The 95,708-nt window shown below is 54.0% G+C and carries 84 protein-coding genes, 1 other RNA gene and 1 pseudogene (1 of these 86 only partly in view); 57 read left to right on the top strand and 29 right to left on the bottom strand.

What is annotated here, in order from left to right; translation table 11 throughout:
• The 4 genes from gshB to V6U78_RS04595 form a co-directional block, all read right to left on the bottom strand.
• Positions 1-18, bottom strand: partial view of a glutathione synthase gene (gene gshB / locus V6U78_RS04580; RefSeq protein ID WP_405337753.1) — the 5' end (the start) only. It extends 945 nt beyond the left edge of the window; the window shows 18 of its 963 coding nt (coding positions 1-18); the start codon lies at positions 16-18; its stop codon lies beyond the left edge, outside the window.
• 10 nt (positions 19-28) lie between these two features.
• Positions 29-754: a 16S rRNA (uracil(1498)-N(3))-methyltransferase gene (locus tag V6U78_RS04585; protein ID WP_405337756.1), complete on the bottom strand. Its 726-nt coding sequence runs from the start codon at positions 752-754 to the stop codon at positions 29-31.
• Positions 755-831: 77 nt separating this feature from the next.
• A complete protein-coding gene (gene secB / locus V6U78_RS04590) occupies positions 832-1,308 on the bottom strand; it encodes a protein-export chaperone SecB (protein WP_405337759.1) in 477 nt (158 codons plus the stop codon).
• Positions 1,309-1,350: 42 nt separating this feature from the next.
• Positions 1,351-1,743, bottom strand: coding sequence for a rhodanese-like domain-containing protein (locus tag V6U78_RS04595; protein ID WP_405337762.1), 393 nt, complete (start codon positions 1,741-1,743; stop codon positions 1,351-1,353).
• Between the two features lie 321 nt (positions 1,744-2,064).
• Between V6U78_RS04595 and gpmI the strand changes: the two genes are divergently transcribed.
• From gpmI to V6U78_RS04610, 3 genes are read left to right on the top strand one after another with little or no spacing between them, the layout of a single operon-like run.
• The gene (gpmI, locus tag V6U78_RS04600; RefSeq protein ID WP_405337764.1) at positions 2,065-3,618 is read left to right on the top strand and encodes a 2,3-bisphosphoglycerate-independent phosphoglycerate mutase; all 1,554 of its coding nucleotides are present in this window, start codon (positions 2,065-2,067) and stop codon (positions 3,616-3,618) included.
• Between the two features lie 34 nt (positions 3,619-3,652).
• Complete coding sequence (locus V6U78_RS04605) at positions 3,653-4,807, top strand: murein hydrolase activator EnvC family protein (RefSeq protein ID WP_405338015.1); 1,155 nt, start codon at positions 3,653-3,655, stop codon at positions 4,805-4,807.
• Between the two features lie 50 nt (positions 4,808-4,857).
• A complete protein-coding gene (locus V6U78_RS04610) occupies positions 4,858-6,237 on the top strand; it encodes a S41 family peptidase (protein WP_405337768.1) in 1,380 nt (459 codons plus the stop codon).
• Between the two features lie 105 nt (positions 6,238-6,342).
• Here V6U78_RS04610 and V6U78_RS04615 read toward each other — a convergent pair whose 3' ends face one another.
• The 4 genes from V6U78_RS04615 to V6U78_RS04630 form a co-directional block, all read right to left on the bottom strand.
• Positions 6,343-7,566, bottom strand: coding sequence for a UbiH/UbiF/VisC/COQ6 family ubiquinone biosynthesis hydroxylase (locus tag V6U78_RS04615; protein ID WP_405337771.1), 1,224 nt, complete (start codon positions 7,564-7,566; stop codon positions 6,343-6,345).
• Entirely contained in the window at positions 7,566-8,804 is a 1,239-nt protein-coding gene (gene ubiH / locus V6U78_RS04620) for a 2-octaprenyl-6-methoxyphenyl hydroxylase (protein WP_405337774.1), read from the bottom strand. The genes V6U78_RS04615 and ubiH overlap by 1 nt, the downstream gene beginning before the upstream one ends.
• Positions 8,805-8,909: 105 nt before the next feature.
• Complete coding sequence (pepP, locus tag V6U78_RS04625) at positions 8,910-10,262, bottom strand: Xaa-Pro aminopeptidase (RefSeq protein ID WP_405337777.1); 1,353 nt, start codon at positions 10,260-10,262, stop codon at positions 8,910-8,912.
• 113 nt (positions 10,263-10,375) lie between these two features.
• Positions 10,376-10,990, bottom strand: coding sequence for a UPF0149 family protein (locus tag V6U78_RS04630; RefSeq protein WP_405337780.1), 615 nt, complete (start codon positions 10,988-10,990; stop codon positions 10,376-10,378).
• 101 nt (positions 10,991-11,091) lie between these two features.
• Between V6U78_RS04630 and V6U78_RS04635 the strand changes: the two genes are divergently transcribed.
• From V6U78_RS04635 to V6U78_RS04645, 3 genes are all read left to right on the top strand, one after another.
• A complete protein-coding gene (locus V6U78_RS04635; protein ID WP_405337783.1) occupies positions 11,092-11,409 on the top strand; it encodes a cell division protein ZapA in 318 nt (105 codons plus the stop codon).
• 118 nt (positions 11,410-11,527) lie between these two features.
• Positions 11,528-11,708: non-coding RNA, 6S RNA (gene ssrS, locus V6U78_RS04640), on the top strand.
• Positions 11,709-11,768: 60 nt separating this feature from the next.
• Positions 11,769-12,383: a 5-formyltetrahydrofolate cyclo-ligase gene (locus V6U78_RS04645; RefSeq protein ID WP_405337786.1), complete on the top strand. Its 615-nt coding sequence runs from the start codon at positions 11,769-11,771 to the stop codon at positions 12,381-12,383.
• 393 nt (positions 12,384-12,776) lie between these two features.
• Here the strand turns inward: V6U78_RS04645 and ilvA are convergent, their stop codons facing one another.
• Positions 12,777-14,291, bottom strand: a complete 1,515-nt coding sequence (ilvA, locus tag V6U78_RS04650) for a threonine ammonia-lyase, biosynthetic (protein WP_405337789.1) — start codon at positions 14,289-14,291, stop codon at positions 12,777-12,779.
• Between the two features lie 193 nt (positions 14,292-14,484).
• Between ilvA and rpiA the strand changes: the two genes are divergently transcribed.
• On the top strand, positions 14,485-15,159 hold the full coding sequence (gene rpiA / locus V6U78_RS04655; protein WP_405337792.1) for a ribose-5-phosphate isomerase RpiA: 675 nt from the start codon (positions 14,485-14,487) through the stop codon (positions 15,157-15,159).
• A 209-nt stretch (positions 15,160-15,368) separates the two neighbouring features.
• On the opposite strand, the gene V6U78_RS04660 is transcribed toward rpiA, so the two are convergent.
• Positions 15,369-16,259, bottom strand: a complete 891-nt coding sequence (locus tag V6U78_RS04660) for a LysR substrate-binding domain-containing protein (protein ID WP_405337795.1) — start codon at positions 16,257-16,259, stop codon at positions 15,369-15,371.
• Between the two features lie 114 nt (positions 16,260-16,373).
• On the opposite strand from V6U78_RS04660, the gene V6U78_RS04665 reads away from it, so the two are divergent.
• Both V6U78_RS04665 and V6U78_RS04670 read left to right on the top strand, forming a co-directional pair.
• On the top strand, positions 16,374-17,660 hold the full coding sequence (locus V6U78_RS04665; protein ID WP_405337798.1) for a YbfB/YjiJ family MFS transporter: 1,287 nt from the start codon (positions 16,374-16,376) through the stop codon (positions 17,658-17,660).
• 25 nt (positions 17,661-17,685) lie between these two features.
• Positions 17,686-18,306 (top strand): glutathione S-transferase family protein, encoded by a 621-nt coding sequence (locus V6U78_RS04670; protein WP_405337801.1) that lies wholly within the window; start codon positions 17,686-17,688, stop codon positions 18,304-18,306.
• 14 nt (positions 18,307-18,320) lie between these two features.
• On the opposite strand, the gene waaA is transcribed toward V6U78_RS04670, so the two are convergent.
• The gene (gene waaA, locus V6U78_RS04675) at positions 18,321-19,637 is read right to left on the bottom strand and encodes a lipid IV(A) 3-deoxy-D-manno-octulosonic acid transferase (RefSeq protein WP_405337804.1); all 1,317 of its coding nucleotides are present in this window, start codon (positions 19,635-19,637) and stop codon (positions 18,321-18,323) included.
• On the bottom strand, positions 19,637-21,061 hold the full coding sequence (hldE, locus tag V6U78_RS04680) for a bifunctional D-glycero-beta-D-manno-heptose-7-phosphate kinase/D-glycero-beta-D-manno-heptose 1-phosphate adenylyltransferase HldE (protein ID WP_405337807.1): 1,425 nt from the start codon (positions 21,059-21,061) through the stop codon (positions 19,637-19,639). Before hldE ends, waaA begins: the two co-directional genes overlap by 1 nt.
• A 163-nt stretch (positions 21,062-21,224) precedes the next feature.
• Here hldE and V6U78_RS04685 point away from each other — a divergent pair, with 163 nt between their 5' ends.
• Entirely contained in the window at positions 21,225-22,400 is a 1,176-nt protein-coding gene (locus V6U78_RS04685) for a sugar transporter (protein WP_405337810.1), read from the top strand.
• On the opposite strand, the gene V6U78_RS04690 is transcribed toward V6U78_RS04685, so the two are convergent.
• The 9 genes from V6U78_RS04690 to atzF form a co-directional block, all read right to left on the bottom strand.
• On the bottom strand, positions 22,374-23,999 hold the full coding sequence (locus tag V6U78_RS04690; protein ID WP_405337813.1) for a BCCT family transporter: 1,626 nt from the start codon (positions 23,997-23,999) through the stop codon (positions 22,374-22,376). The genes V6U78_RS04685 and V6U78_RS04690 overlap by 27 nt on opposite strands.
• A gap of 296 nt (positions 24,000-24,295) precedes the next feature.
• Positions 24,296-24,994, bottom strand: coding sequence for an urea ABC transporter ATP-binding subunit UrtE (gene urtE / locus V6U78_RS04695; protein ID WP_405337816.1), 699 nt, complete (start codon positions 24,992-24,994; stop codon positions 24,296-24,298).
• Complete coding sequence (urtD, locus tag V6U78_RS04700) at positions 24,994-25,818, bottom strand: urea ABC transporter ATP-binding protein UrtD (protein ID WP_405337819.1); 825 nt, start codon at positions 25,816-25,818, stop codon at positions 24,994-24,996. The genes urtE and urtD overlap by 1 nt, the downstream gene beginning before the upstream one ends.
• Positions 25,815-26,957, bottom strand: a complete 1,143-nt coding sequence (gene urtC, locus V6U78_RS04705; protein ID WP_405337822.1) for an urea ABC transporter permease subunit UrtC — start codon at positions 26,955-26,957, stop codon at positions 25,815-25,817. The genes urtD and urtC overlap by 4 nt, the downstream gene beginning before the upstream one ends.
• Positions 26,958-26,960: 3 nt before the next feature.
• Positions 26,961-28,550 carry an urea ABC transporter permease subunit UrtB gene (gene urtB / locus V6U78_RS04710; RefSeq protein WP_405337825.1) on the bottom strand — a complete coding sequence of 530 codons (1,590 nt, stop codon included), beginning with the start codon at positions 28,548-28,550 and terminating at the stop codon, positions 26,961-26,963.
• Positions 28,551-28,631: 81 nt separating this feature from the next.
• Positions 28,632-29,966, bottom strand: a complete 1,335-nt coding sequence (gene urtA, locus V6U78_RS04715; RefSeq protein WP_405337828.1) for an urea ABC transporter substrate-binding protein — start codon at positions 29,964-29,966, stop codon at positions 28,632-28,634.
• A gap of 84 nt (positions 29,967-30,050) precedes the next feature.
• Positions 30,051-30,764 carry a GntR family transcriptional regulator gene (locus V6U78_RS04720; RefSeq protein WP_405337831.1) on the bottom strand — a complete coding sequence of 238 codons (714 nt, stop codon included), beginning with the start codon at positions 30,762-30,764 and terminating at the stop codon, positions 30,051-30,053.
• The gene (gene uca, locus V6U78_RS04725; RefSeq protein ID WP_405337834.1) at positions 30,761-34,465 is read right to left on the bottom strand and encodes an urea carboxylase; all 3,705 of its coding nucleotides are present in this window, start codon (positions 34,463-34,465) and stop codon (positions 30,761-30,763) included. Before uca ends, V6U78_RS04720 begins: the two co-directional genes overlap by 4 nt.
• Complete coding sequence (gene atzF / locus V6U78_RS04730; RefSeq protein ID WP_405337837.1) at positions 34,462-36,285, bottom strand: allophanate hydrolase; 1,824 nt, start codon at positions 36,283-36,285, stop codon at positions 34,462-34,464. The genes uca and atzF overlap by 4 nt, the downstream gene beginning before the upstream one ends.
• A gap of 270 nt (positions 36,286-36,555) precedes the next feature.
• On the opposite strand from atzF, the gene V6U78_RS04735 reads away from it, so the two are divergent.
• On the top strand, positions 36,556-37,041 hold the full coding sequence (locus V6U78_RS04735) for a pentapeptide repeat-containing protein (RefSeq protein ID WP_405337840.1): 486 nt from the start codon (positions 36,556-36,558) through the stop codon (positions 37,039-37,041).
• Positions 37,042-37,057: 16 nt separating this feature from the next.
• Here the strand turns inward: V6U78_RS04735 and V6U78_RS04740 are convergent, their stop codons facing one another.
• On the bottom strand, positions 37,058-38,140 hold the full coding sequence (locus V6U78_RS04740; protein ID WP_405337843.1) for a glycosyltransferase family 9 protein: 1,083 nt from the start codon (positions 38,138-38,140) through the stop codon (positions 37,058-37,060).
• Here V6U78_RS04740 and V6U78_RS04745 point away from each other — a divergent pair.
• The 4 genes from V6U78_RS04745 (at position 38,139) to gmhB (ending at position 42,761) form a co-directional block, all read left to right on the top strand.
• A complete protein-coding gene (locus V6U78_RS04745) occupies positions 38,139-38,945 on the top strand; it encodes a 3-deoxy-D-manno-octulosonic acid kinase (RefSeq protein ID WP_405337846.1) in 807 nt (268 codons plus the stop codon). The two genes, V6U78_RS04740 and V6U78_RS04745, sit on opposite strands and share 2 nt — an antisense overlap.
• Positions 38,946-39,088: 143 nt before the next feature.
• Positions 39,089-40,078: a glycine--tRNA ligase subunit alpha gene (gene glyQ / locus V6U78_RS04750; protein WP_405337849.1), complete on the top strand. Its 990-nt coding sequence runs from the start codon at positions 39,089-39,091 to the stop codon at positions 40,076-40,078.
• Positions 40,078-42,150 carry a glycine--tRNA ligase subunit beta gene (glyS, locus tag V6U78_RS04755; protein WP_405337852.1) on the top strand — a complete coding sequence of 691 codons (2,073 nt, stop codon included), beginning with the start codon at positions 40,078-40,080 and terminating at the stop codon, positions 42,148-42,150. Before glyQ ends, glyS begins: the two co-directional genes overlap by 1 nt.
• 65 nt (positions 42,151-42,215) lie before the next feature.
• On the top strand, positions 42,216-42,761 hold the full coding sequence (gmhB, locus tag V6U78_RS04760) for a D-glycero-beta-D-manno-heptose 1,7-bisphosphate 7-phosphatase (protein WP_405337855.1): 546 nt from the start codon (positions 42,216-42,218) through the stop codon (positions 42,759-42,761).
• A 110-nt stretch (positions 42,762-42,871) separates the two neighbouring features.
• Here gmhB and gyrB read toward each other — a convergent pair whose 3' ends face one another.
• From gyrB to dnaA, 4 genes are all read right to left on the bottom strand, one after another.
• Positions 42,872-45,292, bottom strand: a complete 2,421-nt coding sequence (gyrB, locus tag V6U78_RS04765; RefSeq protein ID WP_405337858.1) for a DNA topoisomerase (ATP-hydrolyzing) subunit B — start codon at positions 45,290-45,292, stop codon at positions 42,872-42,874.
• A gap of 28 nt (positions 45,293-45,320) precedes the next feature.
• The gene (gene recF / locus V6U78_RS04770) at positions 45,321-46,433 is read right to left on the bottom strand and encodes a DNA replication/repair protein RecF (RefSeq protein ID WP_405337861.1); all 1,113 of its coding nucleotides are present in this window, start codon (positions 46,431-46,433) and stop codon (positions 45,321-45,323) included.
• Between the two features lie 31 nt (positions 46,434-46,464).
• The gene (gene dnaN, locus V6U78_RS04775) at positions 46,465-47,577 is read right to left on the bottom strand and encodes a DNA polymerase III subunit beta (protein WP_405337864.1); all 1,113 of its coding nucleotides are present in this window, start codon (positions 47,575-47,577) and stop codon (positions 46,465-46,467) included.
• 79 nt (positions 47,578-47,656) lie between these two features.
• The gene (gene dnaA / locus V6U78_RS04780) at positions 47,657-49,135 is read right to left on the bottom strand and encodes a chromosomal replication initiator protein DnaA (RefSeq protein ID WP_405337867.1); all 1,479 of its coding nucleotides are present in this window, start codon (positions 49,133-49,135) and stop codon (positions 47,657-47,659) included.
• A 570-nt stretch (positions 49,136-49,705) separates the two neighbouring features.
• Here dnaA and rpmH point away from each other — a divergent pair.
• From rpmH to V6U78_RS04920, 28 genes are all read left to right on the top strand, one after another.
• Entirely contained in the window at positions 49,706-49,840 is a 135-nt protein-coding gene (gene rpmH / locus V6U78_RS04785) for a 50S ribosomal protein L34 (protein ID WP_405337870.1), read from the top strand.
• A gap of 15 nt (positions 49,841-49,855) precedes the next feature.
• On the top strand, positions 49,856-50,254 hold the full coding sequence (gene rnpA / locus V6U78_RS04790) for a ribonuclease P protein component (protein ID WP_405337873.1): 399 nt from the start codon (positions 49,856-49,858) through the stop codon (positions 50,252-50,254).
• A gap of 4 nt (positions 50,255-50,258) precedes the next feature.
• Positions 50,259-51,917: a membrane protein insertase YidC gene (gene yidC, locus V6U78_RS04795; protein WP_405337876.1), complete on the top strand. Its 1,659-nt coding sequence runs from the start codon at positions 50,259-50,261 to the stop codon at positions 51,915-51,917.
• Between the two features lie 81 nt (positions 51,918-51,998).
• Positions 51,999-53,360: a tRNA uridine-5-carboxymethylaminomethyl(34) synthesis GTPase MnmE gene (gene mnmE / locus V6U78_RS04800; RefSeq protein WP_405337879.1), complete on the top strand. Its 1,362-nt coding sequence runs from the start codon at positions 51,999-52,001 to the stop codon at positions 53,358-53,360.
• A gap of 450 nt (positions 53,361-53,810) precedes the next feature.
• Positions 53,811-55,712, top strand: a complete 1,902-nt coding sequence (gene mnmG / locus V6U78_RS04805; RefSeq protein WP_405337882.1) for a tRNA uridine-5-carboxymethylaminomethyl(34) synthesis enzyme MnmG — start codon at positions 53,811-53,813, stop codon at positions 55,710-55,712.
• Complete coding sequence (gene rsmG, locus V6U78_RS04810; RefSeq protein WP_405337885.1) at positions 55,709-56,356, top strand: 16S rRNA (guanine(527)-N(7))-methyltransferase RsmG; 648 nt, start codon at positions 55,709-55,711, stop codon at positions 56,354-56,356. The genes mnmG and rsmG overlap by 4 nt, the downstream gene beginning before the upstream one ends.
• A gap of 12 nt (positions 56,357-56,368) precedes the next feature.
• Positions 56,369-57,154 (top strand): ParA family protein, encoded by a 786-nt coding sequence (locus V6U78_RS04815; protein ID WP_405337888.1) that lies wholly within the window; start codon positions 56,369-56,371, stop codon positions 57,152-57,154.
• A 42-nt stretch (positions 57,155-57,196) separates the two neighbouring features.
• Complete coding sequence (locus V6U78_RS04820) at positions 57,197-58,072, top strand: ParB/RepB/Spo0J family partition protein (protein WP_405337891.1); 876 nt, start codon at positions 57,197-57,199, stop codon at positions 58,070-58,072.
• 149 nt (positions 58,073-58,221) lie between these two features.
• On the top strand, positions 58,222-58,590 hold the full coding sequence (locus V6U78_RS04825; RefSeq protein WP_405337894.1) for an ATP synthase subunit I: 369 nt from the start codon (positions 58,222-58,224) through the stop codon (positions 58,588-58,590).
• 27 nt (positions 58,591-58,617) lie between these two features.
• Positions 58,618-59,454: a F0F1 ATP synthase subunit A gene (gene atpB / locus V6U78_RS04830; RefSeq protein ID WP_405337897.1), complete on the top strand. Its 837-nt coding sequence runs from the start codon at positions 58,618-58,620 to the stop codon at positions 59,452-59,454.
• A 91-nt stretch (positions 59,455-59,545) separates the two neighbouring features.
• Entirely contained in the window at positions 59,546-59,773 is a 228-nt protein-coding gene (gene atpE, locus V6U78_RS04835) for a F0F1 ATP synthase subunit C (RefSeq protein ID WP_405337900.1), read from the top strand.
• 82 nt (positions 59,774-59,855) lie between these two features.
• Complete coding sequence (locus tag V6U78_RS04840; RefSeq protein WP_405337903.1) at positions 59,856-60,326, top strand: F0F1 ATP synthase subunit B; 471 nt, start codon at positions 59,856-59,858, stop codon at positions 60,324-60,326.
• Positions 60,327-60,338: 12 nt separating this feature from the next.
• Positions 60,339-60,875, top strand: a complete 537-nt coding sequence (locus V6U78_RS04845) for a F0F1 ATP synthase subunit delta (RefSeq protein ID WP_405337906.1) — start codon at positions 60,339-60,341, stop codon at positions 60,873-60,875.
• 16 nt (positions 60,876-60,891) lie between these two features.
• Positions 60,892-62,436 carry a F0F1 ATP synthase subunit alpha gene (atpA, locus tag V6U78_RS04850; protein WP_405337908.1) on the top strand — a complete coding sequence of 515 codons (1,545 nt, stop codon included), beginning with the start codon at positions 60,892-60,894 and terminating at the stop codon, positions 62,434-62,436.
• Between the two features lie 60 nt (positions 62,437-62,496).
• A complete protein-coding gene (gene atpG, locus V6U78_RS04855) occupies positions 62,497-63,366 on the top strand; it encodes a F0F1 ATP synthase subunit gamma (RefSeq protein ID WP_405337911.1) in 870 nt (289 codons plus the stop codon).
• Between the two features lie 85 nt (positions 63,367-63,451).
• The gene (gene atpD, locus V6U78_RS04860) at positions 63,452-64,831 is read left to right on the top strand and encodes a F0F1 ATP synthase subunit beta (protein ID WP_405337914.1); all 1,380 of its coding nucleotides are present in this window, start codon (positions 63,452-63,454) and stop codon (positions 64,829-64,831) included.
• Positions 64,832-64,860: 29 nt separating this feature from the next.
• Complete coding sequence (locus V6U78_RS04865; protein ID WP_405337917.1) at positions 64,861-65,286, top strand: F0F1 ATP synthase subunit epsilon; 426 nt, start codon at positions 64,861-64,863, stop codon at positions 65,284-65,286.
• An 81-nt stretch (positions 65,287-65,367) separates the two neighbouring features.
• A complete protein-coding gene (locus tag V6U78_RS04870; protein WP_405337920.1) occupies positions 65,368-66,165 on the top strand; it encodes an undecaprenyl-diphosphate phosphatase in 798 nt (265 codons plus the stop codon).
• An 8-nt stretch (positions 66,166-66,173) separates the two neighbouring features.
• Positions 66,174-67,262, top strand: coding sequence for an FAD:protein FMN transferase (locus tag V6U78_RS04875; protein ID WP_405337923.1), 1,089 nt, complete (start codon positions 66,174-66,176; stop codon positions 67,260-67,262).
• A 15-nt stretch (positions 67,263-67,277) separates the two neighbouring features.
• Entirely contained in the window at positions 67,278-68,630 is a 1,353-nt protein-coding gene (mgtE, locus tag V6U78_RS04880) for a magnesium transporter (RefSeq protein ID WP_405337926.1), read from the top strand.
• A gap of 475 nt (positions 68,631-69,105) precedes the next feature.
• The gene (gene mgtE / locus V6U78_RS04885) at positions 69,106-70,512 is read left to right on the top strand and encodes a magnesium transporter (protein WP_405337929.1); all 1,407 of its coding nucleotides are present in this window, start codon (positions 69,106-69,108) and stop codon (positions 70,510-70,512) included.
• 22 nt (positions 70,513-70,534) lie between these two features.
• Complete coding sequence (locus V6U78_RS04890) at positions 70,535-71,257, top strand: MgtC/SapB family protein (RefSeq protein WP_405337932.1); 723 nt, start codon at positions 70,535-70,537, stop codon at positions 71,255-71,257.
• Between the two features lie 178 nt (positions 71,258-71,435).
• Positions 71,436-72,803: a bifunctional UDP-N-acetylglucosamine diphosphorylase/glucosamine-1-phosphate N-acetyltransferase GlmU gene (gene glmU / locus V6U78_RS04895; RefSeq protein ID WP_405337935.1), complete on the top strand. Its 1,368-nt coding sequence runs from the start codon at positions 71,436-71,438 to the stop codon at positions 72,801-72,803.
• Between the two features lie 2 nt (positions 72,804-72,805).
• Positions 72,806-74,644, top strand: a complete 1,839-nt coding sequence (gene glmS, locus V6U78_RS04900; protein WP_405337937.1) for a glutamine--fructose-6-phosphate transaminase (isomerizing) — start codon at positions 72,806-72,808, stop codon at positions 74,642-74,644.
• A gap of 26 nt (positions 74,645-74,670) precedes the next feature.
• Entirely contained in the window at positions 74,671-75,603 is a 933-nt protein-coding gene (gene hemC / locus V6U78_RS04905; RefSeq protein ID WP_405337940.1) for a hydroxymethylbilane synthase, read from the top strand.
• Positions 75,593-76,363: a uroporphyrinogen-III synthase gene (locus V6U78_RS04910; RefSeq protein ID WP_405337943.1), complete on the top strand. Its 771-nt coding sequence runs from the start codon at positions 75,593-75,595 to the stop codon at positions 76,361-76,363. The genes hemC and V6U78_RS04910 overlap by 11 nt, the downstream gene beginning before the upstream one ends.
• A 3-nt stretch (positions 76,364-76,366) precedes the next feature.
• On the top strand, positions 76,367-77,629 hold the full coding sequence (locus V6U78_RS04915; protein WP_405337946.1) for a uroporphyrinogen-III C-methyltransferase: 1,263 nt from the start codon (positions 76,367-76,369) through the stop codon (positions 77,627-77,629).
• Positions 77,629-78,867: a heme biosynthesis protein HemY gene (locus V6U78_RS04920; protein WP_405337949.1), complete on the top strand. Its 1,239-nt coding sequence runs from the start codon at positions 77,629-77,631 to the stop codon at positions 78,865-78,867. The genes V6U78_RS04915 and V6U78_RS04920 overlap by 1 nt, the downstream gene beginning before the upstream one ends.
• Before the next feature lie 113 nt (positions 78,868-78,980).
• On the opposite strand, the gene V6U78_RS04925 is transcribed toward V6U78_RS04920, so the two are convergent.
• Positions 78,981-80,108 (bottom strand): PilT/PilU family type 4a pilus ATPase, encoded by a 1,128-nt coding sequence (locus tag V6U78_RS04925; RefSeq protein WP_405337952.1) that lies wholly within the window; start codon positions 80,106-80,108, stop codon positions 78,981-78,983.
• 30 nt (positions 80,109-80,138) lie between these two features.
• Positions 80,139-81,173, bottom strand: coding sequence for a type IV pilus twitching motility protein PilT (locus V6U78_RS04930; protein WP_405337955.1), 1,035 nt, complete (start codon positions 81,171-81,173; stop codon positions 80,139-80,141).
• 90 nt (positions 81,174-81,263) lie between these two features.
• Between V6U78_RS04930 and V6U78_RS04935 the strand changes: the two genes are divergently transcribed.
• The 3 genes from V6U78_RS04935 (at position 81,264) to V6U78_RS04945 (ending at position 83,498) form a co-directional block, all read left to right on the top strand.
• Complete coding sequence (locus V6U78_RS04935) at positions 81,264-81,989, top strand: YggS family pyridoxal phosphate-dependent enzyme (RefSeq protein ID WP_405337958.1); 726 nt, start codon at positions 81,264-81,266, stop codon at positions 81,987-81,989.
• Positions 81,990-82,000: 11 nt separating this feature from the next.
• On the top strand, positions 82,001-82,849 hold the full coding sequence (proC, locus tag V6U78_RS04940; protein ID WP_405337961.1) for a pyrroline-5-carboxylate reductase: 849 nt from the start codon (positions 82,001-82,003) through the stop codon (positions 82,847-82,849).
• A 70-nt stretch (positions 82,850-82,919) separates the two neighbouring features.
• Positions 82,920-83,498, top strand: a complete 579-nt coding sequence (locus V6U78_RS04945) for a YggT family protein (protein ID WP_405337964.1) — start codon at positions 82,920-82,922, stop codon at positions 83,496-83,498.
• Positions 83,499-83,537: 39 nt separating this feature from the next.
• Here the strand turns inward: V6U78_RS04945 and V6U78_RS04950 are convergent, their stop codons facing one another.
• Positions 83,538-84,773, bottom strand: a complete 1,236-nt coding sequence (locus V6U78_RS04950; RefSeq protein ID WP_405337967.1) for an RNA-guided endonuclease InsQ/TnpB family protein — start codon at positions 84,771-84,773, stop codon at positions 83,538-83,540.
• 47 nt (positions 84,774-84,820) lie between these two features.
• Between V6U78_RS04950 and V6U78_RS04955 the strand changes: the two are divergent.
• The 11 genes and pseudogenes from V6U78_RS04955 to V6U78_RS05005 all read left to right on the top strand — a co-directional run.
• Positions 84,821-84,913, top strand: a pseudogene (locus tag V6U78_RS04955) (transposase); the annotation flags it as partial.
• Between the two features lie 118 nt (positions 84,914-85,031).
• A complete protein-coding gene (gene xseA, locus V6U78_RS04960; RefSeq protein WP_405337970.1) occupies positions 85,032-86,417 on the top strand; it encodes an exodeoxyribonuclease VII large subunit in 1,386 nt (461 codons plus the stop codon).
• Positions 86,418-86,437: 20 nt separating this feature from the next.
• The gene (locus V6U78_RS04965) at positions 86,438-87,292 is read left to right on the top strand and encodes a peptidoglycan DD-metalloendopeptidase family protein (protein WP_405337973.1); all 855 of its coding nucleotides are present in this window, start codon (positions 86,438-86,440) and stop codon (positions 87,290-87,292) included.
• A gap of 153 nt (positions 87,293-87,445) precedes the next feature.
• Positions 87,446-89,242 carry a Na/Pi cotransporter family protein gene (locus V6U78_RS04970; RefSeq protein WP_405337976.1) on the top strand — a complete coding sequence of 599 codons (1,797 nt, stop codon included), beginning with the start codon at positions 87,446-87,448 and terminating at the stop codon, positions 89,240-89,242.
• An 18-nt stretch (positions 89,243-89,260) separates the two neighbouring features.
• Positions 89,261-89,530 (top strand): hypothetical protein, encoded by a 270-nt coding sequence (locus V6U78_RS04975; protein ID WP_405337979.1) that lies wholly within the window; start codon positions 89,261-89,263, stop codon positions 89,528-89,530.
• 41 nt (positions 89,531-89,571) lie between these two features.
• On the top strand, positions 89,572-90,633 hold the full coding sequence (locus tag V6U78_RS04980) for an AI-2E family transporter (protein WP_405337982.1): 1,062 nt from the start codon (positions 89,572-89,574) through the stop codon (positions 90,631-90,633).
• A 207-nt stretch (positions 90,634-90,840) separates the two neighbouring features.
• Entirely contained in the window at positions 90,841-91,611 is a 771-nt protein-coding gene (locus V6U78_RS04985) for a metal ABC transporter ATP-binding protein (RefSeq protein ID WP_405337985.1), read from the top strand.
• Positions 91,604-92,488: a metal ABC transporter permease gene (locus V6U78_RS04990; protein ID WP_405337988.1), complete on the top strand. Its 885-nt coding sequence runs from the start codon at positions 91,604-91,606 to the stop codon at positions 92,486-92,488. The genes V6U78_RS04985 and V6U78_RS04990 overlap by 8 nt, the downstream gene beginning before the upstream one ends.
• A gap of 17 nt (positions 92,489-92,505) precedes the next feature.
• Positions 92,506-93,627, top strand: a complete 1,122-nt coding sequence (locus tag V6U78_RS04995; protein ID WP_405337991.1) for a metal ABC transporter solute-binding protein, Zn/Mn family — start codon at positions 92,506-92,508, stop codon at positions 93,625-93,627.
• Positions 93,628-93,733: 106 nt separating this feature from the next.
• A complete protein-coding gene (locus tag V6U78_RS05000; protein WP_405337994.1) occupies positions 93,734-94,381 on the top strand; it encodes a DUF1007 family protein in 648 nt (215 codons plus the stop codon).
• Between the two features lie 27 nt (positions 94,382-94,408).
• Positions 94,409-95,497, top strand: a complete 1,089-nt coding sequence (locus tag V6U78_RS05005) for a nickel/cobalt transporter (protein WP_405337997.1) — start codon at positions 94,409-94,411, stop codon at positions 95,495-95,497.
• Positions 95,498-95,708 lie beyond the last annotated feature (211 nt).

A 95,708-nucleotide genomic window follows, 5' to 3' on the forward strand; every position in this document is an offset into this window, starting at 1 on the left:
CGTTCTGATTGCTGTCATCTATCGCGTCCTAGTTGGTCCAGTCGCCCCACAGGTGTTGCACTAGCGCTAAGGCGGCAACGGGGGCTGTTTCTGTGCGCAAGATGCGCGGGCCAAGGCGTAATCCAGACCAGCCAGCGCTCTGTGCCTGTGTCACTTCCTGCTCGGTCAATCCACCTTCAGGGCCAATCAGCAGCGCCACAGAAGCCGGAGCTGGCTGAGCGGGTAGGCCAGCCGGAGTTAAATGTGGATGCAGAACCAGCTTCAGCGCTTCTTCACGCGCCACCAGCCAATCTGCAAGCTTCTGGGGTGGGTGGATCACTGGCAGATCATCGCGGCCACACTGCTCACAAGCACTGAGCGCGATCTGCTGCCACTGCTGCCATTTTTTCAGCTCACGATCTGGCTTAAGACGCACATCCCCCTGCTGAGTATAAAGCGGTGTGATGGCCGTGACACCCAGCTCAACGGCTTTTTGCACCACCCAATCCATCTTATCGCCCTTGGAGATCGCCTGCCCCAAATGAGTCTGCACTGGCGAGGGTGGCAAAACAGGCAGGGCCGCACCGAGGCGCAACTGCGCCTGATCCTTACGTCCACCCAGCAGCTCGGCTGGATAGCTGGATTGACCATCAAACAGCACGCAGGTTTCACCTGGCTGCATTCTCAACACTTGGAGCATATGGCGCGCCACCTGACCTTCAAGCTGGATATCCGTTTGAGGCTGCAAGGGCTGCGTAGAATAGAAACGTCGCATGGTGGGTCTATAACTTGGCAAGAGGGGAGGAGAGACAGGCCAAGGCAGCAGACTAGGCCGCCTCAGCCAGAGAAGCACTACTGGGTGGTCGCACCCTGCTGCGCTTCACGCTTTTTCTTTTCTGCAAACAAAGCATCAAAGTTAAACGGTGCCAACATCAGCGGCGGGAAGCCACCCTTCACGATCAGGTTGTCGATCGCCTCACGCGCATAAGGGAAGAGGCTCGAAGGACAGAAGGCACCCAGCGTGTGCTCTAAAGCCTCACCTTCAATGCCTTCGATATGGAAAGCACCGCTTTGCTGCACTTCAGCCAAATAGGCTGTTTTCTCGCCAGTGGTGACGGTCACGGTGATTTTGACTGTGACTTCATAAATAATTTCATTGACCTGACGATGGCGCGTTCCCAGATCCACGTTCACCCGGGGCTGCTCTTTCATCAGGAAGGCATCTGGGCTATTGGGGGCTTCAAAAGAAGCATCACTCAGATAAATACGCTGCATCGCAAAAACGGGCTTAGGTGCATCCTGTTGGGCAGCGGCTTGTTGATCGCTCATTTTGGGTTCCTTCTTTTCTTATTTGATCGCAGTGATGATGATTTACTTTTTAACCAGCGGCAGGGCTTCTGTTTGCCACTGCATCATACCGCCTTTCAGTTTCACTGCCTGGGCATAGCCAGCTTTATTCAGCTTGGCCACAGCCGCAGCAGCGGTATTCCCCATTTTGCACACCACAATGATGGTCTTCGACTCATGCTTTTTCAGCTCATCAATGCGCTTATCCAAATTGGTCATTGGAATATGGAGAGAGCCAGTAATATGGCCAGCCGCAAAATCCTTACGGTCGCGAATATCCAGCACGATGGCTTCATCTTTATTGAGTAAGCGAATGGCTTCACGCGCTGTCACGCCCTGCGCTGAGCTTTTCGCTTCATTGATGATGACAAGAACCAGCAGGATCACAAAAGCGCCGACCAGCAGGGGATGATTCATAGAAAATTCAATGATCTGCTCAAACATCTTATTTCTCTGTAGCGGGTTGTCAGAAGGCGTGCAGCCAGAGCACGTCAAAAAGAGAGGCCAAGGATACACCAGACTCAAGCTCGACACACCTGTCACAAGGCGTTGATTCACCCCAGTCTGGCGCGCAGGTCCAACCTGATGCAACACAAAACGGCCTATTCAACACAAGATCAACCTTGGCTTGGGATAGCGATTTAGAGCCGCTAAGGCTATTATGTTGGCCCTATATTTCTGGTTTTATCCATCACCTTCTGTTCACCACCTACCTTGATTCGGAGTGAGATCAACACCATGACTGGCCAACGCATTCCTACAGCGCTCATTATTCTGGATGGTTATGGCAACAATCCTTCACCAGAGAATAACGCGATTTATCACGCCGCCACCCCCGTCATGGATCGACTGATGCAAGAACAGCCCACCAGCGAAATCCTGACCGATGGCCTGGCTGTTGGACTGCCTGAGGGCCAGATGGGTAATTCCGAAGTGGGCCATATGAATCTCGGTGCTGGCCGCATTGTCTACCAGGATTTCACCCGCATTACTCAGTCCATTCAAGATGGCAGCTTTGCCGCCAATCCAGTGCTGCTCAACGCCATGGATAGCGCCATAGCCGCTGGGCGTGCGGTGCATCTGATGGGGCTGCTATCTCCTGGTGGTGTACACAGCCATGAAGAACACCTCTTTGCCGCTGCCCGCCTCGCGGCCGCCCGTGGTGCCCAGAAAATCTATTTACACGCCTTTCTTGATGGGCGAGATATGCCACCGCGCAGCGCCGCCGCCTCACTCGAAGCCGCCGATGCCGTCTTTGCAGAACTGGGTGTCGGACGCGTGGCCAGCCTGATAGGACGCTATTACGCGATGGATCGAGACAACCGCTGGGATCGCGTTGAAAAGGCCTACAACCTGCTGACTGGCCATGCTGCCGAATATCAAGCTGAATCAGGTTTGGCTGGTCTGCAAGCTGCCTATGCGCGAGATGAGAATGATGAGTTTGTCGCCCCCACGGCTCTGCTCGATCAACAAGGCCAGATCGCCCAGCTAGAAGATGGCGATGCGTTGATCTTTATGAACTTCCGTGCTGATCGCGCCCGTGAAATCACCCGCTGCTTTGTAGAAGCCGACTTTGCTGGTTTTGCACGCCAGCGTCAGGTGCAGCTCAGCCATTTTGTGATGCTGACCGAATATGCCGCCGATATTCCTGCGCCATCGGCCTTTCCACCTGAGGCACTGACCAACACCCTGGGCGAATATCTGGCTTCACTGGGCAAAACTCAGTTGCGTATCGCCGAAACCGAAAAATATGCGCATGTTACCTTCTTCTTCTCAGGTGGGCGTGAAACCCCCTATGAAGGTGAAACGCGCGAGTTGATTCCCTCACCTCAGGTCAGAACCTATGATTTGCAGCCAGAGATGAGCGCGCCAGAAGTGACCGACAAGCTGGTCGCGGCCATCTTATCGGGCGAATATGATCTGATTGTCTGCAACTATGCCAATGGCGATATGGTTGGTCATACGGGTGATTTTCAGGCCGCGGTCAAGGCAATCGAAACGCTCGATACCTGCGTTGGTCGTGTCGTCAAAGCCCTGCAACAGGTCGGCGGCCAAGGATTGATTACTGCCGATCATGGCAATGCAGAGCAGATGCTGGATCCTCACACCGGGCAGGCGCAAACAGCCCACACCACCTTTCCTGTGCCGCTGATTTACATCACGCCGCAGGCTGGGGATCAACAGCACCGCTTGAAAACCGGCGGCCGCCTGTGTGATATCGCCCCCACTCTGCTGCGTTTAATGGATCTGCCGCAACCAGCTGAAATGACCGGACAGAGCCTGATCGGCTAGTCTTTCCACTACCAAGGAGGGTTGCGACTGAGTGATGGCCTCTGTGAAGCGTAAAATTGGCCTCGGCCTGCTCTGTTTGCTGATGCTGCTGGTGCAAGCCAGCGGCTGGGCCAATGAGCAAGCGACAGAAGCCCAGTTGCGCCAATTGCGCACCGATATCCAGCAACTACAAAGTTGGTTGCAAGAAGCCCGCGGCGAACAATCGCAACTACAAAATGCCTTGCGCCAGACTGAAAGTCAGATCAGTCAATTGGTCACGCGCATTCAAGCCAACACCCAAGAAGCAGAGCAGCTGCAAACCCGGCTGCGCCAACTGCGCGTCGAGCAGCAGGAGCTACGCTTGCAGATGGACCAACAGGCCACCTATTTGCGTCAACAGATTCGCGCCGCCTATGCGATGGGACGACAGGAGTACCTAAAGGTGCTGCTCAACCAGCAGGAGCCGGATCGCGTGGCGCGCCTGCTGCGCTACTATGACTATATCAACCGCGAGCGCACCCAGCGAATTGAAGACTACCTCGCGCTCGGCCGCCAGCTAGATCAAGTGCGCAGTGAAATCGTCTCGCGTAGCCAGAGCCTTGAAGGCGTGCGTCAATCTCTGCAAGCCCGCCGCAGCGAACTGCTCAGCGAGCAGCAACAGCGCCAGTCACTGGTGGAACAGCTCAGCCAGGATATTGCCTTGCGTGGCAGCGAACTGGAGCAGATGCAAGCCGATCAGCGCCGACTCGAAGAGCTGCTCGAAGCCGTTGCGGAGGCCATCGTGCGCCTACCACCACCACGCGATGCGCAACCTTTTCGCCAGATGCGCGGCCAGCTGCCTTGGCCCTTAGAGGGCCGGATTCTGAGCGCCTTTGGCAGTCGGCAGCAGGATAACCGCATTGTGCAACGCGGCTTGCTGATACAAGCTAACGAAGGTGCAGAAGTCAAAGCCATTCATGGTGGGCGGGTGGTTTTTTCTGATTGGATGCGCGGCTTTGGCTTTTTGATGATCATTGATCATGGCGATGGCTATCTCAGCCTCTACGGTCATAACCAGACTCTGGAGCGCCAGGTCGGCGACTGGGTCAATGGCGGCGATGTGATTGCCAGAGCGGGCGCAACTGGCGGCCAAAGACGTCAGGCACTTTATTTTGAAATCCGTCAGCAGGGCCAGCCTGTTGATCCCATTAGCTGGATCGCTCGGCGCTAAGCAAACTGCATCGCGTTTGGTTTCGAGCTCAGTTGCAAAAAGGAACCTCTATGTCTTGCTTCTCGATCACCTCTCAGCATGTCCAAGCTGGTCTCCTCAGTCTGACGCTACTGCTGACACCGGCAGTGGCTTCTGAGTTGCTGGCTGCCACACCTCACCAAGATGAGCCATCGAGCCGCCTCGACCTGCCCAGCGATTACCTGCTGCCACTGGATGAATTACGCACCTTTGCGGAGGTTTTTGAGCGCATTAAGCAGGCCTATGTCCATCCTGTCACTGATGCAGAACTGCTTGAGTATGCCATACGGGGCATGCTGGACGGCCTCGATCCGCATTCCAGCTATATGAGCCCAGATGCCTTTCAACAGCTGCAAGAAAGCACTCAGGGCGAGTTTGGTGGCTTGGGTATCGAGATTACCTTGAATGATGGCTATTTAGAGATCGTCAGCCCGATTGATGACACCCCCGCTGCGGCAGCCGGTTTGCAAGCACAGGATCGCATCCTGCAAATTGATGGCATCGCCGCACGCAATCTTCCGCTGGATGAAGCGATAGAGATGATGCGCGGCCCTGCGGGCACTGAGATTCAATTGACCATTCAACGCCCTGGGCTCACTCAGCCTTTTGATGTGACGCTCACGCGCGCCGTGATTCAGATCGTCAGCGTGCGCCATGAGCTGCTTGAAGAAGATATCGGCTATCTGCGCATCGCCCAGTTTCAGCAGCGCACCGCACAAGAAGCCGAGCGTGCACTGGCTGCGCTGCAGCAAGCGAATCAGGGACGTCCCTTGCAGGGTTTAATTCTTGATCTGCGCAATAATCCTGGCGGCATTTTGCAAGCCGCAGCCGATATCAGCGATCTGTTTCTTGAAAGTGGCTTAATTGTCTATACCGAAGGTCGCCTGCCGGATACCCAGATGCGTTTTGAAGCCTCAGCGGGCGATCGTCTAGCGGGTGTGCCGCTGGTCGTATTGATCAACAGTGGCTCGGCCTCGGCCTCGGAGATCGTCGCTGGTGCCCTTCAGGACCATCGCCGCGCAGTGATTATGGGCAGCGCCAGCTTTGGCAAAGGATCAGTGCAAACCATTCTGCCGTTGAACAACAACTATGGCTTGAAGATGACTACCGCCCTCTATTACACCCCGCTCGGGCGCTCGATTCAAAATCAAGGCATCCAACCGGATATCGAGGTGCAGGCAGCGCAGATCACCCTGTTGCAAGAAGGCCGCAGCACACGCGAGGCAGATTTGCCACGCCATTTAGAAAACCAGCAGCTGCCAGCTTCGGCCCAGCCGCGTCCCTCTCGGGCCACCCAGGGCGACTACCCCCTGCATGAGGCGCTGAACCTGCTGAAAGGTCTTGCTATTTTCCGCGCATCCAGTGCCTTGCCCGCCAGTGAAGCGTCCAGTCTTCCCTCACGCTCGCACTGAGCACAAGCTCAACACGGCATCAACAAGAAACGCGCCTTTGTCATTGAATTTGATCACTCGACAAAAAGGCGCGTTTTTTGATCTCACTGCATCCAGCCGTTGCCCCTAGCTGGGCGAGAAGGGACGATAACCCAATGCCTGCGCGACCAAATGACGTTTCATCCAGTCCTGAGAGTTCACCCACTTCATCCCCAGATTACGCAACAACAAAGTCGGCAGAGAAGAAGTGGCAAAAAGACGCTTAAAGGTTTCCATCAGCGCCATCATGGCCAGGTTATCTGGCTGGCGTTGGCGTTGATAACGCTCCAGCACATGCAGATCTCCCCAGGCTTCTTGCGCGGCCTCGGCCTGCACCAGCACCTGAGTCAGTGCCAGCACATCCAAAAAGCCCAGGTTCACACCCTGCCCAGCCAAGGGATGAATGGTATGCGCGGCATCCCCGATCAGCGCCACCCCCGGCTGAACATAACGCTTGGCATGGCGCTGACGCAAAGGCAACACCGCTCGTGTTTCGCTATGTTCGATCTCGCCTAAACGCCACTCAAAAGCCGCGCCTAAGCGTTGGTGAAAGGTCTTTGTATCCAGTTCAAGCAAAATCTTGGCTTCCTCAGGCGAGGTCGACCAGACGATCGAACACCAATGTCGATCCCCATCCTTGTTCAGCGGCAAGAAAGCTAAAGGGCCAGAGGGTGCAAAACGCTGCCAAGCGGTATCCTGATGCGGCAGGCGCGTACGCACACTGGTGACCAGAGCATGGTGTTGATAAGACCATTCACGGGTCGCAAAGTCAGCCAAGCGGCGCACACTCGAATGGGCTCCATCGGCCCCGACCACCAAGGCCGCACGCAAAACTTGTGGCTCGGCCTGCGCTTCCTGCGTCGATTCCAATGTCAGGCGAGGCTGAGGGCCTGGCTCTAAAGCGGTCAGTTGATAACCGCGATACCAGGTGACATTCTGCTGCTGCTCCACCTGCTCTAACAGACCCAAGTGGGTCACCGAATTTTCCACCAGATAACCCAGATGGGGCACCTCAGCCTGATGGGCGGCAAAGCTGACCTCTCCTGTGCCAGTCTGATCCCAAACATGCATGGCTTGATAGGGATTCACTCGCCGAGCCTGCATCTTCTCCCAAGCGCCTAACTGCTCCAACAGCGCACGACTGGCTTCTGATAAGGCGCTAACGCGATGGTCAAACACCTCATCCTGCCACTGGGGGGCTTCAAGCGCCGTTTCAATAATGGCGATTTTTTTACGGCTGCCTGCCAGACCGGCGACCAGAGCCAAGCCCGTCATCCCACCGCCGACGACCACCAGATCATAATCTTGCATTAGCGTGCTCCCATGGCTTTTTTGGCGAGCCAGCGTCTTGCTGGGCCAAAAAGATTGAGTCCGATCAAGCCCGCCGCACGGGCGTGGGCCATCCAGGCTTGTGGCTGGCCAAAGAGTTGGATCAGGCCATGACTAAAACCGATCACCTCGCGCTGATCGCCTTCACGCGCAGCCGCCCAAGCCTGCAAGGCAGGCAAGCTGCCTGGATCAAAGTCCTGCTGCTGATCCTTGGCGAGCTGTTGTGCGCGCGCCAAATGGTCTGCCAGACTCATCACGCCACGAATGGCCAGGTTATAGCCCTGCCCGGCAACTGGATGGAGGTAATGCGCCGCATTGCCCAGAACCACCAAACGCTGACGCACCTGTTCTTGGGCACGCACTTTTTTCAGTGGATAGGCAAAACGCTCACCAATCTGCTCAATCCGCCCTGCTCGCGCGCCGGTGACCTGTTGCAGCTCAGCCAGCAAGGCTTGATCGTCAAGCTGCATCAAGCGCTCGGCTTCTGCTCTGGGGTGGGTCCAGACTAAAGCCATCTGGCGCTGCTGTAACGGCAACAAGGCCAGTGCTCCCTGCTGGGTAAAGCGCTCATAAGCCCAGCCCTGATGCGGACGCGAAAGGCGCAGATTGGCAATCAACGCCGTCTGCTGATAATCATGGATGCTGTCCTGAATGCCCAGCTGCTGTTTCAGACCTGAGCGGCCACCATCGGCCAACACCACCAGACGCGCACTCAGCGTCATGCGTCCCTCTGGACCTTGGGCTTCTAACTCGGCCTGTTCGGCACAAGGAAAGCGGAGTTGCTGCAGTTCACAAGGGCTATACAGATCCAGATCACTGTCTTGCAAAGCACGCCATAAGTGCTGGCCCAGCCAAGCATTGGGCACCACATAACCCAGCGCCTCGACCTGCTGCTCTGCGGCGGTCAGATGGCTGGTACCCAAGCGGCCGCGCTCTGAAACCTCGATATGGCGAATCGGGTAAGCATGGGGCGCAATGGCCTCCCACAAACCCAGCCGCTGGTAAATCTGACGCGTCCCCCAAGCGAGCGCCGAGGAGCGCGCATCAAAGCTAGGCTGCCAAGAACGATCGAGTGGCTGGTCCTGCTCGGCCTGAGGTTCAGGCGGCTGGGCTTCCAATACCGCGACCTTCAGCTGCAAGGGGCGCAAGGCCAGCGCCAGACTGGCACCGACCAGCCCACCCCCGATCACCACCACATCATAAGTAAGCTTGTTCTGCACAGATTTCTCCTCTAGGAAGCCGCTTGCCACCGCCTAAAGTGGCGTCAACCTCGGTCCGAAACAAGCCGATACAGGCAGACATCAGCAGCCTGTATCAGAGAGGGCCTAGCATGCCTGATGGCAACCCTCTTTGGCCTTGCTCCGTGTCATCATCAAGGCTTCTATGGCCTCTGGATCTTTGGGAACCGCCTCGGTCAGCACTTCACATCCTGTTGCAGTGACCAGCACATCATCTTCAATACGAATCCCGATGCCGCGCCATTGAGGCTCCACCTCAGCCGCATCAGGAGCGATATAAAGACCTGGCTCAATGGTCAGCACCATGCCTGGCTGCAAAGGCACGGGCTGTCCCTGCTGACGATAGGCACCAACATCATGCACATCCAGCCCCAGCCAGTGACTGGTACCATGCATATAAAAAGCCTTATAGGTTTCCTGCTCAATGGCTTGCGCTAATGGCCCAGCCAGCAGACCCAACTCGATCAAACCTTCTGTCAGGCAATGAATCACCCGCTGATGGATGGCTTCCAGATCGGCACCAGGGCGCACTAGGCTGATCGCCAGTTCGTTGGCCTTCAAGACCAAACGGTATAAGGCCAATTGCGGTGCGCTAAACTGACCGCTCACTGGAAAGGTGCGCGTGATATCGCCAGCATAGCCTTGATACTCAGCACCGGCATCAATCAGCACCAGATCACCGGCCTGCAAGGGGGCACTGTTCTCAACATAATGCAAGATACAAGCGTTGGCGCCTGAACCCACAATGCTGCCATAGGCAGGGCCCGCCGCACCTTGCATTTTAAAGCTGTATTCCAGCTCAGCCTGGAGTTGATACTCATAACCGCCAGGCGCACAAGCCTGCATGGCCGCCAAATGGCCTGTTGCAGAGATAGCCGCGGCACGACGCATCAATTGGATTTCTTCTTCGCTCTTGATCTGACGCAGCGCGGCCAGCTCTGGCTGGAGATCAGACAGCTGCGCCACCACCTGCGCATTGCGCCGTCCTCGTTGCAAGGCTTGTTGTCGCCATGCCAGAAGACGTTGAGTCAGGGCAGTATCATTCAGCGTCAAAAAGACCTGCTCGACTTGGCTCAACCAGCCCAGCATCGCGGCATCCAGCTCGTGCAGAGGGGCTGCCTGATCAACCCCCAAGCTGGCAACGGCTCTTTCTGGCCCCAGTCGATAACCCGTCCAGATTTCCTGCGCGGGATCACGCGGCAAACAAAAAAGATGACTCTTGACTGGCCCCTGAACGGGTTTGATCAACACCAGCACGGCTTCTGGTTCAGCAAAGCCGGTGAGATACCAAAAATCGCTATCCTGACGAAAAGGATACTCAGTATCACGGCTCCTGACGGCCAGCTCAGCAGCTGGAACCAGCACCAAACTGGAAGACGGCAAACGTGCAGCAAGCGCAGCACGACGTGCTTGAAAACTGGCTATAGGCAGAGCAGTCACTCTTCTTCTCCTTCACAAAAAAACGCACTGGCCGGCAGATGCAGAACAGACTTGGTGTCACTGGTCTCTGATCGACGACTGGGCAGGGTGATGGCTTCGCTGATCAAAGGGCTTTAGTGCAAACGCCCTTCGCCACCTGGCGCAGCCGAGCCTGTTGGCGTCATCACTTGAGGTGCTTCAGGATGCAGCTCAGTAAACAGCATCAAAGCCAGCAGGCGCACAAATTCGACCAGTTCCATCATGTCTCTTTCATTGTCTTCGCCATCAAAAACCTGCTCACCTGAGGCCGCGAGAATGCGCTGGAGATCTTCAAGACCTTCTTGGGCTTCCTGGCTCAGCTGCTTCATCTCCACCTGCGCGGCCTGAAAAGCCTTGGTAAAACCCTGAATCCACTTGATCAACGCCGTGAAGCGTTCTTCCAACTCATAGAGATCATCCGGCAGCAGCGGTTCAAAATCCAGCTGACTACTACCGAGCTGATCTTGGGTGGCATCCAGCCATTCCAGCGCCAGCTGTTGATCCTGTGCGGATAGCTGAGCTACCTCTGTTCCAAGCAGCTGGCTCAGCAAGGCCACCCAATGGGTGCGCAAGGGGGCTTGTGCGACACAGAGCTGAGCCGTCAACACACCATGAAATAAAGAAGGGGACTGGAAGCAACCATAACGCAGACAAAGATCAGCCAGCTGATCAAAAGTCGGGCCGGAAACTTCAGTAGGAGTGGCTTGCATAACAACTTCTCGCTTATGACAGAAACATTTGGAAGATTGACCCGTGCTTGGCCCCGAACTATAGTTAGCACTTGCTTTTTAGGCGTTGGAGCCACAAGTGCATGAGCAGCGACAAGAATACCACTGAAATCACGATCCTGGATCGAAAATACCTGATCGCCTGCCCAAAAGAGGAGCAGGCTGCTTTGTTGCGCTCAGCCAGCTACTTAAACCAGAAGATGCAGGAAATACGCCGCACTGGCAAGGTGTTGAGCTTGGAACGTCTGGCGATTATGGCGGCACTGAATATCACCCACGAAATGCTCGGTCGCAATGAAAGCGAGCAGAATAACAGTGCACAGCTGCAAAGGCTGGATCGTCAACTCGATCAGGCGCTAGAAAAGTTTGATCATCTGGTTGAAGCCAGAAAACTCCCCTAATCAAAATATTCAAGTGCTGTACGCTTCCACCTTGCTTGATCAAGATCAACCTGATCGAATCTAACCGTCATCCTTCTGTCACGCTTCCCTCGCCATCTAAAAATTTGCTACACTGGTGGCAACCCTGGAGTGTTAGCCAGTTGTCTCAGTCCTCGAGCCTATGATGTACTTTCAGGACGCTGTCTGAGTTGCCCCGTGCGCAAACCCACCTTGAGTGGGGAGCCTTAGGTCTTTCGTCAGCCTCCACCTTGAACCCCAGGGTTCAAGGGCGACGACAGCAGCGGCACTCTGGGGTCTTTTATTGCCTCACTCCTAGCTCGCCCCTCTTTTCATCTGATGCCTCTTTGAGATTGGAGCCAGTGGATCATCTTCTTGAACGCCGCCAGCTACGCGCTCAGCTACGCCAGCAACGGCGCCAATTAACAGCCACCCAGCAGCAGCACGCCAGCCTGGCGATTGCACGCCAGTTGCGCCAACAGCCTTTTTTTATCTATGCACGCCATATAGCCATCTACCTCGCTCAAGATGGTGAGCCCAGCTTGCACGCTTGTCGTCATCCGCAGGCCACCTTTTATCTGCCTCGTCTCGCCCCGCTGGGCAGTGGCCGCCTGCTGTTTCTACGCTATGACCAGCACACCCGCTTAGAGAAAAATCGTTTTGGCATCGATGAACCCCGCTGGCCTAGCACAGATCGACGTGATCAACGGCCTGCCGCGACGCTGGATGTGGTGCTCTTACCCTTGGTGGGTTTTGATCTACATGGAGGCCGTTTAGGCATGGGAGGCGGGTTTTATGATCGGACCTTTGCTTTTCAGCAACGCGCTTATCACTGCCCGCGCTTGATCGGTGTCGCACATGATTGCCAGCAGGTGGCACGCTTGCCAATGGCGAGCTGGGACATTCCCTTAGATGGTGTCATCACACCCAGCGGATTTTATCCCAGCGACAGAGGCACAACAGCCAGCACCTCTTAACCGGGTAGCAAAACACTCTGTGCATAGCTGGTCGCCAATAAGGCCAGCATAAAGAAAATCACAAGCAACATGAGTCCATCCGGCTTTTTCTTCATTGCATTTCACTCCTTTGGCCTTGCTCGGGCCTAGCTTGGGTCTTTAATCAAGATCATGGATAGGGATTGATAAAGTGAGACTCGCTCTCATTCTGAGCGGACTCAAATTTATTCTTTTTTTATACCAAGCGCAATCGGGATTTTGCACCGATAAGATCAAGATCAACTCGGATACACAAGACCGGCTGCCCACCTGACTGGGTGGGCCATCCGCCATACGACGGATCACGCCAACCCAGTCATCTCATTCACTCTTACACTTGGTGCTGCTGCGCTCATGACGTTGATCAAAAGTGATCTAGAGAAACAGCTGATAAGCTGGGTTTTCTGTCTCACGCCAGTAGCGATAGCTGATTTTATTCAAATAGGCCTCGACCTGCTCACGATCCCCTTCGGGCACCTGCAAGCCCACCAAAACACGGCCATAGGCTGCACCATGGTTACGATAGTGAAAGAGTGAGATGTTCCAATCATGACCCAAGTGGTTGAGAAAGTTCAGCAAGGCACCAGGACGCTCAGGAAACTCAAATCGGTAGACTTCTTCGCCAAGCGGGATCAACGAACGCCCACCACCCAGATGGCGGATATGCAGCTTGGCCAGCTCATTATCACTTAAATCAACGACCGGATAATTCGCCTCACGCAGCGCCTGGATCAGTTCTTCGCGATCGCCTCCATCCGGCTTGACCTGAATACCGACATAGATTTGCGCCTGCTGATGATCGGCATAGCGATAGTTGAACTCGGTCACCATACGCTTGCGACCGATCACCTTACAAAACTGCTTAAAGCTGCCGGGTCCTTCTGGAATCGTGACGGCTAGAATCGCTTCGCGCTTTTCGCCTAACTCGGTGCGCTCGGCAATATGCTGTAAACGATCAAAGTTGGTATTCGCACCCGAATTAATGCAGATCAAGGTGCTATCCTGCACCCCTTGCTGCTCGACATACTTCTTCAGGCCCGCCAACGACAGTGCACCCGAAGGCTCGGCTACGCCACGGGTGTCTTCAAAAATATCCTTCACCGCCGCGCAGATTTCATCGGTGGTGACGGTGATCACCTGATCCACATATTCTTTGCAGATTTTAAATGGCTCCTTGCCGATTTGTGCGACCGCCACACCTTCGGCAAAAATACCCACCTGCTCCAATACCACACGCCGGCCCTTCTCTAAAGCCGCCTTGAGGCAAGCTGAATCCTCGGCTTCGACACCAATGATTTTGATATCAGGGCGCAGATACTTCACATAGGCGGCCACACCAGCAATCAAGCCGCCGCCACCAACGGGGACAAAAATAGCGTGAATAGGATCAGGATGCTGGTGCATCAACTCCATCCCCACCGTACCCTGACCAGCAATCACATCAGGATCATCGTAGGGCGGCACATAGGTATATCCCTGCTCTTCCACCAGCTGCAAAGCATGCTCCAGCGCCTCGCCAAAAGCATCTCCCTTTAGGATCACCTTGGCACCTCGGGCTTTCACCGCTTGCACTTTAATATCGGGCGTAATGCGGGGCATCACAATCGTCGCCTTAACACCCAGCTCCTTGGCCGCCATGGCCAGACCCTGCGCATGGTTGCCAGCTGAAGCGGCGATCACACCCCGATCTCGCTCTGCCTGACTCAGCTGCACCATCTTGTTGTAGGCGCCCCGAATCTTGAAGGAGTAAACAGGCTGGAGATCTTCACGCTTGATCAGCACCTTGTTATTCAGGCGCTTGGACATAAACTTCGCTTCAGACAGCGGGGTTTCAAGCGCGACATCATAGACACGCGCTTGCAGGATTTTTTTGACATAACGCTCAAGCATGGTGATTTCAACCTTCGCACAGGGAGCAGAGACAAGGAGGGCAATGAACCATCTATTGTTACAGTTTTGCGCCGCCGCCGTCCAGTCAGCCGCTCGAGTGCAACTCCATCAAGTCGGCAGGATTTCCCTCTGATCCCAAGCGGGCTTTTGCTATACTGAGCTGTCTTCTTTTTCTAGCCAGTGGAATCCGCTCATGAATCAAAATCAACTTAAGCAGCAGGTGGCCTTGGCCGCCCTCGAAGTAATCCGTGATCAGCTTTATAAAGACACGATTATCGGTATCGGTACTGGCTCAACAGCCAACTTTTTTATTGATGCCTTGGCTGAGCTGAAATTTGATTTTGATGGCGCGGTCGCCAGCTCTGAGGCTTCGGCGGAGCGCTTGCGGGCGCATGATATCCCTGTCTATGACTTGAATAGCGTTGGCCAAATTCCGTTTTATATCGATGGCGCGGATGAGGTGAATGCTCGCCTGCAAATGATTAAAGGCGGTGGCGCAGCCCTGACGCGCGAGAAGCTGGTCGCAGCCTGTAGCGATCAATTCATTTGTATTGCGGATGAGAGCAAGCGTGTGAGTGTTCTGGGTGACTTCCCTCTGCCGATTGAGGTGCTACCGATGGCGCGCAGCTATGTTGGGCGTGAGCTGGTCAAGCTGGGCGCAGACCCGCAGTGGCGTGAAGGTGTCAAAACAGACAATGGAAATCTGATTATCGATTGCTACAACTTTATGCTCGATGATCCCCTCGCCTTAGAGCAGCGCATCAATCAAATCACCGGTGTAGTGTGCAATGGTATCTTTGCCCAACGTCCTGCTGATCTGCTGCTGCTGGGTACCGCGCAAGGTGTTGAAACTATCCATAGTCGTTAAAAACTATCCGCGCGCACTGATCTGCCGCGCCGTTGGTTTTGCCCATCTAGGGAGCCTCTGATCAACGTCACGAGCACAGGTCAGGCAAGACGAAATTGATCGAAAAAGCGGAGTTTACACGGAGTAAATGAGCATTTTGCGGCCAATTTCAACGCAGCATCACCAAGCGCAGTAGTTAATCAGAGGCTTCCTAGTGAATCAGTGACTTTCTAGCCGCCTTCGGGGTGGCTTTCTTTGTGTCCCGCCACCTGTTGGCTAAAAAACTGCTGCCAAGCCCTGAGTTGCGGGGAATGTTGTTCATCGGTGTGGGTGACCCAGTAGGTCGTCATCTGTCCCAGTGCGGCGGGCAGAGACAAACGATGAATGCCCTCTAAAGGGCGTTGTGTCAGCACAGCTTGAGGCAAGAGCGCCCAACCCAAGCCAGCGGCAACACAGCCTAAAATGGCATCAATACTGCCCAGCTCGGTAATGCGCGGCGCATAGGCCCCTTGATGGGCAAAAAAGCGATCGATCAGATGACGATAAGTGCATCCCTGACGAAAAGCAAAAAAGCGCGTCTGGCTGAGTTGTGCTGCATCAGGCAGGGATGTCAGGGCGTGATCACTGATCAATTGCAGTTCTTCCTGCCAGACCGGCAGCTGGCTCCAGCCTCCTTGCGGCTGGGCTCCAGCAACAAAGACTCCATCCAGTTGACCTTCCGCCAGCTGCTGCATCAAAAGAGCAGAGGGCGCGCTGCTCAATTGCAGATCCACCTCTGGATAGGCTTGCTGGAAGCGCTGCAGAAGAGGTGGCAAGCGGCACGCCAGCGTGGTTTCCATCGAGCCCAGACGCAACACACCGCCTATCGCCTGATCCGTCACGCTGTATTTTGCCTGCTGATGGGCCTCCACCAAACGATAGGCCGCACCCAGAAACTGCTGGCCTGCCGGTGTCAGCAATAAGCGCGGCTGGCGCTGAAAGAGCTGCACGCCCAATTCCTGCTCCAGTTTTTTAATATGAGCCGTCATATTGGATTGGACTGTCGCAAGCTGCTGGGCCGCCGCCTGCAAGCTGCCTGTTTCGACCGTGGCGATAAAAGCCTGCACAGATTTCAGCTGCATCACTTTTAATGATCCTCTTATCTCAATAATTCATTATTAATGATTCAAAAGCTTAGCTAGAATCACCAGTCAACGCAACGACCTTGCCCCTTGCAAAGGTGATAGGAATCCATCATGTCTTCTTCTTTTCATCCTCAGACGGAAAGGCTTTTTCTTGGCCTCACACGCAGCGAATGTCAGGCGATTCTGCTTGGGCTGATTGCCACGCTGGCGGGAATCGGTCTGGCGCGCTTTTCCTTTACTCCGCTCCTGCCACAGTTGATTCTGGCAGGCTGGTTCAGCAGCGAACAGGCTTTCTTGCTGGGTGCAGCAAACCTCGCCGGGTATTTTACCGGCGCAGTACTCAGCCTGTTTTTTGCACGCTACTTCGCCCTGGTGCGCCTCATTCAGGCCTGCCTGATCTTGATCCTGCTGAGCTTTCTTCTGAGCAGTCAGCCCCACTGGCCTGCCCCTTGGATGAGCTGGATCTCACCCTATTCCTGGTTTGCAGGCTGGCGTTTTATTGCTGGAGCAACCGGAGCCATGCTGGTGGTGCTGGCCCCTGGATATGTGTTGAATCAGCTGCGCTTTGAGCAACGGGCGCTCGGTGGCTCGCTGGTCTTTACTGGCGTGGGGGTCGGCGCGCTGCTGTCTGCGACGCTGATTCCTGCACTGGTCGAAACCAGCCTGAGCCTAACTTGGCAAGCTTTGGCTGGCTTACAAGCCGCCATCACCCTAGTGGCCTTTTGGTTGATACAGGATCTTCAGCGCAGGACAGCACCTCAGCCGCATACGGCGGCATCAACCGCCGCGCAGCCTATCGCACCCAAAACCGGCGTCATGCTGCTCGTCGCGTTGGTGATTGTGGCGTATAGCTTTGATGCGCTGGGTTTTGTGCCGCATACCGTCTTCTGGATGGACTATCTGGTGCGCGATCTGGCCTTCTCGACACAAGCATCAAGCCTGCAATGGATTCTTTTTGGCTGCGGTGCCATGTGCGGACCGTTTATCGCCGGAATACTAGCCAGAAATATCGGCTTTCATTCCGCCTTGATGTGGGGCTTTGCGCTCAAGGGTACCGCCATCGCCTTGCCTTTGCTTTCCAGTCATCCACTCAGCCTCAGCCTGTCTTCTTTTGTGGTCGGCTTGTGGGTGCCGGGGCTGGTTGCCCTGACGTCTGGTCGCGTGGCCGAGCTAATGGGCAGCCTGCAACATCGCCAGTACTGGGCTTATGCCACGGCGGCCTTTGCGCTGGCGCAGGCGGCTTCTGGCTATCTACTAAGTGGGCTTTATCAAGCAACGCAGGATTACACCCTCTTGTTTCAGCTCGGCAGTGGCTGCTTATTCTTTGGTCTGCTGTTGCTGATCATCAGCAGTATCACGCAAAGATCTCAGCAGCATCAGCCGGCCCCGACCCCTTAAACTTCTGTCACACAAGGAATCTCACATGTCATCCATGCAGTTATTTTTGAACGCCACCTCGCCCTATGCCCGCTTTGTTCGCGTGCTGGGTTTAGAGCTTGGATTAGAAGAGCAGATCGAGCTGATCTGGGTCGATCCGTGGCAGAATGATCCAGCTCTGCTGGCCGTCAATCCAGCCGCCAAGATTCCGACCCTGCGCTGCGCGAGTGGTCAATGCCTCAGTGAGAGCCTATTGATTGCACAGTATTTACAACAGCATCCACAGGCCACGGCCTCTGCTGCCGCAGGTTCAGAGCAGGACTTAGCTTGGTTGGGTTTAGGGCAAGCGCTGATGGATGCCGCTTTTCAATCGGTGATTCATAAAAAGTATCATCCAGAGGCGGTGAAGAGTCTGCTCGATCAACGGCGGCAGGCGGCCTTGCAACGCCTCTTAGCAGAGCTAGAGCAGCAGGTTGATCAGGGTAAACTGGCCGCGAGCGCACCGACATCCAGCCTCAGTGCGGGTCAGCTCAGTCTGTTTGTCGGCCTGGATTATCTGGCGTTTCGCTGCCCAGAGTTGGATTGGCCAACCCAAGCGCCCCAGCTGGCTGCTTGGCACCAGTCACTGGCGCAACGAACCAGCTTGAGCAGCACCGCCTTTCACTAGTCTGGAAACAAGCGCTAGCTGCAGGGCGAGAGGGTCTCTCGCTCTGCAGAGGTTTCTGGTGGCAGCAAGTGCGCAAAGGCCTCCAGTTGACGCGCCAAGGCACCCTGGTTGGCCAACACCACTTGACGCGCGGCCTCAGCCTGACGCTGGCAGGCAGCGGGATCAGCCCAGAATCCAGCCAAGACCGCTGGCAGCGCACTGGCGCTGTCAACCTCGACCCGGCCATCCACCTCAGTTAAAGCCGCTGCAATCTCGGCAAAATTGTGCAACACCGGCCCTGAGATCACCGGCGTGCCAACGGCAGCAGGCTCTAGCAGGTTATGGCCGCCAATATCGGCAAAGCTACCCGCCACAACAGCCAGATCCGCCACAGCATAAAAGAAGAGCAGCTCTCCGAGTGTATCCACCAGATACACCTGCGTCTCAGGAGTCACTGGCTGCTGACTACTGCGGCGTAGATAAGAGAGACCTTGCTGCGCGATGAGTTCGGCCACCTGATCAAAGCGCTGCGGATGACGCGGCACCAGCAGGAGCAGACAACTGGGATCTTGTGCCAGCAACTGCTGATGAGCAGCCAGCAAAGGTTGATCCTCACCCTGATGGGTACTGGCGGCAATCCAGACACGCCGCTCGCCCAAGGCCGCTCGCCAAGCACTGGCTTGAGCCGGCAAGTCTTCTGGCAGCTGCAAATCATATTTAATACTGCCCGTCACTTGGAGCCTGTCCTTCTCGGCCCCCAGAGCTAACAAGCGGGCTGCATCTTCTTCCGCCTTGGCGGTGATCAGAGAAAAGGCGCTCAAGGCTTCTTTAACCAGTGGACGGATTTTGCGGTAGCCACGCATGGCCGAAGCCGATAAGCGCGCATTGGCCAGCAAAAGAGGGATACGGCGGCGGCGACAACTGGCGAGCAGGTTCGGCCACAGCTCGGTTTCAAAGACCACGCCGGCCTCCGGCTGGAGGGTGTCAATAAAACGCTCAGCGTACCAAGGCAGATCCAAAGGCAGTAGATAATGGCGCGCATCCGGCAGGCGAGCACGCACCTGCGCCGCCCCTGTTGCGGTCATGGTCGTCACCACCAGCTGATGCCGTGGATAGCGCAGCAAGAGAGCTTTCAAAAAGGGTTCGGCAGCCAACACCTCACCCACTGAGGCACAGTGCGCCCAAATCACTGAGCGCTCACTGGGCGAAACTTCACCCCGCCGCTGATAGGCAGAAAAAGCGTTGACCTTTTCTTTCGCCAGACGTCTTTGCGCCCAAGGCGTTAACAGGCACAGCAGGCCACTATACAACCCGCGCGCCAAGCTCATCCGTGCAGGGGGGCTCTTTTTCATCAGACGCTTTTATCCCGAATCGAATGCACGATGGCCGTAGTCGAAACACCGTCAACAAAACTCAGCACCTTCACCTCACCACCGGCAGCCATGACAGCCTCTGCACCAGCAATCTGGTCGATCTGATAATCACCACCCTTCACCAGTACATCGGGGAGCAGACGTTCGATCAAGCGCGCTGGCGTATCCTCAGCAAAGGGCACCACCCAATCCACGGCCTGCAAACCTGCCAGCACCTTCATCCGCTGATCCACTGGGTTAATCGGGCGCGTTGGGCCTTTTAAGCGGCTCACACTGGCATCACTGTTGACCGCAACAATCAGGCGATCACCTAGCTGGCGGGCTTCTTCTAGATAGGCCACATGGCCTGCATGCAGCAGATCAAAACAGCCATTGGTCATCACCACCTTTTCACCCCGAGCCTGCGCGGCGCGAATGGCCTCGACCAAGGTCTCTTCATTGAGCACGCCGTATTCGATCAACTTATCGCTATGTAGCGCTGCATAGATTTCAGCAATATTGATGGTCGCTGTTCCCGGCTTAGCAACCACCAGCCCTGCGGCCAGATTCGCCAGCATCACCGCCTCATCCTCTTGATGGCCCGAGGCCAAGGCCAGACCCAAGACAGCAATCACCGTATCGCCAGCCCCAGTCACATCAAAAATCTCCTGCGCGCGGGTTGGCAAATGCAGCGCGGGTTGATCAGGACGAATCAGCGACATGCCTTTTTCACTGCGCGTGATCAGCAGCGCTTCGAGTTCTAACTCGGCGATTAAATCCAGCGCTCGCCGCTCAAGTTCGGCATCATCCGCACAAGGGCCAACCACCAACTCAAATTCATGCATGTTCGGTGTCAGGAGCGTGGCACCACGATAGCGACTGAAGTCTTCGCCCTTGGGATCAACCAGCACTTTTTTACCCTGCGCACGCGCCAGCGCTATCAGGGTGCCCACATCCGCCAGCGTGCCTTTGGCATAGTCGGAAAGAATCACCAGATCAGTCTGCGCCAGTGCTTGCTGATAAACCTGTTGCAGACCCGCGCCAGCCTCGATGGGCTGCTCAAAATCTAGGCGAATCAGCTGTTGATTGCGGCTCATAATGCGCAGCTTGGTCAGCGTAGGCTGATCTGGCTGCTGATCAAAACAAGGAGTGACGCCGCGTGCTTCTAAGCTCGAAGTTAAACACGCCCCCGCCTCATCATTACCGATCACCCCCACCAAGGACACGGCAGCACCTAAGCTGGCGAGGTTCAGCGCCACGTTGGCCGCACCACCTGGGCGATCATCCCGCTGCGCGACCTTGACCACAGGCACAGGCGCTTCTGGAGAAATACGCTGCGTCGGACCCTGCCAATAACGGTCTAACATCACATCTCCAGCCACCAGAAGGCGGGCTTGCTCAAAAGCGGCGAAACGTATTTGCATCTTTTTTTCCTCTTCAGCCCATCATGGCCGGTATTGAAGGAGTGATTTTACACAGATTCAGGTCAGGCTGTCCCTGCCGATCCCTGTGCTTTTTCTTCGCTTCTTTGTCCACAGCGGCCTAGAATGGTGCCTCCTTCTTCCTGCCTTCTTGGTCATGGCTTGTATGCACCCAACACGCTCTTCGGATTCTCAAGCTTGGCTGGCCGTAATCAGCTTGGCTTTTGCAGCTTTTGTGTTCAACACCTCGGAATTTGCACCGATCGGGCTGCTCTCTGGCATTGCCGCCTCCTTTGACATGTCGATTGCCGAAACTGGCCTGATGATGACCTACTATGCCTGGGTGGTGGCGCTGGCCTCTTTACCGGCCATTCTTCTGCTCAGTGATGTAGAGCGCCGCCGCCTGCTGTTGGTGGTCTTCGGCCTGTTTATTGGCTGCCATATTGTGTCTGCCGTGGCTTGGAGCTTTAGTGTGCTGATGATTTCACGCATAGGCGTGGCGCTGGCCCATGCGGTTTTCTGGGCGATTACGGCCGCCATTGCCATGCGTATTGCTCCTGAAGGCAAACGACACCAAGCCGTCAGCTTGCTGATTACCGGCGCCACTTTAGCCAGTATTCTTGGCCTGCCGCTGGGTCGTCTGATCAGCGAGTGGATGAGCTGGCGGATGACCTTTGCACTGATCGGCCTGTGCGCCACGCTGCTCTTACTGATCACACTAAAGCTGCTGCCAAGACTACCCAGCGAGAATGCTGGCTCGATCAGCAGTCTTCCTTTGCTCCTCAAACGGCCAGCCCTGGTTGGACTTTATCTATTGATTCTGCTGGTCGTCACCGCGCATTTCACGGCCTACTCCTATATTGAACCCCTGGTACAGCAGGTGTTGGGCTTCAGTGGACATCAAACCACGCTGGTCCTGCTGATCTATGGTTGTGCGGGATTAACCGGGGCGCTGCTTTTTAGTCGCCTTTATCGATTACTCAGAGCGGGCGTGCTGCTGGTGGCGGTCGCTTTGATCGCTACCTCGCTGCTCGTGCTGGTTCCTTGGGTACAGCAGAGCGCACAGCTGGTGCTGATTGCAGCGATCTGGGGGATGGGCGTGACGCTGATGACCTTAACCGCGCAGGTGCTGGTACTGGAACTGGCCGCCGATGCCACTGATATTGCCACCGCGATGTTTTCTGGCCTTTACAATGTCGGCATCGGCGGCGGCGCTCTGATCGGCAGTCAGATTATTGTGCAAGCCGGGCTGGCACACACCAGCAGCGTTGGTGCAGCGCTCGCCTTGATCGCACTGCTGGGGTTGGTGTGTGGGCTAGGCTGGACCCTCCTGCGTCGCTGAAGCAGCCTGTGCATCCTGCGCGTCTTCCACCATCCAAGGCTCAACCGGCGCGGCACTGCGTGCACCATCTCGTGGCGAGAAGCGCTCTTCATGTAAAGCACGCAACAAGCCCCAGATCATCGCCATCACGACCACTGAAAAGGGCACCGCTGCCGCAATCACCGCCGCTTGCAGGGTATGCAGCCCACCCGCCAAGAGCAGCGCGGCGGTGAGCAAAGTCAGGCATACGCCCCAAAGCAGGCGATGGGCCACCGGCGGCTCTGCATCACCACCCGACAAGAGCGTTGTCACCACCAGCGTGCCGGCATTAGCCGAGGTCATCAAATAGGTACTGATCAACAGAATCAGCATTAAAGAGACAAACTGTGCCAGCAGAGGGTGTAATCCCATTCCCTTGACTGTTGCAAACAGCGCCGTTGAAACATCAGCATCCACCGCAGCAATAATCCCGCCGCCCTGAAAAAGCTCCTGATACAGCGCTGTTCCACCAAACAGCCCGATCCAGATCAACGTAATGCCGGTAGGCACCAGCAGCACCCCCATTACAAACTCACGCAGCGTACGACCCCGTGAAATGCGCGCAATAAACATCCCCACAAACGGGGACCAGGCCAACCACCAGCCCCAGAAAAAGACGGTCCACTCGGCCTGCCAATCACTGCCATGCGTCACATTGGTATGAAAAGTCATGCGCAAGAGCTGCTGGATATAATCTCCTGTCGCTTCAATCGTCATCCCAATCAAATACTGGGTTGGCCCAAAGAGCAGCATAAACAGCACCGCCGCAATACTGAGCCAGAAGTTGGCCTCAGACAGTAGACGCACACCCCGCGCGACGCCCGAAACCACCGAAAGGGTCGCCAGCGTCATAATCACGACAATAATCGCCAATTGCAGCTGCACAGAATCTGCCCAGCCCAACACCTCGCGCAGACCCGCATTCATCTGTTGCACACCCAGGCCCAGCGTAGTGGCTATCCCAAACACAGTGCCAAAGACCGCCAGCAGATCCACCGCATCCCCCCAGCGGCCACGCACTCGCTCACCGAGCAGCGGGTAGAGTACCGAGCGTACCGTCAACGGTAGATCATGGCGAAAGGCAAAGTAGGCCATCGCCAGCGCGACAAAAGAAAAGATCGCCCAGCCATTAATACCCCAGTGAAAGAAAGATAAGCGCATCGCGATCACCGCCGCCTCAGCATCCGACACACTGGCATCCATAAAAGGATTGGCTTGAAATTGCAGGATTGGCTGCGCCACCGACCAAAAAAGAATACCCACACCGGTACCGGCCGCAAACAGCATGCTCACCCAAGAAAAGAAGGTAAATTCTGGGCTTTCGCCATCTGCCCCTAGGCGCACATTTTTATAGCGCCCCACGCCCAGCCAGATCATAAAGAATAATAAGAAGGCCACCAGCAGCACGTAGTACCATTCCAGCAGTGGATTCAGCCCTGTCCGCACAGCCTGCATCAGCTGCGCACTGGCCTCACCAAACAGGCTGATCAACACCACCGTGCCCAACACCATGCCCAGCGCGATGCAACTCATCGCCCGATTCATGCCTTTGAAGATGCCCTGCTGGGTCTGGTTGTACATCGCTCTCCCGCCTTTTGAATAAAAATCATGAATAGAAAAGCGGTCATTTTGACAAAATGATTTATAGATGGCCAGCAAAGAGGCTTGAGGGACAGGTTATCAACCATCTGAAGCAACAGCTGTTCGTAAAGACCGAAATCACCTAATTGCAGCGCCAAGGCATCTGGCAGGGTGCTGACTGTTTGATAAGTCTCAAGCTGGTCGAGGAGTTGGTAGGCTGGCATTTTACTGAGATCAGAAAAATAGAAGTGTGTTGCCCAACCAACAATAACCTAGAGCTTTTATATGATCTAACCTCACACCGTCAAATGCTGTTTGATCAGTCCATCACTCAGCGCTGCGATCTCCCCTTCTGCCAGGTTCTGGCCGCGGTCTATGATGACAAAGCGGTCTGCAAATTTCCGGGCAAAGGGGAGTTTCTGTTCCACCAGCAGGACGGTGAGTTGTTCTTCACTAATCAGCTTGCGGATGACCTCGCCGATCTGTTGCACGATATTGGGCTGGATGCCTTCACCGGGTTCGTCGAGGATCAGCAGGCGCGGTTCCAGCACCAAGGCACGACCGATGGCCAGTTGCTGTTGCTGACCACCGGAGAGATCACCACCACGGCGGTGGCGCATGTCCTTGAGTACCGGAAAGAGCTCGTAGATTTTTTCAGGGATCTTCTTCAGGCCATCGCCGCGTGCAGCCAATCCGGTGCGCAGGTTTTCTTCCACCGTTAATAGCGGAAAGATCTGGCGGCCCTGGGGTACAAATCCAATACCCAGGCGGGAGCGGTCTTCCAGCCGTTTACGGGTCAGGTCGATGCCATCATCGTACTGAATGTTGCCATCACGGATCATCACTTCACCCATGATGCTTTTCATCAGGGTGGTTTTGCCCACACCATTGCGGCCCATCACACAGGTGCACTGGCCTTTGGGAACGGTCAGTGACAGGTTGCGCAGGGTGTGGCTCTGGCCGTAATACTGGTTGAGTGCATTGATCGTGAGCATCAGGCTTCTTCTCCAAGGTAAACTTCAATCACACGCGGATCAGACGACACCTGATCCATACTGCCTTCGGCCAGAACACTGCCCTGGTGCAAAACCGTCACCTTGCGGGCAATCGAGCGGACAAAGCCCATATCATGCTCCACCACGACCACCGATTGCTGGCCTGCCAGACCGATCAACAGCTCGGCAGTGCGCTCCATTTCTTGTTCAGTCATACCGGCCACCGGCTCATCCACCAGCAGCAGGCGCGGTTTCTGCATCAGCAGCATGCCGATTTCTAGCCATTGTTTTTGACCATGCGAGAGGATGCCAGCAAGCTGATGCTGCTGCTCAAGCAAGCCAGTCAACGCCAACACCTCTTCGATCGCTTCGCGTATTGTTCCGTTAAGACGTTCAGTCAAGGTTGGCAACAAGCCTTTATCAGTGGCTCGCGCCAGCTCCAAATTGTGAAACACGGTCAGCGCTTCAAACACGGTGGGCTTTTGAAACTTGCGCCCAACGCCAAGGCTAGCGATTTCTGGCTCGCTCATTTGCAGGAGATTATGACGACTGCCAAACCAGACCGACCCTTCATCCGGGCGGGTCTTGCCGGTGATGATATCCATCATGGTGGTTTTGCCTGCGCCATTCGGGCCGATAATGCAGCGCAGCTCACCGTCATCAATCGTCAGGTTCAATTTGTTGATGGCCCGGAAGCCATCAAAGCTGACACTGACATCTTCGAGATACAAGATAGGACCGTGGCTGACATCCACTGGAGAGGGGCGTGGCAACATAAAATCAAAGACACGCTCGCGATCGGCCAATTGTCTCAGCAAACTCATATTGACTGCTCCTGTTGAAGTGAGGTGTCTACCGCTCGGGTTGGCTGCGAAGGCTGACGTACCCAGTGGAGACGATGGAGCAAACCGGCGATGCCCTGCGGCAAAAAGACCGTCACCACAACAAACAACGCCCCTAGCGCGAAGAGCCAAGCATCGGGCATGACACCGGTGAACCAGCTTTTGGCATAGTTGACCAGCAGCGCGCCGATCACCGCACCGTAGAGGGTCGCCCGTCCACCCAGCGCCACCCAGATCACAATTTCAATCGAAAACAACGGTGAGAACTCACCAGGGTTGATAATGCCGACTTGCGGCACATAAAGAGCACCGGCCACACCGGCCAGCATGGCGGAAACCACAAACACCGAGAGCTGTACCCGCTCAACGCGATAGCCCAAAAAGCGGGTGCGTGCCTCTGCATCACGGCTTGCAATACACACCCGCCCTAGCTTGCTGGTAACAATCGCGCGACACAGCAGATAACCCAGCGCCAGCGCCACGCCAGTGACCAGAAATAACACCAAACGCATGCTATCAGTACGAAGATCCCATCCAAGAAGATCCCGAAAATCGGTCAGACCATTATTGCCACCAAAGCCCATTTCATTGCGGAAGAAGGCCAGCATCAGCGCAAAGGTCAGCGCTTGAGTCATAATCGACAGATAAACACCCGTCACCCGTGAGCGAAAAGCCAGATAGCCAAACACAAAGGCCAACAGCCCAGGTACCAGCAGCACCATCAAGGCCGCAAACCAGAAGGAATCAAAGCCTAGCCAATACCAGGGCAGCACATCCCAGTTCAGGAACACCATAAAATCTGGCAGCTCTGGGTGGCCATAGACCCCGCGTTCACCGATCTGGCGCATCAGATACATGCCCATGGCATAGCCCCCCAGCGCAAAAAAGGCACCATGCCCAAGGCTGAGAATCCCCAGATAGCCCCAAACGAGATCCACCGCGACGGCCAGCAAGGCATAACTCAGGTATTTACCCAGCAAATTCACGGTATAGGCAGACACATGCAGTGGATGCCCAGCTGGGACGACAAGATGCAGCAGGGTGACGAGACTCATCGCCACCAGCAGCACACCCAGAAACAGGCGTGTTGAACGTTCATACAGCGGTTGTGTGAGCCACATAAGCTAGTCTCCGGCGGCACGACCCTTTTGCGGAAATAATCCGCGTGGGCGTTTCTGAATAAACAGGATGATAAAAATCAGTACGAGGATTTTGGCCAGTACCGCACCAGCCCAAGGCTCGAGCAGCTGGTTAATCACACCTAAGGAGAGGCCTGCAATCAAGGTGCCCCATAGGTTGCCCACACCGCCAAACACCACCACCATAAAAGAATCGATAATATAGGCTTGCCCCAAGTTGGGGCCGACATTGGTCAGTTGTGACAGGGCGACACCGGCCAGTCCAGCGACGCCAGAGCCCAGACCAAAGGTGAGCATGTCGACACGGGTGGCACGAATGCCCATAGAGCGTGCCATGTTGCGGTTCTGGGTAACGGCGCGCACTTCTAATCCCAATCGAGTGCGGCGCAGGATATAGATCAGAGCAGCAAACACCAGCAGCGCAAAAGCCATGATATAAAGGCGATTCAGTGTCAATGACAGCGCATCATTGACCATAATCGAGCCGCTCATCCATTCCGGTGTCACCACGGTACGGTTCAGAGGAGAAATCACCGTACGCACTAGCTGCTGCAAAATCAGGCTCACACCAAAGGTGGCCAGCAGCGTTTCCAGCGGACGCCCCTTCAAGAACTGGATCACACCGCGTTCGATGGCAATGCCGGTGAGTCCGGCAACCATAAAGCCAGCTGGAATCGATAACAGCAGTGCCAGGCCAGGTTGATCCGGCAACAGCTGTTGCATCGCCCAAGTGGTATAGGCCCCCAGCATGATCAACTCGCCATGTGCCATGTTGATCACCCCCATCACGCCAAAGGTAATCGCCAGACCTATCGCCGCCAACAGCAACACACTGCCCATCGAGACACCAAAATACAGCGTCTCAGCAATACGATTCAGTTTGAGCTTTTGTTCAATACCCAGCAGCGCCTGACGGGCAGCCTCAGCTAAAAGCGCATCTTCACTCTGCTGGGCTCGGTTCAAGGCCACACGGGCACGACTATGTAAACTGCCTGCCAGCCCATCCACTGCGCGGATATCACCCTGCTCAACTTGATAAATCGCCAGGGCCAACGCCAAACGCTGCCCAACTCGGGAATCCGTTTCAGTGATCAGAACATCAGGCAATCGCTGTGCCAGATGAACATCGACCTCACCAATCAAGCGCTCTGCTGCTGCACGGCGCAGACTGATGTCATCCGCATCGAGATCCATTAAAGCCAGAGCACTGCGCAGCTGGTTGCGCAGCGTATTGTTGATGCTGATCCGGTTCAGATCTCGGCGCGTCACTCGACCCAAGGCTTCTTGACTCAAGGCATCCATGATCAATGCGTCGCGACCACTTGTGCTCTCAATCACCACAAAGCGCCCATCGTGAAGGCGTTGCAGATGGCCTTCTAACAAGGCAGAGAGCCACAGGCGTGCCTGAGGCTGCTCACTATCGATAATGCGCTGAATAGCCTGGCCTTTTTCAACAAAAGAGCGGGTATCCAGTGCCTCAAGCAGCGCCTGACGTGGATCAGGTTCGGGAGCTGCCTGAGCCAGACCAAAAGGCAGCCAGCTGAGCAGCACAACAAAGATGAATAACTGGGGCATAGATCACACCTTGGGTTCAGGTCACTGATACGCCATGGACACCAGCAAGGCGCCATGACGCTTCCTTTTACGCGCTAGGTGTTACTCGCCAAGTGCAGAGCGCGCATCGGCGGCAGCTGTACTGCCACCACAGCGCCCTGTGCGCACGTTGTAGTTGCCGCAGCTCATTGGCACGCGCCAATCAGAGACCAGATCACGAGAACCAGGCAGGAAGTTCGACCAGGCATCGCCAGAGACTGTCCCTGGTGTTTGCCAGACCACTTCAAACTGACCATCGGATTGAATTTCGCCAATCAGCACAGGTTTTGTGATGTGGTGATTGGGCAGCATCACGGCATAGCTGCCGGTCAGGTTAGGAACGACAACGCCATAAATCGCATCGCGTACAGCATCAACATCTGTGGTCCCCGCACGATTGACTGCCTCGACCCACATGTTGAAGCCGATATAGTGAGCTTCCATAGGATCATTGGTGACGGCATTGGCATCGCCCTTATAAGCCTGCCAAGCCTCAATAAAGGCATGGTTTTCTTCAGCATCCACGCTCATAAAGTAGTTCCAGGCGGCCAGATGCCCCACCAGCGGACCTGTATCGAGGCCAGAAAGCTCCTGCTCGCCGACAGAAAAGGCAATGACGGGCAGATCGCCAGCATCGATACCTTGGTTCGCCAGTTCACGATAGAAGGGCACATTGGCATCGCCATTAATCGTCGAGATCACTGCCGTGCGCTGCCCTGCCGTACCAAAACGCCGCACTTGCGACACAATGTTCTGCCAGTCGGAATGACCAAAAGGGGTGTAGTTGACCATGATGTCGCTTGCGGCCACACCGTGCACATCCTTCAAGTAGGCTTCCAGAATACGGTTGGTCGTGCGTGGATAAACATAATCTGTTCCCAGCAAAGCAAAGCGCTCGATACCCAATTCATTGATTAAATAATCCACAGCTGGAATTGCCTGTTGATTAGGTGCCGCGCCGGTATAAAACACATTGCGTGAGGATTCTTCGCCCTCATATTGCACTGGATAAAAGAGCAAGCCATTGAGCTCTTCAAAAACGGGCAGAACCGCTTTGCGCGAAACAGAGGTCCAGTTGCCAAAAACGACATCCACCTGATGCTGCGCGAGGAGTTCACGGGCACGCTCGGCAAATAACGGCCAGTTAGAGGCAGGGTCCACCACCACGGCTTCCAGTGGACGACCCAGAACACCGCCTTGTGCATTTTGCTGTTCTATCAGCATTTCGATCGTATCGCGCAGTACCGACTCGCTGATGGCCATCGTGCCGCTCAGTGAATGCAGTACACCAACGCGGATGGGGTCCTGAGCCAAGGCGCTCAGGCTGGTGAAACCTACGAGCGCACTCAAAGAAGTGACCTGGGCGACTTTTTTGACTTGATGCATGATCTTTTTCATCGACAACTCCGTTTCACTAGATTCAGTTCGTTGCAGCCTGTGGGCTGCGATCTTGTCTGCTGGTCTTGAAGGTAAAGAATGGATTTAGGCTTCCTGATGCCTCGCTCTGGCTTCCTGCAACATATGTATTGTTATTTTTCTGACTTCATCCCGGCTGACTGAGATATGACTCGTCATCAACCGTTGGGCATGATCGGTACGACGCTGCTCGATGGCTTCCAAAATGGCAGCGTGTTCTTGATAGGTGGCACTAATGCGATAGTCCTTGGTGAAATCCAGACGGCGAATAATATGAATCCGCTCGCTGATATCCCGATGCACCTGAGCCATCTGCTGATTGCCTGCTGCTGCCACAAGATCAGAATGAAACTCTCGATCTCGCTCGCTGAGACGAATATCGGTGAGCCACTGGGCCTCTGGAACCAGCCAGAAATCGCGCAGCGCTTGCAATTGAGCCGGCCGACTGGTGAGCTGACACAGGCGCTCAATCGCCGCTTTTTCCAGCAGAATGCGAACATCGTAAAGTTCTTCAAACACTTTGAAATCAAAGGGCTTAACCTGCCAGCCACTGCGAAAATGCACATCGACATAGTGTTCGCGCCGCAAACGGTAGAGGGCTTCACGCACGGGTGTTCGGCTGGCTTCAAAACGCTCAGCGATTTCGGCCTCGCTAAAGAAGTCACCTGGCAGCAATTGAAAGTTGAAAATCATCGCCTTGATCTGGCCATAAATCCGCTCCGCTAGGCTTTCACGCCTGGCCGGCTTAGGATGCTTATTGAGGAAGTTGGCTGGACTCATGCCACCTGCTCCTCAGCGATGTGATGGGGCGCCAAGATAGCCAGCAGCTCACCCGCTCGGACGGGCTGACCGGGTGAGCAATGAAAACCCTCCACACGACCAGCGATAGGCGCTTTGATCTCGACTTCCATCTTCATAGCTTCAAGCACCAGCAGGGTGTCACCGGCGGCCACTTCAGTGCCAGGTTCGACCAGCAGCTTCCAGACGTTACCGGCAATTTCCGCCGTCACTGGGGTTTGGCTGGCATCCAACCCTGCACCTGTATTCGGTATTTCTGCCTGAGTGATGGCCGGAGGTGCGATATCCTCGGCACTCCAGCGGCTGATTTCCTCACTGAAAGCCTGCTGCTGACGGCTCTGGAAAGCACTGATGCTGTCAGCCTGATCTTCAAGGAATTGCAGGTACTGTGCGACATCAAATACTTCCTGCTCAATGCGGCACTGAAAACGTCCGTGGCGGAAATCTTCCCGCAGGACATCCAGCTCTTCCTCGGTGACTGGGTAAAAACACACCTGATCAAAAAAGCGCAACAGCCAGGGGGCATCAGGCGCAAACTGGCGATTTTTCAGCCAGGTATTCCAGATCGGCAGGGTGCGCCCCACCAGCTGATAACCCCCAGGGGAGTCCATGCCGTAGATGCACATATACATGCCACCAATACCCACGGTGCCTTCAGCAGTATGAGTACGGGCCGGGTTGTACTTGGAACTCAGCAGACGGTGGCGTGGGTCCAGCGGCACTGCACAGGGCGCACCCAGATACACATCGCCCAACCCGAGCACCAGATAACGGGCGCTGTAGAGGGTGTCCTGCACCTGTTCACGGCTGACACCATTGATGCGGCTGATAAAATCCACATTGTTCGGCAACCAGGGTGCCTGATCGCGCACGGTTTCGCGGTAACGCTGCACGGCATCCAGGGTGGCGGAGTCTTCAAAGGCCATCGGCAGGTGCAGCACCCGAGTCGGCAGCTTCACTGTGGATGGATCAACGAGAGTAGCTTCCAGCTGCGTGAGCAGAGCCAAGAGTTGTTGCTGGTGCAGTTGCTGGCCGTCATAACGAATCTGCAGGGAGCGCACACCCGGTGCCAGTTCCAGCACACCAGGAAGGGCACGGTCTTTCAGCGCTTGCATCAGCAGGTGAACACGAATACGGGTGGTCAGATCGAGCAGGTTTTCGCCGTATTCCATCAGGATGTAACCATCACCGGCCTGACGATAAACCACCTGCGGACGCTCGTCCGTGGCGGGCAGCGTGGCCAGCACACAGGGAGAAGCCGCAGCAGCACTGGCATTAAAAGTGGCTGCATCCGTTTTTTCAGCAATCAGGTTGGCATCCAGTGGCGGTAATGCACGCAAGGCGGATGGCAGGGGTTGTAGGGTGTGGATGGCCTGATCCCAGGCTTGTTCCAGCGCCACTGCCGCATCAAAGGTCATCGGCACAAAACGGATGGTGTCACCGGGTTTCACCTGCCCTACCTTCCAGAGTTCGGCACGGGCAATGGTGACCGGACAGACAAAACCACCCAAGCTGGGGCCATCCTTCATCAAGATTACTGGGCTGTCGCCGGTGAAGTTCACCGCACCGATGGCGTATTCACAATCGTGGACATTGGAAGGGTGCAGACCGGCTTCCCCGCCATCGGTTCTGGCCCATTCCAGCACCGGACCCACCAGACGCACACCCAATCGGTTGGCGTTGTAATGCACTTCCCAGTCGGTAGCAAAAAAGGTTTCAAAAGAGGCCTGAGTGAAAAAGTCAGGTGCACCGTGCGGGCCGACCAGCACACCGATCTGCCACTGCTGACCGTAAGCGGGTACCAGCGCTGCCGGTGCCTGTGCCGGAGCGGCAAGATCAGTGGTTTCCGGCAGCAGCTCCAGCAGATCACCGGCACGCAAAGTGCGGCCGCAGAAACCACCGAACTGACCCAGTGCAAAGGTGGAACGACTGCCCAGATACACTGGTACATCCAGACCACCCCGAATCGCCAGATAGGCCCGGCAGCCGCTTTTGGCCTGCCCTAGACTCAGCACCTGACCAGCCTTCACGGCCACCGCCTGCCAGCTCGGCAAGGGCTGATCATCCAGGGTGGCGGACTCACAGGCACCGGTGACAGCGATCACGGTATCAATATTGAATTTCAGGGTCGGGCCGATCAGGGTGGCTTCAATGCCAGCGGCATCTGCGGGGTTGCCCACCAGGCGGTTGGCCAGTGCAAAGGCCTTGTCATCCATGGGGCCGGATGGTGGCACACCGATATCCCAGTAACCCAGACGACCCGGCAGATCCTGCACACTGGTGTAGGTGCCGGGCATCAGCACTTCTACACTGCGACTGGTGTAGCTGAAATGATCCAGCGCACGGGTGGATACCTGCCCTGCTGCAAAGTCTTGATCCGCCAGCACCGCACGCAGGTATTCCAGATTGGTGGGAATACCATAAAAGCGGGTCGCGGCCAGTGCAGCCCGCAGGCGACTGAGGGCTTCCGCACGATCCTCACCATAAGCAATGATCTTGGCAATCATCGGGTCAAAACCAGAGGAGACTTCACTGCCGTTTTCAACACAGCCATCCACACGGATGCCCGGCAAGTCATCAGGCAGAATGACTTCACTCAGGCTACCGGGGCTAGGCTGAAAGTTCTTCAAGGGGTTTTCGGCATACACCCGCACTTCCATCGCAGCACCCTGCGGGATGATGTTACGCAGGGGTGTTAGATCTGCTTGACCGGCTGCCACCGCTAACATCTGCTCGATCAAATCCAGCCCAGTGACACATTCAGTGACTGGGTGTTCCACCTGCAAACGGGTGTTCACTTCGAGAAAATAAAAAGCATCCTTGGCGGCATCGTAGATGAACTCCACGGTACCGGCACTACGATAGTTCACGCTGCGCCCCAGACTTTCGGCAGCTTCAATCAGCGCCTTGCGGGTGGCCGCAGGCAGATGCGGTGCTGGGGTTTCTTCCACCACCTTCTGATGACGACGCTGCAGGGAGCAATCGCGCTCACCCAGCGCCACTACTTCACCCAGACCGTCCCCCAGCAGTTGCACTTCCACATGGCGGGCATGGTCAATGCAGTGCTCCAGAAACACACTACCATCATTAAAATACTGCTGCCCAAGACGCACCACCCGGTCATAGGCTTCACGCAGTTCATCAGCCGTGTTGCAGCGGGTCATGCCGATGCCGCCCCCGCCTGCAGTGCTTTTTAACATCACCGGATAACTGATGCGCTCGGCCTCTTCCAGCGCCTGATCCAGACTCTGCAACAGGTCACTGCCCGGTGTCAGTGGCACACCAGCGGCTTCAGCCAGAGCACGGGCACGGTGCTTCAGGCCAAAATCTCGAATCTGGCTGGCAGTGGGACCAATGAAGGTGATGCCTTCAATGTCACAGCGCTCGGCAAACTCGGCGCTTTCCGACAGAAAACCATAGCCAGGATAAATGGCCTCGGCACCGGTGTTGTGTGCTGCGGCCAGAATCTTGTCCATGTCCAGATAGGTTTCATCGGCCCGATGACCGGCCAGAGAAACCGCCACATCCGCTTCGCGCACATGGATGGCATTGCGATCATCCTCGGCATACACAGCCACACTGCGAATGCCCAGACGTTTGAGAGTACGAATGGCTCGGCAAGCAATTTCGCCACGATTGGCAATCAGCACAGTAGAGAAGTAACGGTGGCTTGTTGCATTCATACGAGAGTCTCCTGAGATTTTTTCAGATCGGCGATGTAAGCGCGCCAGCCGCCGAAGTGGGTGATGTCTTGTGCACTGCAAAGTGCTAGCGGTTCACAGATGAATCCCTTGACGCTGCGTCCGTCTTGCAGCAGCAGATTGCCTATCCCGAGAGGCTCAGGAATTTCGGCCACAAAGGCCCCAAAGTTCGCCAGCGGCACATCCCAGAGCTCCACCAAAATGGATGCCCCCTTCTCCGCCACCCGCGCCAATCCCGGTTTTGGTGGCGTGGTATTAGCCAGGGCATAAAGGCGGTACTCGGGCGCGGTCTGGGTGGCCTCCACAAAGCTGGCCTGGCGAGTGGTGAGCTGAAAATTCAGTGGCATACCGCGCAGATGGGCACCCACCACGGCCACCCTGACAGCACCGGGAGCCACAGGTTTGCTGGTCACTGCTGCAGGCTTGAAGGCCTGATCAGTGGCCCCCAGAGGGAGCGGTAGCTGCTGCTGCCAACGACGACCGAAATCCGCCAGCGCAAAATCCTGCCAAGCGTTGGCAATCAAGGTGATGCCAGCTGGCAAACCATCACTACGAAAAGGGGCAGGCAGCGCCAGCGCGCAAAGATCAGCCAGATTGGTGAAGTTGGTGTAGGTGCCAAACTGAGCGTTATAAAGAAGGGGTTCCTGCTGCATGGCTGCTAGGGTACGGAGGGTCGGTGAAGTCGGCACCACCAAGGCATCCACCTGCTGTAATTGCAGCTGAATGCAGCGGGCCAGCTCCTGCCTGCGGTATTCAGCCGCGAAACTCTCTAGCGCCGTGTAGGCCTGACCTTGACTGACGATGGCATGCACCACTGGGTCCATGGCGTCTGGCTGCGCTAGCAGCGCCCCAACTGCATGAGTGCGTTCAGCTACCCAGGGTCCTTGATACAACAAGGCAGCCAATTCACTGAAAGGCGTAAAATCAATTTCCACCAGCTCGGCCAGTGATGCCAGTTCACTGCGGGCCTGCTCAAAAGCGGCCTGCATGGCGGTATCACCAAAAAACTCCAGTTGTGCCGGAATCGCCAGACGCGGACGCTCCGGCATGCCCACAGCGGCAGACTGAGGGCTGCGGCGGGAAAAAGCATCATCCAGATCCTGCTCGGCACCTAGGATGTGCGATACCTGCACAGCATCATCCACCGTCAGGGCAAACACCGAAACACAGTCCAGTGAACGGCAGGCCGGCACCACACCCTTGTTGGAAAACCAGCCCCGCGTGGGCTTTAACCCCACAATATTATTAAAACCGGCAGGGACTCGACCGGAACCGGCCGTATCAGTACCCAGTGCAAAAGGCACCAATCCTCGCGCCACGACTGAAGCAGAACCCGAACTGGAACCACCGGAGACATAAGCAGGATCAAAAGCGTTGGGTACAGCACCATAGGGGGAACGAGTGCCCACCAGACCGGTGGCAAACTGATCCAGGTTGGTCTTGCCGATCAACACCGCACCGGCTGCTTTTAGGCGGGCCACCACCGTAGCATCCTCAGTAGCGGTATAGCTGAACGCCGGACAGGCTGCAGTGGTCGGCCAGCCTGCGGCATCAATATTATCCTTGATGGCGAAGGGCACACCCAATAAAGGCAGAGACTCACCTGCTGCCCGCAGCTCTTGCAACTGCTGCCACTGGAGATGCAATTCATTGAAAGAAGCGAGATCAATCCAAGCCGGATCTTCTGCTGGTGATGGTAAAGCCGAAAGTAGAGCTTGAAGCCTTTGCCAACCCTGATCATCTTGTTGGGCCAGCTGCCACTGCTCAAGTGTCCAACCAAGCGTTTCTATTTGCGTCTGCATTGATACCACCTTGTGCTCTTACTTGTATACAAGGCATAAAGCACAGGAGGCACCAGAAAATATTTTTTTATTATTTTATAAATACTTAGATCGCAAAAGCTTCAAAATATGCAGCGAAGAAGAACGTAGAATGCACCAGGATCCAGCCGATTTTTGTGCTGCGCACCAAAACAGCCTAGCGCGCATCAACCAGTCAATGAACCAGACCCTATAATTGAAATGAAAAACCTTATCATGTAGATTCATAAAAAAATCCACTCGGAGACCAACATGCCAACCCGCCGCTTGCGCCATCCTATATTCGCCAGCCTACTGCTCCTTCTCCCATCGATCAGCTTCGCCAATGAGCCACTACGTATCGGTAGCTGCGTGCTGCAACCCGGTACCCAATGCGCGGGGCTGGCTGCCGAGCTGAAGTACAAGGATCTGAAAAACCTCGATCTGCGCGAGAGCAATTTTAGCCACACCAGCTTTCATGGCAGTTCACTGGATGGCAGTGATTTACGCGGTGCCAACCTTGTCAGTGCTGAGTTTGATATGAGTTCATTAGAGGGTGTCGACCTGCGTGAAGCCGATCTCAGCGATGCGCTGATGAGCCTGTCACGGATCCATGATGCTGATCTGCGTGGGGCGATTCTTTTTAATGTGGATCTGCGCTATGCCCAAGGTGTGGACAGCGCTCGCTTAGAGGGTGCTAGATTCTGCAATACGCGTTTGCCCAGTGGTGAGCTGAGTCATCGTGACTGCCCTGAATGATCGAATTCAAGCGGGGTTAATCCAGTCTTGCTGGCCCCGCCATCACTCGATCTAAAGCTGCAAAAACTGCTTCTTGGGTAATCAGATCGATGGCATCTGGATCTCGCACGCGCTGCCCCCAGCCCACCTGATCCTCTTCTTTGCCAAGAAACTGGCGCACGGCTTGCGGATAAGCATTGACGACATATTCACGTCCACGCCAAGGGCCAGTCCGTTCTGGATTCGAGGTGACATACAACCCCAAAGGCGGAGTACCCAGCGCAGCGGCCATATGAATCGGGCCTGAATCTGGAGCGACGACACAACGGGCCTGTTCAATCAGCGCCAGCAGCACCTTTAAGGATGTTTTGCCAACCAGATTGGTGATCGGTGCTTGGCTCCACGCGCTAATTTTGGCAGCAGCATCCTGTTCCATCGGTGTATTGCCGCCGCTGATCACGGTGGCCAATCCGTAGCGCTGCCAGGCATAGTCGGCTAGAGCGGCATAACCTTCTAAAGACCAGTTGCGCCAATTGCGCGCCCTCTGGCTCGAACAAGGGCTGAGGAGTAAATAGGATGAGTGTGGACGCAGGGCTTGAGCCGCTTCACGCGCGGCATCAGGCAGGGGTAAACGCCATTCCGGCTGAGACAGCGGGCAACCTAGATGGCGGACAAAATCAAGAAAACCCTCCCCAACATGGGCCCGAGGATGGGGAGCAATCTGCTCATTCACAAACCAGCCTTGATAGTCCTTAGCCCTTGCTGAATCAAAACCTATCCGTCTTTGTGCAGGGATAAAGCGCGAGAGCACACTGGCGCGCAGAGCAGCCTGCATATGCAGGAGTAGATCAAAAGGCCGACCTTGGCGCTGCTCCAGCAGTTGCTGACGCAAGGCACGCATGCCTTTTAAGCCAGAAGACTTGTCATAGACCAGCAGCTCGATCCCCTCTAAACCTTCGAGTAGACTATACTCGGCACGGCCAATCACCCAAGTGATGCGTGTCGCCGGTGCAGCCGCTTGCAGCGCGCGCAGGCTGGGCACCAGATTGCACACATCGCCCAGCGCAGAAAGGCGCAGCACACACACATCACCGAGTGAAGCAGATTGAGAAGCAGGCATGACAGGATTCCAGCAACAAGAAAGTAAAGAGAAACACCTAGGTCAGAGCTGCATTCTATATGACGCTCAGCGCTTTCCACAAATCACAGCTGAATGGTTTGATCCGCATTACTGGGCTGAGCAAGGTCAGCTGATTGGTGGTGCACCCGGACGGGGTACCAGTTGTTTTATCCACACCCCAGCGGGCGAAGGCGTATTGCGTCACTACCGTCGCGGCGGTCTGATAGGGCGTTGGATTCAAGACCGCTATTTCTGGACAGGGCTTGCGGCCACCCGCGCCTGGCAAGAGTTTCATCTCACTGCCCAGCTGTATCAGGAAGGCTATGCGGTGCCTCAACCCTGGGCGGCACAGGTAGTCCGTCAGGGATGCACCTATCGCGCGGATCTGCTCACCCAAAGACTTCCCCATGCTTTGCCTTTAGCGGATTATCTATTGCAGTCCAAGGCCACATCGGATCAGCAAGCTCTCTGTTTAAGGCAGGCGGGTCAGTTAATTGCTGATTTTCATCAGCGGGGTTTGAATCATGTGGATCTCAACCCGCGTAATCTATTGCTCGATCCAGAGCGAGTCCATGCCACTCAGCTTGCGGCAGATGGCCAGCCCATCTACCAACGAGCCGCTTCAGGGCTCTGGCTGATTGATCTCGATCGTTGCCAGCTCGGCCGCTTGACACCTATGCAAGCCAAGAGCAATTTACAGCGTTTACTGCGCGGTTTGATTAAGCTCGATGCGATCCAAGCAGCGAATTGGTTTGCCCAGATCGAAGCCGGATATCGCCACCGACTTGCGCACAAAGCCACCTGAAAGCCCTTCACAGATCAGGTATAATCGAGCGCTGAATAGCCAATCTTGAGACAGATCGCTTGGCGCTCACTGATCGAGCCATTCGGATTCAAGCTTGCTCGATTCAATCACCTTTTGACGACCACCTAGAGGCCGTTTTGACTATGAAACCGTCAACACCGGATGCATCGACTTTTCAGGGCCTCATTCTGGCTCTGCAAAACTACTGGGCCGAACAAGGCTGCGTGATTTTACAACCGCTGGATATGGAAGTCGGCGCGGGCACCTTCCATCCTGCCACCTTCTTGCGCGCACTCGGTCCAGAAACTTGGAACGCCGCTTATGTTCAGCCTTCACGCCGCCCAACTGATGGGCGCTATGGCGAAAACCCCAATCGCTTGCAGCACTACTACCAGTTTCAGGTGGTCATGAAGCCCTCACCTGAGAAGATTCAGGAACTCTATCTTGGCTCGCTGAAAATGCTGGGTATTGATCCACTGGTTCATGATATTCGCTTTGTTGAAGACAACTGGGAATCACCCACGCTAGGCGCCTGGGGCCTTGGCTGGGAAGTGTGGCTAAATGGAATGGAAGTCACCCAATTCACCTATTTCCAACAAGCAGGCGGCATCGAATGCTACCCAGTTACGGGTGAAATCACCTATGGCTTAGAGCGGATTGCGATGTACCTGCAAGGCGTGGATAGCGTCTATGATCTGGTGTGGACACTCGACCCCTCGGGTCAACCCGTGACCTATGGCGATGTCTGGTTACAAAACGAGATCGAGCAGAGTGCTTATAACTTTGAGCAGGCCGATGTGCCCTATCTGTTTGCCACCTTTGATCAGTGCGAAAAAGCCTGTCTTTCACTATTAGAAGCCAAGCTGCCACTGCCCGCCTATGAGCAGGTCCTCAAGGCCTCGCATACTTTTAACCTGTTAGATGCACGCCACGCTATTTCTGTGACTGAGCGTCAGCGTTTTATTCTGCGTGTTCGCACCCTAGCGCGTGAGGTTGCACTGGCCTACTTCCAATCACGTCGTGCGCTAGGCTTCCCGCTTGCACCCCAGCATCTGGCGGATGAAGTTCTTCAGCACTGGGAACAGGAAGAACGTGCCCAAGCCGAAAAAGCCCTTAAGAAGGAGAAAGCATAATGGCTGCGGATCTACTCTTTGAACTTGGCTGTGAAGAACTGCCACCGCATTTGCTGCAGCCACTGGCGCAATCTTTACAGCAACAGATCGAAAGCGCGCTGCAAGAAGCCGGCATTCCCTTTAGCAGCAGCCAGACCTTTGCCACGCCGCGCCGTTTGGCCCTGCGGATTCACGATCTGGCCAGCGAACAACCAGATCAGGCGATAGAACGTCGCGGCCCTGCTGTTGCCGCTGCTTTTAAAGATGGACAGCCAACCAAGGCAGCACAAGGCTTTGCTGCCTCCTGCGGCGTCACGGTTGATCAGCTTGAACAGCTCGAAACAGATAAGGGCAGCTGGTTGGTCTATCGTTCTCTACAAGCCGGACAGAGCACGGCCAGCCTGCTGCCAGAGCTATTAAGCCAAGCCATCCACCAGCTGCCTGTTCCCAAGCGGATGCGCTGGGGTGCAACACGGCAGGAGTTTTCACGCCCAGTGCATTGGCTGGTTTTGCTCCATGGTGAGCAGGTTGTTCCGATGAGCCTGTTTGGTCTGCAGGCAGGTGCGATCACCTATGGTCATCGCTTCCACGCACCCCAAGCCATCACCCTAAGCTCGCCAGCTCACTATGAAGCCCAGCTCGAAGCCGCGCATGTCATCGCTTCCTTTGATCGTCGCCGCGAGATGATTCGCACCCAAGTGCTGGCGCAAGCTGAGCAGCATCAAGGCGAGGCCGTGATTGATCCTGATCTGCTGGATGAAGTGACCGGATTAGTCGAATGGCCGGTGGCGCTGACAGGTAGCTTTGATGAAGGCTTCCTGGCCGTGCCCGATGCCTGCTTGATTTCATCGATGAAGGCCAATCAGAAGTACTTTCACTTGATTGATGAAGAAGGCAAGCTGCTGCCCCGCTTTATCACCATCAGCAATATCGACAGCCAGAATCCCAGCCTCGTGATTCTCGGAAATGAGCGGGTGATTCGTCCGCGTCTTGCCGATGCAGCCTTCTTCTTTGAGACAGATAAGAAAACGCCACTGGCGCATCGAGCGGCTGGCTTGGAAAAGGTCGTCTTTCAGCAACAGCTGGGTACGCTGGCAGATAAGACACGCCGTGTTCGCGCACTGGCACTGCATATCGCGCAACGCATTGGCGCCGATGCCGATCACGTTGCCCGCGCGGCTGAACTGAGCAAGTGCGATCTGAATACCGAGATGGTGCTCGAATTCCCTGAGCTGCAAGGTCTGATGGGCGAAGCCTATGCGCTGCATGATGGCGAGAACCCCGAAGTTTGCCGTGCCTTGCGTGAGCAGTATTTACCGCGCAATGCCAGTGATGCCTTGCCTGCTACCCTCGCCGGTATTTGCTTGGCCTTGGCAGATCGCTTGGATACCTTGACCGGCATCTTTGGTATTGGTCAAAAACCCAGCGGCGTGAAGGACCCCTTCGCCCTGCGCCGTGCGACCTTGGGCGTGCTGCATATTCTGGTTCACAAGCAGCTGGATCTAGATCTGAAAGAACTGATTCAACTGGCGCTGGCACAACACCAGAACCTGCCTCAGGCAGATCAAGTGGAGCAATCACTGCTGGATTATATGCTCGATCGCTTCCGCGCCTGGTATCAGGCTCAGGGTTTGGCAACAGAGCTGTTCCTCGCCGTACGTCAGCGTGGTGTGACCCACCCCTATGACTTTGATCGCCGAGTGCAGGCTGTCGCCAGCTTTAGCGAAAGAGCCGAAGCCAGTGCACTGGCCGCCGCCAATAAGCGCGTCAGCAATATCCTCAGCAAACAAGCCAGTGAGCTGGATATCCATAGCCTGCAGATTAACAATGCGCTGCTGACAGAAGCGGCTGAAATCACCCTCGCTGAGCAGATCGCGATCAAGCAGATAGAAGTCGCGCCCAGCTATGCCAAGGGTGATTACCAAGCTGCGCTCAACCTGCTCGCCAGTCTGCGTGAGCCAGTGGATCAGTTCTTTGATCAGGTGATGGTGATGGCAGAAGATCCTGCTCTGCGCCAGAACCGCTTAGCGCTACTGGCCGCTTTGCAAAACCTCTTTTTGCATACGGCGGATATTGCTCAGCTGCAAGGCTGAGATCACATCCGGTTCAGGGGGCCACAAGTGCCCCCTTCTTTTTTATTGATCTTTTGATGAGCACCATGAAGAAGATTTTGATTTTAGACCGCGACGGCGTCATCAATCAGGACTCAGACGCCTTTGTCAAAAATGCTGATGAGTGGATCCCACTCCCTGGCTCGATAGAAGCCATCGCCAAACTCTATCAAGCAGGTTGGACGCTGTCGATTGCCACCAACCAATCTGGCTTAGCACGTGGCAAGTTCACCCAAGCCGATCTTGATGCTCAACACGCCAAGATGCTGGATCTGATCCATGCAGCCGGAGGTGATCTGCATGCGATCACCTGGTGCCCCCATGGCCCAGATGAAGGCTGTCGCTGCCGTAAGCCTGAGCCAGGTTTGCTCGAACAGATTAGCCAGCGCCTTGATCTGGATTTAAACGGTGCCGTCATGGTGGGTGATGCGCTCAGAGATCTGCAAGCCGGTCAGGCGATGGGCTGCCAAGCTGTGCTGGTCAGAACAGGGAAGGGCGAGAAAACCCTCGCCGCAGGTGAGGGCTTGGAAGAAGTGCTGGTCGTGGCAGATCTGGCTGAGCTGGCGGAGCGTCTGCTCACTGGCAAGCTTTGATATTGGGTGGCAGGTTTCGCCCACGCAGACCAAACAGGTGAATCTCAGTCTGCCGAGCATAAAAAAACGCCCGAACTCTCGGGCGTTTTTTTGATCAACGGCGGCTCTTTTTAAACATCTAGGTTAGAAACAGCCAGCGCGTTGCTTTCGATAAAGTGACGACGCGGTTCAACCTCATCACCCATCAGCGTGTTAAACATCTGATCCGCTGCCACAGCGTCTTCAATCGTCACGCGCAGCATCCTGCGGGTTTCTGGGTTCATGGTGGTTTCCCAGAGCTGGTCTGGGTTCATCTCGCCCAGTCCCTTATAACGCTGCACGCTGACACCACGACGCGCTTCAATCATCAGCCATTCCAACACCTGTGCAAAGCGCGTGACGCTACGCTGACGCTCACCACGGGCGATATAAGCACCTTCTTCAAGCAGCCCATCCAGCTGTTCACCCAACAGGCGTAAGGCTCGATAGTCGGCTGATTTGAAGAAATCCACACCGAAGCGATAGCGCGTTGGCACGCCATGCGCCACAACATCAGCGACTGGAATCCACACACCCCGCTCGGTGTCTTCTTCAATGCTCATGGTGACCTTGGTGGCATCATTGGCCGCCACAACTACTCGCTCTTCCAGTAGCTTCACCCAGGCTTCTAGCTGCGCACGCTCTTTCAGCGCTGTCACATCGAGGCTTGGCGTATCAATCATCTGTGTCAGCACAAACTCAGGATAGACCTGAGCCAAGCGCTCAATCCGCGCCATCGTGCTGCGATACTGCTCCACCAGCTGATGCAGCGCTTCACCCATCAAACCCGGTGCTTCTGGATTGACATAGAGTGCAGCACCTTCAAGCGCGGCCTGAATCAGATATTCATCAAGTGCGGCCTCATCTTTCAGATACTGTTCATGCTTACCGCGCTTAATCTTATACAGCGGCGGCTGCGCAATAAACACATGACCACGCTCAATCAGCGCCAGTGTCTGACGGAAGAAGAAGGTCAGCAGCAGTGTACGGATATGCGATCCATCCACGTCCGCATCGGTCATGATAATGATGGAGTGATAGCGCAGCTTATCTGGGTTGAATTCTTCACGACCAATACCGCAACCCAATGCAGTAATCAGGGTACCCACCTCAGCGGAGGATAGCATCTTGTCAAAACGGGCCTTCTCAACGTTGAGGATTTTACCCTTCAACGGCAGAATGGCTTGCGTTTTGCGATCACGCCCCTGCTTGGCGGATCCACCTGCCGAATCACCCTCCACCAGATAAATTTCGGAGAGTGCAGGATCTTTTTCTTGGCAATCAGCCAGTTTACCCGGCAGGCCCGCGATATCCAGCGCCCCTTTGCGGCGTGTCATTTCGCGTGCTTTACGCGCAGCCTCGCGGGCGCGCGCAGCATCAATCATCTTATTGACGATCATCTTGGCTTCTTGTGGGCACTCTAATAGGTACTCACTAAAGGCCTTACCCATTTCCTGCTCAACAGCGGTTTTCACCTCAGAAGAGACCAGCTTATCCTTGGTTTGTGAGGAGAACTTGGGATCTGGCACCTTGACCGACACAATGGCCGTCAGACCTTCACGGGCATCATCGCCTGTAGTCGCGACCTTGGCTTTTTTTGCCAAGCCTTCTTGCTCGATATACTGGTTGAGCAATCGCGTGAGCGCACCACGGAAGCCCGCCAAATGGGTGCCGCCATCACGCTGAGGAATGTTGTTGGTGTAGCAAAAAATGTTTTCTGAGAAGCCATCATTCCATTGCATCGCCACTTCAACACCGACGCCATCTTCTTCTCGCTGCGTGCTGAAATAGAAGGCTTTACACAAAGTGGTTTTGTTGGTGTTGAGGTGATCAACAAAGGCCTTTAAACCACCTTCGTAGTGAAAGACTTCTTCACGGCCATTGCGCTCATCGGTTAATACAATGCGCACACCTGAGTTTAAGAAGGAGAGTTCACGCAAGCGCTTAGCCAGAATATCAAAACTAAATTCGATATTGGAGAAGGTTTCTGGTGAAGGGCGAAAACGTACTAATGTTCCTGTTTTTTGGGTTTGTCCAACAATGCCTAAGGGTGCATCAGGAATACCATGACGATACACCTGCTCATGGATCTGCTGGTTACGCCAGATCGTCAGGGTGAGTTCTTCTGACAAGGCATTGACCACCGAGACACCCACACCGTGTAAGCCACCTGAAACCTTATAGGTGTTGTCGTCAAACTTACCTCCTGCGTGGAGCACCGTCATGATGACTTCTGCGGCAGAAATACCCTCTTCTGCGTGGATATCCGTGGGCATACCCCGCCCATCATCCGCAACAGAAACGGATTCGTCAGGATGGATGACCACCTTCACTTCACTACAGTGACCAGCCAGGGCCTCGTCGATGGAGTTATCAACCAACTCAAACACCATGTGATGCAAGCCAGTGCCATCATCAGTATCACCGATATACATGCCCGGCCGCTTGCGCACCGCATCTAGGCCTTTGAGTACCTTGATACTCGATGAATTGTAAGAATTACTCTCGCTCATTGCTGACTCCCATGATGTCTCCAGATATTCAGGAGATCGAACTGAATTGGGTGGGTTGGATCTTTCCATGTTTCACGTGGAACCAAGCCATGCGATCTGGATGCTTCCAATCTTGCTGCATGGCTTGAGCCTCCACCGCAGTAATAAAAACCTGCGTGTTCTGCTCTTCAAGCAGTTCACAAAAAAGCTGCCGATGCTGGATATCCAGCTCAGCGGGTAAATCATCAATAATATAAGTGCAGTGCTGCCCTGTCTGTTCAGCGAGCAGTGCGCCTTGTGCTAACTTGAGGGCCGACACAACACACTTTTGCTGACCGCGTGAGAGCACATCCACTGCCAGACGTCCTGAGGCCGTTACACGCAACTCAGCACGCTGTGGCCCCCCTTGGGTGAAGCCCTGCTCTTTATCCTTAGCGAGAGCGCTGGCCAGATAGCTGCTGAGATCAACCTGCTTATCCCAACCCCGTTGGTAGTGAATGTCGATCTGTTGCAGCTCGGTCAGGCGCATCAAGAATTGGGAGAAGATCGGTCTGAGTCTGTCCAAATACTCAGCGCGCAGGGTTGAAATCAACTCGCCTGTTGTCGCGACTTCCTGATCCCAGAGCCGTAATTCAAGGGGATCTATTCTAGCATGTCTGAGCAGACTATTGCGTTGCCGCAGCGCACGTTGAAAACGCTGCCAAGCCGACATAAACAAGGGTTGGGTATGAAAGACCCCCCAATCGAGAAACTGGCGACGATCTTTAGGACTGCCTTCAAGAAGACGAAAGGCATCTGGATTGATCAGCTGAACAGGAAAGTGGCGAGCCAACTCAGCCACACCTTGCGGCTTTTGGCCTTGAAACAGAATCTCTGTCTCAGGGGCATGCTGTTGGCGCTGAATACCCAGGGTTGTTTTGATCTGTGTTTGTGGCTGGGCAAACTCAGCAAAAACAGTAAAGGCCCCTTCATCATGATGGATCAGCGTTTTAAGGCGCTTACTGCGAAATGAACGGGCCAGACTCAATAGATAGATGGCTTCGAGGACAGAGGTTTTGCCACTCGCATTCATGCCAATCAACAGATTGATACCCGATGCCGGACGGATCTCGGCATCGAGCAGATTACGAAAGGCCGTCAGTTTAAGACGGGTTAGCGCCATAAAGAAGTCACCTGAGTGCGCAAGATGGGCATTAGAGGCGCATCGGCATCACCACATACAAGGCAGTGGCAGGCTGACCATGGGCTTGAATCAAACCACTGGAATTGGCATCGGAAAGAATCATCTCTATCTGCTCTATCTCATCACCGATATTATCCATCACATCAATCAGATAGCTGACATTAAAGCTGATTTCGAGCGCCTCTCCTTGGTAATCAAGGGCCAGCGTTTCAGAGGCTTCCTCATGCTCAGAGTTACTGGCCTTTAAGGTGAGCAACCCTGGCTCAAGCAGCAGACGGATACCTTGGAACTTCTCATTCGCGAGGATGCTGATCCGCGATAATATCTGGCGCAGCTCCAAGCGAGGGCAGACCAGTGCTTTATTACCTTCACGCGGAATCACGCGCTCATAGTCTGGGTAGCGACCTTCAATATGTTTCGAGATAAAAGTGTAGCTACCGGCATTCACCTGAAAATGCTGCTCACCAAAGATAAACTCAATAATGTCATCACTGTCTTCAAGGAGCTTCGCCAAATCATGGACGGCCTTACCTGGCACGATCATGCTTGAAGTTTCTATTTCTGGTGTCTGGACTTGAGCATCCGCCAATGAGAGGCGGTGTCCGTCAGTCGCGACAGCGCGCATCTGGCCTGTTTTCAGCTCAAAATACATGCCATTGAGGTAATAACGGATATCGTCTCTGGCCATCGCAAAGTCATTACGGTGAATCAAATAGCGCAGCACCTTCTGCGGTAGATTCACCTGATGGCTGACTGGGCTGAGCTGCATGCTGGGGAACTCTGAAGAAGGCAGGGTTTGCAGGGTAAAGCGACTCGCTCCCGAAACCACCAGCGCCTTGTCACCCTGAACCTCAAACTCAATTTGCGCATTATCACGCAAAGACTTGCAAATATCAGAGAGCTTTTTCGCTGGAACAGTAATCGTGCCCGGCGAGCTGAGATGATCCAAATGCAAGCGCCAGATCAGCTCAACCTCCAGATCCAGACCGGTAATCGTCAAGCCTTCAGGCGTCACATCCAAACGAATATGCGACAGAATAGGTAGGGTATTGCGCCGCCCAACGACACCGACCATTAATCCTAAAGGGCGCAAAAGTGTTTCACGTGAAACGCTGAATTTCATAATCGACCTTCCATCATAGATGCTAATCGGTGTTTAACCGTGATGTATTCATGTAGATAAGCCTGTGGATAAGAGGCTATTAACTTGTCAGTAAGCGCAGCAGATTCTTCCAATCTTCGCGGATATCCGCACTTTCTTCCTGCAACGAAACGATTTTGCGGCAGGCATGCAGCACTGTCGTGTGATCACGACCGCCAAAAGCATCACCGATTTCAGGTAGAGAATGATTGGTAAGTTCCTTTGCCAGCGCCATCGCCATCTGGCGGGGTCGCGCAATCGAGCGATTACGTCGCTTGGAATGCAGATCCGCCATCTTGATCTTGTAATACTCTGCCACGGTGCGTTGTATGTTATCCACACCCACCTGTTTATCCTGCACAGCAAACAGATCCTTCAAAGACTCTCGTACCAACTCAACACTGATGGGCTGCCCTTTGAAATGCGCATCCGCGATCACACGATTCAACGCCCCTTCCAGATCACGAACATGGGAGCGAATCTTTTGTGCAATAAAGAAGGCCACATCTTGCGGGAGATCCACCTTCGCCATCTCCGCCTTCTTCATCAAAATGGCCACGCGCAGTTCTAGCTCAGGAGGTTCAATAGCGACTGTCAATCCCCAACCAAAACGACTTTTCAAGCGCTCTTCAACACCAATTTCTTTTGGATAGCGATCTGAAGTCAGGATGATCTGCTGGCCACCTTCAAGTAAGGCATTGAAAGTATGGAAGAATTCTTCCTGAGAGCGCTCTTTGCCAATAAAGAACTGGATATCATCGATCAACAAGGCATCCAAACTGCGGTAATAGCGCTTGAACTCATTGATCGCGTTCAGCTGCAAGGCCTTGACCATATCCTGCACAAAGCGCTCAGAGTTGAGGTACACCACCTTGGCATTCGGATTTTGTTTAAGAATCTGGTTACCCACGGCATGCATTAAGTGGGTTTTACCCAAGCCTACACCACCATAGATAAAGAGCGGGTTATAGGCACCACCTGGATTTTCGGCCACCTGAAAAGAAGCCGCACGGGCCAGCTGGTTCGACTTACCTTCTACCAGAGTATCAAAGGTATGCATGGGATTGAGTGTAGAAGGATGCTTGATCCCTCCTTCTACCTGCACCTGAGCACGCGGCTTTTTGTCTAGCTTGGCTGCCTCGGGGGCAGGCTCTTCTGCTTGGCTTTCTAGACCTGTACCGATTTCTCCAGCCAGATCTGTCAGGGTATGCCCATAGTCTGCCAGCGCAGAGGGCTGACGCGCCGGAGTGGGCAGGCTTGGAGCGGGCGTTGTCACCTTGGCCACAGCCACCTGACGACTGCCCACACCCAGCTGCACCTGCTGGATCTGCGCACCAGAGAGTTCACGCATTAATTCCTGAATGCGGCTGAGATACTTTTCAGCGACCCAGCGTTTCACAAATTGGTTTGGCGCAAGAAGAGTCAGCACACGGCCTTCTATGACCGGCTGTAAAGGACGAATCCAGGTGGCGACCAGATTCGCGGCCAGCTCGTTTTCGAGCACCTTTTGGCATTGGCTCCAAAGTTCTTCAACTGACACAGGTTAGCTCCTCAATAGACCCAGCTATTCTAACTTTTTAGAGCTAAGTTATCCACAGCGAGAAAAGAGTCGGTGCTGGCCCAGTGGCGCTTTTTTGTCGCCCTAGCCTTGATTATCAAGTCAAAATAAAGCGACACCTGCTGAAAAAGAAAATCCTGCAGTGTGTGTATAAAGAAGCGCAAACAGCGCCGACAAGTCCTGCATAAACTGAGCAAGAAAGGAGCCTGTGCATAAAACAAGTATTTATCCACATGCTGCACGCATTTTGTTCATCTCTTATGTTGCCTTTATACCCTTAGTTTAGAATCACACAAGCATATGAAAAATAAAGCTTTTTAGAAAAAATACACCTTTAGAAGCCTTCTAGTAATAACAATAATCATCGTCTTTATATTCTTCTTATTTTTATTCTTTATTGACTCCTTCTTGTCGATGGTGCTTTTTTGAGAAGGCTCAGCTCAGAAAAGAAGCCGACAAGTCGCATCACGACGAGAAATCATTGCTTTGGGCAAAGAAATTCACTAGAATCGCCGATTCCAAATCCATTACCTCAGTCTGTGGACAGCAAACATGAAACGTACATTTCAACCCAGCGTTCTCAAGCGCAAGCGTAACCACGGCTTCCGTGCTCGTATGGCTACTAAAAATGGTCGCCAAGTTTTGGCTCGCCGTCGTGCCAAAGGCCGCAAGAAGCTCTGCGCTTAAGCTTGATTTTTCATTATGAAAAACTGCGGTTTTCCCCGGTCCAAGAGACTCCTCACTCCCGGGGATTTCCGTTACGTTTTCGATCATACCCAGCATAAAGCCTTTTGTTGTGGCTATCTGCTACTCGCAACGCCGGCAAGAACACCTGAGTCACGAATTGGATTTGTCTTTGCCAAGAAAAATCTGCGTCTGGCCGTACAACGCAACCGTGTAAAACGGATTTTTCGTGAATCCTTTCGCACCCACCAGCAAGCTATCCCTCTCCTCGACTTAGTTGTCCTCGCAACCAAAAGCGTTAATCGGCAACAGCCTGATGCACAGCTCGCACAAGAGTTGATCAAAGCATGGCAGCAACTTGCGCGCCGTGTTGGGTATGCTCAACAACCTCATTCACGAACAACTAAGCGGCAGTGATCCCATGGACGTAAAACGCATAGTGCTCTTTTCCTCCCTGGCGCTAGTCGCCTATCTACTGATTATTCAGTGGAACCAAGACTATCACCAGACTGAAGTTCAGGTGCGAGCACCTGATATCCATCAGATCACACCTGATCTTGCTCAGGGTGATGCAGCAACCGATGACAGCATTCTGGCATTCAGCGCTCCTCAAACTCAGGACGTGCAGACCTCTTTGCAGCAGCAACAGCGTCTGGTGCGTGTCGCGACTGATACTCTTGATGTGCGTATTAACACGCGCGGTGGCGATATCGTTTTTGCCGCGTTGTTGCAACATCGTGCTCGTCTCAATTCAGATGATCCTTTTGTTCTGCTGCAAGATGATGATTTGCGCCACTATATCGTGCAAAGTGATGTCAGTGGCTTGGGTAATCAACAGCGGGTGCAGCTGGTTCCTGAGCAGTATGAATACATCATGCAAGATGGCGATGATCAGCTTGAAGTGGTCATGCGCGGTGAAGTGAATGGCGTTGAAGTGGCTAAAATCTTTACCTTTACGCGTCAAAGCCACTTGATTGATGTGCGCTATGAGCTGAACAACACCACTGATCAAGCCTTCCAGCCCAGTTTTGTTGGCTTAATCAAGCGCGACTCTAGCCCTGATCCAAGTCAGGGTGAATTCTTGGGGATGAGTGCTTATTTGGGCGGCGCCTTTTCAACACAAGAAACCCGCTACCAAAAAGTCAGCTTCAGCGATATTCAGCGTGAAAGCTTCCGTGAGTCTTCTCAGGGTGGCTGGGCCGCCATGCTGCAGCACTATTTTATCAGTGCCTGGATTCCTGAACCGAATGAAACCAGCCTGTTTAGCTCGCGAGCGGACCGCCAAGGCAACAATATTATTGGCTTTCGTGGACAAGAGCAGCTTCTAGCCCCCGGCCAAAGCCTGACCCTAGCAGCACAGACCTTTATCGGCCCCAAGGTACAGAGCGAAATGAAGCAGGTCGCTCAGCATCTTGATTTAACGGTGGATTACGGTTGGTTGTGGTTTATCGCGCAGCCACTTTTCTGGCTCCTAGACTGGTTCTATGGCTTTGTCGGTAACTGGGGTGTGGCGATTATTCTGGTCACCTTGGTCATCAAACTGGCCTTCTTTAAACTGTCGGCAACAGCTTATCGCTCGATGGCGAACATGCGTCGTGTCGCACCTAAGCTACAGCGGATCAAAGAAGAAGCTGGGGATGATCGCCAGAAATTGTCTCAGGCGATGATGGAGTTATACCGCAAAGAGAAGATTAATCCGATGGGTGGCTGTCTGCCGATTTTGGTGCAGATGCCGGTCTTTATCGCACTTTACTGGATGCTGCTTGAATCTGTTGAACTGCGTCATGCGCCCTTTATGCTCTGGATCGCTGACCTGTCGATGAAAGACCCCTACTTCGTGCTGCCGATTCTGATGGGCGTCTCGATGTACTTGCAGCAGTTGTTGAACCCCACACCGCCAGATCCCATGCAGGCGAAGATCATGAAGATGCTGCCCATTATCTTTACCTTCTTCTTCCTGTTCTTCCCAGCGGGTCTGGTACTCTACTGGTTGGTGAATAACCTGCTGTCGATTTTGCAGCAGTGGTATATCACGCACAAGATAGAGAAAGAAGAAGCCTTAAAAACAGCCAAAAGTTAACTCTGCATTCAGGCTGTGGATAAAGTAAACAGGACCCCCTCACCATGAGGGGGTTTTGTTATCCACACCCCGGAGATTTTTATGACCACTCAAGATACGATTGCAGCAATTGCCACAGCCCCAGGACGTGGTGGTGTCGGTATAGTGCGTGTCTCAGGCCCGCTGTGCGCGCGCTTGGCGCAGCAATTCCTTGGACGTCTTCCGCCCGCTCGCTATGCTCACTATGGCCCTTTTAAGAGCCCAGAAGGGCTGCTGCTGGATGAGGGCATCGCGCTTTTCTTTCCTGGTCCGCATTCTTTCACCGGTGAGGATGTACTGGAGTTTCAGGGCCACGGTGGCCCTGTTTTACTCGATCGCTTGCTGATGGCTTTAATTGCACAAGGCGTGCGCTTGGCTGAGCCAGGTGAATTCAGTCAGCGGGCCTTTCTCAACGATAAGCTGGATTTAGCCCAGGCCGAAGCCATCGCGGATCTGATTGATGCCACCTCTCAGCAGGCAGCAGAAAATGCGCTCAAATCCTTGCAAGGCGTGTTCTCGCACAAGATTCATCAGCTGGTCGATGGGTTGATTCAGCTACGCATGTATGTGGAAGCCGCCATCGACTTCCCTGAAGAGGAAATCGACTTTATCAGCGATGGCCATGTGCAGGGCCAGCTCGAAGGCTTATTAGCTCAGCTTGAAACGATTCAGCATGAGGCGCAGCAGGGTTGCCTGCTCAGAGAAGGCATGAACGTGGTGCTGGCAGGACGCCCCAATGCGGGTAAATCCAGCTTAATGAATGCCTTGGCCGGTCAGGAACGTGCGCTGGTGACTGATATTGCCGGCACCACCCGCGATGTCTTGCGTGAGCAGATTCATCTAGATGGGATGCCGCTGCATATTATTGATACCGCTGGCCTACGCGAAACAGCGGATCAGGTTGAGCAGCTAGGTGTTGCACGCGCTTGGCAAGAAATCGAAAAAGCGGATCGCATTCTGTTGTTGGTTGATGCACAAACCACATCGAGCCTTCATCCAGAAGAGATCTGGCCGGAGTTTGTTCAGCGTCTTCCTCATCCAGAGCGTCTGACGCTGGTACGCAACAAGATCGATCTCAGTGGAGAGGCCGCTGAATCTGATTTATCCACAAGCCCACCGGTGATTCGTATCGCAGCCAAGCATCAACAGGGTGTGGATGATTTAAAGCAGCATCTCAAACAGGTTATGGGCTATCAGGGCACGACGGAAGGTGGATTTTCAGCGCGGCGGCGTCACCTGATCGCGCTCCAGCAAGCCCATCAGGCTTTGCTTCAAGGTCAGTTACAGCTACAGGGTGCAGGAGCAGGCGAACTGCTGGCAGAAGACCTGCGTGCAGCGCAAGAAGCACTCAATAGTGTGACGGGAGCTTTTAGTGCCGATGATCTGCTCGGCAAAATCTTTGGTGAATTCTGCATCGGCAAATAACGCATTTCTGAGTGACCACAAACATCGCTATGGCGCACTAGCGGCCCTCTTCTGTTGAGAGGGCCGCTTTTTTTGCGGGTGAATCGCCTTTAAGCTCATTGCAGGCTGTGTATACTTGGTCATCTAACCTAGGTACAAGCAGGTGACCAAGAGGTGAGTAGAAAGGGTCTGTGGGTAAAAGATCGCTTTATCCACAGGCTCAATGCAGCCAGCACACATCTTACTGGTGACTTACCCCTCAAGTTATTCAATACGCAAAGGCTTTTCTGATCGGCCTTCAGATCACTTATCCACATAAATTGTCCACACTAGTAATAACAATAATAAATATCTTTTAATTAATCTTGTTACAGTTATTGTGGATGGGGATAAATCTATTTTTGTGTCGCTCCTCCCCCTTGTGCAGTTATACTTAGCCGTTTGCTTGGTCTTTTTGCTTGAGGTGTGCTTGTGGATTATCCAACCCGTTTTGATGTTCTTGTCATCGGTGGTGGTCATGCTGGAACGGAAGCCGCTTTGGCTGCTGCACGTATGGGCTGTCAAACCCTGCTCTTAACGCATAATGTTGAGACGCTGGGCCAGATGTCATGTAACCCCGCCATTGGCGGCATAGGGAAAAGCCATCTTGTGCGCGAAGTCGATGCGCTGGGTGGTGCGATGGCACTGGCCACAGATCAAGCCGGTATCCAATTCCGTGTTTTGAATTCGCGTAAAGGCCCTGCTGTGCGCGCCACACGGGCACAGGCTGATCGGATTCTTTACAAGGCCGCGATTCGCCATATTCTTGAAAACCAGCCTAACTTGTCGATCTTTCAACAGGCTGTGGATGATTTAATCATTGAAGGTGATCAAGTCACTGGTGCGGTCACTCAAGCCGGTATTCGCTTTTATGCCACCAGCGTGGTGCTTACCGCAGGAACCTTCCTTGGTGGATTGATTCATGTGGGGATGAATCATTATTCAGGTGGACGCGCTGGTGATCCCCCCGCTCAAGCCTTGTCTCACCGATTACGTGAGCGTCCCTTCCGTATCGGCCGCCTCAAAACTGGAACGCCGCCGCGTATCGATGCACGCAGTGTCGACTTTTCAGTCATGGAAGCTCAGCCGGGTGATCAACCTCTGCCAGTGATGTCTTTTATGGGCTCAGTTGAGCAACATCCCCAGCAGATCAGCTGTTATATCACCCATACCAATGAGCGCACGCATGAGATCATTCGCCAGAATCTAGATCGCTCACCGATGTACTCAGGTGTCATCGAAGGCATAGGGCCACGCTACTGCCCTTCGATCGAAGACAAGATCCATCGCTTTGCCGATAAATCCAGCCATCAGGTCTTTATTGAGCCTGAAGGGTTAACGACCCATGAACTCTACCCAAATGGCATTTCTACCTCTTTGCCCTTTGATGTGCAGTTGGATCTGGTGCGCAGTATTCGTGGTTTAGAGCAGGCGCACATTACGCGTCCTGGTTATGCCATCGAGTACGACTACTTTAATCCACAGGATTTAAAAGCCAGCCTTGAGACCAAGTTGATTCATAACCTCTTCTTTGCAGGGCAGATTAATGGCACCACTGGCTATGAAGAGGCCGCCGCACAAGGGCTACTTGCAGGCACCAATGCTGCATTGCGTGCGCAGGATAAAGAGGCCTGGAGTCTACGTCGCGATGAGGCCTATCTTGGTGTTCTCGTCGATGATTTGATTACTCTGGGTACCAGCGAGCCTTATCGCATGTTCACCTCACGCGCTGAATATCGTTTACTGCTGCGTGAAGACAATGCGGATTTGCGCCTGACAGAACAAGGCCGCGCCTTGGGCTTGGTGGATGACCAGCGTTGGGCCGCTTTTGAGAAAAAGCGTGAGGCGATCGAGGCTGAAAAAGCGCGTTTCAAAGCCACGTGGATCCAGCCCAAAAGCGAGGCCGCTCAAGCCTTAGCCGCGCGACTCAGCCAGCCTTTAACACGTGAACATAGCTTGGAAGATCTCCTGCGCCGCCCTGAGCTGGAGTATGCCGATCTGGCCCCTTGGGCCGCAGGGGAGGCGGTTGAAGATCCAGCGGTACAAGATCAGGTCCAAACTCAGATCAAATATGCTGGCTATATCGAGCGCCAAGCCTTGGAGATTGAAAAGCTGCGTAAAGAAGAGCAAACGCGCCTTCCTGCAGATTTGGATTATGCACAGGTGGATGGCTTATCGAACGAAATCAAGAATAAGCTGATTCAGCAGCATCCAGAAACCCTTGGCCAAGCACGGCGGATTCCTGGTGTGACCCCAGCGGCGCTTTCGATGCTGTTGATACATCTGAAAAAGCGTAGTCTGGCAGCCAACCATTCAGCTGAGTCAGCGCTATGAAGGGCTGGGATCAAGACGCGCTGCGACAGCAGCTAGCACAAGGGATGATGGATCTTCAGCAAGAAGCCAGTGATCAACAGCTCGATCAACTGATCAGTTATCTTGCCCTCTTGTCGAAATGGAACCAAGCCTATAACCTCACTGCCGTGCGTGATCCACAAGAGATGGTGGTACGGCATCTGCTGGATAGTCTGAGTCTGTTGCCCTATATCGCAGCGGGTGAGCTGCTGGATGTGGGGTCTGGCGCAGGCTTGCCCTCGATTCCGATCGCGATTATGCGTCCTGATCTGCAAGTCAGATCAGTGGATTCGAATGGCAAAAAGGTGCGTTTTCAGGTGCAAGTCAAAGCCGCTTTACAGCTTGATCACTTTGATGTGACACAAGTGCGCGTAGAAGAGCACCAGCCCTTGGCCAAAAGCCCTCAGATTGTGAGCCGTGCCTTTGCCAGCTTGCAGGATTTTATTCAGTGGACAGAAGAGCTAGCGACTGAGGATGCTCGCTGGCTGGCGATGAAAGGCCAGTGGCCAGAAGAAGAACTGGCGGCCTTACCCGCAGGCTTTGCTCTGGCTGAATCGCATAGCCTGCAAGTACCCGGTGAAAGCGCACAAAGGCACCTGTTGATTATCCAGAGGCAAACAACTTAAAGGACACTCGCTGTGACGCAGATTTTTGCCGTAACCAACCAGAAGGGGGGTGTGGGTAAAACAACCACCTGTATCAACCTCGCGGCGTCGCTTGTGGCGACTAAGCGTAAAGTGCTGCTCGTCGATATGGACCCACAGGGACATGCTACGCTAGGCAGCGGTGTGGATAAAAAATCGCTCCAGCATTCCCTTTACGATGTACTTTTAGCTGAGGTTGCTGCCAGTGCAGCCGTGTTGAAGACCGACCCCGCAGGCTATGATCTGCTGCCCGCCAATGTTGATCTGGCGGGCGCAGAAATTGCACTGATCGATCAGCCGCAGCGCGAGCGACGTCTTAGCCAAGCCTTAGCAAGTCTTGAAGCCCAGTATGATTTTATTCTGATTGATTGCCCGCCCTCGCTGAATCTACTCACCTTGAATGCCTTAACCGCAGCGCGTGGTGTACTGGTGCCTGTACAGTGCGAGTTTTACGCTTTAGAAGGCTTGGCCTCGCTGATGGAAACCCTTGAGCGTGTTGCACTTTCTGTCAATCCGGGTTTACAAATCACGGGTATCCTGCGCACCATGTATGATCCACGTAATAGCTTGACTAAAGATGTGTCCGCGCAACTGATCGCCCATTTTGATCAGCGGGTACTGGGCACAGTGATTCCGCGCAATATTCGCCTTGCCGAAGCGCCAAGCTATGGTGTGCCCGTGTTAAGTTATGATCCGAAATCCAAAGGGAGCTTGGCCTATCTGGCTCTCGCCGGTGAGCTACTACGTAAATCAGCGGCAGCGGCTCCAGCCGTGAATTAATCGTTTTTCTCTTTCACAAAAAGGTCACCTAGATAGATGAATATGGCAAAGAAACGTGGATTAGGTCGTGGCCTGGATGCCTTGCTTGGTGCGGCCAAATCACCTGAAGCGCCTTTAGCCACGACAGAGCAGGAGCAGCTGGTTCAGCTCCCGATCGAGTTTTTACAGCCAGGCCAATATCAGCCTCGGCGAGATATGCACAGCGAGGCCTTGGAAGAGCTGGCGGCATCGATTCGCCAACAAGGGATTATGCAGCCGATTCTGGTGCGCCATCTTGGGCCAGATCGCTACGAGATTATTGCTGGAGAAAGGCGTTGGCGCGCTGCGCAACTGGCGCAACTGGAGAAGGTCCCCTGTCTGATCCGTGAAGCAGAAGATCGGGATGTGGTGGCCTTGGCCCTGATCGAAAATTTACAGCGTGAAGATCTTAACCCGATTGAAGAAGCCATCGCGCTGCAAAGGTTGCAAAAAGAATTCAGTCTGACCCAGCAGCAGGTTGCCGAAGCCGTTGGTAAATCACGCAGTGGTATCAGTAATTTGCTGCGCTTGCTCCAGCTGCATCCAGAGGTACGCATTCTTTTAGAGCATGGCGATCTTGAGATGGGGCATGCGCGAGCCTTACTGAGTTTAGAGGCTCAGGATCAGTGTCAAGCAGCGCGTCAGGTGGTCGCACAGGGTTTATCGGTACGTCAGACTGAAAGTTTGGTTAAAAAATGGGCACAACCGAATCGCGACGAGCCGAGCCAGAAGGCAAAAGATCCAGATATCCAGCGGCTTGAAGAAAAGCTCCAAGCCTTGATCGGCGCACCGGTCAAAATTCATCATTCCGCGAAGGGTAAGGGACGCTTAGAAATTGGTTACTCCAGCTTGGATGAGCTAGATGGGATACTCAATCGCTGGCGAATTGAGGCTGGCTGAGGTAGCAAAATAACAGGATCTTGCACCTTGGTCTTATTTGACTCGACAGACAGCGCTTATTGTTGAACAGAGATAGCGAAATCTCTATAATCCAAGCCCTGCTAAGCATGGCTGTCTACAATTTCAGTGTCCTAGAAGGTAAGAAAAATATGGCTGCTGTACCCCTGCCGCCTTTTAGAAAGCTGATTGCAGGACAAGTCCTTGTTGGAAGCCTCGTTGTGATTGGGGCAGAGTGGTTTTGGCCTGGGAGTGGCCTCTCCGCATTCTGGGGTGGCGTCATCGCCATAGTGCCCCAGATTTTTTTTGCCCTGCTGGTGTTCAGACATCGTGGTGCAAGAAAAGTGCAGCAAGCGGTGCAGTTGCTTTTACTCGGTGCCGCCGTGAAGTTTGGTTTGACGTTTGCATTATTCGTCGTGGTTTTTGCGCTAGTGCAACCCTCAAACCCTATTTCCCTATTATGTGCTTACATCGCAGTCATCTCGGTTCATTGGTTAGCACCAACGCTAATGCGATCCTGATGCTGCACTAACAGATCGAGGCTGATCATGGCAGATACACCTGTAGAATACATACAGCACCACTTGTCAAACCTGACATTTGGAAAACATCCTGAACATGGTTGGATGCTGGCAGAAAAAAGCAGCCAAGCCGTTGAGATGGGTTTTTGGTCTATCCATGTGGATACCATGCTTTGGTCTATCCTGATGGGTGTGCTCTTCTTGTTTGTTTTTAAGAAAGCAGCGAATGCCGCAACCTCTGGTGTTCCAGGTGGATTGCAAAACTTTGTTGAGATGTGCTTTGAGTTCGTCGAAAACATGGTGAAGCAAACCTTCCACGGTCGTAATCCGGTGATTGCTCCGCTGGCACTGACGATTTTCGTGTGGATCTTCCTGATGAACAGCCTCAAATGGTTGCCTGTGGATTGGATTCCTGAGTTGGCCATGGCGACCGGTCTGGTGAACTATTTCAAGATCGTCCCGACAACTGATCCTAATGCCACTTTTGGTCTGTCCTTGGGTGTGTTCTTCCTGATTATCTTCTACAGCATCAAGGTGAAAGGTGGATTTGGCTTCCTTAAAGAACTGTCCTTCACACCTTTTAATCATTGGTTGTTCATTCCCTTCAACCTCTTCCTTGAGGTGCTGGGTCTGCTGACTAAACCTGTTACTCTTGCCCTGCGTTTGTTTGGTAACATGTATGCTGGTGAGGTGGTCTTTATTCTGATCGCCTTGACCTTCGGCGCAGGCTGGATTATGGCCATCCTTGGTGTAGGTATGCAGTGGGTTTGGGCTGTTTTCCACCTGCTGGTCATTCCTTTGCAAGCCTTTATCTTCATGGTGCTGACGATCGTTTACTTGAGCGCAGCACACGAAGACCACTAATCTTGTGCCTTTCATGCCAAATTAAGGTGTGAAAGGCCAACATTTAGCAGTAAATTTCAACCTCAACCAACCTTAAAGTTAGGAGTAATACATGGAACTCGTCATTCTTGCAGCTGCAATCATTATCAGTACTGCCGCCCTGGCAACTGGTTTCGGTTTTGCCATCTTAGGAGGCAAGTTGTTAGAGTCTACAGCACGTCAGCCTGAGCTGGGCGCACAGCTGCAAACAAAAACCTTCATCATGGCTGGTCTGTTGGACGCCGTACCCATGATCGGTGTTGGTATTGCAATGTACCTGATCTTCGTAGTGGCTGGTTAAGGTTGATTCAGTTTAAGGCCGGTCTTTTGATCGGCCTTAGCAGGATTCAACACCGCAACGAAAAGGCAAAAGGTACAGCGCTATGAATATGAATATGACCATTTTCGGTCAGTCTATAGCTTTTGCAGTCTTTGTCTGGTTTTGTATGAAGTATGTATGGCCACCGATTTCAGCGGCCATGCGTGAACGCCAGAAGAAAATTGCTGAAGGTCTGGATTCAGCGAGCCGCGCTCAGCGTGACTTGGAATTGGCGCAAGAAAAAGCCACTGAGAGTCTGCGTGAGGCCAAAGATCAGGCCGCTCAGATTCTGGAGCAGGCTAACAAACGCGCTAGTTTGATGATCGAAGAAGCCAAAGAGCAAGCTCGTGCTGAAGGCGAACGTCTGATCGAAGCCGCTAAAGCAGAAATTAGCCAAGAGATTAATCGCGCTAAAGATGAGCTGCGTGATCAGATTTCTCACCTGATTGTTCAGGGTGCAGAGCAGATCCTTGAAAGCTCTGTGGATGAGAAAGCGCACGGCGAGCTAGTCAACAAACTCGCTCAACAACTCTAAGCGAGGTGTTTGATGGCTGACAAGAATACACTTGCCAGGCCCTATGCAAAGGCCGCTTTTGAGTATGCACTTAGTGAAGGCAAGCTAACAGAGTGGTCAGCAATGCTGAACTTTGTTGCCCAGGTGGCAATGGATTCTCAGGTTGTTGAGCTGCTCAAAGCACCTGCATTAAGCAGTAAAGATAAAGCCGCACTGATGCTCGATCTTGGTCAAGCCAAGCTGGATGATCAGGGCAAAAACTTTATCGCTTTGCTGAGTGAACAAGGTCGTTTACCACTGATTCCTGTCATTGCTGAGATCTATGAAGAATTCAAGGCAGAGCAGGAAAAGTCTGTTGAAGCGGAAATCCGCACAGCATTTGAGTTAAGCCAAGAACAGCAGCAGGTTCTGATTGCCGCACTCAAAAAACGACTCAATCGTGAGGTGAGCCTCAAGATTGTTCTCGATAAGCGTCTCATAGGCGGTGTGATTATTCGCACCGGTGACCTGGTGATCGATGGCTCGCTTCGCGGCAAACTCGCGAAACTGGCCGAGTCATTGAAATCCTGATTTTGAGGGACAAGGCATGCAGCAACTGAATCCATCTGAGATCAGTGACATTATCAAGAAGCGCATCGGTAACTTGGATGTCACTTCGAAAGCCCAAAACGAGGGCACCATCGTCAGCGTTGCTGATGGTATCGTGAAGATTCACGGTCTCGGCGATGTGATGTACGGTGAAATGATTGAGTTTGAACAGGGCTCTTTTGGTATGGCCCTGAACCTAGAGCGCGACTCTGTCGGTGTGGTTGTACTGGGTGATTACCTCGGCCTAGCCGAAGGTCAATCCGCTCGTTGTACTGGCCGCATCCTGGAAGTCCCCGTCGGTGATGAACTGCTGGGACGTGTTGTGGATGCTCTGGGTAATCCGATTGACGGCAAAGGCCCGATTGAAGCGAAGCAGACCGACGCAGTTGAGAAGGTTGCTCCTGGTGTTATCTGGCGTAAGAGCGTTGATCAGCCTCTGCAAACAGGTTACAAGGCCGTTGACGCCATGGTACCTGTTGGTCGCGGTCAGCGTGAGCTGATCATCGGTGACCGTCAGATAGGTAAAACAGCCATCGCTGTTGACGCCATCATCAACCAGAAAAACTCTGGCGTGAAGTGTATCTACGTTGCCGTTGGTCAGAAGCAATCGACCATTGCTAACGTTGTGCGCAAGCTGGAAGAGCACGGTGCTCTGGCTCACACCATCGTTGTTGTGGCTTCTGCTTCTGAAGCGGCTGCACTGCAATTTATCGCACCTTACTCTGGTTGCACCATGGGTGAGTATTTCCGTGACCGTGGTCAGGATGCACTGATTGTTTATGATGATTTGACCAAGCAAGCTTGGGCTTACCGTCAGATCTCTCTGCTGCTGAAGCGCCCACCCGGCCGTGAAGCCTACCCTGGTGACGTTTTCTATCTCCACTCACGCTTGCTTGAGCGCGCATCACGCGTTAGCGAAGAGTATGTTGAGCAGTTCACCAAGGGTGAAGTGAAAGGTCAAACCGGTTCTTTAACCGCGCTGCCGATCATCGAAACCCAAGGTGGTGACGTTTCTGCTTTCGTACCCACCAACGTGATCTCGATCACTGACGGTCAGATCTTCGTTGAAACCAACCTGTTCAACTCAGGCATCCGTCCTGCGATGAACGCGGGTATCTCGGTTTCGCGTGTTGGTGGTGCAGCTCAGACCAAAATCATCAAGAAGCTCGGCGGTGGTATTCGTCTGGCTCTGGCTCAGTACCGTGAATTGGCGGCCTTCTCTCAGTTTGCTTCAGATTTGGATGAAGCAACGCGTAAGCAGCTGGAGCATGGTCAGCGTGTCACCGAGCTGATGAAGCAAAACCAGTATGCACCAATGAGCATTGCTGAAATGGGTGTATCACTGTTTGCTGCTGAAAACCATTTCCTGGATGACATTGAAGTCAGCAAGATTCTGCCCTTCGAAAAAGCCCTGCACGCTTATATGAATAGCGAGCAGAGCGAACTGATGAAGCAGATCAATGCAACAGGTGATTTCTCTAAAGAAATCGAAGCGGCCCTCAAATCTGCTATTGAGCAGTTTAAGGCAACCCAGTCCTGGTAAGTGCGAAGGAATCGGTGTGATGCCGGTTCCTGCACTTGTTGGCTAAGAAGGCGAAAGCGTATGGCAGTCGGAAAAGAGATCCGCTCCCAGATCGGGAGTATCAAAAATACGCAGAAAATCACCAGCGCCATGCAAATGGTTGCTGCGTCGAAGATGCGTAAAGCTCAGGATCGCATGGCCGCCAGCCACCCTTATGCTAGCCAGATTAGAAAAGTAGTGAGCCATATTGCCAAGTCGACTCCAGAGTATAAGCACGCCTATATGCAAGAGCGTGATATCAAAAGAGTCGGCTTCATTATTGTCTCTTCCGACCGTGGTCTGTGTGGCGGCTTGAACATTAACCTGTTCAAAGCAGCACTGAAGCAGATTACAGACTGGCAGAGCAAAGGCGCAGAAATTGATATTTGCGCTATCGGCAGCAAGGCAAGCTCTTTCTTCCGTCGTTTTGGCGGTAGTCTGATAGCAGCCAAGAGCGGGCTGGGAGACACCCCTAAGGCCAGTGAGCTGGTTGGGAGTGTTAAGGTCATGCTGGATGCCTATGATGAAGGTAAAATCGATCGGCTTTTCGTGGTGTATAACGAATTTATCAACACCATGAGTCAAAAGCCGCTCGTCCAGCAGCTGTTACCCTTGGAAGCAGAACCAGAAGAGCAGGATCAAGGGCATGCAAAGGGTTGGGACTATGTCTACGAACCTGAGCCCAAAGCACTTCTGGAGAGCTTATTGATTCGTTATATCGAATCACAGGTTTACCAGGCTGTGGTTGAAAACATTGCTTGTGAACAGTCAGCGCGGATGGTTGCGATGAAAAGCGCAACGGATAATGCCGGTAACTTTATTGATGAGTTACAGCTTATCTATAACAAAGCGCGTCAGGCTGCGATCACGCAAGAAATCGCCGAAATTTGCGGCGGTGCAGCAGCCATCTGATCAGTCCTTGTGCCACGGCTCGAACAAGAACGTGAGCACAAGCCTAGGGTAGCAGGTTTCATTTGCAGGTTTGAGAGGAACCAAGATGAGTAGCGGACGTATCGTACAGATCATCGGTGCCGTTATCGACGTAGAATTTGACCGGGCAAACGTACCTAACGTTTATGACGCCCTGACCGTCGACGGTAGCGACATGATTCTTGAAGTGCAGCAACAGCTCGGTGATGGCATCGTGCGTTGTATTGCAATGGGCTCCACCGAAGGCTTGAAGCGTGGTCTGGTGGCCAATAACACTCATGCACCTATTTCTGTTCCTGTGGGCGTCAAAACCCTGGGTCGGATTATGGACGTTTTGGGTCGCCCGATTGATGAGGCTGGCCCGATTGGTGAAGAAGAGCGTTGGGCGATCCACCGCAAAGCACCCACCTATGATGAGCAGTCCAGCTCGATTGAACTGCTGGAAACCGGTATCAAGGTTATCGACCTGGTTTGCCCCTTCGCGAAGGGTGGTAAAGTTGGTCTGTTCGGCGGTGCGGGTGTTGGTAAAACCGTTAACATGATGGAATTGATCCGTAACATCGCGATCGAGCACAGCGGTTTCTCCGTTTTTGCTGGTGTCGGTGAGCGGACGCGTGAAGGTAACGACTTCTATCATGAGATGAAGGACTCCAACGTACTGGATAAGGTATCGCTGGTTTATGGCCAGATGAACGAGCCACCCGGTAACCGTTTGCGTGTTGCTCTGACTGGCTTGACCATGGCAGAGAAGTTCCGTGATGAAGGCCGTGACGTTCTGTTCTTCGTTGATAACATCTATCGTTATACACTGGCCGGTACTGAAGTATCAGCACTGCTGGGTCGTATGCCTTCTGCGGTAGGTTATCAGCCTACGCTGGCAGAAGAGATGGGTGTTCTTCAGGAGCGTATTACCTCCACGAAGACAGGCTCGATCACTTCGGTGCAGGCCGTTTACGTTCCTGCGGATGACTTGACTGACCCATCCCCAGCGACCACCTTCTCTCACTTGGATGCGACGGTTGTACTGTCTCGTGATATCGCTTCTTTGGGTATCTACCCAGCGGTTGATCCACTGGATTCCACTTCGCGTCAGCTGGATCCTCTGGTGGTCGGCGTTGAGCACTACGAAGCGGCACGCGGCGTCCAGACGGTTCTGCAGCGCTATAAAGAGCTGAAGGACATCATCGCGATTCTGGGTATGGATGAGCTGTCTGAAGACGATAAGCTGGCTGTTTCTCGTGCACGTAAGATTCAGCGCTTCTTGTCCCAGCCCTTCTTCGTGGCCGAGGTCTTTACTGGTTCGCCCGGTAAGTATGTTTCTTTGAAAGACACGATTCGTGGCTTCCAAGGCATTCTGAACGGTGACTATGATCACCTGCCCGAGCAGGCTTTCTACATGGTCGGCTCCATCGACGAAGCTGTCGAAAAAGCCAAGGGCATGAAGTAAGTCAACCGGGATAACCCAAGGGGATACCCATGGCGATGACAATGCATTGTAATATTGTCAGTGCTGAAAAAAAGCTGTTTGATGGCCGTGCTGAAATGGTCGTAGCCAAAGGCGTACAAGGTGAGCTGGGTATTTTACCCGGCCACACCCCGCTGCTGACTGAGCTGCAACCAGGAACAGTGAAGGTGATTAAACTGAATGGCGAAGAAGAGCTGATTTACGTTTCTAGCGGTTTCCTAGAAGTGCAGCCAGATGTTGTGACCGTTCTTGCCGATAGTGCAGAGCGTGCCGCTAACATTGATGAAGCTGCCGCGAAAGAAGCAATGGAAGCGGCTCAGCGTGCAATGCAAGACAAGACAGGTGAGATGGAGTTTGCACAAGCTGCTTCTCAACTGGCTCAGGCTGCAGCACAGCTTCGTACCCTTCAGCAACTGCGTAAAAAGCTGGGCAAGTAATTGCCTCAGTAAGATGTTGAAAGGCGGCTTCGGCCGCCTTTTGCGTTTCTCGATCTTGGCTCGTCTAGATTAAGGATAGTTATGGATTGGTTGCAAATCGTTGTCTTGGCCTTGGTGCAGGGTCTGACAGAGTTCTTACCGATTTCGAGTTCAGCACATTTAATCTTGGTTCCTGTGCTAACTGATTGGGAAGATCAGGGGCTCGCCTTTGATGTGGCGCTGCATCTTGGCAGCTTGGCAGCAGTGGTGATTTATTTTCGTCAGGACCTGCTGAATATGACGCGTAGTTGGTTTGGCTCTTTACAAACGCGCCGTTTAGATGCCGATGCCAAGCTGGCTTGGGCTGTGATCCTGGGTACCCTGCCCGTTGGTGTGTTCGGGCTACTGCTGAAAGATTGGATTGAGACCGATCTGCGTGGCCCTTATGTGATGGCTGGAACCTTGATAGGTTTTGGTTTGCTGCTGGGTTTTGCTGATTGGTGGAATAAGGGCCAGCGTGCCACAACACAAATGAATTGGAAGGACGTCGCCGTCATCGCCTTTGCCCAGGTTTTAGCCTTAATTCCAGGGACATCGCGCTCAGGTATTACGATTACAGCAGCTTTATTGATGGGCTTGAGCCGTGAAGCTGCGGCGCGTTTTTCATTTTTACTCTCGATACCTGTGATTGCACTCGCTGGCTTGCTTGAGGTCTATGGTCTGGTGCGCTCGCCGCTGGCCGTAGATTGGTCCTCCCTATTTTGGGGGGCGCTGTTGTCAGGCATCAGTGCCTATTTGTGTATTCACTATTTTATGGTTTTCATTCGTCGCATCGGTATGCAACCCTTTGTGGTGTATCGTCTGGTGCTGGGTCTTCTTTTGCTGTGGTTTTTTTGGTGAGGTACGCCATGATGAACAACATAAACCGAATTCTCCCTTATGGAAGGCCGCTGTCTCGGGCCTTTGCCTTCCTACTACTGCTGATCGTGTTGGCGGGCTGTCAGCCATCTGCTGATCCTCAGCCAACGCGCTTGCAGGGACAGATTTTTGGGACCTTCTGGTTAGTCACCCTACCCGAAACCCTATCCGATCAAGAAGCCGCTCGCTTGGATCAAGGTATACGCGAGACCTTGCAGCGTGTGGATCAACAGATGTCGACCTATCGCGCTGATTCAGAGCTGATGCAGTTGAATCAGCATCCTGTTGGTGAATGGCTGGCCGTCTCCGATGCCTTGTTCTATGTGCTGGAACAAGGACAGCAGATCGCACAGATCAGCGGTGGTGCCTTTGATATGACGGTGGGTGGTCTGGTCAATCTCTGGAGTTTTGGCCCAGAAGCTCGCCCAGAAGAAATTCCTGACGCCGAACTCTTGGAGGCGCGCCTAGCAGAAGCTGGATATCAGCAGCTTGAGCTGGATGCAGCGACTCAACGTGTGCGTCGACTAAGTGATCATTTTGTCGATCTGTCTGGGATTGCCAAGGGTTTTGGTGTGGATGAGGTCTCGCGCTGGTTGGCGCAGCAGGGTTACAGCAACTATCTGATTAATATCGGTGGGGATTTGATTGTGGCAGGTCAGCGCACGCCTGAGCGTCTCTGGACGATCGGTGTGGAAATCCCGCAGTTTGATTTACAGCAGATGGCCCAGCATATCCTGCCACTGAGTGATGTTTCCGTGGCCACTTCGGGAGATTATCGCAACTATTTTGAAGCTGATGGTCGCCGTCTCTCTCATACGATTAGCCCATTTACAGGCTGGCCAATCAATCATAATCTGGCTTCAGTGACTGTTTTGCATCCTGAAAATCTGTTCGCTGATGCTTGGGCAACCGCCATCATGGTACTCGGAGCCGAAGCTGGCTTGCGCCTTGCAGAACAGCAGGGTATCGAGGCCTTGCTGATCACGCGTCAAGAAGCAGGCTGGGAAAGCCAGCTCACCAGCGCCTTGCGTGCGCGTCTTGGTGAGGAGCTGAGCCAGACGATAGAACACCAACAATAAATATCAGGGGGCCGTATGCAAGAAGAACTGACTCAACTTCTTTATGATGCTTTGGAGAAGCAGGATACGCTCCAGCTTGAGCAGTTGGTTGGTGATTTGCAGCCGGCTGATTTGGCTGAGTTTCTTCATCAAGAAAGCATCGAAACCAGCCTCAAACTGCTGACCCACCTGCCGATCAATCGTCGCGCTGAAGCCTTTGGTTATCTTGATGTGCCAACGCAAATCAAGCTGGCACAAGCGATGACAGAAGAAGGCTTGGCGCAGCTTTTTATGCACATGAATGCCGATGAACGGGCTGACCTGTTTAACGAGATGCCAGAAGAGCGTCAGCAGGGTGTGCTACGTCGTATGGCCAAGGAAGAGCGTGAGGATCTGCGCCGCTTAGCCAGCTATGAAGAAGGCACCTGCGGCGCGATTATGACCAGCGACTATGTCACCCTGCCTCAGGGGGTGAAGGTCAATCGCGCGCTGGAGATCGTCCGTCAAACCGCACCAAATGCTGAAACCATCTATCAGATTTATATTCTGGATGCAGCGATGCAGCTGGTGGGCACTGTTTCTCTGCGTGAGCTTATCCTGGCCAAGCCCACCACAGAAGTGGATACGGTGATGACCAGTGATGTGGTCTCCGTTAGCGTGCATGAGTTGCAAGAAGAAGCCGCGCGCAAAATCAGTCGTTACGACATTCTTGCTCTGCCTGTTATTGATGATCAGCAGCGTTTGGTGGGTATCATCACCTATGATGACGCGATGGATGTTGCCGAAGCCGAGGCAACAGAAGATATCCACAAGGGGGCCTCAGTCGGTCCCTTGGATGAAGGTTTTGCCAAGGCGAAGATCAGTAGTTTATACCGTCGTCGAATCAACTGGCTGGTGTTGCTGGTGTTTGCCAATATCCTCTCTGGTGCGGGTATTGCCTTCTATGAAGAAGTGATCGAGTCCTATGTGGTGCTGGTCTTCTTTTTGCCTCTGCTGGTGGCCAGTGGCGGCAATGCCGGTGCGCAGGCATCCACCTTGATGATTCGTGGTCTGGCGACAGGTGATGTCGGAGCACGAGATTGGGGTAAGCTGCTGGGCCGTGAGTTGATTGTATCCGCCTCTCTGGGGTTGACGATGGCCGTTGCCATCTCAGGTATCGGCCTCTGGCGTGGTGGGATGGATATTGCACAAATCGTGGCATTGAGTATGTTTGCCATCGTCATCGTTGGCAGTATGATCGGCATGAGCCTGCCGTTTATTCTGAATAAGCTTGGATGGGACCCAGCCACAGCCAGTGGCCCACTGGTGACTTCGATTGCGGATATAGTGGGTGTTTTAATCTATTTCGCGATTGCCAGTATGGTCTTGGATTTACCTCTGCCTGGCTAATTGAATGTATGTCATATTAAATTCATCATTTTTTTAGTTGACTTGATTTGCCTGTCTCTTTATATTGGCCGTGCTTAAAAGCCGGCCTCTCCAAAGAGGCCTCCTTTTCACTGACTGAGGTGTATAAACCCTATGGACGATCCGGGTAGTCGATTATCCATCAGTAGACAAGCTTTCAAAACAAGCTTGCGCTGCGCTTAGGTTCTCTCAGTCCCGTCTTATCGACTGTCTGAGCGATCTTAAGCTCAGACCTCTTTGTTTTCCTGCTTGCTCTACTTCCGCGCACTGGCTTTGGCTGGGTGCAACGCGGAGATAATCTATTCTCATTTTATGCTGCTCTGCCAAGATCAAGAGACGGATTAATCCTGCCTCTTTTAATCTTGTACTGTGCGCATTATTCCCTCGATTCAATATTGAATTGGGATAGGGTTTGTTTGCCTCTTCAAAAGATTTAATTATTAATCTGGAGAAGAGTATGTCGATTGAATTGATTCAACAAGAAGTGCTCGCGCTTAAAATGAGCCAGAATGCCGGTGCACTGCGCCGCCTGATGCAGCAGTATCATCTGGCGGATATGGCAGAAGCACTGAAGCTGCTGATCGAGCAACAGCGTCTCAACCAAGAAGAGCTGCGTGCTTTGTTGTGGCTGATGCCACTGAGCCAGCGCGCGCAGATTTTTGGCTACCTGCCAATGGAAATTCAGCTCCAGCAAGCGGATCATCTCAGTGTGGATGCTTTGGCAAAGTTGCTGGAAGCGATGCCTCATGATGAGCGGGTGGATGTCTATAACGGCTTGGCCACCGCACAAAAGCAAGCTGTACTGGCACTGATGCAGCAGCATGAGCAGCAGGATATCCAAAAGCTGGCCTCCTATCCGCAAGGTAGTGTGGGTGCGGTGATGACTTCTGATTTTGCGGTGTTAGAGCCACAGATGACGGCAGCAGAAGCCTTAGCCGCCGTGCGCCGTTACGGACGTGAAAAAGAAACCATTTATCAGGCTTATGTGCTCAATGACAGCCAGCAGCTGATGGGCACCCTGTCATTGAAAGAGCTGATTCTGGCTGAACCTGAAGAAGTCATTGCTGACTTTATGGTGCAGTCTCCGATAACGCTACGTGTAGAAGAAGATCAGGAGAAGGTGGCGCAGCTGATCAGCAAGTATGATCTTTTGGCCGTACCTGTTTTGAATGGTGGCGATCGCATGGTTGGGATCGTGACCTATGATGATGCGATGGATGTCGCGCGTGCTGAAGGTGAAGAAGACTTCCAGCGTATGGCTGGGGTCACCGATGGCGTTGAAATGGGGCATAAAGGGCAGATAGGTCAGATCGCCACGAGCCTCAAGGATGCCACGATCAGCCTGCTCTACAAGAAGCGTGTGTTCTGGTTGGTGTTGTTGGTCTTTGGCAATATCTTCTCGGGGGCGGGGATTGCCTACTTTGAGGACACGATTGAAGCCTATATTGCGCTGGTCTTCTTCCTGCCCTTGCTGGTCGATAGTGGCGGTAATGCGGGTTCTCAGTCAGCGACCTTGATGGTGCGTGCTTTAGCCACGGGTGAAGTGGTTCTGAAAGATTGGGCGAGTATGCTGGGGCGTGAACTGGTAGTGGCTGGTTTGCTGGGTGCAACGATGGCGGTGGCCGTGTCAGTGCTGGGTATCTGGCGTGGTGGTATGGAAATCGCGCTGGTTGTTGCGCTGACAATGCAGCTGGTGGTGGTGGTAGGCAGCATGATCGGTATGTCTCTGCCCTTCTTACTCAGCCGCCTGAAGTTTGATCCTGCCACAGCCAGTGCGCCGCTGATTACCTCAGTCGCGGATGCGGTTGGTGTGGTGATCTACTTCGCGATTGCCACGATGATTCTGGATATTCCTTTAGCTTAATGGATCCTCAAGGAGGTGAGCCATGCCTATCTTTATTCTGGTTCAAGACTTGCTCTTGCCCTTGGTTTTGGCCTCCTTGTTGGGTGCAGCTGTCGGTCTGGAACGCCAATGGCGTCAACGTATGGCCGGTTTGCGTACCAATGCACTGGTGTCTTTGGGTGCAGCCAGCTTTACGCTGATGTCGATGATGGTTGATGGCGATGCCGGTGAGGCCAGCCCCACGCGGGTGGCTGCGCAGGTGGTGTCGGGTATAGGCTTTCTTGGCGCGGGCGTCATTATGAAGGAAGGGGCCAATATTCGTGGTTTGAATACAGCGGCCACCCTCTGGTGCTCTGCGGCGATTGGCGTGATGGCTGGTGCGGGTTATTTTGTTGCTGCGGCACTGGTTGCGCTGGTCATTCTGGCAACCAATATGCTGCTGCGTCCAGTGGTGCTGCTGATTAACCGTCAGCCGATTGAAGCCGTGCAAGGTGAGGTCTGGTGGCATTATATGATGGATGTGGTGTGCCGCGAGGCAGATGAGGCGCATATTCGTGCCTTGCTGTTACAGGGACTGACCGGCAGTGGTTTACAGCTACAAAAGCTGGAAAGTGAGAATCTGGTTGAGCAGGGGCAAACTAAGGTAAAAGTGGCAGCGCAGTTGATCGCCAGTGAACGCAATGACTCTAGTGTTGAAAAGGTCATCGGTCGTTTAAGCCTTGAGCCCTCGGTCTCTTCTGCACGTTGGGATGTCCGCGAAGCCTGACAGGTTTTTCACTCCGTCTTTTTGCTGCCCAGCATTCCATCAGCTCGGGCTGGCTTGCACTCTAGTGGGGCAGTAGAATGGTCACATTCTGCTGCCTTTTTTTATGGGAGGCTGTTGTCCAAAGCCATCCTGCAAAGAACAAGGTTGCATCGAGTCATTCAGGCATAAAGAGGATTTTATGGCTTTAGAAGTCATTATTTTGGCAGCAGGCCAAGGCACAAGAATGCGCTCTGCACTGCCTAAGGTTTTACATCCGCTGGCCGGTACCCCCTTGGTCGAGCATGTGATTCGTGCTGCGCGGGGCCTCAATGCAGCCCGGATTCATCTGGTCACTGGGCATGGTGCCGAGCAGGTGCAGCAGACGATTCAAGGCGAAGACCTACACTGGGTGATTCAAGCTCAGCAGCTGGGAACAGGCCATGCCGTGCAACAGGTGCTGCCCTTTTTGCAAGCTGATAGCCAAGTGTTGATTCTCTATGGCGATGTGCCGTTGATTCAAGCGGAGACGCTGGCGGCCTTATTGCAGAAAGTCAGCCATCAGGCCATGGGTTTGCTGACGGTGCATCTTGATGATCCTCACGGTTATGGACGCATTGTCAGAGATGCATCGGATCAGGTTGTCGCCATCGTAGAGCAAAAAGATGCATCACTGGCTGAGCAGGCCATTCAAGAGGTCAATACCGGCATGATGGCGATGCAGGCCGAGCATCTTCACCAGTGGCTTGCCCAGATCAACAATGACAATGCACAGGGTGAGTATTATCTGACCGATGTGATTGCGCTGGCGCACCAGCAAGGTATTCGTGTGGCGACCGCCCAACCCCAAACAGCCGATGAAGTGGAAGGGGTGAACAATCGTCAGCAGCTCGCGCATTTGGAACGCGTCTATCAGCGTCGTCAAGCCCAGCTATTGATGGAAGCCGGTGTCAGTCTGGCCGATCCCGCGCGCTTGGATGTCCGTGGCCAACTGATGACCGCGCGTGATGTGTGGATTGATGTGGGCTGCGTTTTTGAAGGTCAGGTCGAGCTGGCTGAAGGTGTCGAGATCGGCCCTTATTGCCATCTTAAAAACTGCCGCATTGGGCCGAATGTGAAGCTGGTCTCGCACAGTGTGATTGAAGGTGCGGAGTTGATGGGTGACAACCAGATTGGTCCTTTTGCACGCTTGCGTCCAGGCACCTTGCTTGAAGCAGGCGCGAAGATCGGCAACTTTGTCGAGACCAAGCAAACCCATCTGGGTGCAGGAGCCAAGGCCAATCATTTGGCCTATCTCGGGGATGCCAAGATCGGCGCTGAGGCGAATATCGGTGCTGGCACGATTACCTGTAATTATGATGGCGCCAATAAGCATCGCACGCTGATTGGGGCTGGCGCGTTTATCGGCTCGAATTCCAGCCTCGTCGCTCCTGTGAGCATTGGCGCCGGTGCCACCATCGGTGCAGGTTCCACTATTACCCGTGATGTTGAAGATCAAGCGCTGGCCGTGACACGCAGTAAATCGATTCACAAGGCCAACTGGCCACGTCCAACCAAAAAGAAGGATTAACTATGTGCGGTATTGTGGGCGCAGCAGCGCAGCGTAACGTGACAGGCATTCTGCTCGAAGGTCTCAAGCGTCTTGAATACCGTGGCTATGATTCAGCCGGTCTCGCGTTGCTGGATGAAACGGGTCAATTGCAGCGCCGCCGCGCCCAGGGCAAGGTGGCGGAGGTCGAAAACAAGCTTGCTCAGCAACCGACCAAAGGCCAGCTGGGCATTGCCCATACTCGCTGGGCGACCCACGGCCAGCCCAGTGAGCAGAATGCTCATCCCCATGTGTCCGCGCCGGGTGTGGCGGTGGTGCATAATGGCATTATCGAGAATTATCTGGAACTTAAAGCGCAGCTGCAAAGCGCGGGTTATGCCTTTACTTCAGAGACAGATACTGAGGTGGTCGCACATCTGGTTCATCAGGTCAGCCAGCAGCAGGCGAATCTGACACAAGCTGTGCATCAGGTTCTGACTCAGCTTGAAGGGGCCTATGCTCTGGCCGTCATAGACCAGGCGCATCCTGACCAGTTGATTTGTGCGCGTCAAGGCAGCCCTTTGGTGATTGGTGTGGGCATCGGCGAGTATTTTTGTGCCTCTGATCCCCTGGCTTTGTTGCAGGTGACGGATCGCTTTATCTATCTCGAAGAAGGGGATTTTGCTTGCCTGACCAGTGAATCCTGCCAGATCTACTCGGCGCAGGGTGAGCCAGTTGAGCGCCCGATCGTGCAGTGGGAGCATGGTCAGCAGGTGGCAGAAAAGGGGGTGTTCAAGCACTTTATGCTCAAAGAAATTTACGAGCAGCCTGAAGTGCTGGCCGCGACCCTCGAAGGCCGCCTTGGTGCCGAGCAGGTCTTACCCCAGATACTTGGCAGTCAAGCCACGCAGCTGCTGCCACAAGTGCAGCAGATCCAATTGGTTGCCTGTGGCACCAGCTATCATGCTGGTATGGTCGCGCGCTATTGGATTGAAAAGCTGGCGGGGGTGCCCTGTGCGATTGAAGTGGCCAGTGAGTATCGCTACCGCGAAGTGGTGGTGATGCCGAACACCCTCTTTGTCACCCTGTCACAATCAGGTGAAACCGCAGATACTTTGGCGGCTTTGCGCTTTGCCAAAACAGCAGGCTATCTGGCTTCGCTGGCGATTTGTAATGTGCCCGGCTCTTCTTTGGTACGCGAATCTGATCTCAGCCTGCTGACCCATGCGGGGCCAGAAATCGGTGTGGCTTCCACCAAAGCCTTTACCACTCAGTTGGTGGCGCTACTGTTGCTCACGCTGGCCTTGCGTCAAATTCAACAGCCAGCCCAGCCGGATGCGGTCGAACAAGAGCTGGTCGCTGCACTACGCAGCTTGCCAAGATTGGCGCAAGAAACGCTGGCGCTGGATGGTCAGATCGAACAGCTGGCGCAGGCCTTTGCTGAAAAACACCATGCGCTCTTTCTTGGACGAGGCAGCCACTATCCGATTGCATTAGAAGGTGCGCTGAAGCTGAAAGAAATCTCCTATATCCATGCTGAGGCCTACCCAGCAGGAGAACTCAAACATGGTCCCTTGGCGCTGGTCGATAAAGATATGCCTGTTATCGCGGTGGCACCTAAGGATGATCTGGTGGATAAGTTGAAATCCAACCTGCAAGAAGTGCGCGCACGCGGTGGCGAGCTCTATGTTTTTGCCGATCCCTTGACCAGCATGACGCCTGAAGAAGGTATGCAGGTGATCCATCTACCGGCCGTGCATGAAGTGCTGGCTCCGATTATCTATACCCTCCCCTTGCAGCTCTTGGCCTACCATGTGGCTGTGATTAAAGGGACGGATGTAGATCAACCGCGTAATCTCGCTAAATCCGTGACGGTAGAATAGCCGTCCTGTACAAGGAATCTCTGTTTATGTCTGTATTGCGTATTGCGACTCGTCGTAGCCCTCTGGCCTTATGGCAGGCGGAGCATGTCAAAGCCCGTCTGGCGGCCTTGCACCCAGAGCTGACCATTGAACTGGTGCCGATTAAGACGCAAGGCGATAAGATCCTCGACACGCCGTTGGCCAAGATTGGTGGCAAGGGCCTGTTTGTCAAAGAACTCGAGGCCTGCTTATTGAATGGTGAGGCAGATATTGCCGTACACTCGATGAAAGATGTGCCGATGGAGTTTCCCGAAGGCCTAGAGCTAGGCCCAATTTTAGAGCGCCACGCCCCAACTGATGCACTGGTTTCGAACCACTATACCAATCTGGATGCGATTCCTGCAGGCAAGGTGATCGGTACCTCCAGTTTGCGCCGTAGCTGCCAGCTGTTGGCGCAGCGTCCAGATCTGACGGTGAACTGGTTGCGTGGCAATGTGCAGACGCGCTTAAGCAAGCTGGATGCAGGCGAGTATGACGCGATTATCCTTGCGACTTCGGGTTTACAGCGTATGGAACTCGATGCACGTATTGCACAGGAAATCCCACCCGAGGTGTGCTTGCCGGCCTGTGGTCAGGGTGCTCTGGGGATAGAACTCCGCTCGGGCGATACCCAGACAGCCGCCTTGGTTGCCCCCTTAATGGATGCCGATACCACCACCTGTGTGCTGGCTGAACGGGCGATGAATACCCGCCTCAAAGGTGGCTGTCAGGTGCCGATTGGTGGTTATGCCGTGCTGGAGGGTGATCAGCTATGGCTGCGCGCTTTGGTCGGTGAACCCGAAGGCAGCCTTGTATTACGTGCTGAAGCCCGTGGTCCGGCGACAGATCCAGTTGCCTTGGGGCGCTTAGTGGCTGAGCAGCTGCTGGCTCAGGGTGCAGGACAGATTCTGTATCAGGTTTATGGTTTTCATGTTGAATAAACAGGCCGAGCCAGTGCCTTTACAGGGTGTGCGGGTCTTGACCTGCCGCCCTGAAGCGCTCGCCGCTCGTTTGGTGCAACCCTTGCAAGCTGCGGGAGCCGAGGTAGAAAACTGGCCGCTGCAAGCCATAGTGCCGATCACCTTGAGTGGCGCTGAGCGCCAAAAGCTGCTCAATCTGGATCACTACACCAAGATCGTGCTGGTCAGCCCTTCAGCGGTGCAGCTGTTTGTTGAGCTGGCTGAGGATTATTGGCCTCAGTGGCCGTTGGGGGTGGAGTGGTTCACTGTCGGTGCTGGCAGTGCTGAGTTTTTAGCCCGTGTGGGACTCGAGGCCCAGTATCCAGAGCAGGGTGATCGCAGTGAGGATCTACTGGCTCTGCCTGCCTTGCAGCAGCTACAAGGTGAGAAGATCCTGCTGGTGAAGGGTAAGGGTGGACGCACGCAGCTGATCGAACAGTTGACCGAGGCCGGAGCGCAGGTCGAGCCTTTGGTGCTCTATCAGCGCGAGCCTCTTCACTGGCCAGCAGCAGAGGTAGCCAGAGTGAAGGATTTTGATTATCTGGTGTTCACCAATGGTGAGGCATTGAAGGTCTGTCCACTGGAGGCTGAAAAAAGCCACTTGCCCCTGCTGGTACCGAGTGAAAGAATAGCGCAACTGGCTTTTGCCCAGGGATGGCAGCGGGTGATCAATACCCAAGGCGCTGGTGCGGCGGCTATCCTCCAGGCGCTCTGTGAGGCGCAGACCAACCAAGAGACATAAACCATGACCCACTCCACCTCTTCTTCGAGTGACGCCAGCCCACCTTCGGCGCGCCCTTCCTCCACTGAATCGGATCAGCCAGCAACCGCCAGCGCATCTCATGCCACTCACCCGAGCGAAAGCGAACCGAGCCAGAGTGAATCGATTCGGGGTGAATCGAATCAAACTCAACCTCCGCACAGCCAGCCTCCCGCCGCTGCAAGCTCGGCGAGGGGTTCGTCCCCTGCTTGGGGGTTGCTCTTGGTGGCGTTATTGGCTGGAGTGGGGTTGAGTATCGCGCTGGTCGTGGCCTGGTTAGGACATCAGCAAGCCCAGCAGAGTGAGAGCAGGTTGGTACAGTTGGAACAGCAACACCAGCGCGCCACGGATGAGTCAGCGCATCAGCTCACACAGCTGAACCAAACCCTGGCCGCTGAGTTAGCGACCCAGCAAGCCGAGCTGGTGGCCATGCAAAGAGCCCAGCAACAGGCCTTGGCTGAGCTGCACGCTGGCCTGAGCCAGTTGCGCCAGCCGCGCTCAGTGGAAGCTGATTTGCGTGAGATCCTGCATGCTTTGCGCTTGGCTGAACAGCGTTTGGTGCTGGAGCAGGATCGAACAGGGGCTTTGTTTTTGTATCGCCGCGCCTTGGCACGTTTACAAGCCTTGAACCCACCGGGCAGCTTGAGTGCACAGGGTCAGCTGCGCGAAGAGCTGGAGCAAATCCAGGCTTTCCAGCCCGTTGCTTGGGCTGAACTGGCGCTGGAGCTGCAAGAGTTGGCTGAGCGCATACTAGAACAACCCGTATTGACTCAGGAAGCCTTAAGCGCAGGTCTTGCTGCATCCTCATCTGCGACAGATGCCGAGCCAGCCAGCGTCTGGTATCAGGCGCTCTGGCAAGAGCTGCGCAGTCTGATCGTGATACGTCATCACACCGCGCCAGTCCAGCCTCTTGAAGATGCCCAGCAGGTCGCCTTAGCACGTCAGCAGCTGGTCAGTTTACTGCAACAAGCGGCTTGGGCAGCCTTGCATCAAGAAGCCGAATTGTATCAGTCGAGCTTGAATCGCGCGGTACAGCGCCTTGACCTCTATCAGTCTGCCCCTTGGACAGACTGGTCCGCACGGGTCACTTATCTGGCAGCGCAGTCTTTCGAGCCTGGATTGCCAAGAACCGGTCAAGCCATTCTGGCGTTAGAGTCTTGGCTCGATGAACAGTTAGAGCGCACACCGTCTGAGGCTGATACCTCGGCCACAGAAGGTGATGCACTGCCACCAGAGGAGGCACGCTAATGTTGCCTTTGTTGCTCCTCTTAGGTGGGATGATGTTGGCCGCACTGGCCGCCCAACTGCTTTTGGAAGGCTCAGGCTATGTGCTGCTGGTCACGCCAGATGGTCTGATGAGTCTAGAAATGTCCTTCTGGACAGGCTTGATTCTGTTATTGGCTTTGCTGCTGGTGAGCTTCTTTGTTTTACGTGTGCTGGGCTGGTTAAGCCACCCGTTGCGTGGCCTGCATCTGCGCCAGCAGCGTTATCAGGCACAAGCGGCGTTGAAAACCACGGTGCGCGGTCTTGTTGATCTGGCCGAGGGCCGCTGGAAGCGCGCGCGCAAGCTGCTGGTGAAGGCTGCACCAAAAAGTGGCACACCGCTGATTAATTATCTGGCAGCGGCACAGGCTGCCCACTATGAAGGGCTTGAAGAAGAAGCCGAACAGCTGTTGAAAAAAGCCGAGCAGAGTACGCCTGATGCCCGTTTGGCCATTGATTTCAGTCAGGCGCGGATTCAGCTTGATCAAGGCCACTATGAGCAGGCTTTAGCCACGTTGGTGCGCTTGTATGAGCAGGTGCCCAAGCATCCTCTGGTCCTGCGGCAGCTGCGCGATACCTATCTCACGCTGGGTGATTGGAAGCCCTTGCTGGCCTTGCTGCCCGCCTTGCGTCAGGCCAAGGTTGCCACCTCAGCAGAGCTGGATCAATTGGAAGAGCGGGCTTATCTGAAGCGGATTGAAGACCTGCGTCACCAGTGGCATACAGGTGCAGCTGGGTCGTGCTTGCAAGAAGAAGTTCGTCTTTTTTGGCAGCATCTACCGAAAAAGTGGCGGGAAAAAGAAGCGATATTCAGCCAGTGGATAGGTTTGCTGTTTGATCTCCAGTCTTGGACACAAGCTGAGCAACTGCTCAGTCAGCGCTTGAAACAGCATTGGTCAAGTGAGTGGATTGAGCTCTATGGTCGTTTGCCAGCTGAGGTTGAGATCAAGCGTCGCCTGCTGCAAGCCGAGAAGTGGCTGCATGATCGCCCAGATGATGCCGCGCTGCTCCATGCCTTGGGTCGGATCAGCCAGCAAGCAGGCTTATGGGGTAAGGCACGCGAGTATTATCATGCCAGTTGGAGCATTCAGCGTTCAGGTGCCGTGGCGCTTGAGCTGGCACGCCTGCTGAAGGCCCTCAATGAACCCGAGCTGAGCCAGCGCTATGAGCGAGAAGCGCTGGGCTTGTTGATTCAGCATCTACCCCGCCTGCCCCTGCCTTAGATAGTCTGAGCAGGGGATCAGAGGGCGTCTAGGAAACCTCTGACTAACTACGGCGCTGGGTGTGCTGCGTTGGAATTGGCCTGACCTGCGCTGATGACGCTCATCAGGAGCCCCTAGTCTTCTTCAAGGCTGAATTTGCTCGCGGCCTGTTCAAAGCTAGACTTCTGCTGACCTGCTTCAGCACTGCCGAGCTTGATCATCAGGCGCAGGTCATTCGGTGAATCAGCATGCTGGAGGGCATCCTGCTCATTGATTTCACCTGCAGAATAGAGATCAAAAAGTGCCTGATCAAAGGTTTGCATCCCGATATCACGCGATTTCTTCATCAAGGCCTTGAGTTGATGTACCTCGCCTTTACGAATCAAATCCGAGGCCAGCGGCGTGTTGAGCAGCACCTCGATGGCCGCCCGACGACCTCGACCATCTTGTGTCGGCACCAGCTGCTGGGCAATGATCCCCTTAAGATTGAGTGATAGATCCAGATAGATTTGCGCATGGCGCTCTGCTGGGAAAAAGTGAATCACCCGCTCCAGTGCTTGGTCCGCATTGTTGGCATGCAGGGTCGCCAGACAGAGGTGGCCAGTTTCTGCAAAAGCCAGCGCATACTCCATCGTTGCACGGGTACGGACTTCACCGATCATGATGACATCGGGTGCCTGACGCAGCGTATTCTTCAGCGCGACTTCAAAGCTTTCTGTATCAATGCCCACTTCACGTTGCGTGACGATACTCTGCTTATGCTGATGGATAAACTCAATCGGATCTTCGATGCTGATAATGTGCCCGCGTGCATTTTCATTGCGGTACTGAATCATCGATGCCAGTGAGGTTGATTTGCCTGTCCCTGTTGCGCCAACAAACAGAATCAGCCCCCGCTTGGTCATCGCTAGATCCTGGATAATCTGAGGCAAGCGCAGGCTCTCCAGCTGGGGCACATCAAATTCGATACGGCGCAGCACCATGCCCACCTGATTGCGTTGATAAAAAGCGCTGACCCGAAAACGCCCAATCCCTGAGGCGCTGATGGCAAAGTTGCATTCTTTATCGCGCTTAAACTCCTCGCGCTGCTCTTGGTTCATCACTCCAAGAACCAGTTCGCGGGCTTGATCAGCAGAGAAGCTTTGTTCTGTTAAAGGCAGCAGTTGACCATCAACCTTCATGCACGGCGGCATCCCAGTGGTGATAAACAGGTCAGAAGCCTTGCGTTCGGCCATCTGCTTGAGAAAATCGCTGAATCTCATATGGGTGTATTCCTTTTCGTCATCCACTGCTTAGAAGGCATCAGGCTGCTTGGCTTTTTCGCGTGCCGTCTCACGGCTGACGAGCCCTTTGCTGAGCAGCTGCTTGAGACACTGATCCATGGTTTGCATGCCGACGGAGGCACCAGTCTGGATGGCCGAATACATCTGCGCGATCTTGTCTTCGCGTATCAGGTTGCGTATGGCTGGGGTACCTATCATGATTTCATGGGCGGCAACACGCCCGCCCCCTTCTTTTTTCAGCAGCATTTGTGAGATGACGCCTTGTAAGGATTCAGACAGCATCGAGCGCACCATGGATTTCTCTTCAGCGGGGAAGACATCGACAATCCGGTCGATGGTTTTGGCCGCGCTGGTGGTGTGGAGGGTGCCAAACACCAGGTGGCCGGTTTCGGCCGCAGTGAGAGCAAGACGAATGGTTTCTAAATCGCGCATCTCACCCACCAGAATGATATCTGGATCTTCACGCAAGGCCGAGCGCAGGGCTTCAGAGAAGCCAAGGGTGTCACGATGAACTTCTCGTTGATTGACAAGGCATTTTTTTGATTCATGGACGAATTCGATGGGATCTTCGATGGTCAGGATATGGGCATTTTTACGCTCATTGACATAATCAATCATCGCTGCCAAGGTGGTGGATTTACCCGAGCCGGTTGGCCCTGTCACTAGGACCAGACCACGCGGTAGCAGGGATAGATTGCGGAAGATATCGCCCATTCCGAGCTGATCCAGTGTGAGCACCACCGAAGGAATCAGACGGAACACGGCCCCTGCGCCACGGTTATGATTAAAGGCGTTGACACGAAAGCGCGCCAGGCCGGGCAGCTCGAACGAAAAGTCGACTTCGAGAAACTCTTCATAATCGCGGCGCTGCTTATCATTCATGATGTCGTACACCAAGGCATGGACTTCCTTGTGCGACATGGCCGGAACGTTAATACGGCGAATATCACCATCGACACGAATCATCGGCGGCAGATCAGCAGAAAGGTGAAGGTCAGAAGCTTTCTGCTTTGCGCAGAAGGCCAGCAATTCGGTAATATCCATAGCGAACCCTAGTCAAAGATCATCATTGATCGGTCCACCTATCTCTGAGGATAGATGGCAGCCCAGTTATCCAAAGACGAGTGTAAAAGTATGTCGCCTTCTGTTATCGAAGAGCATATCGCAAAGGTCAGAGCACAGGTAGAGGCAGCCTGCCAAAGAGTGGGGCGTCAAGCGAGCGAAGTCAAAATTCTGGCGGTCAGTAAGACTCAGCCTGCCGAGGCAATACGCCTTGCTGCCACTCAGGCACAGCAACAGGCTTTTGGCGAGAACTATCTGCAAGAAGCCTTAGAAAAGCAGGCCCTGCTCACCGATTTGCCACTTGAGTGGCATTTTATTGGCTCCATTCAATCCAATAAAACGCGTGCGGTGGCAGAGCACTTTGCTTGGGTGCATACGCTCGCGCGTGAGAAAATTGCCCGGCGTTTGAGTGAGCAACGGCCTCTGGATCTGCCTCCTTTGCAGGTGCTCTTGCAAGTGAATATCAGTGGTGAAGCCAGTAAAGATGGGGTGGCACCACAGGAACTTAAAGCCTTAGCGCAGCAGGTTGCGGCATTACCCCGCCTGAGTTTACGTGGCTTAATGTGTATTCCTGAGCCAACAGAGGATGCACTGGCGCAGCGTGCCGCTTTTGCGCAGCTACGCAAGCTGTTGATCGAATTGCAGCATTTAGATTTAGGGCATCCGTTGGATACGCTCTCTATAGGGATGAGTGCCGATTTAGAGGCGGCCATTGCCGAAGGCTCGACACTGGTTCGCATTGGTACTGCCATCTTTGGGGCCCGCCAGCGCGGTGCCGTTTCTTCTTCACACTTTTAGGATTGTTCAGCATGACGAATCACACTCAGGCTTCGACGCCGACTCTGGCTTTTATCGGGGCGGGGAATATGGCCACCGCCATGATTCGCGGTCTGGTTGCCCAAGGCTATCCTGCCGCACGTATCTGGGCCACCAATCTGACAACCGAGCCTCTTGCCCAGCTGGCGATGCAAACCGGTATACATACCACGACAGATAATGATCTGGCTTGCCAGCAGGCCGATTTGGTTGTGCTGGCGGTGAAGCCGCAAATGATGGCAGAGGTGCTGCAGACCTTGCGTCCGGCGTTAGAGTTTAAGCGGCCGCTGGTGTTGAGTATTGCCGCTGGCCTGACCAGTGCGACTCTGTTGGAGTGGATTGGCACTGATTTGCCGCTGGTGCGCGCGATGCCCAATACCCCTGCTTTACTGGGCGCCGGTGCGACAGGCTTGTATGCCGCGGCAGCGGTCACGGCTGAGCAGCGCACTTGGGTTGATCGGATCGCCAGTGCCATGGGGCAAGGTTTTTGGGTGGATGAAGAAGCCCAGATTGATGCGGTGACCGCCATCTCAGGCTCAGGTCCAGCCTATTATTTCTTGTTCACTGAGGCACTGGCCGCAGCGGGTCAGGCCTTAGGTTTGCGTGCCGATTTGGCTCAGGCCCTGGCCGTGCAAACCGCCGCTGGGGCGGGTCGTATGCTGGCTGAGTCTGGCGATGCCCCAGCGCTGTTGCGGCAGAAGGTGACTTCACCCGGCGGCACAACCGCCGCTGCGCTGGCCTGTTTTGAGCAGCAAGGTTTAGCTGAGTTGGTGGAGCAGGCCGCCCAGGCTGCTGCACAACGCGCACAACAACTGGCAGATGAACTGAGTCGGCCCTGCTAGCCCGCTCAACCCTTGCAGTCTGAGATGTCTTCTGCTCTGATGCGTGAGCAGAATCCACATGGAGAAACACATGAGTACAGGTTTAGCCCAGATCATTCAGTTGGTCTTTCATCTTGCGACCTATCTACTGGTCTTGCGTCTGTTGCTGCATTTCAGCAAGGCGGACTATTTCAATCCCATCACTCAGGGCGTGGTGAAAGCCACCAATCCGGTGATCCTGCCCCTGCAAACCTTTCTGCGTCCGGCAGGGCGTCTTGATCCGGCCAGTCTGGTGCTGGCGTTTCTGGTAAAAACCACCGGTATTTATCTGGCCATCACCGTGATGGGGGCTTCAGCCGGTGTGGGTAGCCTGGTGATTGGTGGTTTTACGGGTGTTTTAAAGGCGATTTTGGATGTCTACTTTTTTGCACTGATTATTTCGATCATCCTGAGCTGGGTTGCACCTCAGGCCAATCATCCTGGCGCCTTGCTGGTGTATCAGCTGACTGAACCCTTAATGGCACCGGTCAGGCGCTTTATTCCAAGTCTCGGTGGGCTGGATTTATCTCCTATCTTTGTTTTTCTGGGGATCCATCTGGCACGTCTGGTTTTGATTCTGCCTTTAGCGCAGGCGGCGGGCTGGCCCGTGGCACAGTTTATCGGCATTTGACATCCTCTCCGGCCTAAAGGCCGAAGATTCCTACGGCGCTCAGGCGTAGCATGGAGCCAGTCCTGAGTCGCTTCGGTGGGTTCCTGCTGCTGGCGGCCTTGTTGCACCACTCACTTCACAGGCTAGCCGGACGTGTCCCGCCCTTAAAATGTTGATCGCGCCGACAACATCAGCGTTTTCTTTCAATCCGCAATCCACGCACTCAAACACCGACTGCGTTTTGCGGTTGGCAGCAGACACATGACCACAAGACGGACAAGTGCGACTGGTATTCTTTGGCGGTACGGCGATAAGCCAACCGCCATTCCACTCTAGCTTGTAGTCCAGCTGACGGCGAAACTCAAACCATCCCTGATCAAGGATGGCCTTGTTTAGGCCAGATTTGGCGCGAACATTTCTCCCAGGCTGGCTGGCTGAGCCTGCTGCTGACCGACTCATATTGCGCACCTGCAAGTCCTCAATACACACCATCGCGTGGTTTTGGCTGATCGTGGTCGTGGCTTTGTGCAGGTAGTCGCGGCGTGCATTGCCGATCCGTGAATGAATGCGCTGAACTTTGGCTTTGGCTTTCTTCCAGTTGCTGCTGAATTTCACCTTGCGGCTCATAGCCTGCTGCGCCTTGCGCAAGGCTGTTTGGTGTTTTTTGAAGCTATCAAGGGGTGCCAGATGGTCTTTATGGTCGAATTCGGGCAAGGGGCGATCAAAGGTGGCGAAGCGGCTTATTCCCATGTCGATGCCCAGTGCATCGCCTTGAGCAATGGGGTTTTCGACCTCGCGCTCAGTCTGAATGCTGACAAACCACTTGCCGCAAGAATGGCTGACGGTGATGTTTTTCACCACTCCCAACACTTCACGGCTGTTGCGATAACGCATCCAGCCGAGCTTGGGTAGAAATAGGCGACTATTGCCTTGATCGAGCTTGCAGCCTTGTGGATAACGGAAACTGTTACGCTGGCCTTTTTTCTTAAAGCGCGGAAAGTCGGCTCGCTTGGCAAAAAAGTTGGCATAAGCACGATCCAGATCTTTAAAGGATTGCTGCAAGGCTTGTGAGGGGGTGTCAGTCAGCCAGCAGGTTGATTCATCAGCCTTCCATAGCGTGAGCTGCTTGCACAAATCTGAATAGCTGAGCTTCTTTTCTCCCTGCTCGTAGCGTTCCTTCTGTAAAGCCAGCGCCTTATTGAACACGAACCGACAGGAGCCAGCAAAGCGGCGCATTTGCCGCTCCTGCTGCCCGTCAGGCCGAAGTTCGTATTTAAAGGCTTGCAGTCGTTTCATAACCTTAATATATTTTGAACCATGAAAAAATCAATGATATTAGAGCATTATGGTCGCCATCTTATTTTGCATCCAGTTGCGGCGGCGCACTGATAGAAATCATTCGCCAATACATAGAGCAGCAGCAAACACCACATTAACAACGGAGCGGCGATGCCGCTCTAACCTTATATCTCCGCCATGAATGACGGAGCTTTACGGTTTTCTGGGTAAAACGGAGCCTGATGGCTCCCTATCTTGCCGATCAAAGAGGTGAGCATGTCCCAGCAGAGTGCTTTTCAATCTCAGACTGAGCTTTTTGCGCCCTGTCTCAGTGTCAGTCAACTCAATCAGCAGGCGCGCCGCTTGTTGGAAGGCGGGCTGGTCAACCTCTGGGTGGAAGGCGAGATTTCCAATTTCACCCCTTCAGCCTCAGGGCATTGGTATTTTACGCTCAAAGATGAACAGGCACAGATCAGTTGTGTTCTGTTTAGCCAGCGCCAACTGCTCTTAAAGCCCCCGAACAACGGTGATCAGGTGCGCCTGAAAGGTCAGGTCAGTCTGTATGAGCAGCGGGGCCAGTATCAGTTTCTGGTCTCTGGTTTACGCCAGACAGGCCTGGGTGATGCCTTACTGCGCTTTGAAGAGCTCAAGCAGAAGTTACAGGCAGAAGGTCTCTTTGATCCGGCGCGCAGACGGCCTTTGCCTCTTTATCCAGATCGTATCGGAGTGATCACCTCTGCGCAGGGTGCCGCCCTGCATGATGTGCTGAAGGTGATTCAGCGGCGTTGGCCGCTTGCTCAGGTGCTGCTCTATCCAGCACAAGTACAAGGTAAAGAAGCCCCTTTAAGCCTCAGGCGCGCCTTGGCTCTGGCTCAGTATCATGGACAGCCAGATGTCCTGCTGCTGGTGCGTGGTGGAGGCAGCCTAGAAGATTTACAGGCCTTTAATGATGAAGTGCTGGCCCGTATGGTGGCCGCCTCAGCGATTCCCGTCGTGACGGGCGTTGGACATGAAACAGACACCACGCTGGTCGATTTTGTCAGTGATCTGCGCGCTCCCACTCCTTCTGTTGCTGCAGAAAGCGTCACACCAGAGCGCACGCAGCTGCTGGCCAAGCTTGAACAGCAGCAAGGGCGTTTACTGCATGCCTTGATGCTGCGTTTACGAGCAGAACAACAAAGGCTGGATGAACTCAGCTGGCGTTGTGCCCAACCACGTCAGCTCACGGTGGCTCGCCAGCGTTGGACCCAGTTGGATCAGCGCTTGCAAGCTCAGCATCCTCAACGACGTCAGGCCCAGCAGCAGGCGCGTTGGTCTGCATTACAGACGCGCCTGATGTACCAGGCCCCTCAGCGTCGCTTGGCAACTTATCGAACTCAGTGGCAGGCCCTCGTCTTGCGTCTGGAAAGAGCACAAGGCCAGTCTCTAGAGCGCGCCCAGCGTCGTTGGCATGAGCAGCTCGGTCGCCTTGATCTGATCAGCCCGCTGAGAACCCTCGCTCGTGGTTATGCATTGGTGACGCCTGAAGCCGCACCCACTCAGCCCTTGCGTTCAGCGACTCAGGTACAGGCTGGTGATCGGCTTCAGGTTCAGTTGGCGCAAGGGCAGCTGCGTTGTTTGGTGCTAGACACTCAGTCTACCGAGATAGCCTCATCTGATTGATAACCGAAGGAGAAAAGACGGTGATATCTTTATATTCAACGCGTATAGCGCAATACTTAGCGGCTGCGCTGCTTCTGCTGCTGGCCAGCTCGGCGCAGGCAGGACTCTGGCCACAAGAAGAGCGCGTACCCGGTGGGATTGCCCTGCTTGAAATTCCGCAGCGCAGTGCCGCCGCACCTCATGTGTATTTTAATGAGCGGCGAGTCTATACCCATCAGCGTGATGGACGTTGGTATGCCTGGGTGGGCATTCCTTTAAGCCAGACACCGGGCGCGACTCAGGCCTTGTGGCGCACACGCGATGGTGATATCGCGCTGCCTTTTGTGGTGGCCGATAAGGCCTACCCGACCCAGCGCTTGACCGTGGCACCACGCCATGTTGACCTTTCAGCTGAGGATCTGGCGCGTGTGCAGCGTGAAACCCCTGAGCTGCGTGGCGCGATGGATGACTTCCATCCGGTGCGTATCGCCTTACCTGAGCAGGTGACCCTGCCTCTCGAAGGACGTCGTACCAGCCCTTTTGGCTTCCGTCGTGAATTCAATGGGCAGGCGCGTAATCCGCATAATGGTCTGGATATTGCCGCGCCCACTGGCACGCCTATCCTGGCCGCACTGCCTGGTCGAGTCGTGGCTCAGGCGGATTATTTCTTCAATGGCAAAACAGTGGTGCTGGATCATGGCTTGGGTTTCACTAGTCTGTATTGCCATATGAGCCAGTTTACCGATTTGCAGATTGGCGACCGTGTTGAAGCTGGTCAGGTGATTGGCTATGTCGGATCGACTGGGCGCTCCACTGGGCCGCATCTGCATTGGACGATCAGCCTCAATGGTGCACGGGTTGATCCGGATCTCTTTTTGACCGAGCAGCAGCGCTAGTTCTGCAACCTGCTTTTATACGGCCACGGAAAGAATCCAGTGGCCTTTTGATCTGCTAGCCTCGCAGGGGGATATTCAGCTGCTGAGAAAAAGCCTAATATCTGCTTTGTTGATGTCTACTCTTCTCTTGCCCGAAAGGATGCGCCCGCCATTATGATCTACAAAAAATTGCTTCTTCCTGCCATTTTACTGGTTTTAGCCTGGGCGCTTTGGGCCAGTGCGGATTTTATGGAGATCGCCGCTGGCGTGGCACTCTTTATGTTTGGCATGTTTTGCCTGGAGGAAGGGTTTAAAGCCTTTACTGGCGGCACGCTTGAAGCCATTTTACGCCGCTCGACAGATCGCTTGTGGAAAAGCCTCGCCTTTGGTGGCATCAGTACCACCTTGATGCAATCCAGCACCCTTGTCTCTTTAGTGACGATTTCTTTTGTCAGCGCTGAAATGATCACGCTGGCGGCGGGGATTGGCATCATTATGGGAGCGAATATCGGCACCACGACCGGCGCTTGGCTGATTGCGGGCTTGGGCCTGCGGATTAATATTGCGGCCTATGCGATGCCGATGCTGGTCTTTGGTGTGGTGCTGTTGATGCAAAAGAGCAAAGGCTTAAAGGCCGGAGGCTACCTGCTACTGGGTGCGGGCTTCCTGTTCTTTGGTATTCATTATATGAAAGAGGGGTTTGAGGCCTTTCAGGGCAGTTTTGATCTGTCTGTCTATGCCCTCTCTGGTCTCTGGGGTGTGCTGGTTTTTACGCTGATCGGTATGTTGATCACCGTGGTGATGCAATCCAGCCATGCCACCTTGTTGATTATTATCACTGCCCTCTCGACCGGACAGGTGAGCTATGAAAACGCACTGGCCTTGGCGATTGGTGCCAATCTGGGCAGCGCGATCACCACGGCACTCGGTGGCTTGGCGGCCAACTTGGGTGGACGGCGTCTGGCGATTGCCCATGTGGTTTTTAACGTGATTACCGCAGCTGTGGCCGTGACCTTTATCCTCCCGATTGGGACACTGGTGGATGTGATCGCCAGCTGGATAGGGATCGGAGCAGAAGATTATCTGCTCAAGCTGGCGCTTTTTCATACCCTTTTCAATATGCTGGGCGTGGTTCTGCTTGCCCCCTTTGTCAAACCGCTGGAAAGCCTGCTACAGCGTTATGTGCAGCAGAAGAAACAGGCCTCTGAGCAGCCCCTCTACCTTTATCCCGAAGCCTTGGAAACCAACCAGACGGCTGTCACTGCAGTGCGCAAAGAAGTGGAGCACCTATTTGAGAATGCCTATGGCTTATTGGCACATGGCTTAAGTTTAAAGCGCCAAACCATCGATTCGGAAGAGCCCTTGTCTGAGGCGGTCAAATACACACGCCGTATCTTCCCGATTGATGTTGAAGATCTTTACGAAGAGAAGATCAAAAGCCTGCATAGCGAGATCGTGGCTTTTATTGGTGAAGCCCAAACGCGCGAGCTGAACCAAGCCGCCACAGAAGAGTTCTATCGCTTGCGTCAGGCGAGTCGCGATATCGTCGAGGCCGTCAAGGGGATGAAGCATCTGCATAGCAATCTTGAAAAGCATGGCTTGTCTTCTAACCCAGCCATTCGCGAACGCTATGATGCCATCCGCTTGCAGCTGGCCAAGCTATTGCGTGAGCTGCGTCAACTCTTGAGCAATCAGGACCGTGAGTTCATCAGCCTGTCACTGGATGCGCTGAAAATTTCAGTCGAAAAATCCAGCCGTCAGCTGATTGATGAGCTGGATGAGATGATTCGTCATCGTCGTATCGTGGCCAGTATCGCCACATCGATTATGAATGACGAGAACTATGCGACCGAGATCGCCAAAAACCTGATCGATGCGATCCAGTTTTTGACTTCATCCAGTGTGGATTCCAGCGAGCAACTGGCACTGGATGACAAGGAGATCTCGGCCCTTGCCCAGAAGCCAGATTAACCAAGGAGTGACAAGAAGATGAAGCTGAAAAAAATCATGGAACGTGTCGCTAATTTTTTAGATGCAGATAGCCAAACTCAATATAAAGAGCTGTGTTCGATTCGCAAAATCTTGAAAGAGCTCAAACAGAAAGAGCGTAAGCTACGCGAGAAAAACCCAGCCAAGCTGAGTGAAGAAGAAGCCACTGAGCTGCAAATCAAGCTTGATGTGATTTATGCACAGCGTAAAAAAGGACTCGAGAAGGTCAAGCTGCTGCGTGAAGAGTTAAAGAAAGCCAAAAAGCAATGAGCTACTCAAGAGGCTAAGCCAGCCTAATCAAGGAGAAATTGATGTCGACGCCCAATACAGTGAATTCGCCCACCGGTCTGATTTGGCTTCTCGGCCTAGCCGCGCTGATGGTGATTCTTGCTGGGCTGAAAGCTGCTGAGGCCATTGTTATTCCTCTCTTGCTGGCGCTATTTATTGGCATTATCTGCACACCGCTGCTGCATTTTCTGACGCGGCGGCGTGTCCCCGTCGTGCTGGCTGTGGTCATTATCATGGCGCAGCTGGTGGTGTTTGGTTTTTTGTTCGGTCTGTTTGTCGGGAGTGCGATAGATAGCTTTGTTGATCGCCTGCCAGAGTACCAGCGGCGACTGGAAAGTGAGCTGGTGCAGCTCTTGCCTTGGCTCGAAGCGCTTGGGGTGCCGGTTTCCAGTCAGCAACTGCTCGATCATTTTAATCCATCGGTGCTGATGGATTGGGTGGGCAAGGCTTTATCCAACTTGGGCGCACTGATCACCAATCTGTTTCTGGTGCTGTTTATTGTGATTTTTCTGCTGCTAGAAGAAGCCACCTTTGGGGATAAACTGCGCCAAGCCTTGCCCAATGCGCATCGCTCCTTTGCTCAGGCCAACAGCTTTGTCCAGCAGGTGAATCGCTATCTGGTGATCAAATCGATTGTCAGTTTAATCACGGGTTTGTTGATCGCACTTTGGCTGTGGATTCTCGGTGTTGATTTCCCTCTGCTTTGGGGTGTTGTCGCCTTACTGATGAACTTTATTCCCAATGTTGGCTCTATCATTGCGGCCATTCCAGCCGTGTTGCTGGCCTTAGTGCAGCTGGGTTTATCTGAGGCCTTGCTGGTCGCCAGTGGTTATCTGGCTGTCAATGTTGTGCTGGGTAGCCTGATTGAACCCCGTTTTATGGGGCGCGGGCTGGGTTTATCCCCTCTGGTGGTTTTTCTCTCTTTGGTGGTCTGGGGTTGGTTGTTTGGCGTGGTGGGCATGTTGTTATCGATTCCACTGACGATGATTGTCAAGATCGCGCTGGAGCAAACGCCTTCGACCCAATGGATTGCCGTTTTGCTCGGCAATGGGTTGCGACCGGCGACTGAAGAAAAAGAGGAATAAGAGGAATAAGACTTGATCTCAATAGGCGCGTTGATTATTGTGCGCCTTTCTTTTGACTTGTTTATTGTTACGTTATAACATTTGGGTTGAGTATGAAGGGTTTTCTTTTATCACTGATTCACCTGAGCTTGTTGAGTCGTTTATTGCTACTGCTCCCGCTGATTTTTGCACTCTGGGGTGCCATCTATTGGGCGGTGAAATAAAACGATGACCACACCCGCTCAATTGGCCCGCTTCAATAATCTGACGCTGGGCTACGAAAAACATCCCGCTGTACATCATTTAAGCGGTGATCTGTTGCATGGAGATCTGTTGGCCGTTGTTGGCCCCAATGGCGGCGGTAAATCCACCTTGCTGAAAGGCATGATGGCTCAGCTGAAGCCCTTGGGTGGTCGCATAGAGTGGTCGCAGCCGCCTCAACTGGCCTATTTGCCACAACGCGCCCGTTTGGATCTCGATTTTCCACTGCGGGTCATCGATTTTGTGGCGCTGGGTTGCTGGCCGCAGGTCGGGGCATTCGGCGGTGTGCGCCGTACGGCGATTCAACAGGTCAGCCGTGCCTTGGAGCAGGTTGGCATGCAGCAGTTTGAAAAGCGCAGTCTGGATTCCTTATCCGGTGGGCAGCTGCAACGTGTGCTGTTTGCGCGCCTGATCCTTGAAGATGCACCTTTGATCCTGCTCGATGAGCCCTTTGCGGCAGTTGATGAAGCCACGCAGGAAGATCTGATGCATCTGATTCAGCACTGGCATCAGCAAGGGCGCACCATCATTGCGGTCTTGCACGATTTACAGCAGGTGAAGCGTCACTTCCCTCGCTGTCTGCTGCTGGCGCGTGAAGTGCTGGGTTTTGGGCCAACAGATCAGGTCTTGACTGAAGACAACCTCCGTCGTGCGCGCAAGATGCAGGTTGCGTTTGACCCGCTGGCACCCATCTGTGACCTCCATCTCGATGAGGAAGCCGAGGCCAGCCATGCTTGAGACCTTGTACTTGTGGTTTTTAGAACCCTTTTTAACGCCTGATTTTGGTTTTATGCGTCGGGCCTTGGTGGGGTGTCTGGTGCTGAGTCTTAGCGCTGCACCTGTTGGTGTTTTTTTGATGCTACGCCGCATGAGTTTGACCGGTGATGCCGTCGCCCATGCGATTCTACCTGGCGCGGCCTTGGGTTATATCATCGCTGGTTTGTCGTTAGGGGCGATGACGCTGGGTGGCCTGCTGGCTGGTTGGCTGGTCGCGATGCTGGCCGGTGGCCTCGCCAGAGTCACCGTGTTGAAAGAGGATGCCAATCTGGCAGTGTTTTATCTGGTATCGCTTGCACTGGGCGTGCTGCTGGTGTCCTCGCAAAGTCGCAATATTGACTTGTTGCACCTGCTGTTCGGCAGTGTCCTGGCGCTCAATAATGAAGCCTTGTATCTGTTGGGTGGGATCGCAACGCTGACGCTCTTACTGCTGGCGATTTTTCTGCGCCCGCTGGTTTTAGAGTGTATTGATCCGGATTTTTTACAGCGACATAGTCGCTTAGGCACGCCGACCCATTTGGTTTTTCTCGCCCTAGTGGTGTTGAACCTGGTGGCTGGTTTTCAGGCCTTGGGTACCTTGATGGCGGTGGGCATCATGATTTTGCCGGCCACGGCAGCACGCTTTTGGACACGTCAGCTCGATAGCCTGTTGTTGTTGGCGGTGGTGCTGGCCATGCTGGGTTGCTGGTGGGGGCTGCTGCTCTCTTGGCATTGGGATTGGCCGACGGGACCAGCGATTATCCTGATGCTGGGCACCCTGCATCTGGTCTCGATGCTGCTGGGCACCCAAGGCCTGCTGAAACGCTATTGGCCAGTGAAAAAGCATCTTCAATCTTAACCTCAAAGGAGCACAAGATGAGTAAAAAAAGTTTTCTGGGCTGGGGCAGTGCTTTGCTGCTTGGGCTGAGTGCCAGCAGTTGGGCGGCAGAGCCTCTGCGCGTGGTCACTAGTTTTAGTATCTTGCAAGATATGACAGAGCAGGTCGGAGGAGAGCGCGTACAGGTGACCAGTTTGGTGGGGCCGAATCAGGATGCGCATGTCTATCAGCCTCGCCCTTCAGACTCACGTGCTTTGGCTCAGGCTGATCTGGTGATTATGAATGGTCTGTATTTTGAAGGTTGGATCACCCGTCTTCTCGAAGCCAGTGGCTATCAAGGCCCGCTAGTGAGTGCTGCTGAGCAGATTCAGGTGATTGCTTATGCGGAAGAAGAAGCTGCATCGGGCCATGATCACGGACACAGCCATAACCACAGTCATAACCATGATCACGGCCACAGCCATAGCCACAGTCATAGCCATGATCACGGACACAGCCATAACCACGGTCATAGCCATGATCATGGACACAGCCATAACCACAGTCACAACCATAACCACAGCCATAGCCATGATCACGGGCACGGCCATAACCACAGTCATAACCACAGTCATGACCATCATGATCATGGTGAATATGATCCCCATGCATGGCAGAGCCTGCGTCAGGGGCAGCAGTATGTCATCGCGATACGTGATGCCTTACAGCAGCTCGATCCTGAGCATGCTGATTTTTATCAACAGCGTGCAGCCGCTTATCTAGCCGAGCTGGAGCGGGTGCATCAGCAGTATGTTGCTGCGTTTGCTGCCCTGCCTGCTGAGCGGCGTCGTGGTTTAACTGATCATGATGCATTTGGCTATTTAGCACGTGACTATGATGTCACTCTGTTGGCGGCCCAAGGTCTGAGCACCTCCGCCGAGCCTTCTGCAGCAGGTATTGCGCGCTTGGTGCGTCAGATTCGTGAGCAGCAGATCAGCGCTATTTTTGTTGAAAACATTGGTGATGGTCGCTTGATTGATCAGCTACGTCGAGAGGGCAATATCCATTTTGGTGGCACTCTCTATTCGGACGCCTTGGATAGCGAAGGTCCAGCGAGCACTTATCTGGGCATGATGCAGCATAACCTGGAAACCTTGTTGCAGGCCTTTCAGCCACGCTAGGTTGCACTTGTTGACCGAAGAAGACTAGTGTTGCCGTGGCGCTTTTCGCTACACTCGCTGCTCGAAGCGGCTGTCTGATCAGCCGTAGTCAATCAAGGAGTCAGCAGTGAGACGGCCACCCTTTTGGCTCCCTCTGCTTGGTGCCCTTTGGGTACTGATGCAGGGGATCGCCTATGCACACCCCCATGTCTGGATCGATTTGCGTATTACCCCGCAGGTGAATCATCAGGGCGAGGTCACTGGATTACAGCAGGCCTGGCGCTTTGATCCCTTCTATAGCCTGATTTTGATTGAAGAGGTTGAGCGAGGTGCCGCACCAGCAGAGCAGGCAGAACGCTATGCTGATTTGGCGCAAGAAGTCGTCAACCACCTGCGGCAATCGCGCTATTTTTCTCATGTGATCTGGCAGGGAGAGGAACAGGATTTTGCGGCGGTAGAAGAGTTTAACCTGATGCGCATCGGTTCGCGGATAGAGTTCAGCTTCTTTCTTCCCTTGGCAGAACCAAGGCCTTGGCAGGGCGCAGAATGGGGGTATCAGATTTATGATCCAAGCTATTACATTGAAATGCTGCACCACGCTGAGCAGGGATTACAGCCCCATGCTGCCCTGGCAGCCTGTCGAACTCGCTTAATCCCGCCGCGTCCAACAGCAGAGCAGATAGAGTACGCCTTGAGCTTGGATCAGAATCAAACGACCAGTGAGCCTCAGCTTGGGCGCTATTTTGCTGAGCGGGTGGTGATTGATTGTCGCTAAGACAAGCTGTCATATGGGAGAGAAGTGATGCACAACTCCAGCAGGCTAGGACTGCTTGTGTTCTTGCTGTTGATCAGCGGTTTGGTACATACCAGCGCCTTACCCGGTCTGCCACCGTCTTCTGCAGCGGATCAGGAGCCAGTGGCAGAAGTCAGATCGACTTCAGCCACGACCAGCTGGTCTGTCGCGCAGCGTTGGCAGCAGTTGAACTTGTGGATTTTGCAGCAGCAACGTGATTTTCATCGTCAACTGGTCCATCAGGTTGAAGCCTATGCTGAGCAGCAACGCTGGTCATTGGCTTGGTCCTTGATGCTGGTGAGCTTTCTCTATGGTGTTTTTCATGCTGCTGGTCCAGGACATGGCAAGGCGGTACTGACGACCTATTTACTGACACAACCAGAGGCGCTCAGGCGGGGGCTTTTTTACTCCGTCTTGGCCGCGCTGCTGCAGGGTGTGACGGCGATTTTGCTGGTGACCCTACTGGTCTTGGGCTTGGGTGCCTTGGCACGCGAGGCTTTTCAGAGTGTGATCTATTTAGAAATGCTGAGCTTCGTGCTGGTGGCTCTGCTCGGTGCCTGGCTGGTGTGGCGTAGCTGGCGGGCTTGGCGGCGGGCGGCGCTGCCACCTGCTCCGGCTTTTACTCCGCTACCGACTCAGGCTGCTTCTGCTGTCTTGAAGCCAAGCCTAATGCCACGACTGGATCTGGCCCCTACTGAAGCTGCATGTGCCCAGTGTGGCAAGGTACATCATGTGGCCCCAGAAGAGTTAGAGCATAAGAATTTTTGGCAAGGTGCGGGCTTGATTCTCTCCATTGGTCTGCGTCCTTGTTCTGGTGCTGTGTTGTTGCTGGCCGTCACCAGTTTGCTTGGTATTTTCTGGATCGGCGTCCTCTCGACCTTAGCGATGGCCCTAGGCACGGCCTTGACCGTGGCCAGTCTTGCGCTGATCGCAGTGAAGGCGCGTGATTGGGCGCAGCGTTTATTACGCTTGCAGCAAGGAGGCTGGTCACGGGCGACCTTGGTGCTGAGCGCGCTGGGTGGCGGTGTGCTCATGGCCTTGGGCTTCAGCCTGGCATGGAATCTCTGGATGGTTGAGGCACCGAGCGGCTTTCTCTAGAAAATCGGGTGTCTGCAAAGATGGCCTGTGGATAAGTCTGTGAGCAATGTGGATAAGATAGCGTGCATAACTTGTGTGCACGCTGGGGTCTTTTTGATTGGTCTGAGCCTAGTGCTAGGGAACCGCTGATCAACGTTACGAGCGCAGGTCAGGCAAGGCGAAATTGATCGAAAAAGCGGAATGTTACACGGAGTAAATGAGCATTTTGAGA

The sequence above is a fragment of the Marinospirillum alkalitolerans genome, from assembly GCF_045055655.1.
In the GTDB taxonomy this organism is placed as follows: domain Bacteria; phylum Pseudomonadota; class Gammaproteobacteria; order Pseudomonadales; family Halomonadaceae; genus Marinospirillum; species Marinospirillum alkalitolerans.

Bases quoted from the DNA above. Each gene is read 5' to 3' on its own strand.
- urtB (WP_405337825.1), bottom strand. From the start codon at position 28,550: ATGCCCCAGTTATTCATCTTTGTTGTGCTGCTCAGCTGGCTGCCTTTT.
- urtA (WP_405337828.1), bottom strand. From the start codon at position 29,966: ATGAAAAAGATCATGCATCAAGTCAAAAAAGTCGCCCAGGTCACTTCT.
- V6U78_RS04930 (WP_405337955.1), bottom strand. From the start codon at position 81,173: ATGGATATTACCGAATTGCTGGCCTTCTGCGCAAAGCAGAAAGCTTCT.
- dnaN (WP_405337864.1), bottom strand. From the start codon at position 47,577: ATGAAATTCAGCGTTTCACGTGAAACACTTTTGCGCCCTTTAGGATTA.
- V6U78_RS04670 (WP_405337801.1), top strand. From the start codon at position 17,686: ATGTCATCCATGCAGTTATTTTTGAACGCCACCTCGCCCTATGCCCGC.
- glmS (WP_405337937.1), top strand. From the start codon at position 72,806: ATGTGCGGTATTGTGGGCGCAGCAGCGCAGCGTAACGTGACAGGCATT.
- V6U78_RS04875 (WP_405337923.1), top strand. From the start codon at position 66,174: ATGATGAACAACATAAACCGAATTCTCCCTTATGGAAGGCCGCTGTCT.
- V6U78_RS04615 (WP_405337771.1), bottom strand. From the start codon at position 7,566: ATGCAAGATTATGATCTGGTGGTCGTCGGCGGTGGGATGACGGGCTTG.
- V6U78_RS04890 (WP_405337932.1), top strand. From the start codon at position 70,535: ATGCCTATCTTTATTCTGGTTCAAGACTTGCTCTTGCCCTTGGTTTTG.
- atpB (WP_405337897.1), top strand. From the start codon at position 58,618: ATGGCAGATACACCTGTAGAATACATACAGCACCACTTGTCAAACCTG.
- mgtE (WP_405337926.1), top strand. From the start codon at position 67,278: ATGCAAGAAGAACTGACTCAACTTCTTTATGATGCTTTGGAGAAGCAG.
- V6U78_RS04605 (WP_405338015.1), top strand. From the start codon at position 3,653: ATGGCCTCTGTGAAGCGTAAAATTGGCCTCGGCCTGCTCTGTTTGCTG.
- gyrB (WP_405337858.1), bottom strand. From the start codon at position 45,292: ATGAGCGAGAGTAATTCTTACAATTCATCGAGTATCAAGGTACTCAAA.
- V6U78_RS04915 (WP_405337946.1), top strand. From the start codon at position 76,367: ATGACCCACTCCACCTCTTCTTCGAGTGACGCCAGCCCACCTTCGGCG.
- V6U78_RS04740 (WP_405337843.1), bottom strand. From the start codon at position 38,140: ATGCCTGCTTCTCAATCTGCTTCACTCGGTGATGTGTGTGTGCTGCGC.
- urtE (WP_405337816.1), bottom strand. From the start codon at position 24,994: ATGCTCACGATCAATGCACTCAACCAGTATTACGGCCAGAGCCACACC.
- V6U78_RS04870 (WP_405337920.1), top strand. From the start codon at position 65,368: ATGGATTGGTTGCAAATCGTTGTCTTGGCCTTGGTGCAGGGTCTGACA.
- V6U78_RS04685 (WP_405337810.1), top strand. From the start codon at position 21,225: ATGCACCCAACACGCTCTTCGGATTCTCAAGCTTGGCTGGCCGTAATC.
- glyQ (WP_405337849.1), top strand. From the start codon at position 39,089: ATGAAACCGTCAACACCGGATGCATCGACTTTTCAGGGCCTCATTCTG.
- V6U78_RS04920 (WP_405337949.1), top strand. From the start codon at position 77,629: ATGTTGCCTTTGTTGCTCCTCTTAGGTGGGATGATGTTGGCCGCACTG.
- rpiA (WP_405337792.1), top strand. From the start codon at position 14,485: ATGAATCAAAATCAACTTAAGCAGCAGGTGGCCTTGGCCGCCCTCGAA.
- atpG (WP_405337911.1), top strand. From the start codon at position 62,497: ATGGCAGTCGGAAAAGAGATCCGCTCCCAGATCGGGAGTATCAAAAAT.
- V6U78_RS04635 (WP_405337783.1), top strand. From the start codon at position 11,092: ATGAGCAGCGACAAGAATACCACTGAAATCACGATCCTGGATCGAAAA.
- atpD (WP_405337914.1), top strand. From the start codon at position 63,452: ATGAGTAGCGGACGTATCGTACAGATCATCGGTGCCGTTATCGACGTA.
- yidC (WP_405337876.1), top strand. From the start codon at position 50,259: ATGGACGTAAAACGCATAGTGCTCTTTTCCTCCCTGGCGCTAGTCGCC.
- V6U78_RS04690 (WP_405337813.1), bottom strand. From the start codon at position 23,999: ATGTACAACCAGACCCAGCAGGGCATCTTCAAAGGCATGAATCGGGCG.
- V6U78_RS04665 (WP_405337798.1), top strand. From the start codon at position 16,374: ATGTCTTCTTCTTTTCATCCTCAGACGGAAAGGCTTTTTCTTGGCCTC.
- V6U78_RS04990 (WP_405337988.1), top strand. From the start codon at position 91,604: ATGCTTGAGACCTTGTACTTGTGGTTTTTAGAACCCTTTTTAACGCCT.
- V6U78_RS04945 (WP_405337964.1), top strand. From the start codon at position 82,920: ATGAGTACAGGTTTAGCCCAGATCATTCAGTTGGTCTTTCATCTTGCG.
- glmU (WP_405337935.1), top strand. From the start codon at position 71,436: ATGGCTTTAGAAGTCATTATTTTGGCAGCAGGCCAAGGCACAAGAATG.
- V6U78_RS04865 (WP_405337917.1), top strand. From the start codon at position 64,861: ATGGCGATGACAATGCATTGTAATATTGTCAGTGCTGAAAAAAAGCTG.
- V6U78_RS04910 (WP_405337943.1), top strand. From the start codon at position 75,593: ATGTTGAATAAACAGGCCGAGCCAGTGCCTTTACAGGGTGTGCGGGTC.
- mnmE (WP_405337879.1), top strand. From the start codon at position 51,999: ATGACCACTCAAGATACGATTGCAGCAATTGCCACAGCCCCAGGACGT.
- V6U78_RS05005 (WP_405337997.1), top strand. From the start codon at position 94,409: ATGCACAACTCCAGCAGGCTAGGACTGCTTGTGTTCTTGCTGTTGATC.
- waaA (WP_405337804.1), bottom strand. From the start codon at position 19,637: ATGAAAAAGAGCCCCCCTGCACGGATGAGCTTGGCGCGCGGGTTGTAT.
- hemC (WP_405337940.1), top strand. From the start codon at position 74,671: ATGTCTGTATTGCGTATTGCGACTCGTCGTAGCCCTCTGGCCTTATGG.
- V6U78_RS04980 (WP_405337982.1), top strand. From the start codon at position 89,572: ATGTCGACGCCCAATACAGTGAATTCGCCCACCGGTCTGATTTGGCTT.
- V6U78_RS04925 (WP_405337952.1), bottom strand. From the start codon at position 80,108: ATGAGATTCAGCGATTTTCTCAAGCAGATGGCCGAACGCAAGGCTTCT.
- secB (WP_405337759.1), bottom strand. From the start codon at position 1,308: ATGAGCGATCAACAAGCCGCTGCCCAACAGGATGCACCTAAGCCCGTT.
- V6U78_RS04825 (WP_405337894.1), top strand. From the start codon at position 58,222: ATGGCTGCTGTACCCCTGCCGCCTTTTAGAAAGCTGATTGCAGGACAA.
- urtD (WP_405337819.1), bottom strand. From the start codon at position 25,818: ATGAGTTTGCTGAGACAATTGGCCGATCGCGAGCGTGTCTTTGATTTT.
- V6U78_RS04995 (WP_405337991.1), top strand. From the start codon at position 92,506: ATGAGTAAAAAAAGTTTTCTGGGCTGGGGCAGTGCTTTGCTGCTTGGG.
- V6U78_RS04970 (WP_405337976.1), top strand. From the start codon at position 87,446: ATGATCTACAAAAAATTGCTTCTTCCTGCCATTTTACTGGTTTTAGCC.
- hldE (WP_405337807.1), bottom strand. From the start codon at position 21,061: ATGCAAATACGTTTCGCCGCTTTTGAGCAAGCCCGCCTTCTGGTGGCT.
- atpE (WP_405337900.1), top strand. From the start codon at position 59,546: ATGGAACTCGTCATTCTTGCAGCTGCAATCATTATCAGTACTGCCGCC.
- rsmG (WP_405337885.1), top strand. From the start codon at position 55,709: ATGAAGGGCTGGGATCAAGACGCGCTGCGACAGCAGCTAGCACAAGGG.
- V6U78_RS04840 (WP_405337903.1), top strand. From the start codon at position 59,856: ATGAATATGAATATGACCATTTTCGGTCAGTCTATAGCTTTTGCAGTC.
- V6U78_RS04745 (WP_405337846.1), top strand. From the start codon at position 38,139: ATGACAGGATTCCAGCAACAAGAAAGTAAAGAGAAACACCTAGGTCAG.
- V6U78_RS04975 (WP_405337979.1), top strand. From the start codon at position 89,261: ATGAAGCTGAAAAAAATCATGGAACGTGTCGCTAATTTTTTAGATGCA.
- gpmI (WP_405337764.1), top strand. From the start codon at position 2,065: ATGACTGGCCAACGCATTCCTACAGCGCTCATTATTCTGGATGGTTAT.
- recF (WP_405337861.1), bottom strand. From the start codon at position 46,433: ATGGCGCTAACCCGTCTTAAACTGACGGCCTTTCGTAATCTGCTCGAT.
- xseA (WP_405337970.1), top strand. From the start codon at position 85,032: ATGTCCCAGCAGAGTGCTTTTCAATCTCAGACTGAGCTTTTTGCGCCC.
- rpmH (WP_405337870.1), top strand. From the start codon at position 49,706: ATGAAACGTACATTTCAACCCAGCGTTCTCAAGCGCAAGCGTAACCAC.
- V6U78_RS04985 (WP_405337985.1), top strand. From the start codon at position 90,841: ATGACCACACCCGCTCAATTGGCCCGCTTCAATAATCTGACGCTGGGC.
- V6U78_RS04950 (WP_405337967.1), bottom strand. From the start codon at position 84,773: ATGAAACGACTGCAAGCCTTTAAATACGAACTTCGGCCTGACGGGCAG.
- uca (WP_405337834.1), bottom strand. From the start codon at position 34,465: ATGAATGCAACAAGCCACCGTTACTTCTCTACTGTGCTGATTGCCAAT.
- V6U78_RS04820 (WP_405337891.1), top strand. From the start codon at position 57,197: ATGGCAAAGAAACGTGGATTAGGTCGTGGCCTGGATGCCTTGCTTGGT.
- V6U78_RS04720 (WP_405337831.1), bottom strand. From the start codon at position 30,764: ATGAGTCCAGCCAACTTCCTCAATAAGCATCCTAAGCCGGCCAGGCGT.
- atpA (WP_405337908.1), top strand. From the start codon at position 60,892: ATGCAGCAACTGAATCCATCTGAGATCAGTGACATTATCAAGAAGCGC.
- V6U78_RS04630 (WP_405337780.1), bottom strand. From the start codon at position 10,990: ATGCAAGCCACTCCTACTGAAGTTTCCGGCCCGACTTTTGATCAGCTG.
- gmhB (WP_405337855.1), top strand. From the start codon at position 42,216: ATGAAGAAGATTTTGATTTTAGACCGCGACGGCGTCATCAATCAGGAC.
- glyS (WP_405337852.1), top strand. From the start codon at position 40,078: ATGGCTGCGGATCTACTCTTTGAACTTGGCTGTGAAGAACTGCCACCG.
- ilvA (WP_405337789.1), bottom strand. From the start codon at position 14,291: ATGCTTGAGCGTTATGTCAAAAAAATCCTGCAAGCGCGTGTCTATGAT.
- V6U78_RS04735 (WP_405337840.1), top strand. From the start codon at position 36,556: ATGCCAACCCGCCGCTTGCGCCATCCTATATTCGCCAGCCTACTGCTC.
- V6U78_RS04845 (WP_405337906.1), top strand. From the start codon at position 60,339: ATGGCTGACAAGAATACACTTGCCAGGCCCTATGCAAAGGCCGCTTTT.
- V6U78_RS04595 (WP_405337762.1), bottom strand. From the start codon at position 1,743: ATGAATCATCCCCTGCTGGTCGGCGCTTTTGTGATCCTGCTGGTTCTT.
- rnpA (WP_405337873.1), top strand. From the start codon at position 49,856: ATGAAAAACTGCGGTTTTCCCCGGTCCAAGAGACTCCTCACTCCCGGG.
- V6U78_RS04935 (WP_405337958.1), top strand. From the start codon at position 81,264: ATGTCGCCTTCTGTTATCGAAGAGCATATCGCAAAGGTCAGAGCACAG.
- proC (WP_405337961.1), top strand. From the start codon at position 82,001: ATGACGAATCACACTCAGGCTTCGACGCCGACTCTGGCTTTTATCGGG.
- V6U78_RS04610 (WP_405337768.1), top strand. From the start codon at position 4,858: ATGTCTTGCTTCTCGATCACCTCTCAGCATGTCCAAGCTGGTCTCCTC.
- V6U78_RS04660 (WP_405337795.1), bottom strand. From the start codon at position 16,259: ATGCAGCTGAAATCTGTGCAGGCTTTTATCGCCACGGTCGAAACAGGC.
- mgtE (WP_405337929.1), top strand. From the start codon at position 69,106: ATGTCGATTGAATTGATTCAACAAGAAGTGCTCGCGCTTAAAATGAGC.
- V6U78_RS04585 (WP_405337756.1), bottom strand. From the start codon at position 754: ATGCGACGTTTCTATTCTACGCAGCCCTTGCAGCCTCAAACGGATATC.
- urtC (WP_405337822.1), bottom strand. From the start codon at position 26,957: ATGTGGCTCACACAACCGCTGTATGAACGTTCAACACGCCTGTTTCTG.
- atzF (WP_405337837.1), bottom strand. From the start codon at position 36,285: ATGCAGACGCAAATAGAAACGCTTGGTTGGACACTTGAGCAGTGGCAG.